This is a genomic window from Roseibium sp. R5 (assembly GCF_055755305.1).
In genome coordinates this window covers 1,097,149-1,210,470 of the sequence record NZ_CM146910.1, presented here as the reverse complement: position 1 = coordinate 1,210,470, position 113,322 = coordinate 1,097,149, and the positions used below count along the sequence as shown (strand labels likewise).

Genomic DNA, 113,322 nt, shown 5'->3' with positions numbered 1-113,322 from the left:
GGAAATCATCTCCACCATGCTCGCGAACTCCATGGTCAACAGAGGTGGTGCGACCTTTATCACCCGCCTGATGGATCAGACGGGCGCGACAACGACAGAAATCGCCCAAGGATTCGTCGCCGTGCGCAACAGCTACGGACTGACCGAACTTAATGGAGAGATCGACCGTCTGGACACCAAGATCGACGGTGAGTTGCAATTGGAACTCTATTCAGAGGTCCAATCCCTGCTTCTGGAACGCGTCGTCTGGTTCAAGAGGAATGTGTCTTTTGAACAAGGACTGGCAGCCGTCGTGGAGCGGTTCCACGCTGGTATTTCAGACCTTCGCGACCGGCTGGAGAGCTTGCTTCCGGAAGAACCTGCGGCAGAGCTCAAAAGCCGCGTGGAAACCTACGTCTCGAAAGGGGTACCTGAAGACCTGGCACGCCGGATTGCCTGGCTACCGGTGGAAGGCGCCATTCCGGACATCGTGATCGTTGCGGAAGAAACCGGAGCGGATCTCGATAAGGCCGCGGTTGCATTCTTCGATGTGGCGCATCATTTCCGTCTCGGCGCGATGAGCGAAATGGCGGGTGATCTGGAAGTCCATGATTACTACGATGGACTTGCGCTCGACCGCGCCCGGGCAACGCTTGCATCGGCGCATCGCGCGATCGCCATCTCTGCGATTCAGACGGACGGTTTTGCCAATTGGCTGGAGAAAAAGCAGTCGGTTGTGAACCGGACCACACAGGCAGTCGCCGAAATTCTCGATGGTGGATTGAGCGTGTCCAAGTTCTCAGTCGCAGCAAGTCTTCTTGCCGAGATCAGCGACCGGACATGATCTGGGCGGTCATAACCGCACCAGAGGCAGACTAACTGATAAAAAAGCAACGGTGTTGGTAGTCAAGCGGAGACCATCATCGTTTCTTTTAGCCTTGCATTGAGAATGATGATCATTTTTCGCATGACGGCGACGAGGGCGACCTTTGACGGTTTTCCATTTGTTTTGAGGCGTTTGTAGAAGGCCTTCATGACCGGATCAAAGCGGATGGCTGGCAGAGCTGCGACGTAGAGAGCATCTCGGATTTGCCGCCGTCCACCGGAGATCATGCGTTTGCCCCGCATGAGGCCGCTATCCTTGTTGAGCGGGGCCACGCCGACGAGCTTGGCGACCTGTCCTTTGGACAAGCTCCCCAGCTCCGGCAAGTCGGCCAGCAGGAAGCAAGCTGTTCTTAGACCGATGCCTTTGAGGCACATGAGAACATTGGCCCTTTGGGCAAGTGCCGGGTCCGACCTGATGCAAAGCTCCATGTCGTCGATAACAGCCTGGCGCTGATTGGTCAAAAAGCGCAGACTTTCTTCGATCCAGGCTATCGTCCTGCCGGTCTGCTTTTCCCTGCGGTTCTTTTCTTGAACGATCATATGGCTCAGTTGCCGGTATCTTTGAACCAGCTCCTTGAGCAGGGTCTGGGCCGCGGAGCTGGGAGTGAGGAGGCGTGTCTCCAGGCGTTGGCCATAGTCGGCCAGAATGAAGGCATCAATCTTGTCGGTCTTGGAGAGCTGGCCACAGGCCCGGGCAAATTGCCGGACTTGCTTGGCGTTCACCTTGGCAACTGGCCGGCCAACCGCCAGAAGGGCAGCCTCAACGGCACGCTCATAGCCGCCGGTCGGCTCCAGGATCAGCCGTTCTATCGAGTTGAACCGCATGAGAAAGGTCAGGAATGCATCGATCCCTTCCTCCGTGTTGGTGAAACTCGCACGCTGCTCATCGGGCAGAACGCAAACGTCAAACGTGGATTTTGATATGTCGATGCCGACAAAACGGCTAGCATAAGGCATGGCTTGGTCTCCCTTATACGCGAGCGCGAAGCTCTCTCAACGGTTCGACGAAGCCTCAAGTGTGTGAAGGGTTCTGCTTTTTTGCGAACGCAAGGTTCATGCCCGCAAGGGCTCAACCACTTCACACACCGTCATAAAGGTAAGGCCATACCTCAATGACAAAGAGGCCGGAGCATCAAACCATGCTCCGGCCTCATAATGTATAAGGCCGGGAGTTTCGCTACCGGCCTTCTTGTTTGATGAGTGCGCTTGGCTCTGGGCCATGCCATGGTTGACGCTTAAGTTCTCAGAGATCCCAGGAGAGCAAATATCTGATGACCGCAGCATCTGATACAGCATTTGTAGGTCCGGGCCGGCGCGCAATCGTAGCCTGGGGTTTCTTTGACTGGGCCGCACAGCCCTTTTTCACCCTTATTACCACCTTTGTGTTTGCACCCTATTTTGCGTCCGCATTGGCCGACAATCCCACGCAAGGCCAGAGCCTTTGGGGATATGCCACCGCTGCGGCAGGGTTGGGAATTGCGTTGTTGGCCCCAATCCTTGGCTCCGTTGCCGATGCAACCGGCCGCCGAAAGGTTTGGATCTTCTGCTTTTCGATCCCCTTTCTCGTGTGTTGTTGGGCCTTTTGGTACGCCGCTCCGGGCAATCCACATGGCGTCATGATTGCCCTTCTTGCCTTTGCGATTGGAACATTGTCGATCGAGATCGCAGCGGTCTTCAACAACGCAATGATGCCCCAGCTGGTCCCATCGACACATATCGGCCGATTGTCGAGTTTTGGCTGGGCTCTCGGATATGCAAGCGGACTTGTGACACTCGTTATCGTGCTTGGATTTTTGGCCGCGAACCCTGACACCGGACGCACGCTGCTCGGGTTCACCCCCCTGTTTGGCCTTGATGCTGTGACCTACGAAGGCGACCGGGCATCCGGGCCGTTTTCTGCGATCTGGTACGTGATTTTCGCTTTACCGATGTTTCTGTTCGTTCCGGACGCTCCATCACGCGGAAAGATCGGAGCAGCTGTTTCCAAAGGCCTCAGTGATCTGCGTCACAGCCTTCGGCACGCACGGGAAAACCGCAATATCTTCATGTTTCTGATCGCAAACATGGTCTTCAAGGACGGATTGGTCGCCTTGTTTGCCTTTGGCGGGATATATGCGGCTGGCCAGCTCGGCTGGGGATCCATCCAGATCGGCACTTTCGGCATCATCTTGACGATCACCGGGACACTTGGCCTCTTGCTCAGTGGCAAGGTGGACGACCGGTTCGGGCCCAAGATCGTCATCGCCTTTTCGCTGATCGTTCTGATGATCTGTGGACTGGGCATGATCTCCGTCGACAGAACGACGGTGTTCTTTTTCATTCAGACACCAGCCGCGCCGGAAGGTGCGTTGTTCGCGTCCCTGCCGGAACAAATCTTCATCACCCTTGGCGCAATCATTGGCGCTGTGTCTGGTCCGCTGCAAGCGTCCTGCCGGAGCCTTCTCATCCAGTTGGCACCGACAGACTTGATGACCCAGTATTTTGGTCTGCTGGCTCTCTCCGGAAAGGTAACCAGCTTCCTGGCACCACTCGCCGTCGCGGTCGTGACAGCTGCAGTTGACAGCCAGCGGGCCGGTATGTCCGTCATTCTGGTGTTCTTTGCCGTCGGCCTTGGTCTGCTGATGATGGTCAAAGAAAAACGCGCCGGGCGATGACCCGGCGCGTTTCCTCAATCCAAAAATACTGAAGCTTAAGCGACGTCGCGAACACCTACGAGGAAGTTGTCGACTTCCTGTTTCAGGCGCACAGCCTCGCTCTGCAGGACGTTGGCCGACTGGCTGACCTGACGAGCCGCGTTGCCGGTATCGTCCGCGGACGCTGCCACCTTGACGATGTTCTGGGCAACTTCCTGCGTACCGTTGGAGGCTTCCTGAATATTCCGCGCGATTTCCTCGGTCGCCAGCCCCTGTTGTTCGACAGAGTACTGAATGCTGGAGGAGATCTCGTTCATCTTCTCGATCGTTTCCGAGATGCCCTTGATCGCATCCACTGAACCTGCGGTCTCGGACTGAACCGATTGGATCTGCAGGGAGATTTCTTCGGTCGCCTTGGCCGTTTGGTTGGCGAGTTCCTTGACCTCGGCTGCAACAACGGCGAAGCCTTTGCCCGCTTCCCCTGCCCGGGCTGCCTCGATCGTTGCGTTCAGGGCGAGAAGGTTGGTTTGTTCGGCAATGTCCGTGATCAGCTTGACCACTTCACTGATGCGGTGCGCTGCTTCCGCCAGACCTTCAATCTTGGCATTGGTCGACTGCGCCTGATCCACGGCATGAGACGCGATCTCGGTTGATTGCGTCATCTGACGGGAGATTTCGCCAACAGACGCCATCAACTCTTCAGCCGCGGAGGCAACTGTTTCAACATTGGAGGACGCTTCCTCGGACGCAGCGGCCACCGTCGTACTCTTCTCGCTGGTATCATCTGCGCCTGCGGTCAGGGTCACGGAAGCGCCGTTCAGATCCTCGACCTGGGACATGACTGTCGCGGTCAGTTCTGTGATCTTCCGATCGAAGTCTTGCGAAATTTCGCTGATCTTCTGAGCGCGGGCGAGCTGCTGCCGCTGGGTCTCTTCCTGTTCGGCTGCCAAGGCTTCCGCCTGCTGTGCCTTGTCGCGGAAGACTTCCAGAGCCTTGCTGATCTCTCCGATTTCATCCTGGCGATCCGTGTCATGGATCGGCTCTTCATAGCGGCGGTCAATCAAGGCCTGAATGCTGCCGACTGCACGCTCCAGCGGGCGACGCACAATGTTCGTACCCACGATATAGATCGAGGTTGCCACAACAAGCAGCAGAACAAGACCAACAACCGCGATCATCGTTATGATCTGCGTTGAAGCTGCGTTCAAAGTCGATACCGGTACGTTCACGACCACGGCCATTTTGGCGTCGGTCCGGCCAATGCTGACCGGTTTTACAATCCGCAAAACATTGGTGCCGAGTGTGTTTGAGTAGCCTTCATACACATAGCTCTCGCCATTCTTGATGGCTGCAAGCAACTCATCCTTGACCGCCAGATCGGTATCGGACCGCCCTTCGCTCCACTCTTTACCGAGGAGTGCACCGTCCGGATGCGCGATCCAGGATCCGTCTTGAGAGATCAGATGGACAGACCCTGTACCAAGCGGCTTTTGTTCACCCAAAGCACTCGACAAGGGAGTCAGCATGATGTCCCCACCGGCGACACCAATGACTTTCGAGCCCTCTTTCACCGGAATACCGAAGGACACGCCGGTTACAGTCTTTCCATCGGCTTCCCAGCTGTATGGCTCTGTCACATAGTCCTTGCCTGTTTCATAAGGGACATTGAACCAAAGGCTCTTGCCAGGCTGATCCATTTCCAGATCACCCATCGGGCGGTACCCGAGCTTGCCATCGGCGAGCCTGAAGAAATACGGCCGCCACATGCCGCTCTCGTCGTGCTTTTCGGCACTGACATATTCCGCATCTTTACCGTCCAGCCCATCGAACGGAATAGCACCCCAGGTACCAGAGAAGTCGACGTTCTTGTGCAACGTCTCTTCAACGATCGCCATCCACTGATTGCGATCCTGATTTCCTGTGCTTTTGAGGCCGGTCAGAGCAGCTGCAAGCGATTGAGCGGTGACAAGGCCGTTCTCCATGGTCCGCTGGACCAATTCCGCTTGATCCTCAGCAACGGCATCTGCTTGAGCGACAGCAAGAGATTGCGTCATCTGAGAGGCTTGCCAGCCAATGACCCCGATCCCACCGACCAAGGCCAAAGCAAGCGTTGCAACACTAACGCCTACGAGTTTTGTAGTGACCTTCGCATTTTTAAACACCGGATCTTCTCCGTTAGCCAATCGATTCGCCGCAGCAGTCGCACTGCTGCATTTGCGAACAAATTAGCTTGCGGAGATTAACAAGGTATTCAAAAGCCTAGGCGTTATTTCGGAAGCTGAAGAAATGCATCTCCTACCATCAGTAAAAGATGCAGTTTGTTTAATCAGTGCCGGAAGTGCCGCATACCGGTCATCACCATCGCAAGACCAGCCTCATCAGCCGCTTTGATCACATCATCGTCGCGCATGGACCCACCCGGCTGAATGACCGCCGTGGCACCCGCTTCGGCGGCAGACAGCAATCCATCGGCGAACGGGAAAAAAGCATCTGAAGCCACGACGCAGCCCTTGGTAAGTGGCTCGGACAATCCGGCATTTTCCGTCGCATCCAACGCCTTTCGGGCAGCAATCCGCGCCGAATCAACCCGGCTCATCTGACCAGCCCCGACGCCAACTGTTGCGCCGTCCTTGGCATAGACGATTGCATTGGATTTGACGTGCTTGGCAACCCGGAAGGCGAACTTGAGATCCTGCATTTCCTGATCGCTTGGTGCCCGCTTGGTCACGACTTTCAGATCAAGATCATCAACAACGCCGTTGTCGCGTGATTGGACCAGCAGACCCCCGGCAACTGATTTCACAAAAAGCCCTTTAGCCCGTGCGTCGGCAAGTCCACCGGTCACCAGAAGCCGAAGGTTTTTCTTCGAGGCAATGATTTCGCGGGCTGCCTCATCGGCATCTGGTGCAATGATGACTTCGGTGAAGATCTTGACGATCTCCTCAGCCGCTGCAGCATCCAGTTTTTGGTTCAGGGCAACGATGCCGCCAAAGGCCGAAACCGGATCACAGCGGAGCGCTTTTTCGTAAGCATCCTTAAGGCTGCCGCCTTCCGCAACACCGCAGGGATTGGCGTGCTTGATGATCGCAACTGCGCTCGTGCGCGCCGGGTCGAATTCGCTGACCAGCTCAAAAGCCGCATCGGTGTCGTTGATGTTGTTGTAGGAGAGGGTCTTGCCCTGCAACTGCGTTGCGGTTGCCACGCCCGGCCGCTTTTCGCCCGTTTTATAGAAGCCAGCAGTTTGGTGCGGGTTCTCGCCATAACGCATGACTTCTGAGAGCGCGCCGCCGACAGCCCGGTGGGCAGGTGTCGCCTCATCCAGTTGATCTGCCATCCAGTTTGAAACGGCGGCATCATAGGCGGCCGTGCGCGCAAATGCCTTTAGTGCCAGTTTCTTCCGCAAGTCGAGCGGGGCCTTGCCGCCATTCGCGTCGAGCGCCTCAATGACAGATGTATAGTCGGCCGGGTCAGTGACCACCGTGACATAGGCATGGTTTTTCGCGGCTGCCCGTGTCATGGCAGGCCCGCCAATATCGATGTTTTCGATCCCCGTTGCATAGTCCGCACCGGACGCAACCACCTCTTCGAACGGATAAAGATTGCCGCAAAAAAGATCGATGCCGGTGATGCCGTGATCGGCCATCGCCTTTTGATGATCTTCGTCATCGCGGATCGAAAGAAGACCGCCATGCACACTTGGATGAAGTGTTTTTACACGGCCATCCATGATTTCCGGGAAATTGGTAACTTCGGAGATATCAAGAACGGTCAGTCCGGCGTCTTTCAAAGCCTTGTAGGATCCGCCTGTCGACACCAGCTCAACACCGCGGTCCGCCAACGCCTTTGCGAAGTCGACAAGACCGGTTTTGTCAAAGACAGACAAAAGGGCACGTTTGACAGGGACGAATTCTGGAACGGGTACGGCTTTGGACACAATTGCCATGAAGACTGCCTCTCAGCTGGAACGGGGCGGGAAAGCGTGGCGCCCCCTAACACGTCTGACTGGAAAGCGGAAGGTTTCAGATCATCCTGGGGAATAAAGTCAGTCCAAAGACGTATCGTCTGCGCCTGCCTCAGCGTCTTCGATTGCGTCCGCGGGTGGATTTTCGAGCGGCAGTTCTTCCGTCTCATCGAAATCGCTGGTTCCGCGCCGGCTCAGTTTGGCCGTGGCTGTACGCCGGAATTGCCACCCGACAGAGGGCGCTTCTTCCAACGGACCGGAGATGACAATCTGCTCAGACTTCCTGTGGCCATAAACATCTGAAAGATAAATGCTTTCCTCCAGTGCGATCTCGATCCCCGGTGCCTCGAATTCCCACGCTTCGCCGTCACGGCATACAAGCAGCAAGGCAGATCCAGCCCGGATCAATGATGCCTTGATCGCCGGATGAAGATGGAAGCGGATGGTATAGAGCGTATCCGGATCGACAGAGCCGACAGCCTGGAACGTATCGATGCCGTCGAGAACGGTTCCGTCGGCCGACAACCGCAAATCCCGCTGATGCAAAACGTTGAAATCCGCCGCATAACCGTCGTGAGAAGCGATCACCCGGCAGCCCGCAGCGTCATCTTCCCGGGAAATGTCGATCACGCGCGGCCCGGACAGGATCGGAGCGCCGAGCAAATGACCAAAGGGCCTTTCAGAGAGAAACCGGCAAGAGGACGTGTCGTCGATCGACGCGGTCGAATGGGCGGCGGTGGACCGGCTCACTTTACGCCAGACCGGGTTCGATTTTGACGAAACCCCGCAATTGACCACCATACGATGGGTGCCGGTAGAAAACTCGAACGACAGGCAGCCGGCATGAGCGTTTCCGGAGAGGGCAATTTCCGGGGCAGGGCCTGTGTCGACCAAGACGACCGATGATCCTCCGCTCAAGCGTTGATATCCAGAATGCGGCGCATTGGTGGGCGGTGCCCCACGGGCATCGTCGTATGCGAGGATCGTTGCGACCAGATCGCTCGGTGTAGAGCCCATGCCGTTGAAGTGGGCAAGCGCTCCGTCGCCATGGCGGAAGAACTTCATCAGCGGCATCATTCGGTCGACCGACTGAACCATGGCTGCCGGGACTTCAAGCCCCTGCGCCACAAAGGCCTGACGCACAGGCAAAAGATCGGCAAGGATGTCGATCAAGGCCCGCGGGTTTCTGGAGATATGCCCGCCATCTGGTAGTATTTGACGGGACAATTCCTGATCGAGCCGGCGAATGCTTTGCCGCGCAAAACGGCCTTGTCCCGCCATGGAAATGCAGGCTGACGCGATGGCGAGCGCTGCATGCAGCCGCTCAACCCCATCTTCGGTCTCATTGATCGTCTGACGGAGATACTGCACCTGGCGCGCCAGAGACTTGATGAAGGTGCGGTAGAAACTGTGATCGCCGTCCTGCAGGATGAACGGAGAGTGCGCAAGCCAGCACAAGATACGCCGTGTAACAATGGGCGCTTCCCACCCAATCGGGTGCCAGCGGCCACAATACTTGATCCAGTCCTCCGCCAGAGCACGGGCATTCTGACGCGCGATCTGGCTGTCGGCAGCTCGCAGATCCCTCAGCCATCCAAAGGCGTGAAGCTCCCGCTGCCAGTCTTCATGCACGGCCTGAAGCTCAAAGGGTGAGCGCCCTTGCGTCTCAACAAGATGACCTGAGAATAAAAAACGCCCGCCATAGATATCGGCTGCGTTTGTTGCATCGGCCGTTCTGAGATCCTGCGGGGCAATCAGCAAGCGCTCGGGCACGGTCGAAAAGGGCTGCAAGCGGGAGATCGGTCCGCCATGCATCCATTTCCGGGTCCGTTGCCAGATATACAGCGCCACCAGGCCCCAAATGCGCCCGCGCTCCGAGAGGGTGGCGTTGCTCACCGGACCATCTCCAACATCGATGGTCTATGCGTATCTATAACGATCTCCATTCAAGCTGCCGGGCCCATCGTTCCAGCTCAGCCGTTAAGGTTAGCAAATCATTTATAGAATCATGACAGTTGAAGAGTTTATTCCGCGTTAAGAGATCCTGAACCGCGCGGCGAAAAAACCATCCATGCCGAAAAGCCCGGTATCAAGCCCCGCAGACTGATCCGGCCGGCAGCGAAGATATCCCTCTGGCGTGACACTTTCGGCAAGGCCGCCAATTTCATTTGCGTCGACCGGCACCAACGCCACGCGCTCCTTGTTCCGCTCCAAAAACGCCTCTGCCTGGCCTTCGCCCTCGGCCCGCTCCAAGGAACAGGTGCAATAGACCAGAACGCCGCCCGGCTTGAGCCAAGACATGACGCGATCCAGAAGAGCTATCTGAATTTCACTCAGTTTTTCAATGTCGTATGGCTTCTTGATCCAAGGCACATCGGGATGACGCCGGATGGTCCCTGTTGCGCTGCACGGTGCATCGAGCAAGATCGCGTCAAACAATGCCTCCGGTTCATACTCCCGCAAATCCGCTGCAACAGTTGTCACAGACAATCCCAGACGAGTCATGTTTTCCGCAAGCCGTTTGAGCCTGGCTTTTGAAATATCGATGGCCGTCACCTCGGCGCCGCCAGCTGCTAGCTGTGCTGTTTTTCCACCGGGCGCTGCGCAGAGGTCGGCAACCTGCTTGCCCGAGATATCGCCCAGGAGTCTGGCCGGCAGGGACGCAGCGGCATCTTGTACCCACCATGCGCCCTCTTCGAACCCTTCCAGTGCATCTACGGCACCTTTTTTGGTGAGCCGAACACTGCCAGCGCCGACAACCACACCATCGAGCTTTTCCGCCCATGCTGCTGGATCGGCTTTCACAGTCAAATCAAGCGCGGCCTCACTCTCATGCGACTTTGCGATTGCGCGTGCACCTTCCTCGCCATAAGCCTCCTGCCAACTTTCCCAAAGCCAATCCGGAGTGTTGAGCCGGGGGGCATCGAGATCCGCCGCAATTTCTTCGCGCTCGCGCCCAAGACGGCGCAGAACGCCATTGACCAGGCCTTTGTAGGGCCGGGCCCGGCGATCCATGGAGGCATGGTCAACGGCGAGCGACACGGCAGCGCGATCGGGAATGTCCAAAAACTGCATCTGCGCGATGGCGACATGGAGAATGTCGAGCACCCGGCCGGTTTTTTCCGGAATATCGCGATCCAGCAACCGGGCCAGGATTTCCGCAATTTCACCGCGGTGACGGAGGGCAGCACCCGCGATGGCGCGCACCAGGGCCCGGTCATTCGCGGCCAAGGCCCGGAAACCGGAATGTCCGGATGCCATATCAAGCTCGCCATCCAAGGGACGCTTCTTGTGCACCACATTTCCCAGGATATCGGCGGCGACTTTGCGAGCCGCAAAACCTGGTTTTTCTAACCTTTCAGCCGGAGCACCGGTCGAAGGCTTGTTATTTTTTTTAGGTGACTTGCTCACGAAATTGTCCTGATGGGCAGACCCGCACACTTCATCGGGTGTCAAAATCAAGCGCCGCAGTCCGGGCTTCCGGCTGCGGCGCGTTGACGGTCATTCTAGATCCAACCCCGGCTAACGCCAAGGTGTTTTCAAGCTTTAGCCCCACGGGCCCTTTGGGCGGGGCGGCTCCTCATAAGACCGGCCACCAGTTGTGCCGCCCCAGGGGCCTGATTGCGGAGCGCGGGATTGAGCAAATGTCCCGCGTCCTGCGGTGCCCAATCCGGCTTCCGACAATTTGCGCAGCTCATCAATCCGGTTCTGGGTGTTCGGGTGCGTGGAAAACAGATTGTCCATGCGCTCGCCGGACAGCGGGTTCATAATGAACATGTGCGCTGTCGCCGGATTGGCCTCAGCATCCGGATTGTGGATGCGCTCGACACCGCCGGATATCTTCGCCAGGGCAGACGCCAGCCACATTGGTTCACCGCAGATCTGGGCGCCCATGCGATCGGCAGCATATTCGCGGGTCCGGGAAATCGCCATTTGCACGATCATCGCGGCCATCGGCGCAACGATCATCATCAAGATGACGCCGACAAAGCCCAGGGGATTGTTGCGGTTGCCCCCGAAGAGGAAGGCAAAGTTCGCTAGCATCGAGATCGCACCGGCAATGGTCGCCGTGATCGTCATGATCAAGGTGTCATGGTTCTTCACATGCGCCAGCTCGTGCGCCATCACGCCGGCCACCTCTTCCTTGCTGAGCATGTCCAACAACCCGGTGGTCGCTGCAACGGCTGCATTTTCCGGGTTCCGTCCGGTCGCAAAAGCGTTCGGCTGCGGGTTGTTGATGATATAGACCTTCGGCATCGGCAGATCGGCATTTTGCGCCAGTTGGCGAACCATGCCGTAATATTCGGGCGCCGAGCGCTCATCGACTTCCTGTGCATGGTGCATGCGCAGGACCATCTTGTCTGAATTCCAGTAGCTGAACACGTTCATCGCGGCCGCAATCGCGAGCGCGATCAACATGCCCGACTGACCGCCGATCATGAACCCAAGGCCCATGAAGAGCGCCGTCATGCCTGCAAGCAACATGGCTGTGCGAACGTAATTCATCGGTGCCTTATCCGTTTCCGTTTGAAGCTGCGGACGAAAGTTGCCGCAGTCTTTTCTCAACGTTCAAGATGGGGATGCCTGCCATTCTTGGCAAGTTTATCCTATATAACGCGAAAGTTTTGAAATCTGGCTGACAGCGGAAACCATGACCGACACGAAAGATACGGAAACGGCGCAATTCACGGCAACCGAAGTACCCTCCCTGAAGACAGACGTGGCCGAAGCTCCAAAACGCAAATTCGAGGACCTGCCGCCTGCGGCCCAGCGCGCCCTGAAAGAAGCCGAAGACCGGCGCAAGGAAATCGACGCCAAACACAACGCCATGGCACCGGAAGTCGACGGCCGCGGCGGCCTGGAGCCAACGCGTTATGATGACTGGGAAATCAAGGGTTTAACAGTCGATTTCTAGGCGGCGGCCTTTGCCAGCTTCCGCACTTCGTCCGAAATCGCCTTGGCCAGATCCTTTTGCGGTTCCGCTTCCAAATGAACCGCGTCCACGTCGCTCACGGACACAACGCTGCCCGTATCGAAAAAGGCAACGCCGTAGGTTTCTGCCAGGTTCTTGTAAACACCCGCCAGAAGCTTGGACTGGGCCACACTGTGGTCTTCTGAGAAAAGGCCGGCATATTCCTTGCCCGTAAAATCCCCAAGCGGCGGCGGCGACATCAAAAGTACTTTTGGAGCGCGGCCTTCGACATCATCGGTCGCTTGCGTCGCGGCGAACAGCAGCCGGCCCATCGCAAGACCGATCGCATCAGCGCTCATCTGAAACCGGTCCTGAAGATCATTCGTTCCGAGCATGATGATCAGAATGTCGATTGGCATGTGCGTCTTTCGCACGGTTGCCAAGTGCTCAAGACCGTTTTTGTCGCCGCGGGCAGGGTCTTCGAAAACAGTTGTCCGCCCGTTGACGCCCTCTTCGATGACATAATAATCAGAGCCAAGTTCCTTTTGCAGGAGGCGTGTCCAGCGCTCGTCGTGGCCGTAGCGGGTCTTTGTTCCCGGCACAAACCCCCAGGTGAGCGAATCACCGAAACAAACGACGGAGAGGGGATCTTTTCCCGACATATTAAATCCATAGACCTGCGTGTGAAATCCAAGCATTGGACCCTAGTGGATCCTTAAAAGCGTGGCAATCGCATGCAGATTGGCGGTGATGTTCTGCTTGGTTAATAAGAGATTTACCAAGGACGGGATAGGGTCGGGCAAACGTTTTGCGTAACGACTGCCGGATCTTGAATGACTGCCAGCCAGACCACCTACAAGCGCGGCGCCGCGCTGCCGGGTTCCAACCCTTTCCAACGCCTTGCCGACTTGCTTGACGGGCAAACTCCGGGCCTCGACCCGATAATGATGACGATCGGTGAGCCCCAGCATCCGATACCCGCTTTCACGGCTGAAGTGCTGGCGGAAAACATGGCTGACTTCCGCCGCTATCCGCCGATTAACGGCACACCGGAGTTCCGCAGCACGATCGCGGACTGGCTCGACAAGCGCTATGGCCTGAATGGCACCATTGACCCGGATTTTGGCGTCCTGCCGCTGAACGGCTCCCGTGAAGGCCTTTCATTCGGGGCAATTGCCGCCCGCGATCAACTGGACAAGGGACTGGACCATCCGGCTGTCATTCTGCCGAACCCTTTCTATCAGACCTACGCGGCCGCAGCTCATGTCGCAGATGGCGAGACCGTTCTTCTGGATGCGGTTTCCGAGCACCAGTTCCTGCCGGACCTGGACTGCCTGGAACCGGCGCTTCTGGACCGGACTGTCGCCTTTTATGTTGCCTCGCCTACCAATCCGGAAGGCTCGGTCGCGACGCTGGAATACTGGCAGAAACTGATCGGCTTGGCCCGCAAGCACCGCTTCATGATCTTCGCAGACGAGTGCTATTCGGAAATCTACCGGACAACCCCGCCCCCGGGCGTTCTGGAAGCCACGCATCGCATGGGCACGGATTTTTCCAATATCGTTGTTCTGAATTCCCTGTCGAAGCGCTCCAATCTTGCCGGATTGCGGTGTGGATTTGCAGCCGGCGATCCTGTTTTCCTGAAAAAATGGGCAAAGTTCCGCGGCCTTGCAGCGCCGCAAGTGCCCTTGCCCGCGCAGGCCGTCGCGGTCCGCGCCTATCGCGACGAAGCCCATGTTGAGGAAAACCGGCGGCTTTATAACGAGAAATATGAAGCCGCAGAGCGCCTCCTTGGTCCAATCCTCGGCCCTGTAACAACCGAGGCAGGCTTCTTTCTCTGGCTCAATGTCGAAAAGTGGGGAGACGGTGTTTCCGTCACACAGGCCCTTTGGCGCGACACTGGCGTGAAGGTCCTGCCGGGCAGCTATCTGGCATCTGATCAATCAGATGGCAGCAATCCAGGCCGGAATTACATCCGCGCAGGGTTGGTGGCGCCCCTTGCGCAGACAGAGATCGCTCTTGAGCGTGTGGCAAACTGGTTGGGAGACAAGGCATGAGACGGGCCAGTGCAGTGCGCGGATCGGGCCGCCGGGCCGCGGTCGATCTTCTGGACACAGAGAGTCCGGCCAAGCGTTTTTTAAGACGGAACCTAACCGGTGCGGCCGGTCTCGGGATCATCTCCATTGCGGCGGCCCTCGCAGCCGCCCTTGCCACCTGGTCCGTCAATGATCCGAGCCTGAACCATGCGACAGGTGGACCTGTGCGCAATGCGCTCGGCGCTCCAGGCGCAATTGTTGCCGACGTCTTGATGCAGACGATTGGCCTTGCGACGGCTGTTTTTCTCGTTCCCCTGGTGTTATGGGGCTGGCGGCTCTTGACCGGCCATGCTCTTGGCATCGGCCGCAAGCGTCTTTTCTACTGGGTTCTCGGATCCGGGCTTTCGGCTGGCGCGCTTGCGGCGCTTCCCGTTCCGCAAAGCTGGCCGTTACCGACAGGCCTTGGCGGGTTTCTGGGAGACATGATCCACGGTGTCCCGGCTATTTTAACCAGCAACCTGACGAGCGGCGCTGCAACGATCATTGGCGGCCTTGGCCTCGGCGTTCCAGCTGGACTTCTCCTCCTTGCTTCAGCCGGTTGGCTGGGCCGCGCAGGTGAACCTGTAGAGCATATCGAGCCGCGTCGGACCCCGGCCGGGCATGGCAAATCCATCGAAGACGATCTCGGCCTTGATGATGAGGAGGAAGGCGAAAGCCGCTTGTCTCTGATGGCGACGGCCTTTGCGGGACAAGTCAGCCACATCGGGCTTTTGGCGGTGACACAGGTCCGCCGGATGACCGGCTTGAAGCGCGCGCCCGTCCATGACGACGATGAGGACTGGGACGGTATTGACGAGCACGATGACTACGAGCCGGAAGAACCTGCTCAGAAGAGCCGTCTGCAGTCGTTCCGCAGGGCACTGACCGGCCGCCTGATGCCGGAAGACGATGACGGTCTGGACGAGTTCTACGAGCGCGGCCACATGACTGAGCCCGACGCCCATGATCTGGATGATCCCTTTGGCGAGGAGGGCGAGGACTTCGGCCCGGACGATTTCCTGATCGACAAAGGCCCGGTCTCCGGCGAGCCGTTGCCGGGTGATACACCAAGACCGGTTGGTATTGCAGCCCCTGAACCAGCTCCAGCACCTTCGGGACGAGCAGCTGCGCAGCCTACGCCGACTGGCCGCGTCATTCCACCAGCGCCAAAACCGAAACAGAGCAAACGCGCGATAGAGGAAGCGCAGCCCTCTTTCCTCGGTGCCCCGGAAGAGTACGAATTGCCGCCGCTGCGCCTGCTTGCAGAAGCCAAGGCCGCCGGCAAGGTTCCAGGTCTTTCTGCGGATGCTCTGGAACAAAATGCCCGTATTCTGGAAGGGGTTCTGGAAGACTTCGGTGTACGCGGCGAAATCATTGAAGTGCGCCCGGGCCCGGTTGTCACACTCTACGAACTCGAACCCGCACCCGGTATCAAGTCGTCCCGAGTTATTGGTCTGGCAGATGACATCGCCCGTTCCATGAGTGCTATTTCTGCCCGTGTTGCGGTCATCCCCGGCAAGAATGCCATCGGCATCGAACTGCCGAATGCACGCCGCGAAACCGTTTACTTGCGCGAAATGCTCGCTGCTCAGGATTTTGAAAAATCGAAATCCAAGCTGGCACTTGGCCTCGGCAAGACAATCAACGGTGAAGGTGTGGTTGCCGATCTTGCCCGCATGCCACACTTGCTCGTTGCCGGTACAACCGGGTCGGGTAAATCGGTCGCCATCAACACCATGATCCTATCGCTGCTATACCGGCTGACACCGGATCAGTGCAAGATGATCATGATCGATCCAAAAATGCTGGAATTGTCGATCTATGACGGCATTCCGCATCTTCTGACCCCGGTTGTGACCGACCCGAAAAAGGCCGTTGTTGCCCTGAAGTGGACCGTCCGCGAGATGGAGGACCGCTACAAGAAGATGTCCAAGATGGGCGTCCGCAACATCGACGGCTACAACACCCGGATCAAGCAAGCCCTGGATAAGGGCGAAGAGATGACCCGTACCGTCCAGACAGGCTTTGACCGGGATACGGGAGAGCCGATCTACGAGGAAGAACAGCTGCCGCTGGAGACGATGCCGTATATCGTGGTCATCGTCGACGAAATGGCCGACCTGATGATGGTGGCCGGCAAGGACATTGAAGGCGCGATCCAGCGCCTTGCGCAGATGGCCCGTGCCGCAGGTATCCACCTGATCATGGCAACGCAGCGTCCGTCCGTCGATGTCATCACGGGCACCATCAAGGCGAACTTCCCGACCCGGATTTCCTTCCAGGTCACTTCGAAGATCGACAGCCGCACGATCCTGGGCGAAATGGGTGCAGAACAGCTGCTTGGTATGGGCGACATGCTGTTTATGGCCGGTGGCGGCCGGATCCAGCGTGTTCACGGGCCTTTTGTCTCCGATGACGAAGTGGAAGAGGTGGTCAAACACCTCAAGGTTCAGGGTACGCCGCAATATCTGGAAGCCGTGACGGAAGAAGATGAATCTGCCGACAGTCCTTATGATGGCGGTGCGGCCTCCGGCAGCGGAGACAGCAACGATCTTTATGACCGGGCCGTTGCAATTGTTCTGAAAGACAAGAAGGCTTCTACTTCCTATGTCCAACGGCGCCTGTCGATCGGCTACAACCGGGCTGCGTCGCTCATCGAGCGCATGGAGCAGGAAGGCTTGATCAGCGCTGCCAACCATGCCGGTAAACGTGAAATTCTGGTGCAAAACGGGTTGGATGAGGATTTCTGATCCTCGTCCGCCCAAGGTTTGCCATAGACACTTCCTAGTTAAGATGAAACGGTTGAACCTAGCACCAGATTAGGACTTTGAATCATGCTGACACGCTTCGTTTCCCGCATCGCCAAGTCAACAATCCGGCCGGTCGTCGCTCTGGCAATGGCCGCTGCCATGACCGCCCCGGCTCTGGCCTTGAGCGATCAGGAGCAGCAGACCCTTCAGGACCTGAACGCCTATTTCAACTCCGTGAAGACCATGCACGGCGACTTCATCCAGTTTGGTCCGGACGGTAGCCAGTCGGACGGGAAGTTCTATATGGCGCGCCCCGGCAAGGTCCGGTTCTATTATAACAAGCCTTCGGTTCTGGACATTGTGGCCGACGGCAAGTCGGTATCGGTGCGTGACCGCAAGCTGAATACGCAGGATATCTGGCCGCTTGGACAAACGCCGTTGCGCTTTCTTCTGTCGGATTCCATTGATCTCCAACAAGACACCAACGTGACGAATGTGCTCGTCGAGGAAGATCTCGTCACGGTGACCATTTTCGACAAGACCAAGTTCAACTCCGGAACCCTGACCCTGATCTTTGACGCAAAAGACTATGCGCTCAAGCAATGGACCGTGACCGATCAACAGGGCTATGACACGTCGGTTGCCGTCTACAATGTCGTCTCCAACGGTCCAACCAATCCGGATCTCTTCAAGATCGACTACCTGGCAAATTCCCGCCAGTAACTCGAACAAAGCGCAGTCCTGCAGGACAATGGATAAAACGCCGTCCCTTCCTTTGGTCCGCAGGATCTTTGCCGACTACTGCGACCGGCATGGCTTGTCGCTCATTTGTGACGAAGGATCAGGGCAGGCGGGCTATATAGAGCTTGCCGACGGACGCCGCCGCTTCTTTCGCGGAACCCACTTCGATCTCAACCCGCTCGGCGCTGCCGAAATCGCAGGCGACAAGGCTTACACACTCAGCTTTTTGAAACGGGATGGCTTCACTGTCCCGGATAGCATCCTCGTTCATGGCTCTGACGTCTTGGCAAGCCTGCGGGTTCATAAGCCCGGGATTGCCGCGAAGATGCACTCGACCGAAGACGCGCTGCACTTCGCAGAAGCTGTTGGATATCCGGTTTTCGTCAAACCGAACAGCGGACAGGAAGGAGAGGATGTGGTGCGCCTGGGCAAACAGGCAGACCTTCAGCACGCCCTGACCGATCTCCTGATGCAGCATTCCTCACTTCTCGTCCAAAAAGCCGTTGAGGGTGCAGATCTCAGGATCCTGGTTATGGATGGAGACGTCTTACTGGTACTGGATCGCCAACCAGTTCAGGTGGAAGGAGACGGCGAACAGACGGTCGAACAACTTGCCTTCGGTGTTGCCGGCCTGAATTTCCGCGATCCGCGTGTTGAACCTGAACTCACACGGCAAGGTCTTTGCTCCGCGTCCATTCCGGAGAAAGGACAAATTGTCGAGCTTTTGCCAAACAAAAATCTGTCCGCTGGAGCAAAAGCCAGGGACATCACGAACAGCGTTGCGGATGATCTGAAAGAGACTGCAGTTTCGATCTGCGGAAGCCTTGGGCTGCGCTATGCAGGCATCGACCTGATCGCAGAAAACCCAAAAAAGCCCGAAAGCCGTTACGCGGTTCTCGAGGTCAATGCAGCGCCCGGGCTCAACCGGTATGCCGCCCAGGGCACTGAAGAACTTGCAAAGGTTACAAGTGTTTATGAGCGCGTCCTCGACGCGCTCACAGGCAAAAGCACTTAGTAGTCGCCGAGCTTGATATCCCGGGAATACTCGCCGTCGACTTCTTTCGTTACGGCCTGACCACAGATGGTTTCACCCTTGGTCGCGTCATAGGTCAGGGACGGGGACCCGCTGAGTTCCCAGCCCTTGTTGAGCGCTTCGGTGACCCGGTGGCAGAACTCGCTGCTGTCGACATTGGTGATGAAGCGATAAAGTTTCATGCGGTACTCTCTGAATTGTCTACGAGCGGGCCGCGATCGCGTCTGCAATCGCAATCACCCGCTTGCCCATGTCCGCATGTAGCCGTTCGACCATCTTTCCGTCCACCTGAATTGCGCCTTTCGATGCATTTTCGGGAAGATCGAATATCTCGTTGATTTTGCGTGCCCAGGCCACTTCGTCCTCAGTCGGGCTGAACGCCGCGTGGCAGGACCCGATCTGTTTCGGATGTATCAAGGTTTTTCCGTCCATCCCCATTTCAGCCCCCTGCGCACATTCGGCGGCAAAACCTTCCTCATCCTGAAATGCGTTGTAGACGCCATCTAGGATGTCGATGCCACCAGCCCGCGCAGCCGCGACACAGGTCATCAGCCACGGCATCATGACCGCCCGGCCCGGCGCCAACCGCGCACGGGTCTCCTTGGCCAGATCATTGGTGCCCATGACAAAGCAGGACAGGCGGACTTCCGGATCCCGTCCACAGGCCCCAATGGCGCCAGCATTCAGCATGGCCTCCGGCGTTTCCATCATCGCCCAAAGCTGGATTGAGCTCGACGCGCCATGCATCGACAAAAGATGCGCGACTTTTTGCAGATCAGCCGGGCCATTGACCTTGGGAACGAGGATCGCATCCGGGTTTGCTTTGACGGCAGCCTTCAAATCGTCATCGCCCCAGACAGTGTCTAGGCCATTGATCCGGATAACCACTTCCCGCTCGCCATATCCGCCTTCCGAGACCGCAGTCACGATCTGCTGACGCGCTATTTCCTTTGCATCTGGCGCCACTGCATCTTCGAGATCCAGAAGTAGGCAGTCGACATCAAGGGTTTTGGCTTTTTCGAGCGCGCGGGCATTGGACCCCGGCATGTACAGCGCGGAGCGGCGGGGCTTGAAGGTCTCACTCATGAAAGGCGTCCGTGGTTCTTGTTGCTGCGCAGCACGCTAACGGCAACGATCCACGGAATCCACTCGCCTTTTGGCTCACTCCGCTGCGGTACCCGGCGCGGATTTCTAAAAGAACAGATTGAGAGGCCAGAGCGTCGGCTCCGAATTGAGGCCTTCCTTTCGCCCTCTTGATTTGGGCGGATGAAATCATGAACTCCGGAAAAACAAACGACCACCAGGCAATTTTGATTCAAGTCCTTGATCCCCGAACGCCTTTTGGACATGGTGGGCGTCGCTTCTGTTCCTTATCTCCGGAGATTTCATGAGCAAGACGGAAATCAAGGCTCTCGGGCTCGATGACGCCCATCAGCTTGCCCCGCTCATTGCCGAAAATGCACAGGCCCTGAAACGCGGCGCCCCGCGCCGGCCTGACGAGTTCTATGCCGAACGGATCCTTGGCGACAAAACCGCAGAGGTCCTTGGCGCGTTCAACGGCGACACTCTGATCGGCTTTGCGGTCTATTTCGACCTGCCGGAACTGATCACAGGCCTCCGGATCGGCCAGCTGGATGACATCTATGTCCATCCGGACCATCGCAATCAGGGGATCGGCCGGAAACTCATCGAAACACTGGTGAGTGAAGGTCAAAGCCGCGGTTGGCTACACCTGCGCTGGATTGTGCCGGGTAAGAATACGCCTGCGGTCGCACTTTATGAAAAGATCGCAGAACCGGATCACCGCAAAAGCTACGTCATTCCGATCGACCGGATTGCCGGCGACTGATCCATCGGCCTCAGGATCCCGCCTGAAACAAGGGTGGGATCCGGCCAAGCGTGACAAATCCCATTCGCATCAGACCATTGTCGATCAAAAGCGGTATCTCGATCGCGGGATCACCGTGATGGTCCGTTCCAGTCGGTTGAAGACTGGACAACATGCTTTCTACAATACTGAATTCATTGCTGTTCGGCGGAAAGAGTGGCCGGATGGAGTTCAACATGTCGCCGGGTTGAACGAGGGTAAGCGTCAATGTGCCGGACAAAGCCCCGGCCCCGTTCACAGTCAGATCGCCCCTGCCGCCAAAACGGCTCGCGCCAAGCGCCACTTCGGCCAGGACCAATCGCACTGGCAATTCGCCGCCATTTGCCAGCACAAGCGAGCGCAGGTCGGCACCAGACAACAACGGTGCGCCATTGAGGACCTGTAGATGCATCCGTGCATCCACCGGATTGGTCAGTGACGGCAGCTGTTCCACCATCAGGCCATCAATGGAGAAAAACCCATCGACTGCACCGGTCGTCTCTGGCGATGGACGCAAATGAAATTCAGCCTTTTCGGACACGACCCGTGCTTCAGCGGCAGGGTTTTGAACTCTCAAAGCCGGCTTGGTAACAACAACATCGACCTTTCCGAGCGCTTCGGTGGAATATCTGGCGCTGGCTCGAGCTGTTTCCCAGGTCAATTCGCCGGAAATACCCGCCAGAGGCAACGATAGGGCTGCCGGTGTTGCGGCCTCGAAAATGACATGCCAGGGATTGTAGACCAACGCGACTGCGGTCAGACCGCCCACGGCACTTTCGCTGCCGGACAAATCAAGTGATTTCAAATCATCACAGCGGATTTCGTAGCGCCATGGATAGCCGCCGATCGTCAGGTCATTACACGTGACTTCTGTGCCTTGCTCGGAGAACCGGCCGAATTGCACGTCCAGTTGATCAGCCAGGACAGTACGTCCGTAAGCCCAGGCTCCGGACCAACCGGCAACCACGATGACGATGAACCCGATCAGAAGAAGATACTTACGTTTGCTTGGTGTTTTTCCGGCGGCAGTATCAGAAGACACGAATGAATTCTCCTTCAGACATCAAACAAATCGCGGCAGCATTGAAACGACCGGCAACGCTTGGTATCCCGGCATGTCCGTAACCACATGGCTTGAGACCGGGCGCAAGCGAAGAGACAGGATGATATGAGCGATTTTTGGGTGTTTGGCTACGGGTCATTGATGTGGAACCCGGGATTTGACCACTTGCATGCCGAACCTGCTCTTCTGCATGGCGCTCATCGGTCCTTATGCGTTTATTCGTGGGTCCACCGGGGTACCGAAGCCCGGCCTGGGCTTGTCTTCGGCCTCGACAATGGCGGCACCTGCCGGGGCATGGCATATCGGGTCGCAACGGAGAACTGGCCGACAACGCTCGAATACCTCCGTGCCCGCGAGCAAACGACCATGGTCTACAAGGAACATTGGCACAACATCTCTCTGGATAGTGGCCAGAAGGTGGAAGCCCTGGTTTACATGGTCGATCATGGCCATCCGCAATATGCCGGTGCCTTGCCCCTGGAGAAACAGCTCGAAATAGTCAATGGCGCCGTCGGGAAATCCGGACCGAACCCGGAGTACGTCATCAACACGGCGGCTCACCTCGATGAGATGCAGATCACCGATACCGGGCTGACTTGGCTCGCCGAGCAGTTAAAAACAGTCACGAAACGTTAGGGTTAGGCATCTGTCGAGGCTGGAATGTTTTTCAATACCGGCGACGGGTTATCGGCGGAGCGGGCTTCCTCGATCAAGCGATTGCTGGCGGTTTCGATCTTTTCGATCATTGTGTCGTAGAGCTCTTGCGCTTCCAAACCCGGCAGGATTGACGGCAAGATCTCGACAATGACCGTTCCAGGGTGAACCATGAAGGATGCCCGCGGCCAATAAACGCCCGCGTTATGAGCGATCGGGACAACAGGGCACTCCAGGTTCTTATAAAGATGCGCAATCCCGAACTTGTATTTGGGCTCCGCACCGGCGGGACGGCGCGTGCCTTCCGGGAAAATCAGAATCTGGCGTTTATCTGCAATCTTTTCCTTCGCGGCTTCCATCATAGCAGCGAGTGCTTCGGAGCGTTTGCCGCGATTGATCGGGATCTGATCGAACTTCATTGTGTACCAGCCGAAGAAAGGCAGCCAGTTGAGTTCACGCTTCAGGATGAATGCCGGCCTTGGAAACAACGGAATAAGGCCCACGGTTTCCCACGCGGACTGGTGTTTCATCGCCGCGATGTAACCAACACTCGGCAGGTTTTCCCGGCCGCGGATCTCCACGTTGAGTCCCGCCACATATTTCATCAGAAGGATCAACGATTTGGACCAGACATGCGGGATCCACCAGCCCCATTTGCGGGGCAACAGAAGAACCGGCAGATACAACAGCATCTGAACCAGCGTGACTGAATAAAACAGGATCTGAAAAACCGTTGAGCGCAGTACGAGCATGGGACCTGTGAAGCTTGTAAGGATCAACCGCCGCTGAAACGCCGCAGGTTAAGAGCTCAGCTCATGCTGCGCACGGCAATTCGAAGTCGTGCGACGGTATACTTCACATATTCGCGGATGAGAAGACGGATCGTGGCGGGCTTGGTGTGCCAGGCCTCAAGTTGAAGATCCTTTGCAAAGACCGGGTAGCCGATCAGCGTCACATCGGGCAGCGCACCGGACAGTTCTGCAGTTGCGCGTGGCAAATGATACGCGCTTGTGACCACAAGGAGAGAATCGAACCCGTTCTTGCGAACCCAGTTTGCAGTCTCGGTCGCGTTGCCAGCCGTGTTCAAGGCAACCCGGTCCAGCTCCACGCTGCCTTCTTCCAGCGGTTTCGCAGATGCGGTGACGACAGCAATCTGTTTCCGCGTGGTTCCAGGATGCACGCCCGAAATGAGAAGGCGTCCGGCATGGCCTTCTTCGAGCAATCGGACGGCCTCACTGACACGTTCCTGACCGCCGGTCAAAACCACGATCGCATCAGCCTGCGGGCTCAAAGGAACGGTTGCCGTTGAGACCCTGTTGGCAAAGTTCGCAAATTGGATCGTTGTTCCAACGACGAAAACGGTGACACACGCCACAAGAAACGTTCGCAGAGCGAAGCGCCGTTTTACCCGCGCATCTTCGGTCACAGAGGCGCAAGAAGGGGAACTCCCCGGAGCATGTCCGCCAGGGTCGAGCCGGGTGACCGGCAGGGTTGTCCCGTTTTTGCCGCCCGCATCAATCGCGGGATCTGCCTGTGTCATAAGGAGACCGTAGAAGATGATTCGGCCAATTTCGCGGCATTTTCACGCAAAAATCAATCCACTTTCGCCAAATGTGCCTTCACCGCGAGGCCGGATGTCAATGCTGTCAACACGGCGACCAGAAACACAACACCAAAGACGCCAAAGTAGCCCGGCAAACTGACAGATACTGTTCCAAATAGGGCGGAGAGCTGGTCGGAACCAGCCTGTCCAGTTCCCTGGCGGGTCATCATATCCAAAAGCACAAAGCAAACGATCGACGCCAGGCCGCCCGAAACGCCACCCTTTAGGCCCAGCACAAGGAAGTGCCGCTGGAATTCCCGGGCAATGAAGGTGTCTTCTGCACCGACAAAATGGAGCACGGAGACAACGTCCTTGTTTCCAGCCATCGCTGCCTGCGTTGCAAAGACAACACTGAGGACCATGGATCCCAAGACAAGAAGCATGATCGCAAATCCACCAGCAACGACTGTTCCAGCCATCGCAGATAGTCTGGATGTCCAGACGGAATGGTCATCTACGCTCGCGCCCGTCACATTCTGACGGATGGTCGCCCGGAGTTGCTCAAGATTCAAAAGGGATGGATCTGCAATGGTAATCTGAATAAGCCGCGGCACGGGCAAGCCGTCGAGTTGCAAGCCATCGCCAAGCCACGGCTCCAAGAGCGCTTTTGTTTCGGAATCTGAAAGCGCGCGCACGCTATCTATTCCGGAGAATTCCTGTGCAAGCGCAACCGCCTTGTCGATCTCGCGCAGCATATCGACGCCTTCCGTCGGGCGGATCTGGATCGTAATCTCGCGCACGAGGTCGTTTTGCCACGCGTCGGCGGCATCCCAGACGATCGATACTGCGCCAACTGTCAGACAGGCGAGGAAACTCATGATCGCAACAACGAGTGTGAGCGCGCGCCCTGCCACCGACTGCGGTGGTACAATCGCTGCGGAGGGGCGGAGTTTTGCAGCATCCCCTTTGGGGGCCGATTTCGATTTCGGCGCGGGCTTACGGGCAGGTTTCTTGGGCCGGCCCGTCTTCCGCTGCGGCCGGACTGAGACTTCCGGAGCCTTTTTGCCGTCTTGTTTTTTGGACCCTGCCATTGCCTGCCTAATCGAAGATGGTAAGGCGACCCTCGGCAAGGACCATCCGCCGGGCATCCACCTGTTCCAAGAGTGCAATATCATGCGTTGCAATGACAACGGACGTTCCAAGTTTGTTGAGTTCGATAAAAAGGCGCAATAGACGCCGGGCAAGGGGCGGGTCAACGTTGCCGGTCGGCTCATCGGCCAACAGAACTTCTGGCCGGGTAATCAAGGCGCGGGCAATCGCGGCGCGCTGTTTCTCCCCGCCGGACAAGACTGGCGGTAATACATGCATTCTGTCGCCAAGCCCAACCCATTTCAGAAGGTCGATCACATCGGAGCGATATTCAGCTTCATCCTTTCCTGCGACCCGAAGCGGCAAGGCTACGTTTTCGTAAGTCGTCAGATGGTCCAGCAAGCGGAAGTCCTGAAACACCACCCCAACCTTGCGCCGGAGGGCTGGCAGTTCCTGCTTGCTGATCACACTCATGTCGCGGCCAAACACGTTGATCAGCCCGCGCGTCGGGCGCAACGACATGAACAGCAACCGTATCAAGCTGGTTTTTCCGGCACCTGACGGGCCGGTCAGAAACTGAAAGGATTGCGGCTCGATCTGAAATGTGAGGTCCTGCAGGATCTCCGGACCCATGCCATATCTTAATCCGACATTTTCGAAACGGATCACGCCCGCGACTCCTGTTGATGGGCTGCACGCTAACCGCGCGCCGTTAACGAAGCATTAAACATATAAAGGTCCACTATGCGGTGGAAAGTCCGTGATCGAACGCACTGGCCGTTGTCCAATATTTCATGCCGGAATCCACGCTGATCGATTACACTGTGACACAGTTTGAAGATGCCATGGCGAAAGGTCTTCTCAGATGAAGATCACCTGTCCGGACTGCAATACCTCCTATGGAATTAAACCTGAAGCCCTTGGGCCAGAGGGTCGCAGTGTGAAATGCGCCAAGTGCGGCAACCGGTGGTTCGTGTCTCCCAAAGATGAGGACAAGGACACGGCTGCATTCGAAGCGGATGCCGCGGAAGACGATAGCCCCGGCAAGCCGGCGGCTGACAACAAAACAGACAGCGCCAAGGACGAAGAAGATTGGGCCGCCGATGATGATGCTGGCGAAGGCGATCAGGATGACTTTGCCGCAGAGGACGACCCAGAGCCGGTTGCGGACGTCAGGCCACCGATAAAGGACACATCGCCGTCCAAGGCTGAGGCCAGCTCTCAAAAATCAGCCGCAGAAGCGGCACCAGACGTCGATCCCAAATCCGCAGATATCGAGACGCTGGCAAAGCGGCCCAAGATCATAGTCAATCCGGACAAGTTCCGGACCAACAGAATTGGCGCAATCATTGATTGGCTCTTGCGGCGGAATTACCGGCGCATTGGAGGTGTCTTGCTGCTCGGCGGAGCACTCGCCATGACTGTAATGCTGGTCTTGATGCGCGATACGTTGGTCAAACAATCCCCGGACCTTGCGAGCCTGTACAGCATGGTCGGCCTGGATGTGAACTTGCGCGGATTGGAATTCAGAAATCTCAGAACATTTATGGAAGTAGAAGACGGGCGGCGTGTTCTTGTAGTAGAAGGCTCCATTCGAAACCTACAGAAAGAAAGAAACAGCGTCCCCGCGGTCCGATTGTCCATACGAAGCGCAGACTTTCAGGAAGTTTATGCCTGGACCGTCGAACCCCGAACCAAAAACCTGAACGCCCTTGATGAAACCCGGTTCAGAACCATTTTGGCGGATCCGCCGGACGGGGCTTCCGACATTCAGGTGCGGTTCGTAGATCGCGACCAGCGCAATATTGTTCTCGAGTGACCATGACAGCCAACATTTTTACCCTTTATGACGAAGACACCATTGCAGAGCGGGTCGCCTCGCTCGCGGGGGAGATCACCAAAGCCGATCCGGACCGCTTGCTGGTGGTCGCCGTTTTGAAGGGAAGTTTTATCTTCGCAGCCGATTTGGTGCGCGCGATGCACCGTGTGGGTCTTGAACCGGAGATGGAGTTCATCCATCTATCTTCTTATGGAGCTGGCACCGAAAGCCAGGACATCCGCATATTGCGCGATGTCGAAAGTGACGTTAACGGCCGGGACATAATTCTCGTGGATGATATCCTGGAATCCGGTCGGACACTGGCGTTTGCGAAAGATCGGTTGATCAATCGGGGCGCCAAATCGGTACAGATCGCAGCCTTGCTGGACAAGCCTGAGCGCCGCAAAGCTGCCATATCTGCTGATTACGTTGGCTTTACCTGTCCTGATAAGTTTGTCGTCGGATACGGTATGGATATGGGGCACGCCTGGAGGCAATTGCCCTTCATTGGTTACGTGATTCCGCCAGAGGCGGAGGCAACGGACGGCAAGACGGGAGAGTGAGCATGGCTCGCATTCTTCTTACAGAAGATGATGAAGCAGTGCGCAGCTTCGTGAAAAGAGCGCTGGAACTCGACGGCCACACTGTGGACCCGGCAGAGGACGGCGGCGAAGCCGTGGAGATCCTGACCAGAGAAAAGGGCAGCTACGACCTGCTCCTTTCCGACATCAAAATGCCTGTGATGGACGGGATCGCATTGGCGCTTCACACTGCGCGAGACTACCCAAACCTTCCAATTCTCCTGATGACAGGCTTTGCAGACCAGCGGGAGCGCGCCAGCGGGCTCGATGCTCTCGTGCATGACGTGGTCACAAAGCCGTTTTCTCTTGCAGATATTCGCGCTGCGGTTCGTGGTGCAATCTCAGGTGTGCAGCCACAGGCGAACCGCCGTTACGCCTAAACGTTTACAGCAATGATCGAATAAAAAACCCCGCCAGGAGCGGGGTTTTTTGTGCCTTATTTTATACCGAACTCATGTCAGTACCGTTTCAGCAGACGCTCAAGATAATCCAGCTCAAGCTGCGGGCGGGACGGATCTGAGAACCGGCGGCGCAGTTCTTCGAGAATCCGCCGGGCCCGCTGAACATCAATCTCGTCAGGGATCTGAACACGGTTATTGAAGTCAGGACCCTCGGTTCGGCGCGGACGGCCGAGCGGATCTTCGTCCATCGGCGACGGTCCGCTTGGATTTCCAGCCCCTTCGCCCTGGCCCATCATTTGTTCCGTCATGCCTTGCGCGCCGCGCCGCAAAGCATCCAGCGCATCACCCTGCTGACCGAGCGCTTGTTGTCCCTGACCTTCGCCGAGCGACTCCTGGGCTTGTCCCATGGATTCACCCGCCTCACCGAGCGCCTGGTTCTGACCCATGCCATTCTGGTTCATCTGCTCCATGAGTTCCTGGAGCTTTTGAGCCAATTCGCCCTGGCCCTGCTGAAGCTGATCCAGCATCTGCTGTAGTTGCTCTTGCGTGAGCTGTTGCTGCTGCCCTTGTTGTTGCTGACCTTGCTGACCGGGCTGGCGCTCACCCTGACGCTGTTGCTGCTGGTCTTGATTGAACTGATGGGTGTCATCCATGAGCTGCTGCTGGCGTTGGATCATCTCGCCAAGCTCATTGAGCATCTCCATCATTTCGCTGGACATGTTATTTGGCATCATCTGCGGCCGACCGGCCTGCAGATTTTCCAGCATTTGCTGCATTTGAGCCAAAAGTTCACGGGCAGCATCCCGTGACCCGGTGCGGGCGAGTTCTTCAATGCGGTCCAGCATCTCGCTCAAGTCCTGCTGGCTGAGGGATTGCTGGTCACCGTTGAAGGGCTGCATGGCCTGCGGATTGCGCTGCATCTGTTCGGCGAGCGCTTGCATATACTCGCTCAGCGCCTGACGTAGTTCCTGGGTAAGCCGCGCGATTTCCTCGTCACTCGCCCCTTCTTCCAACGCCTTGCGTAACGCCTCCTGTGCCTCGCGCAGCTTCCGCTCTGCCATCGAAAGATCGCCGTCCTCGATGGACAGCGCCAGATCCCACAACAACGGCAGAAGCGCTTTGAGCTCTTCGTCCGTATTCGCCTTGATCAATTGGCGATAGGCGAAGTCCATTCCGAGATAAGTGCGCGCCTGGACGTCGAAGACATCCGGGGCCAGCATCAAGGCGTCAAACGACGTGATTACCGTCGGATGGTTTTGCGCATCCAGAGCCAGATTGCGCCGCTGTTCCACAACTGCACGTGCAAGCGGTTTGCTGAACCGGCGTTGCGGCAACGTGATCCGGTAGTGTGGTGAGATGCCTTCTTGTCCAGCCTGATCACGCGCCAGAAGGTTCAAATCCACTTCAGACCCGGCCCAGGGGTGAGATGTCAGATCCCGGATTGTTTCGCCTGTTTTCGCGGTCCCAGCCTGCGGAGGCAGGGAAAGCGGAAAAATAGGGGCATCCACCAACGGGCGCGGCACATGACCGTCAGCCCGGTTGGGATCCGGCAACGGCGTAATACGGGCTTCGGCCGAAACGACGCCGTAGTCGTCATTGACGAGATAAGAAAACTTCAGCGCCCCGCTCAACTGCTCTTCCGGGTCGTCCGTCAGGCGGATGACCGGAGCATCATCCGGGCGGACGGCAAAGACAAATGTGAGGAATGGATCGTTACCAGACTTCAGATCGACAATACCGGTCGCCTCAAGCGTCAACCGGCGTTCTTCTGGAAGCAGCATCCCCGCCTCCGCGCTCGACTGAGGCCCATCCGTTGCGGGATCAATGACTTCAGGTTCCCCCTCAGCCCCTTCCGAAAAGGTCATCACAAGCTCTTTCGCACCTTGTGTGCGAACAACGAGAACAGAACCTTCCGGGACCGAGATAGGGGCGCCCGGATCTCTCAACTGCGCGCTTTCACCAGTCAGATAGATTGGTGGCTCGCTGGTATAGAGCGGCGGCGTCACCCAGGCATCCAGGCGGCTGGGCGGTTCAACGGTCGTAAACGGATTGCGGAACGCAGACCCCAAGCGCTCATTCAATTGCGGCCCGGCTGCAAAAAAGCCGATCAGAACAAGACACACCGCGACAACGCGAATGGCGAGAGGGTCACGGCGGTAGGCTTTGGGCTGCGGCCCTTTGGAGCGGATGTCGGCCAGTGCCTGTGCCGTGCGCCGCTAATGCAGCATCCAGATCGCTTCACTCTGGCGATCGCCGGCACCGACTGACAGTTCATCCTCAAGCGTGGTCAGCGGTCGGTGACCATAGTCAGAGGATTGTTCAACCCGGGTCAAAGCTTCGCCGCGGGTCGGCCAGGAGATCTTGAACAGATCACGAGACACCCAAATGGCGGCCCCTAAGAACAGGACAACACCAATTGGCCCCATCCAGACCGGCAGGACCAGCCATAGCCCAAGCCAAGAGACACCGACAAACAAAACAACGACGATCAAAAGAGGGAACAGAGCGCGCCAGCAACGCTCGGCAAACAGCGCCCATGTGCTGTGCCGAACAAGACGGTTCAGCCGTGACCGGATCAGGGCAGGCCAACCGGCATGTTCCACGGACTCGTTCCGGATCGGATCCGGCTTGTCGTCATTGGTGTGCAAAGGCACCTCCAGATGCTCACAGAAGCAAGGCCGCCGGATAGCGTCCTGCTGCTCCTAGCTTTTGTCCACCCTTATAAGAGTGAGGCATCAGGGGCGCTCCGGCAAGTTGCTGAAACAACTAATTGCCGGAGAATTATGTCAAGAAGTCTTGAGCCAATCGGGAATTTTGTCGAGGTCGAGCAGTTCTTCGTAGCTCGGTCGCGGACGGATAACCGCGAATTGATCAGCGTTTACGAGCACTTCCGGTACCAAAAGGCGTGAATTGTATGTGCTCGACTGCACCGATCCGTAAGCCCCTGCAGAATAAACAGCCAGCATGTCACCGGCATTTACCTTGGGCATATCCCGGTTCTGGGCCAAAAAATCACCGGTTTCACAGACCGGACCGACAACATCTGCCGTGAATCGTTCAGCATTTACATCCGGCTCTGAAACCGGGCGGACCTCGTGATAGGCTTCGTAAAGGGTCGGCCGGATCAGGTCATTCATGCCCGCATCGACAATAATGAAGTTCTTGTCGGCACCTTCCTTCACATAGATGACCTCCGTGACAAGGATCCCGGCATTGCCCGCAATCATGCGGCCCGGCTCAAACATCACCTTGCAGTCAAGTTCGCGAACATGCTTCTTCACGACTTCCGCATAGGCATCCGGATGCGGTGGCGGGTCGTTGTCGGTGACATATGGAATGCCCAATCCGCCACCAAGATCGACATGGTCGATGGCATGGCCCTGGCCACGCAGATCCGTGATCAACTCGCCCAAACGCGCAAAAGCGCTGTCAAATGGCTCAAGCTCGGTGATCTGCGAACCGATGTGCATGTCGATGCCGGTGACCTTCAGGCCCGGCAGGCTTGCAGCGGTTGCGTAAACCTCACGGGCGCGCTGCCACGGGATACCGAATTTGTTTTCCGCCTTGCCGGTCGCAATCTTCGCGTGGGTCTTTGCATCCACATCAGGGTTGATGCGCATGGAGACCCGGGCTGTCTTGCCCATCTTGGTCGCGACGCGGGAAAGCTGATGCAGTTCAGGCTCGGATTCCACGTTGAAACAAAGGATGTCCTCGGTCAGCGCATAAGCCTGCTCGTTTTCCGTCTTGCCGACGCCGGAGAACACGATCTTGTTCGCCGGAACACCTGCTGCCCGCGCCCGGCGCAGTTCACCCTCCGATACAACGTCCATTCCTGCGCCCAATTGGGCCAGTGTTGCCAGAACCGCCTGGTTGGAGTTGGCTTTCATCGCATAGCAGACGAGCGACGGGATGTCGGCAAAGGCTGACGAAAACACCTCATAGTGCCGGGTTAGCGTCGCCGTCGAATAGACGTAGAACGGCGTTCCGACTTCCCGGGCGATTTCCTCGATGGCCACGTCCTCTGCGAACAGGGCACCGCTTTTATAATCAAAATGATGCAAGGGTTTTACTCATGCAGATTTGTGTTCACTTAGTGCCAGTGTTGGCCGTCAATTCCCGATCAGAGGATCGAGGATAAAGCCACCGGAACTCGCCGTCGGTGCCGGTTGTTCAGGCGTATAAATGCCTTGTGTTTCGGCTTGAACCTCCGCCGCGCTCGGCTGTGCAGCGGCCGTGGGCGTGTCCAAGGCCGCCTTTCGGCCGCAACCGGTGAGCAGCAGACCAAGACATAGTCCTGTCATCGCGAAAGTCATCATGCGGCGCGTGGTCACCATTACAGCCCTTCTGGCGGAGAGTTCCTGTTGCTTTCTCCTCGCATGACAGACCCGATTGGGCAAGACCAGTCTTGGCTGTCATGCGACAAACGGAGATAGGGTTCAGCCCTTGGCCAGCTCTTTCAGCCAGCGGCGCGCCTGTTTGCGCACATTCACCGGCGATGTGCCGCCATAGCTCACCCGACTGCGGACCGACTTGTCGACCGACAGTACCGAAAAGACCTCTTGGGTGATCTTCGGTTCAACACCCTGCATCTCTTCCAGAGAAACCTTATGCAATTCAATGCCTTTGCTGACCGCAATCGCAACAATTGCGCCGGTCACGTGGTGGGCGTCCCGGAACGGCAGGCCCAGAACCCGCACCAGCCAGTCGGCCAGATCGGTTGCCGTGGAATAACCGGAGCCGGCGGCCTTTTTCATGGCCTTCGTGACTGGTTCCAGATCGCGCATCATGCCGGTCATTGCCGCCAGAGCGAGGGAGATGCTGGCAAGCCCGTCAAAAGCCTGTTCCTTGTCTTCCTGCATGTCCTTGGAATAAGCCAACGGAAGACCCTTCATCATAACGAGAAGCGCCTGCAATGACCCATAGATCCGGCCGGTCTTGGCGCGCACCAGTTCGGCGGCATCCGGGTTCTTCTTCTGCGGCATGATCGAAGAGCCGGTCGAGAACTTGTCAGACAGCTTCACAAAGCCGAACTGAGCCGAGCACCAAACAACGATTTCCTCCGCCAGCCGGGACAGATGCATGGCTGTGAGGGACGCGGCACCCAACGCTTCAATGACAAAGTCCCGATCGGAAACAGCATCAAGCGAGTTTGCGGTCGGACGATCGAAACCAAGCGCTTCGGCCGTCATTTTCCGGTCGATCGGAAAGGACGTTCCCGCAAGCGCTGCAGATCCGAGGGGGCATTCGTTCATCCGCTTACGCGCATCCCGGACACGGCCGCGATCCCTGGCGAACATCTCGACATAAGCCAGCAGATGATGACCAAAAGTGACCGGTTGAGCAGATTGCAAGTGCGTGAACCCCGGCATGACGTCGCCAGCGTGGATTTCGGCCTTTTCGGCCAAAACCTGCATCAGTTCCGTCAGCTGAGCGTCCAGCGTGTCAAGCGTGTCGCGGACCCAAAGCCGGAAATCGGTGGCAACCTGGTCGTTGCGCGAGCGTGCCGTGTGCAAACGGCCGGCCGCCGGACCAATCAGCTCCGCCAAACGGGCTTCGATATTCATATGAATATCTTCCAAGCCCCGCGAAAACTTGAACGCGCCGTTTTCGATCTCTGACAGGATTGTGTCTAGACCTTGAACGATCTTGTCGGCATCGTCCCGCGTCACAATGTCTTTTTCCGCGAGCATGCGCACATGGGCTTTTGAGCCATCAATGTCTTGCTTATATAGCTTCTTGTCGTAGTCGATGGAGGCGTTGATTTCCTCCATGATGGCGTCCGGTCCCTCAGCGAACCGGCCTCCCCACATGCGATTGCTCATGTCCTGTCCTTTGAAAGGCGCCCCTTGCGAGGTGTGAACGAATGACGAAGCCAACCGAACCTGCCAAGTCCTCCAATCGGAAACTCTATGCCGCTGGGCTCGCAGGTGCAGTGGCTGCTGTAGCGGCTCTATACGTGATCAACGGCCAAAATGGCAATATTGGCAGCGGCGAAAGCTGTTCGGCCGCCCTTGTTTCTGCAGAAGCGGTGGCCCCGCATGCCAAAGGAGAGGTCGCGGCCTTCCTTCCGGCCAGTCAGCCGCTGGACCTGAGCAACCTGACGTTCCTGGGTCCGGATGACCAGCCCATCACGATGGCGGACTTCGAGGGCCGGACGGTGCTTATGAACCTGTGGGCCACATGGTGTGCGCCGTGCCGTAAGGAAATGCCCGCCTTGGATGAGCTGCAGGCCGAGCTCGGTAACGCAGATTTTGAAGTGGTGGCGGTCAATCTTGACCGCGGCGGTCCTGAAAAGCCAAAAGCGTTTTTGGAAGAAATCGGGGTCGGCAACCTGGCCTACTACCACGATGCCAAGAATGGTCTTTTGAAAGACTTGCGGAAAGTCGCCCGTGCCACGGGGCTTCCAACAACAATCCTCATCAGCCCGGACGGCTGCGAGGTTGGAACCATGTACGGTCCGGCGGAATGGGCCTCCGGCGAGGCCAAGGCCTTGATCAATGCGTCCATGACAAAACCGGAGGCGTGATCCGCCACCGGTCTGACCAAATGATCATATCGGCGGGGTGTGGATCCCGCCTGTTTCTTTAAACAGTGATGTCGACAGCTTCGCCGAGGCCTGGGATTTGCCGCTGTTCGCGCCGATCCTGCTCGTCTGTTGCCTGTGACTCTTCCAACTGCTGCGCAACCTGACGCTCTTGTTCGTTCTGATCACGAACCGCGTTGGTTGCCAATTCACTGCGGACAGCGGCAGCGCTGTAGGCTGCAGATGAAGAGGTGCTGTCTGATACACTCGCCATATCGGATCTCCTTTGGCGTTGTATGGGCGAACGCTCTGCGTTCTAAACTGTTATGTCCACAACATCGCCGACCCCTGGGCCGGCATCTGTCTGCGCGCGTTGCTCGATTTGTTCAGCGACCCGGGCAAGACTTTCGGCCCGGTTTGAACTGAAATCCGCCTGCCGCTGCACTGTCTCTGCGACGACTGCAGACTGCCGCGCGTTGATTTGTTGTGCTTGCTGCGCAAGCTGGTCGCCTCTCGGCACCGCCAGCGAAGGCTGGAATGCCGGGGACGCCCCATATCCAATTCCTTCTGGCATGATGGCACCGTTCGTTACGTAAAACACGACAGCTCATATTGTGCCGAAGTCAGGAAAATAAAAGTAAATACAATAAGTTACTTGGCATGAAGCCTTATGAAGGCCTACTAAAGCCAAGACAAATTGATTAAAACTTTAGCTATCGGATCTAAGCGATTGACTTGATTTGCATTTATCAGAAGCCGTGCTAGCCGACACGTGTCGGGAGATAAGGAACTCAAGAACCGCAACCGGCATGGTTCCGGTTCCGAATGGGGAGTTTCTTCAAAAATGTTAAAGAATGACCGCTGACGCGCGGACAAGGCTGCAATGGAGAACTGATCAGGCGCTGACGTCCACCTGGGTTCCAAGACCCGGGGGCGGGGCGGCGGCCTGAAGGCTCTCAGCGCCCTGCTGGAGAAGCGCCACGAGATTGGCATCTTGCTGGGCTGCCATCTTCATCATTTCAGCCTGAAGCGCCTGGCCGGTCTGGGCCTGGGTCATGGCTACAAATGTGTTGGCGATCCCAACGCTGTCCATCTCGGTCTCCTAGTGATTGGCAAACACTAACCGCGCCGCCTTAAACACACGTTAACAAAAACTTAAGGCATTTTTTCCGAGTTTAAGTTTTAGAAAGCGCCTTGCGCTGCACTTTGCCCGAAGGTGTGCGCGGGAGTTCTGAAATAATCCAGTAAACCTTTGGACGTTTGTAGTCCGCCAATCGGTCGACCGCAAAAGCAGCAAGATTAGTTTCATCGAAACTGTCCGGGTCCACGGGAACAACAAAAGCAGTGATCAAGTCGACCCCGGACCCGGAGGAAACCGTTGTCACGGCAACTTCAGAAACTTCCGGATGCGCAACCAGGGTGCGTTCCACTTCCTCCGGCGCAACGCGATAGCCAAACGCATTCATGAGGTCGTCGGCCCGGCCCTCATACCAGTAGTAGCCATCTGCATCCGCCCGCGCCCGGTCACCCGTCAGGAACCAATCGCCTCGGAAAGCGGCCTGTGTTTCTTCTGGCCGGTTCCAGTACCCGAGCATCAAACCAGGCTCGTCACGGTGAACCGCCAAAAGGCCGGCCGTATCCGGCCTCGCAAACTCCTCGCCTTCTACAGTTTCATCGAGGATCGCAACCTTCCGGCCGGCCTGAGGCCGACCTGGCGAACCTGGCTTCACGGGCACGATTGGGCTGCTGGAGAGGTATGTAGAGATTTCGCTCATGCCCAGCGCTTCATAAAGCTCGCGTCCGGTGCGCGCCTTCCACGCGTGATAGAGCTCTGCAGGAAGAGCTTCTCCAGCTGTAAGGCCATGACGCAAGTTTGGAAAAGATCCTTCTGAAACCTCACCATACTTCAGGATCCGCCGATAAAGGCTAGGCACCGCCGCAAACAAAGTCGCATTGCTCGCAGTCAGAATTTCGGGCCAGATCTGAGGATCGCGCGGGCCGTCATATACGACACTCGTCGCGCCATTGGCCCATGGATCCATCAGCCCGACACCGAGCGTGTAGGTCCAGTTGAAGGCACCGGCGTGGAGCAAGCGGTCGTCAGTATGAATGCCATACCAGCCGAGATACATCGGCGCCCGGGCAGCAGCAGCCCTTTGCGCGTGGAGGACACCTTTCGGAGTTCCGCTGGTGCCTGACGTGTAGATCAGAAACGCAGGGTCATCAGCAGCGGTATTTTCAAATTCTCCGGGATCAGATTGTTTGAGCTGAGCGATCCGCTCGGGACCAATGACCCGCGCGGTCCCGGCCTGCGGCAAGGCCGTTTTGCCGTCATGGAGAACAACTGCAGCACCAGAGTCAAAGAGAATTGTATCCGTTTCGGTGCTCGTGAGCAGCGCAGAGGTCGGAACCGGGACCAGGCCAGCTGCAATAGACCCGAAAAAGAGCAGCGGAAAGTCACTGGAGTGTCCGATGCGCAAGAGAACGCGGTCACCACGCTCAAAGCCCTCAAGCCTCAAGCCATTGGCAACCGAAAGAATTGATCGCGTCAGATCTGCGTAAGTCCGAGTTTCCAGACGCTCGCCCGCAGTACCGATGACTTCCAAAGCGACCTTGTCCGGATCGGGACTGGCGTTGGTCAGACAATAGCGGGCGAGATTCACGACAACGGAACCAGTTAGCGTGTCGGGACCGGAACCTCACCGCGGTAGTCGTAGAAACCGCGCTGCGTCTTGCGGCCAAGCCAGCCAGCTTCAACATACTTTACGAGAAGCGGACACGGACGGTACTTGGTGTCGGCAAGACCTTCATAGAGCACCTGCATGATCGACAAGCAGGTGTCGAGACCGATGAAATCCGCCAGTTGCAGGGGGCCCATGGGATGGTTGGCGCCAAGTTTCATAGCCTTGTCGATGGATTCAACCGAGCCGACGCCCTCATAAAGCGTGTAAATCGCCTCGTTGATCATCGGCAACAGGATACGGTTGACCATAAAGGCCGGGAAGTCTTCAGCAACAGCGATCTGCTTGCCCAACCGGTCGCAGAACTTCTTGGATGCTTCAAACGTCTCGTCTTCGGTCGCAATACCGCGAACAAGTTCTACCAGTTCCATGATCGGCACCGGATTCATGAAGTGAATTCCGATGAACCGTTCCGGGCGGTCGGTTGTCGCCGCCAGGCGCGTGATGGATATCGAGGATGTATTGGTCGCGAGAATCGCTTCCGGCTTCAGGATCGGGCAGAGCTGGGAGAAAATCTTGCGTTTGACCTGCTCGTTCTCGACAGCCGATTCAATCACCAGATCCGCATCGCTCAGAAGATCTACATCCTCGGCAGGCTTCAGGCGGGCCAGAGCGCCCGTGCGCTCTTCTTCAGTGATGATCGACTTGGATACCTGACGGGCCATATTGCCGTTGATTGATGCCAGGCCGGATTCGATGCGCTCCATGGAAATATCGCTCAATCCCACTTCGTAGCCGGCCAGCGCACACACATGTGCGATCCCGCTGCCCATCTGACCCGCGCCAATCACGCCGATTTTCTTGATTTCGACTGCCATCTGAATATCCGATCTGAATAAAATGCCCGACTGGGCTTATTGCCGTTATTTTTGGCAAGTCTTTCGCCGAACAGCAAGAACCCCGGGGCGAAAACTGACATTCACCCCGGGGTCCGTGATCAATTTGCCGCAGGTCTTATTCGACAGACGCCTTCAATTCCGGCAGAACGTCAAACAAGTCAGCGACCAGGCCATAATCCGCGACCTGGAAGATCGGGGCTTCTTCGTCCTTGTTGATCGCAACGATCACCTTGGAATCCTTCATGCCGGCAAGGTGCTGGATCGCACCGGAAATGCCGCAGGCAATGTAAAGATCCGGAGCGACAACCTTACCGGTCTGACCGACCTGCCAGTCGTTCGGGGCATACCCGGCATCAACAGCCGCACGGGATGCACCAACCGCTGCACCGAGTGCGTCGGCAACCGGCATGATGACTTCCTGGAACTTTTCTTCGGAGCCCAGCGCGCGGCCACCAGAGATGATGATCTTGGCGGACGTCAGTTCCGGACGGTCGGACTTGGAAAGTTCCTCGCCAACGAATTCGGACAGGCCGGAGCCATCTGTGCCAGCAACGGTTTCAATGGCGGCAGAACCGCCTTCTTCAGCTGCTGCGAACGTGGATGTCCGCACGGTGATGACTTTTTTCGCATCGCCGGATTTGACAGTTTGGATCGCGTTGCCTGCGTAGATCGGACGCTCGAAGGTCTCAGCGTCGATCACTGCGGTAACGTCTGAGATCTGCATGACGTCGAGCAGGGCTGCAACGCGCGGCAAGGTGTTTTTGCCGTTTGCGGTTGCCGGAGCAACGATCGCATCATAGTCACCGGCTAGGCCAACAATCAGGTCAGCCATCGGCTCTGCCAGCTGGTGCTCGAGTGCATCGCTTTCAGCAACCAGAACCTTGGCAGCGCCAGAGAGCTTCGCCGCAGCTTCAGCCACAGCCTGAACGCCTTTACCGGCGACCAGAACATGGACGTCGGAGCCCAGAGCTGCGGCAGCGGACATAGCCTTTGATGTCGCATCGTTCAGATCGCCACCAGCGTGTTCAGCCACAAGAAGTGTTGTCATTTTCTTTCCTCCTGCGACGGTCCTTAAAGGACACCAGCTTCGTTCTTGAGTTTTTCGACCAGTTCGCTCACGGAGCCAACCTTGATACCAGCTTCACGAGCAGCCGGCTCAGTCGTGGTGACAACCGTCAGACGCGGCGTGATGTCGACGCCGTAATCGTCCGGGGTCTTCTCGTCGATCGGCTTTTTCTTCGCTTTCATGATGTTCGGAAGCGATGCATAGCGCGGCTCGTTAAGACGCAGATCGGTCGTAACGATCGCAGGCAGCTTCAACTTGACGGTCTGAAGGCCGCCGTCGACTTCGCGGGTCACATCAACGGTGCTGTCACCAAGATCAACCTTGGATGCAAACGTGCCTTGGCTCCAGCCAAGAAGGGCGGAAAGCATTTGGCCGGTCTGGTTGCAGTCATCATCAATCGCCTGCTTGCCAACAATCACAAGGCCCGGCTCTTCAGCTTCAACAATGCCCTTGAGGATCTTGGCAACGGCCAGCGGCTCGGTTGTTTCGTCCGTTTTGACCAGAATGCCGCGGTCGGCGCCCATGGCAAGACCGGTGCGGAGTGTTTCGGTCGCCTGCTGCGGACCAACGGAAACAACAACAACTTCAGTCGCCTTGCCGGCTTCTTTCAAGCGCAGGGCTTCTTCCACGGAGATTTCGTCAAACGGGTTCATGGACATCTTGACGTTGGCAAGATCCACTCCAGAACCGTCCGCTTTTACGCGAACTTTCACGTTGTAATCGATGACCCGTTTTACGGGTACGAGGATTTTCATTTGGTCTCAACCTCTTGCTGGGCCGGCTTTCACCGCACCGCATTAAAGGGCTTGCGCCCGCCCTGTAACGCTTCGTCACAAACGGCGGAAACAAGCCAACCGTGGCGCATGGCGCGGGACGGTACTGACCTGTGCGGCACCTGTCAATGACAGCAAAAGGGCTAAAGGCGCAATTTGCCGTGCTTTGCAAAAGTTGCGTCGCAAACATGACATTGCGGCAGCGCGGCAAAATGCAGCAGGCGCAGGCAATCAACGCCCAGCAAGTGATAGGAGAAATCAGATCCCGTTGGTTTGTGGAGAGAAATTATCTGACACGGGCTCGGCAAAAACCGTGGTCCAGACACCATTTTCATCACGGCATGCCGTGCCCCGAATGGTCATGTCCAGTTTCCCAAACCGGGTTTCCCGCAAATACTGTCGGCACCAATGCCCACTCTTACTCTTGTAGGTCTTGATTGGCGTCAGGATTTCCGACCAGTCTCCATCCTGTCCGATCGCGACCGGTTCTCCACTGACCTTTGTTTCCAAGGCCTCCTGAACGGTCTGAGCAAGGACAAGGCGTTCCGTCTCCATATGGACCGCAAGCGAGGCAACGACCTGATCCATCCGGGACTGCATCCAGAAATTCGTGACGGCAAACGTCCCGGCCACCAAAACAAGAGAGGCCGCCAGATATACGATGGCGCGGCTCCAGTGCCTGTCAGATCCGGCTTTCGGCGCCCGGCGGTCGAATTCGCGTTCAATGACGCTCTCAATCCGCTTCATGGTGGCGTCCGGAACAGACGGCGGCAGCACCTCTTGAAGCAGCGCCTGATCTGCTGCCATTTGCTGCATCATTTGTGCGCTATCGGCGTCAGCCTGAAGACGGATCAGCAATTCATCCCGCGCTTCGGGCGACATTTCATTGTCCAGGATCAGCCCAATATCCTGCGCCAAGTCTACTTGGCTTTTCTTTTCATCAAACGTCATGACACCACCCCCGTAGATGCCGATTGCGATGCGCCATCCGGCGACTTTCTGGCTTCCAGCCAGTCTCTCAATTTCAACCGTGCGCGGGCCAGCCGGCTCGTGACCGTGCCGATCGGGACCTGCAGCTCTTCGGCAACATCCTTGTAGCTGCGTCCATCTATGGCGATCATCATCAAGACCGTTCTGTTGTCGTCGTCCAACTGCTCGATAAACCGGCGAACCTGTTGCAATTCCAGGCTGGAAACTGCCGCCCGCTGGCCGTCAAACGTGTCGTCATAATCGAACATCGCTTTCTCAAACAGTCTTGCGCGGTTGGCCGTGTCCCGCTGCATGTTGAAATAAAGATTCTGCAGGATCCGAAACATCCAGCTGTCCAGACGGGTTGCAGGATCAAACTGATCCAGCGACCGAATGGCCCGCTCGCACGTTGTTTGCACCAGATCGTCTGCCTGATCCGGATTCCGGCATAGCCGCAGCGCGAAACTTCTCAGTTTCGGTATCAAACGGATCATGTCCGCTTTCAGTGGTTCATCGGCCAAGAAGTTCTCCGCCACGCCTCTCTCAAACTTTACAACACGGGAGTTAGACTTTTGATCCCGGCTATTTTTTGACTACATTGCAGGAAGGAATGTACCCACTTGAGGGTTCTAAAGGGGAAAGCCGAAACAATCTTCAGATTGTCAGGCGCGCGCAAGCCTTGAAAGACAACGACTACATGGAACACACCCGCCAGACGCCATTGCATGACCGCCTCTCTGCGATGGTCCGACGTCTGCCCGGTGTGGTGGCCGCGGCGCTGGTTTTTTCCTGTGTCTACTTCAGCCCCTTGTTTGACCAGAAAACGACCATCGCCGCAGTCGCGGAATCCGACAGCCGCGGAGGTGGTGACCGGGGCGGCGGTGGCGGTGAAGGCCGTGGCGGAGGCCCCGGTGGCAGCGAGAGGGGTGACCGGGGCGGCGACGACGGCAATGGTCGCGGAGGCGGTGGCCGAGGCGGCAGTGAACGGGGTGGCTCCGACGGAGATAACGACAGCGACAACGACAGTGATGGCGGTCGCGGTGGTAGTGAAAGAGGCGGTAGCGAACGTGGCGGCGGTGAGCGCGGCGGCTCCGATTCAGACAACGACGGCGACAGTGATGGCGATGGCGGTCGCGGCAGCAGCGAAAGAGGCGGCGGCGAACGCGGCGGTGGTGACCGTGGTGGCAGCGATCGAGGGGGAAATGACACTGAAAGCGAATCCCAGAGCGATTCCGGAGACAATGACAACGACGGCGGCAATCGCGGAGGCTCAGATGCTGCTGAGGGTGGACGGGCGCCTTCAGATGACAATGACGACGACAATCAGCCGGAGCAATCGCCTGCACCAACTCCTGCCGCACAATCGCCCGCTTCCCAAAGTAGGGGTTTGGTTCCAGGTCGATCTCAGTTCCAGGGAAACAGCGCGCCTGGCGGCGAACCTTTGTCCGCCAGCGAGGAGAGAGAGGCGATCGACCGGGGGTGGCAATAGCGGGAGAGGTTAAGCGTTGCGAATTCGGGTGGATATAAGGGCGGCACGTATACTCCCGGTCCTGACACTGGTCACAGCTATCAGCGGATGCACAGCCTCGGCACTTGTCGGGCCTGGTACCGGCAGCGGTCTTGCGCGGTCCGATCAAACGATGGCCGAAGCCACGTTCCAAAATGCTCTTGAAAAATCCTTGTCGGGAAAAACCAGCTCCTGGCGGAACCAGGAAACCGGCGCCAGCGGATCTGTAACCCCGGTCCGCACATGGAAAACCCGAAGCGGCGTTTATTGTCGGGCCTATCGGGAAAATATCCTGCTCGCGTCCGGAACGAGGCGACAAGACAACGGCACGGCGTGCCGCAACAAATCCGGCAAATGGCTGCTTGCTTGAGATCCAGCGTGAGGATTTAGGCTCTCGTACTCGTGTTTAAAACAATCACCGTCACGCGAGGTCCCGGTCAAACAGCACCACTCCGCGTCGCCTCATGAACAAAATGAGGACGGCGCCGGCTGCCAAACCACCGATATGGGCAATCCAGGCGACTTGACTGTCGATCGATGTCGCGATCTGGACAAACTGATAAATGACCCACGCTCCCAAGATCCAGACCGCACGTAGCCTCAACGGAACACGGCCGAACGCGAGCACCCAGATGCGTACGCGCGGGTGCAGCATCAAATAAGCCGCCACCACACCCGATACGGCGCCCGATGCGCCGATCAACGGGATTTCAGAACCTGGATCAAGGGCTGCGTAGGCAAAACCACCGGCAGCTGCACACAAGAGATAGAAGACCAGGTAACCGATATGGCCGACCGCATCTTCCACATTGTCGCCGAACACCCAAAGAAACAGCATGTTGCCCAAGAGATGCATGAAGTCGCCATGCAAAAAGGCATATGTCACGATCCCGGACCATTCAGGCAGGACCTGAAGATGCGGGGCTAGATCACGCAGGTCGAAAAAGACCGCTGGCACAAGCCCGTAGGAATAGACCGACGCACTCGCCCCTTCAGATATGCCGCCGCCTTGCACCACCAGGAAAACCAGGACATTGGCGGCAATCAGCGAAAGATTGACATAGGGCCGCGGCACATGTTTCAGCCGATTGTAATCGTGAAGCGGGAGAAACATGGCTGGCGTCCTGAAATTATGGGCCGATTAGCGGTTTTTGCCCGGAACCCATAACACGTCTTCTTCGCCCTTGTTGTTCAGATAGCGGGACGCGACGAAGAAGTAGTCCGACAGACGGTTCATGTACCGTATGCCTGCTTGGTTGATGGTTTCACGATCAGCCAGTTCAACCATCAAGCGTTCAGCACGGCGGGAAACCGTTCTTGCGAGATGCAAATGGGCAGAGGCCGCACTGCCACCTGGCAAAACGAAAGACCGCAGCGGCGAGAGCTCCGCATTCAAAGTGTCAATCGCTTCTTCAATTGCTGACACCTGACCATCCGTGATCCGGAGCGGCTCGTAGCCCAGGTCTTGATCGGTTTCCGGTGTGGCAAGATCCGCACCGAGATCAAACAAATCATTCTGGATGCGGTTCAGCACGGCGTCGATGTCCGGAACAACGCTAGCGGTATGCAACCGGGCCATCCCGACAATGGCATTGGTTTCATCAACGGTGCCGTAGGCGTCGATCCTCAGATCGTATTTTGGCCGCCGTTCGCCGGAGCCCAGCGCGGTCGTGCCGTTGTCGCCGGTTTTTGTGTAGATCTTGTTCAGTACGACCATAAAATCCCATCCCGCAGAAATGTTCGTGTTTTCGGCTGGCTTGTCAGCCTTTGCCGAAAAAGTAGAGCCCACCCATCACAAGGACAATCACCAGGAACTGCAATCCCACCCGCCAGCGCATTAATTTTTGAGAGCGATTGGCTGGACCATTGCGGAACATGTTCAAAAGCCCCGCAAACAGCACAAGCGCCACGGCCGCCATGCCGACAAAAATGAGAATATCGTAGATTTGTTCCATCAAGTACGTCCTTGTCGTTTCCCGCGTTGTCCAGCATCAGGTTTTCCAGCCGGATCCGGGTTTTATTCTTCGCCGTCCGCAGCCCAGATGCAGAACCTGTCCAAGACGCGTGTTGGCAGGAGCCGTTTTGCAATCGCCATCGCCTTGGTCGGGATGGTGACACGGTAGCGCGCCTTCGGCCGATGTGACTCTATGGCGTGGATCAGAGGTTTGGTGACTGCGCTCGGCGGCAATTTGAAGGGACCCGGTTCTCCAGCTTCCATCCGGATCCGGCGTTTTTCGTAAGTCTCGCGGTGAACGGACTGCTTGGACCCCTCTTCGCCAATCCACCGGTCAAAGTTTGCGATTGTGTTCTGCGTGAACCTAGTGTCGATCGGCCCGGGCTCAATAAGCGACACATGGATTCCCGTGCCCGCAAGCTCCTGCCGCAAGGTGTCGGTGTAAGCCTCGAGTGCAAACTTGGAGGCCGTGTAGGCGCCCCGATACTTGAGCGCCACAAACCCGAGAACGGACGAACACTGCACAATTCGTCCGGACTTCTGGGCGCGCATTGCGGGAATAAACTGACGCGTCAAATCGTGCCAGCCGATGAAATTGGCTTCGAAAAGGGCTCTGAGACCATCGGTCGGCAGATCCTCCAAAGCCCCCGGGATCGCGTAGGCGCCATTGTTGAAGATGGCATCCAGTTCGCCGTTTGTGGCTTCCAGAACGGCGTCAGCCGTCACACGGATCGAATCCGGGTCTTCATAATCGAGCTGAAAGGACTCAAAGCCCTCATCCTTCAGGCGTTGAACATCTTTCAGCTTGCGCGCGGTTGCGAAGACGCGCCAGTTGCGTCCGCGGAGAAGGCGAGCTGATGTTTCGCCAATCCCGGAGGAGCAGCCAGTCATCAAAATGGACCGGTGCTGCGGATAGCTGGAATTTTGATCGTTCATGCAAGCGCTGCCCAGGAAACCAAGCGGAGACGTCATCTCCTATCAGATCGGGTCTCCAGAAAGCAATTTCGGCACCGGTCCGGCAAAGCCGGATGCCTCCTTGATGAACTGGCTTTTCAGGCTGGGCATCCGGTCGACCAGCCCAAGGCCAAAGTCACGCGCAGCCCTGAGGAGATCGATATCGTTTGAAAACAACCGGTTAAGAACATCCGTCACAACACCCATCTGGAATGTGTCAAACCGGCGCCACCGCTGATACCGCTCCAGAACGTCAAATGCGCCAATGTCCTGGCCAAGACGGCGGGCATCAATGATGACTTCCGCAAGCGCTGCCACATCCTTGAACCCAAGGTTCAGCCCCTGACCTGCGATGGGATGAATGCCGTGGGCCGAATCACCGATCAGGGCGAACCGCGATTTTACGAATTCCCGTGCCAGCTTCAAACCAAGCGGATAGGCCTGGCGCGGGCCGTCAACTTCCAAAGTCCCAAGGTGATGACCAAAGCGGCGTTCCAACTCCAGCTCGAAGGTGAAATCATCAGAGCGGACCAAGCGGTCGGCATCTGACGTCTTTTCCGTCCAGACAAGAGACGAGCGGTTTCCCGGCAGCGGTAAAATGGCAAAGGGTCCGGCAGGCAGAAAGTGTTCTTCAGCACGGCCATTGTGCGGACGCTCGTGCTTGATTGTTGTCACAATGCCCGACTGCTTGTAGTCCCAGTTGACCGTACGAATACCTGCAAGATCCCGCAATTTGGAACGGACACCATCGGCAGCGATCAAGAGGCGGGTTTTCAGAACCTTGCCGTCGTTGAGTTCCAGGTCCACGTGATCCGGGTTGTTCCGGAACGTCGCGGCACTGTTGGGCGCAAAAAACACTGTTCCGAGCGCCTTCGCTGCTTTGTAGAGCGCCGGCATCATGACACCGTTGGGCATCATTGTCGCGAATGGTTCGCCGTCGGTCGCTTCGCCATCAAAGGTCAGAAAAACAGGACGCACTGCATCGCGCAGTTTGCTGTCGGTAACGATCATCTCGTTGATCGGTTGGCCTTTGTCCGAGATTTTGTCCCAAATACCCAACTGGGTCAGCATTCGGGACGCGGCCGCTGCAATGGCGGATGCGCGCGGATCCCTGTCGAGCGTGTTCATCGGCTTTGGATCAACAACAGCGCATTTGAGGCCCGGATCCCCTTGCTTCAGCGCGAGCGCCAGCGACAGTCCGACATAGCCGCCACCTGCGATGACGACATCAAACATCTCGTCGCTCTTTTTGGGTCTTGCCATTGCTTTTAAACTCCTCGCCCCTCGTTTCCGTTGGGGCATCTTGACTTTAACGTCAACACACGTCCAAGACTTCATCAAACCGGCGGCTCACCCGGCCACTGTCCCCATTGTTCTATTTAACAGGAACCGCGCCGATGAATACGGCCATTGACAACCTTCTGCACATTCTCGACCTGGAACCTCTGGAACACAATCTGTTTCGTGGTCGCAGCCCCCAAGTCGGCTGGCAGCGTGTTTTTGGCGGCCAGGTGATTGGCCAGGCGCTGGTTGCCGCCTCGCGCACGGTTGTCGAAGACCGCCATGTTCACTCCCTACATGGGTATTTTTTGCGGCCCGGCGATCCGTCGGTCCCGATCATTTATGAAGTCGACCGGATCCGTGATGGCGGCAGCTTCACCACCCGCCGGGTGGTCGCCATTCAGCACGGCCATGCGATTTTCTCCATGTCCGCCTCCTTTCAGGTGCGCGAAGAGGGGCTGGAGTACCAGGCTGACATGCCGGATGTGCCGGGACCGGATGACCTGCCGAGCGAACAGGAATTGAAAGAAAAATTTCTGGCGTTTGCCCCGGAGAACGTCAAACGCTACTGGGAGCGCGAACGGCCGATTGAAATGCGCCCGGTCGACATGACCCACTATTTCAGCAAGAAACCGTTGCCGGCCCAGCAATATGTCTGGGTACGCGCGAGTGACCCTTTGCCGGATGATGAGCGCATTCACCAGTGTGTTCTGGCCTATGCCTCCGACATGACATTGCTCGACACGTCCTTGTTCCCGCATGGCACGTCCGTTTTCAGTCCAAAAATCCAGGCCGCCAGCCTTGATCACGCCATGTGGTTTCATCATCCGTTCCGCGCGGATGAGTGGCTCCTTTACGCCACGGACAGCACCAGCTCCTCCGGCTCCCGCGGCATGAACCGCGGCCTGCTCTACACCCAGGACGGCAGGCTGATCGCCTCAACGGCCCAGGAAGGACTGATCCGGTTGCGGAAGAAAGAGGCTGAGTAAAGTCGCTTTGTAAGTCGCCGTCCCGGCCTTGAGCCGGGACCTACTAAATATGACCCCGACTCAAGGCCGGGGAAGCATGGAGTAGTTGGCGGCGGCTGAATTATTGCTGAAACACCGTATCTTGTGGCAAGTCACCTGACCCAATGGGAGAGGCAGCTCTGCACTGCCGGCTTTATTTTTCTGCCATGAAGGCTGAAGACTAACGCAGCGGGCTCGTAAAGCCAGAGACGGCAAGCGGGTTGTTCAGCATGGCCTCACTATCCGGCGTGTCGGGCCGGAGTGCGCCGGAAAAGGCTTCGAACATCTTGCGGACGAACCCTTCAGGCAAATCCTTGGTGATGAATACCATCCGGGTCCGCCGGTCCGCATCCGGCCAGGCGTCCAGCGTTGCCGGTGGGTGGAAGACGTGTTGAACGCCGTGAATGACAACGGGCCGTCCCGGGTCCTCGGCGATCTGAACAATGCCTTTGACCCGCAGCAGTTTTGGGCCGTGCGCCGAGCGCAGCAAATCCAGAAACATTTCCAGCGCGGAAGCCGAGACCGGACGGTCGGTCGAAAGGGTGAAGGCCCGGATCGCGTCGCTGTGCCGGTTTATGTCATGCGCATGATCGTGGCCGTGATGATGGTGCCCATGGTGGTGATCGCCGTCATGGTGATGATGGCCATGAGAATGATCATGGTGGTTTGGCTCATAGGCTTCCGCGTTCAGCCAGTTGGCAACATCCGGGATCTTGGTCTCCGGATTGTAGAGCCCGGCATTGAAAAGCGTTTCCGGGGTCGCGTCCCCGGCCTGGGTATCAAGCACCATCACGCCCGGGTTCAAAGCAAGAAGCCGGGATTTCAGATCCGAAAAGTTCCTCTGGCTCTCCTCACTGTTGAGCAGATCCGTCTTGGTGAGCACGATCCGGTCCGCAACGGCGGCCTGTTTTTTGGCTTCTTCATGCTCATCAAGAGTGGAGAGCCCGTTCACGGCATCCACCAGGGTCACGACACTGTCCAGCCGGTAGCGCATCACCAGATAGGGGTGCAGCATGATCGTGTGAAGGATTGGTGCAGGGTCCGCGAGGCCTGTGGTTTCAATGACCACACGGGTTAACCGTTCGGTCCGTCCGTTGTCCAGATGACGCAGCAGGTTTTCAAGCGTGGTTACGAGATCGCCGCGGATCGTGCAGCACAGACACCCCGACGACAACTCAACGATGCCGTCGCCTGCCTGATCGACAAACAGATGGTCCAGGCCGATTTCACCGAATTCGTTGATGATGACGGCCGTATCGGCCATGGCCGGATCCTGAAGAATACGGTTCAGAAGCGTTGTCTTTCCAGCACCCAGAAACCCGGTTAGGACAGACACGGGGATCGGCGGCTTGGGGCCTCTTGCCGGCTTTTCAGATACGGGGGATGCGTCCGTAACGCTCATGCACGTTGCTCCATAGAAACCCGGAGCATACTCTCATTGATGAAATGAGGTGTGGCGGACGTCAAAAAACCGCCTGTGCTCCACAAGGGGCTATGGCTAGCATCTGTGAGGGCGCAGCGTCAAAGCAGAAAGCCTGATGCTTGGAGGTGCCGAATGATTGGAGTCCCGCTAAACAATATCAGCCGGCGTTCAGAACGTGGATCTCGCCGCTCTTTGTCTCGGTATCATCGTCAGACAGCTCAGCGGCGTCATCGCCGGAAAGATCCATCGGGGTCAGGTCTTGCGCGAGATCTGCTTCTTCCGGCGCACCGTCTTCCATTTCTGTCTCGTCGATTACCATCCGGACAGCTTCCGCAGCTTTTCGTAAAGTTGCGATAACGTCTTCGACCGAAGTGCCTTCTTCCAGCTGGTCTGCAGACAATTCTGCAAGGCTCGCAAGGGCGCGGATTGTGGCAGTTGATCTCGGTTCTATCATACGGTGATCTCTCGATCCTCATCAACACGGCGTTTCTTCGCCTATAGCAGCACCTCTTGTGCTGCAGCTGACGATCCGGCAAGGCAATGACCCCAATTCAGATCGACGCTTACTGCATCGTTAAAGAACAGCGTTAAAAATAAGTTAAGCGAACCAGAGAGTGATCGAGTTCCTGCTGTCAAACCAAGGGGATCTAGTTGGATCGCGACGGACTGGGCGCAGGAACGGGCACCGTGAAATCAAGCCCTTTTCTAAAGATCGAGCCGGGAGCCGTCCGCGACGTATCCACCGCAGATCCAGGTCGTTGCGCTGTCGCCTCGACCTGAGGGATTGATCCGGCACCTGCCTGTGCAGTCTGCGGAGTACCAGTTGTTCCAATGGGTTGGGCTGTCTGCAACTGATTGCGAATCTTGATTTCTGCCAAACGGATCGGATTGGCCGTCGGCAAAGGAATGTCTTCGGCAGGTACCGAAGCACTGACGACCGGTGTGCCTTTCGGATTGCCGAGCCCAACCGGCAACGGCTTGTACGCAACACGGCGTGGTCCCAAAGTTCGATCGAGGATCTTGGCCCAGTCCGGCTTCCCGTTCGACTTGGTAAAGCTGCTGGTATCGACCTTGGCCTCTTTCGGGTTCTTTTGTTTACCGAAGAATAGCAAACCGCCTCCGCTTGGCTCATTCTGCATGTCGTAACGGGCGATATACTGCTTGGAACTCAGCTTCTTGTTCCGGCGGCAATATCCGTCGGCCGGCGGATTACCCGATGAACCACTGAGACTCTTCACGTTCTGGCCGCGGCTGCCCTTTCGGAACCCTTCATCAAACAATTGCCGGGCAAAGGCTGTCCGCTCAAGACCAGAAGACGCGCCCATGATGATTGCAATGAGCGTTCGTCCACGGCGGGTTACCGAGGACGCAACATTAAAACCGGAATTGCAGATGTAGCCGGTCTTCATACCGTTGGCGCCCGGAACCCGCAGCAGGAACTCCCGGTTGGCCGAGCGCAATGTCTTCTTACCGAACCGGATGCCTGGATGTTTGTAAAACTCTCGCGACTCCGGAAAATCCGCGCGCAGAGCCATAGCAAGGATCGCCATATCTCGCGCTGTTGTGACCTGGCGGTTGTCCGGAAGGCCATGCGGATTTGTAAAGCGGGTGTTCGTCATTCCCAACCGGCGGGCTTCCGCATTCATCTCTGCAAGAAAGGCGCTTTCTGATCCAGAGACTGCTTCGCCCAGTGCAACAGACACGTCATTGGCCGATTTGATCAGGATGATCTTCAGCGCTGTGTCGATGGTGAATTTCGTGCCAACCTTGAAACCCATCTTGCTGGGCGGTTCAGCTGCCGAGTTTTTGGATTGTACAACGGCGGAATCGAGAGCTACCCGTCCTTCGCGGATCGCCTTGAAGGTCACATAGGCCGTCATCATCTTGGTCAGGGATGCCGGATACCATTTGCGGGTCGCGTTTTTCTGGTCCACCACCGCGCCGTTGCGGGCATCCACGAGGATGTATGTGCCGATTTCCGCTCGAGCTGGCGCAGCTATCAGAAACAATCCGAGAGTTGCCGCCAGAATGGGCAGGGCTGATCGACGGCCGAATAAGCTTGCGTACACCGGAAATCCTCGCTGTCTTCCCATGGGCGAACACGACTGCTTCAAATCAAAAGCACCTTAGCGGAAAGTTCCAATTAAAAAACCGGATCATAGACGCAAGAGCAACCCTTGCGATGGAGTCATCCAGCGGCAATCTTTTGAGCACCCGCTTATTTTTTGTGCAAATCAGCTTCCTGATAACAAGAATAGTTTCGTTTTATCAGCACTTTGAAGGCTAATTGCCGTCAGTATTCTACACGACCCGTCTTGGCCCGGTTGTTGCTACTGCTGGAAACGACAAGATGCCGGTTTCGCCTGACCGTGGACAATCAAACATAGAGCGGGCACGGTAGAAAGAAGAACGAGACGGGTCCGAAGCGGGGAGGCTTCCAGGATGTATGATGCTGCAACAGCATCGGAAATTGGAAAAACCGCGCCTGCAATGCAGCGGGTACGCGGTACTGCACGCGTCGCGTTCGCGAATACGGCTGGCCAAACCCGGCTGAAAGATCTCTTCCAAAGCGGCTCCGCGAAGGTTCGCCTCCCCAAGATCTATGGTGAACCCGCGACCGCTGTCCTTATCAACACAGCCGGCGGCCTCACCGGCGGCGATCGCATGGATTATGACATCGCAATCGGCGCAGATGCTCACGCAATCGTGACAACCCAAACTGCCGAACGGGCTTACCGCAGTTTAGGGACCTCCGCAGAAGTAACAAGTCAGCTGTCTGTTGGTGCGGAAGCTACGTTGGAATGGTTGCCTCAGGAAACGATTCTGTTTGAAAACTCGAGCGTTTCGCGCCGGATCACTGCAGAGCTTACCGGCTCCGCCAAGCTACTCATCCTTGAAAGTGTCGTTCTGGGTCGCGCCGCCATGGGCGAACAGCTGACCCGGGTGTTTTTCCAGGACAGCTGGCGGATCCGCCGGGATGGCAAGCTTGTCTTCGCCGACGATCTGCGTCTCAACGGTGACCCAAGCGACTTCTTTTCCGGTCCGGCAACCGGTCAGGGCGCAAAGGCCATGGCAACCCTGTTGGACTGCGCACCTGGCGCCGAAGACAGACTGGAAAATGCCCGAAGCTGCCTGGAAGGCGCTTCCTCTGGCTCTGTTCAAGCAGCCGCAAGCGCCTGGAACGGGCATCTCATCTTACGCTTTGTTGCCACCGACAGTCGGGCTCTACGACTGTCGTTGATGGCCTTTCTTGAAACCTATCGGTCGGCCCGCCTGCCGCGCGTTTGGTACTGTTAATTCTGGAGGACTTCCGTGAACCTGACACCAAGGGAAAAAGACAAGCTGCTGATATCCATGGCAGCCATGGTAGCCCGCCGGCGGCTTGAGCGCGGCGTCAAGCTGAATCACCCTGAAGCTATTGCCCTGATCACGGATTTTGTCGTCGAAGGAGCCCGGGATGGGCGCAGCGTCGCTGATCTGATGGCTTCAGGCGCCAAGGTTCTCACCCGCGACCAAGTCATGGAAGGGGTCGCGGAAATGATCCACGATGTTCAGGTCGAGGCAACCTTTCCCGACGGAACTAAACTTGTGACGGTTCACGAACCGATCCGCTGAATTGACCAAAGGAGATTTGTTATGACCAGAATTATCACAGCGGCATCTGCCCTGGCACTTTCTGCAGGGTCGGCCTTTGCTCATCCCAGCATTCAAGAACATGCTCACCCGCACACCGATGCGGCCAGCTATTTCACTGTTGAGACTCTCCTCATCTTTGCCGTCGGCCTGTCTATTGGCGCAACGCTCGCCTGGATGAAGCGCAGAAAGGGTCTCGACCAATGATCCCGGGAGAAATCTTTGCAGCCGACGGTGATATCGAGCTGAATGCCGGACTGGAGACGCTGTCGCTGGATGTATCGAACACCGGCGACCGGCCGATTCAGGTGGGCAGTCACTATCATTTTGCCGAAACGAACCCTGGGCTCTCCTTCGACCGAGATGCTGCCATGGGCATGCGCCTCGACATTCCCGCCGGGACAGCTGTGCGGTTTGAGCCGGGGCAAACCCGGTCCGTGACCCTGGTGCCATATCGCGGGGACCGCACGGTCTATGGCTTCAATCAGAAAGTCATGGGCAAGCTTAAAGGGTAAGCTAAATGCGTTTCCTTGTTGTCGGTCTGGCAGTTGTTGTTTTTGGTGGAGCATTTGCACCTGCTGTTCATGCGCAGGATGTTAATTGCAAAGAACCGCAAACCCAGTTGGATATGACCATTTGCGCCAAGAAGGACTGGGAAGCAGCGGATGTGGAGCTGAATGCGGCCTACAAATCAGCTATGGCAGCAATGAAGCAGACAGACAGCTACCTTTCGGGCGATCTCAAGGGTGCCGCTGAGACACTGAAAGCGGCCCAGCGCGCCTGGATCCCGTTCCGCGACAAGGCCTGTGAGTCCTATGGTTTTCTGGCCCGCGGCGGGTCTATGGAGCCGATGCTGGTGTTGCAATGCCGGGCGGATCTGACACGCCAACGCACATCTGAGCTGAAAGACCTGACACAGGGACTTGGGAATTGATGCGTTTTTGGAGCCAAGTAGTCTTACCGGCCGTCCTCTTGGGCCTTTGCGTGCCGGCCCTCGCCGACGACAACATTGATTGCGGTTACCCGCTGAACAATTCGGAACGCACATACTGCGCAGAAAAGGCACTGGATCAGGCAAACAAGGACCTGACGGCTGCTTATGAACGCGCGGTGGAAAAGATGACCGAGGTCGACGCCTCTCTGCCTGAGCATTTGAAGGGAAGCCCGGAGGCTCTGAAGGCTGCGCAAGAGGCCTGGACCGATTTCCGCGACAAGGACTGCACCGCCTACAGTTTCCCCTTCAGAGGCGGCACTCGCGGCAACGAACTCTACCGCAACTGCATGATCGTCATGACCATGCAGCGCATCGATGATTTGAACGCCATGGTCGAAGACTATGGCGGCTGACAGACATTGGTCTGATAGCTGATTGGAGACATGAATGGCTTATAAGATGTCCCGCGCCGCCTATGCGGACATGTTTGGACCGACCACCGGGGACCGGTTGCGGCTCGCAGACACCGATCTCATCATCGAGGTGGAGAAGGATTTCACGACCTACGGCGAAGAAGTAAAATTCGGCGGCGGCAAGGTGATCCGTGACGGCATGGGGCAGAGCCAGGCACCGAGGTCCGCAGGCGCGGTGGATACCGTCATCACCAATGCGCTGATTGTTGATCACTGGGGCATCGTGAAAGCCGATGTCGGCCTCAAGGACGGCCGCATCGTCGGCATCGGCAAAGCAGGCAATCCAGATGTCCAGCCGGGCGTCGATATCATCGTCGGACCAGGTACAGAAGCGATTGCCGGGGAAGGCAAGATCCTGACCGCTGGTGCGCTCGATGTTCATATCCACTTCATTTGCCCGCAGCAGATCGATGATGCGCTGATGTCCGGCGTGACCACCATGCTCGGCGGCGGCACGGGACCGGCAACCGGCACCAACGCCACTACTTGCACGCCGGGCCCCTGGCACATCACCCGGATGCTGCAGTCGGCCGACAGCTTCCCGATGAACCTTGCCTTTGCCGGGAAAGGCAACGCGTCTTTGCCGGCAGCGCTCGAAGAACAAATCCTCGCCGGTGCCTCTGCACTCAAATTGCATGAGGACTGGGGCACCACTCCGGCAGCCATCGACACGTGTCTCTCCGTTGCGGACGAATACGATGTCCAGGTGATGATCCACACGGACACGCTGAACGAATCGGGCTTCGTCGAAAACACCAAGGCCGCTTTCAAGGACCGCACCATCCACGCCTTCCATACCGAAGGCGCCGGCGGTGGCCATGCTCCGGACATCATCAAGGTCTGCGGCGAAACGAATGTCCTGCCGTCCTCGACCAACCCGACGCGGCCCTACACGGTGAACACGCTGGAAGAGCATCTCGACATGCTTATGGTCTGTCACCATCTGGACAGCTCGATCCCTGAAGATGTTGCCTTTGCCGAAAGCCGGATCCGCAAGGAGACGATTGCCGCGGAGGATATTCTCCACGACATGGGCGCCTTCTCGATCATCGCCTCGGACAGTCAGGCGATGGGCCGGGTTGGCGAGGTGATCATCCGCACCTTGCAGACGGCGCACAAGATGAAGGTCCAGCGCGGCCGTTTGTCCGATGAAGCGGGCGAAAATGACAATTTTCGTGTCAAACGCTACATGTCCAAGATCACCATCAATCCGGCAATCGCCCACGGGCTGGACGAACACATTGGGTCCGTCGAAGTCGGTAAGCTCGCAGATCTGGTGCTCTGGGATCCGAAATTTTTCGGCGTTAAACCAGACATGGTCATGAAACTCGGCACGATCGCCGCCGCCCCGATGGGCGATCCGAATGCCTCGATTCCGACCCCGCAACCGGTGCATTACCGGCCGATGTTCGGCGCATTCGGCAAGGCAATGACCCAGAGCCGGGTGACCTTCGTCTCCAAGGCCGCCTATGACAACGGCGTCAAGGACAAGGCCGGTCTCGACAGTCTGGTTCTGCCCGTCAAAAATGTGCGCAGCGGCATCTCCAAGAAGTCCATGGTCCTGAACGACGCCACCCCGCACGTTGAGGTCCATCCAGAGACTTATGAAGTGCGTGCCGACGGCGAGTTGCTGACCTGTGAACCGGCGGACGTTTTGCCGATGGCACAGCGCTACTTCCTGTTCTAGTCTCTCCGGAAAACACTTTTAGGGAGAGAGAAATGTACAAGATTGTCGGCTATCCGCAGACTCGGGCTATGCGCGTCATGTGGCTATTGGAAGAGCTTGGCGAACCATATGAAATCGATCCGGCAATGCCCCAATCTGAAGGCATTCGCGAGGTCAATCCGGCCGGAAAGGTGCCAGTGCTGATTGACGGCGATCTGGTGCTCCCGGAATCAATCGCCATCTGCCAATATCTTGCCGACAAGCATGGAAAGTTTACCTTTCCGGCAGGCACCAAAGAGCGCGCCATCCAGGACAGCTTCACGCAACTGGCTGTAGACGTTCTGGAAGGGGCACTCTGGACGGCAGCCAAGAACAGTTTCATTCACCCGAAAGAACTTCGCGTTCCAGAGATCAAGCCTGTCTGCAAGGCGGAATTCGCTGAAGGTTTACGGATCCTCGAAGCCCGTATGGGCGAGGGGCCATATGTCATGGGTGAGACTTTCACCATGCCAGACATCATCATCGGCCATTGCGGCGGATGGGCGGTTACCGCCAAGTTCGACCTGCCAAAGGAAGGCCGCATCTACGACTACTTCAAGGCCCTTCGCAACCGCCCCGGCTACAAGGCCATGATGGCCAAGGTCGTTGCGGCTGCAGCGGCCTAGAGGATCGGGCATGTTGATGAAAACGCCCAAAGCTCATCTACCAGGAAGGACTTCATGATCCGGGTTGCCAGCATCAAACCCGCCGGTGAATGGACCGGCCAATCCGCAGACACGATCACGCTGGATCGCGAAGACCGTCATCGCCGCCGTGCGGCAATGACGGGAGCAAATGGCCTTACCTTTCTTCTGGATGAGGCTAATGCGGTTCATCTTCATCATGGGGACGGCCTCGTTCTGGAAGACGGCCGGATCATCGAAGTCTTGGCGGAGCCGGAAGACCTGGTCGAGATCCTTGCCGAGAACACGGCGCATCTTGTGAAGATCGCCTGGCATCTCGGCAATCGGCACCTGCCCACCCAGCTGATGGGCGACACACTGCGCATAAGACGGGATCACGTGATTGAGGACATGGTCGAAAAACTCGGCGGCAAGCTGATTGCCTTGAGCGCCCCTTTCGATCCAGAGGGCGGGGCCTATGGTCACGGCCAGACGCATGGCCATAGCCACGATCACGGGCATGGGCGTGGGCATGGGCATGGGCATGGGCACTCTCATGGCTGATGTTTTCCGGGTCTTTTTTAAGGGTGTCATCCCCGCCTTGAGCGGGGATCCACTCGTTTGCAGAGAAACTGCACTCAAGTTTCACAAGGTGCGGCAAGCGAATAGGCGAGTGGATCCCGGCACGGAGGCCGGGATGACATCCGTGGCAATGCCTGGCGAAGGGGCTTTGGCATGACAGGGGCCGTTTCCCAATCCGCGCTTTACCGGCTGCTGACGTTTCTCTCTCCGGCCTTTCCGATTGGGACGTTCACCTATTCGCATGGGCTGGAACAGGTCATCGACGCCGGCGGTGTCAGTTCCGCCGAAGACCTCCGGATCTGGCTCAAGGACATCTTGGCACATGGAGCCGGACGCAGCGATGCAATCCTGATGAGCCAGACTTACCGGACGGCGTTTGCCGGGTCGAATGAGGGTGTCGGGGATCTGGCAGAGCTTGGCCTCGCGCTCCAACCTTCAAAGGAACGGCATCTGGAAACATCCGCTCAAGGCACGGCATTTGTTGACACTGTGACTGCGAGCTGGCCGCCGGACTCACAAACCACAGCAGGGGCTGTTTTCAGCAGCCTGACCATTGAGAACAGTCAGACGCGTCTGACCGAGTGGCCCTATCCCGTCGCGTTGGGTCTGATTTGCGCAGCCCATGAGCTGCCGGAAGACGCAAGCCTGACGGCCTTTCTCCACTCCTTTACAGCCAATCTCATCTCGGCGGCTGTCCGCGCTGTGCCGCTTGGGCAAAACGAGGGCCAACGGGTGCTGGCCGCACTGGAACCCTTCATCTCAGAAGTGGCTGCCGATGCGATGGGCTCCGGTCTTGACGACCTTGGCACCTCCACCTTTCTCGCCGACATCGCCTCCATGGCGCATGAAACACAATATTCGAGGTTGTTCCGCTCATGAAATCTCAAAACGGTCCCTTGCGCGTCGGCATCGGCGGCCCAGTCGGCGCCGGCAAGACAACGCTGACGGACAAACTGTGCAAGGCCATGCGCGAGCGCTATTCACTCGCGGTCATCACCAATGACATCTACACCAGCGAAGATGCCGAAGCGCTGATGCGGTCACAGGCGCTCACCAGCGACCGGATCCGCGGCGTGGAAACCGGCGGCTGCCCGCATACGGCCATCCGGGAAGACGCCTCGATCAATCTGGCGGCGGTCAAGGATCTCAATGACAAAATCCCCGATCTCGACCTGATCCTGATTGAATCGGGCGGCGATAATCTGGCGGCCACTTTTTCACCGGAGCTTGCAGACCTGACGATCTATGTCATCGATGTAGCAGCAGGTGAGGAAATTCCTCGAAAAGGCGGTCCCGGCATCACCCGCTCGGACCTCTTGGTTATCAACAAAACGGATTTGGCCCCCTATGTCGGCGCAGATCTAAACGTGATGGACCGGGACGCGGCCAAGATGCGCAAGGCCCGACCGTTTGTTTTCGCCAACATGCGAGCCGGAGATGGTATAGAAAAGATCGTGGAGTTCATCGTCGAAAAGGGCGGTCTTTAGCTGTGACACCGGCAGAAACTGTTCAGCTTTGCGCAAGAAATAATGCGCTTTGGTGCGATGCCGTCCTGAGAGCTGCCGGCGCAAAAACAGATTTTCACCATGGCTACTGGCACGCCTCTGGCAAACAAGTTGCCCTGTTTCCAAACATCGTCACATTAACCGCAGAGCACGGTGCAGATCTATCTGCTGCGCTTGCCGCACTCCCTTCCAAAGCAGCGGTGAAGGACAGTTTCGATTGCCTCGATCTCCGCACGTCCGGTTTTGAGAAACTTCTGACCGGCACCTGGCTGTTCCGGTCACAGGAAGGCACACGAAGACCCGCTTCGCCGCCGGACTGGCAAAAAGCACAGACCTCAGAGGCGCTCGGTAAATGGCTTACGGCGTGGAATAGGAGCGAAAATCTTCATAAGCTTTTTCCGCCAAAACTGCTGGAGTTTCCGGACATTGATTTTGTATCCATCCGGCGGGACGACAAAATTCAGGGCGGCGCGGTCCTGAATTACGGCCCATCTCACGCAGGCAAGGATGTTGTTGGTGTTTCCAACATCTTCCATCGCAAGAGCTGGCTCTATGGAGCCCTCCATGCGCTCATCGAGCCGTTCCCGCATCGGCCAGTCTGCACCTATGAGACCGACACAGAGCTGTTGCCCGTCTATCGCCAGATCGGTTTTGAGGATGTTGGAACCCTAACGGTCTGGCAAAAGCTTTGATTCTGGCTTCAGATGCCTCGCATTTTTGACAGGTCCTTTTCTAGCCAGTGCGCTTGATATCCGGCCTTATTGATTTCATTGTCCGTTCGAAAAGAGCGCACCGCAGTGCTTTAGGGAGAGTCCAAACATGATGTTCGACGGGATCAATTTGCTGGCAGCCGGAGGCGCGGCAATTGCCTCATTTATCGTCGGCGCGATCTGGTATGGTGTTCTTGGAAAAGCCTGGATGAAAGCCGCTGGTTTAACCGAAGAACAGACACGGCCGAACCCAGTCACGATGATTATTGCCTTTTTGTGCCAAGTGGTTATGGCCATCGTTTTTGCCGGGATCATTTATCACACAGGCGAAGTGACGGTCCGTGCAGGCATCATCTCGGCCATCATGGTCTGGATCGGGATCGTGATGACCACCCAGATCATCAACCATCGCTTTCAGAGCCAGCCGTGGGCTCTGACTGCAATTGACGGCGGTCACTGGCTCTTGGTTCTGCTGGTTCAGGCGGTGGTCATCGGGCTGCTATCGCCCTTTGTCATTGCCTGACGCGAGCGTAAATCCTTACGTATTTGAACGCACTAGACCAATGTCGCGCCTACGAAAGTACGAAAGTTAAGTTATGGACGCTGGGGAAGGCCATACGCATAATGGCCACCGGCAAATAAGACTGGCGGGAGGAGAGCAAATGCGACCGCCGGTTCAAATCGGGGTTTCTGGGAGGTCCTAAATGTCCGCATCTGTTTTTCCCGTTCCAGCGGAAGTAGCCGCACGGGCGCATGTCGATAACGCGAAATATCTTGAAATGTATCAGCAGTCGGTGAGCGACCCGGATGGCTTCTGGGGCGAGCACGGCAAGCGTGTCGACTGGATCAAGCCTTTCACCAAGGTGAAAAACACCTCTTACGACTACCACAATGTCTCGATCAAATGGTTTGAAGACGGCACATTGAACGTCTCTGCCAACTGCATCGACCGCCATTTGGCAACGCGCGGCGATCAACCGGCCATCATCTGGGAAGGTGACGATCCGTCCGAAAGCAAGGTGATCACCTACAAGGAGCTGCACCACGAGGTGAACAAGTTCGCCAACGTTCTGCATGCCCAGGGCGTGAAAAAAGGCGACCGTGTCACGATCTACCTGCCGATGATCCCGGAAGCGGCTTATGCGATGCTGGCCTGTTCCCGGATCGGCGCGATCCACTCCATCGTTTTCGGCGGGTTTTCTCCGGACAGCCTCGCCCAGCGCATTGAAAGCTGCAAAAGCAACTGCGTGATCACGGCCGATGAAGGCCTGCGCGGCGGCCGCAAGGTTCCACTGAAGCTGAATGTCGACAAGGCCGCGGAAAAGGCGCCGGTCAACAGCGTCATCGTCGTCAAACGCACCGGCGGCGACATTTCCATGCAGGACGGCCGGGACGTCTGGTACCACGACGAAGCAGACCGCGTGTCCGACCATTGCGATCCGGTTGAAATGAATGCGGAAGATCCGCTCTTCATCCTCTACACGTCCGGATCCACGGGCCAGCCGAAGGGTGTGGTCCACACAACCGGCGGATATCTCGTTTACGCCTCGATGACCCACCAGTATGTCTTCGACTATCAGGATGGCGACATCTACTGGTGTACGGCTGATGTGGGCTGGGTCACCGGCCACAGCTACATCGTCTATGGTCCGCTCGCCAACGGCGCGACCACGCTTATGTTCGAAGGCGTGCCGACCTATCCGGATGCTGGCCGTTTCTGGCAGGTTTGCGAGAAGCACAAGGTCAACATTTTCTACACAGCCCCAACCGCAATACGCGCCCTGATGGGGGCTGGCGATGATTTCGTCAACAAGTCGGATCTGTCGTCACTGCGCCTGCTCGGCTCGGTCGGTGAGCCGATCAACCCGGAAGCCTGGAACTGGTATTACAACGTCGTCGGCAAGCAGAACTGCCCGATTGTGGATACCTGGTGGCAGACCGAGACTGGCGGCATCCTGATCACACCGCTCCCAGGCGCGACCGACCTGAAGCCAGGCTCTGCAACCCGTCCGTTCTTCGGCGTGCAGCCGGCCGTCGTCGATGCGGAAGGCAACTTCCTTGAAGGCGCGACCGAAGGCAATCTGGTCATCACCGACAGCTGGCCGGGCCAGATGCGCACGGTGTACGGTGACCACGACCGTTTCGTGCAGACATATTTTGCCACCTACAAAGGTCTCTACTTTACTGGTGACGGCTGCCGCCGGGACGAAGACGGTTACTACTGGATCACCGGCCGCGTGGATGACGTGATCAACGTTTCCGGTCACCGTATGGGAACAGCGGAAGTCGAAAGCGCGCTGGTCGCCCACGAGAAGGTCTCAGAGGCCGCCGTGGTCGGTTATCCGCACGACATCAAGGGGCAGGGCATTTATGCCTATGTCACGCTGATGGAAGGTGAAGAACCAACGGATGAGCTGAAAAAAGAACTCGTCAAACATGTCCGGGCAGAAATCGGCCCCATCGCCTCACCGGACCTCATTCAGTTCTCACCAGGCCTGCCGAAGACCCGCTCGGGCAAGATCATGCGCCGCATCCTGCGCAAGATCGCCGAGGACAGCTTCGACAATCTCGGCGACACCTCGACACTGGCAGACCCGGCCGTGGTCGATGACCTGATCGATAACCGCCAGAACCGGGCGTAAACCCGTTCAACCAGGTACCGCGAAAACAAAAAAGGCCCGTTTAGCGACGGGCCTTTTCTTATCCGGAAGTCGGATTTTTACTGAGAAATGACGTTATCTCGAAAGGTAGATGGACTGAATTTTTTTGGCGATGTTCGAAAAAGCCTGTTTCAAACCTTCAGAGGAACTTGCCTGATAGTAGTTGCCGGAGCTGGCGCAGTTTTGCATATTACGAGCCCCTGTAGAGGAGTTGTTTGAGCCAAAGTAGACACCAAAGACCTCGATACCAGCATCTTTCATAGCGGTGCAATATGCCCGGTGCCGGACGGACGCCTCATTACTGTAACCTTCCCCAGTGTCGCTGTTAACCTCCCATTCCAAGTCAATTTCCGGAATATCAACCCAATCATAGATATCGGTGCAACGCGTTCTCCAACGACCTCTACGCCAAACCCTCCTGCACTCCTCATCGACTTTCTTGTACTCCGTCAACGGCAAGTCAAACGCTCGGTTGTTGTTGCCATCGGTCATCATGATTGCGAATTTCAGAATGTTATCATCATTGTAAGCAGCCGGCGCGCTGGCAGCCGGCCAAAGGTTTGCGTAGCTGGGAGATAAACTATTCCAGCCCCAAATAGCGCCCGTATGCCCGGCCGTCCAACCTTCCGCCTCCAGATCGTCAATCGCATTAATCAATTCATCCCGGTCATTTGTTAGCGGGATCATTACGGAATCACTTGAGCATCCATCACTGCTTCCGTCTCCATAGAAGGTCGCCTTCGGAGGAGGATTGCTTTTCGTATAATAGTTGTAGGGGCTGTCAGTGTATTTAACGTCGTACAGTTCCGTTCCGTCATCATAGTCTTGACGTTCTGTAACGCAGTCCGAACTGTCGGCAAAACCATAGGCTCCACCTTTCACAACATCCGCATATCCGCCAAGGTTCACACCGGTACTGTAAGGCACAAGAGAGATTCGGACCTTGGCTTCTGACTGATCCTGATCTTCAGGAAGTAGGATGTTCACGACATCAGTCGATGCTTCCCGCAAGGCAGGCATGTCACCCCTCATAGACCCGGTAACATCTACGATTAGAGCCAGCTCTACATCGAACCTGGAATAATTAACACGCGCATTTGTACCGAAATTAAATGCATCCGGCCCAAGCAAATCTTTCCCTAAACCGCCGATATTGACAAAATAGTTATTGAGACCGGCAGATGAGGTGACAGTTACCGTGCCTTCGTCATCGTCGATAACAAAGCTCAAATTCTCTATCGCCTGATCTAGAAACTCTGCATCGGCAAGATTTGCGCGAAAAGAGTTTTCGATGCGAGTTTTGATTTGTGCGTCGGAGAGGGCAGAAGTCGACAGATCCGTCGCGACAGAAAGCGCAGCGGCATCAATAGCATAAGCCAGTTTTTCCCGCGCGTTAACGGACCTGGAAATATCAATTGCTGCGCCCCCAATGACGACCAGCACCAACACCATTCCCGCAAATATCGGCAGGATGGAACCATCATGATTTCGGTTAAACTTTGAAATCAGGGCTTTTATCATTTAGCCACGCAATCCCGTTTCTACGAATGCCCTTCAGGCACGTTACGGAATAGCTACTAAAGAAAAGTACCTAAACAATTAAAATGCTACTCGAATTTTTGAAGTATTTACGTTTTTTTTACGAATCAGACCAGCACAAAAGGTCTAATCGCTGTTCTGATTTGCCATGCCAAACGATGATCTACGCCTGAACCCTTGAGTGAATTAGAGTAAGTATGCTCCCTACCACTTCCCGACACACATGGAAGTCATTCAAAGATCGCCGGCAGAAAATTCTGAGATAACCCTACGGGTCCAGCTCTGTATCCCAGTAGAGGAAGTCCATCCAGCTTTCGTGCAAATAGTTAGGCGGGAAGCCGCGGCCGTTGTTGTGCAAATCCTGGATCGTCGGCCGGAATGGCATGTGCATGGGCCACATGTTGAGCTGTTCGCAGGACTTGTTGGATTTGCGCAAGTTGCACGGGGAGCAGGCAGTGATCACGTTTTCCCAGGTTGTCAGGCCCCCTTTAGAGCGCGGGATCAGGTGATCGAAGGTGAGTTCCTCTTTGCTGCCGCAATACTGGCACTGGAACTTGTCGCGAAGGAATACGTTGAAGCGGGTAAAGGCAGGGTGCCGGCTGGGTTTGACGAAGGTTTTTAAGGAGACGACGCTGGGCAGTTTGAATTCGAAGCTCGGACTTCGGACCGCTGCGTCATATTCCGCAACGATGTTCACCCGGTCCAGAAACACAGCCTTGATGGTGTCCTGCCAACTCCACAAGGACAAGGGGTAGTAGCTCAAAGGCCGGTAATCCGCATTGAGCACCAACGCCGGATGAGCTCCCGGCGATACCGCTATCGTCACCTTCCACTCCTTACGCTTCATCAGAACGTCTGGTGTCCAGTCAAGCGGACAGCAGAGTATGTCCCTTTGCGATGGGAGTATTGTAGTGCCGAGGTGACAGTCTTGTGAAGACCAATGATTTCATTTCTTCACCCAGCCGAGTGGTGTCGAAAACTCGGCAGATAAATACGACAACTTTCTGAATCACTTAGCGAAATGCAGATGAATTCAATGAGCCGCCACAGTTTTTTCTTGCAAAGAAAAAGGGACGCTTTGACGCGCCCCCAAACATTTTCTTAAACGGTCAATGACGAATCAGTTGGCCGTCCAGTCGCGAATGTCGACGAAGTGGCCGGCGATCGCGGCCGCTGCGGCCATCGCGGGCGACACAAGGTGTGTGCGGCCCTTGTGACCCTGGCGGCCTTCGAAGTTCCGGTTGGATGTCGACGCACAGCGCTCACCCGGAGCGAGCTTGTCCGCGTTCATCGCAAGACACATGGAACAGCCCGGCTCACGCCATTCAAAGCCGGCTTCCTTGAAGATCACATCCAGACCTTCTTCTTCCGCCTGTTCTTTGACGAGGCCGGACCCTGGAACAACCATTGCGCTGACGTGCGATGCGACCTTGTGGTTGCCGATCACAGCTGCGGCTGCGCGCAGATCTTCGATGCGGCCGTTGGTGCAAGATCCGATAAAGGCCCGGTCGATCTTGATATCCGTGATCTTCGTTCCCGGTTCGAGGCCCATGTAATCGAGCGCCCGGAACTTTGATTGACGGCGGTTCTCGTCTTCGATTTCCTTCGGATCCGGAACAACCCCTTCAACGGACACGACGTCTTCCGGAGACGAGCCCCAGGACACGATCGGCGGCAGATTGGCTGCGTCCAGCTCGATAACCTTGTCAAAATAGGCATCCGCATCGGAGTGCAATGTCTTCCAATAAGCGAGCGCCTTGTCCCAATCGTCACCTTTCGGGGCTTTCGGACGGCCCTTGATGTATTCAAAGGTCTTTTCGTCCGGCGCGATCAGGCCTGCGCGTGCGCCGCCTTCGATCGACATGTTGCAGACCGTCATACGGCCTTCGATCGACAGGGACTCAATAGCTTCACCGGCATACTCGATGACGTAGCCTGTCCCGCCGGCCGTTCCGATCTTGCCGATAATCGCCAGAACGATGTCCTTGGCCGTAACACCGGCCGGGATCTGGCCGTTGACCTTCACTAGCATGTTCTTGGCTTTTTTCTGGATCAGGGTCTGGGTTGCCAGAACGTGCTCAACCTCGGATGTGCCGATACCGTGGGCCAGCGAACCGAAAGCGCCATGAGTGGACGTGTGGCTGTCACCGCACACGATGGTCATGCCGGGCAGGGTGAAGCCTTGTTCCGGGCCAACAATATGGACAACGCCCTGACGCATATCGAGTTCCGAATAGTACTCGACGCCGAACTCGGCTGCATTTTTGGCAAGCGTTTCGACCTGGAGTGCAGACTCCGGATCATCAATGCCATGACGGCGGTCGGTGGTCGGGACGTTGTGATCGACCACGGCAAGGGTCTTGCCCGGCTGGCGCACCTTGCGGCCGGTCATGCGCAGACCCTCAAACGCCTGCGGGCTGGTCACTTCATGCACCAGGTGGCGGTCAATATAGAGCAGACCGGTTCCGTCCGGCTGCATGTCGACCGCGTGGTCGTCCCAAATCTTGTCGTAAAGCGTCCGTGCCTTGGCCATGGGTCTCTCCTCAGTCAGGCTGGCCCTGCGCGTTTTAAAGCCGCGCCGTCAGCCTTCGTTCTCTCACAGTTGTCTCCCGGAATGGGGCTACTGCCGAATTCTGTCCAGTGAATGGCGCAGCTCCGCGTCAAGGTCAAGCATTCCGAGTTGAGCTGAATTCAACTGAGTTTGATTGGAGATCCGCAAAACCCCGCCTGATCGAGCAATCAGGCGGCTGACCGACTCGCAAAAGGGCCGGTCCATGTGTGGCTTTGCATTCGCCATCACCCGAAACGCTAATTCCGCTTGGACGTCTCGTAATGCGCCGAGGCTTCGTAATAATCATTGAAGCCAATGCGATCGCGAAGTTCAGAAAAGTTCATCAAATCCGGGGTGCGATCTTCATCCGATTTCAGCTTGACCAAGGTTCCCATCATCGCCTGCATGGCACTGGCCATCAAAGTGAGGGGGTACGCCGCAATGGAAAACCCTATGTCTTCCAGTTCCTTATGGGAGAGCTCCGGCGTTTCGCCGCCTTCAACGATATTGGCCATTTTCGGGCCTGGAAGTTCACGGCAGATGGTTTGCATCTCCTCGACCGTCTTCGGCGCCTCGACAAAAAGGATGTCGGCTCCGAGCTCCTTGAACTTTGCAGCCCTGTCGATCGCTTCGGTGAGCCCGTGATCATGCCGGGCGTCCGTTCGCGCAAGGATCAGGATGTCGGCGCCAGCGTCCTTGGCATCTTGCGCAGCGCGGATCCGGTCAAAGGCTTCATCGCGGGATACCACGGCTTTGCCGGGCGTGTGACCACACCGTTTCGGCGCGAGCTGATCTTCGATCATGACAGCAGCAGCGCCGGCCTTGGCAAATCCGGTGACGGTACGGCGCACATTCATGGCATTGCCGTAGCCTGTATCCCCGTCGGCAATTAGCGGGATCTCAATCGCATCGGTGATGTTACGGGCTTGGTCGAGAACTTCGGCATAGGACATCAAGCCCAAATCCGGCTGGCCGATGCGGGACGCGGACGTGGCAAAACCCGACATGAAGGTCAGCCCGAAACCCGCTTGTTCAATCAGCTTTGCCGACAAAGCATCGAAACAACACGGCATCACATTGAGTTTGTCTTGCGCCAGGAGGGCGCGGAGTTTGTCAGCCTGAGACGGCATGGAATGTCCTTAGAGTTTGAACGGGATGTAGAGGGCCAAATCAGTCCAGAGGTAGAGTATGACGACGCTCAACAGCATCAGTGCCAGGAAGGGGAGAACCCCACGTGAGACATCCGCCAAACTGGATCGGGCCACCGACTGGATGACATAGAGATTAAGCCCGACCGGCGGCGTGATCAGCGCGCATTCCACCATGACCACCATATAGACCCCGAACCAGATCGGATCAAAACCAAGGGCCATCGCGGCGGGCAGCAGAACCGGTGTCATAATCAGCACCATGGAGAGCGCTTCGAACACCAGACCCATAATCAACAGCACCACTGACACCACCAGAATGAAGGCGAGCGGCGTATCGATGTTCTGACCGATGAACATCGAGATTTCCTGAGGGATCCGGTAAAGCGTGATCGCTTTTCCGAAGACCTTGGCACCGGCAACGATCAAGAGGATCGCAACGGTGGTCACCATGCTCTCGAAAGCTGCTTCCTTGAAGCCCTGCCAAGTCAGGGTTCGGAGGTAAAAACCGGTGATCAACAGGGCAACGGCAAAACCGATGGCCGCGGCCTCGGTCGGCGTTGCAATGCCGGTATAGATGACACCGATCACAACGCCGGCCAGTACCATGGAGGGCAGGGCACGGATCGTGCTCGAAATCCGTTCCTTGGCACTTGCCGGTGGCTCCGGCGTGTAACCGCCAAACCAGCGGGCGTAAATCATGGCAAAGGCAATGAAGAGCGCGACAAGCAACAGGCCAGGGCCGATACCTGCCAGAAAAAGCGCAATCACAGACTGCTCTGTGACAAAGCCGTACACGATCATCGGGATCGATGGCGGGATCAGGATTCCAAGCGTGCCGCCAGCGGCGAGAAGTCCATAGACGAATTTTTTCTCATAGCCTCGGCTGATCATCTCCGGAATCGCAACCGTGCCGATGGTGGCCGCCGTCGCCACGGACGATCCGGAAATTGCTGCAAAGATGCCGCAGGAAACGATGGTGGCGACTGCCAGGCCACCCGGCCAATGTCCGACCCAGGCATGAACGGCGGAGAAGAGATCCTTGCCGACGCCGCCCTTTAGCAAAATGTTGGACATCAGCAGGAACAACGGCACGGCGAGAAGAATGAACCCATCAAGTGTCGACAGGATCGCTTGCGGCGCCATCAGCGGAGAAAATCCGCCGAACAAAAGCAGGGCCAACCCAAGTCCACCAAGCGTAAAGGCAACGGGAACACGGATGAGCAGCAGCGTGAAAAGGGCTGCGAGAATAAGGATCGTTGTCAATGTCCGGCTCCGCTTAGTGAAACCGGCCCCTTGGCCGCTTTGCCAAGTTCAATCAGCGCCTGCAGGAACAAAAGTCCGAAGCCGACTGGAATTGCGAGTTCCGTAACCCACGTGGGCAAATCCAGCATGGACCCTGTTGTCCGGCCGCGCTCAAAGGAATCATAGAAAATCCCAAAGCCCTTCCAGGCCACAATGGCGCTGAACCCCGCGACAAAAATCATCGCAAGGCCCTGACAGACGCGCTGCGCGGTTGGACTAAGCTGGTTGGTCACCGCATCAACGGCAATATGCCGCCCCGCGCCAAGGATCCAGGGCATGGCGATCATGGAGCCCCAAATGAGGCTCAGCTGGGACAACTCCGCAGCCCAAATCGTCGGCGCAACAAACAGATACCGGGCCGTCACCTCAAAGGTAAGCATGCCGCCGGCCAGAACAAACAAAAGCGCCGATACCCAAGCTAGAGCGAGGGTCAGCTTCGAGAAAACAGTCATTTTGTTACCGATGCGCTTCGCGCAATCCTGAAAGAATGAGAGCAGCGCCCATTGCGCCGAAGGCCGCAGCGAATGCAGCCTCAAATCCCCGTTGGAATTTTTGATAGGCCAGGGTCATCCGACCCGTCGAAAAGAGCAGAGCGTAAGCGCCGTAGACAAGGAAGGCTGAAACGGCCCCAAGCGGCCCGAAAGCAAGGACGGTTGGTGCTTCTAAACCCTGACCGAACAGAAAGGATGCGACAGCAATCCACATCAAGCCGGCCTTGGGATTGCTCAGCACAACGAACAAACCGAACCGCCAGTTTCTGAAATCAGACGCTTTCTGACCGGCAGCGCGGATCGTCCCACCAGACGATGGCCATAACACCGAACGCACCGCCTTGGCGGCCACATAAAGAAGATAACAGCCCCCGAGGATCTTCATGGCTGTCAACACAGCCGGAAAAAGATCCAATAAGACAGCCAGCCCGAACGCAACAGCCGTAACCCAGACAAGAACGCCGGAAGCGACACCGAGGGTGACGTAAACGGCCGCACGGCGACCTTGCCCCAAGGCGGCAGCTGCTACGGCAACCAGGTTTGGACCTGGCGCAGCTTGCGCGGCGACCGTGAGGATCAGGGCCGCCGCATAGGCTTCAACGATATACACGTCGAAACGACCTAAAGCTTCTGCGCCGCGTCCATGACTTGCTTGCCAAGGTCGCCGGCTTTTTCGCCATAAGCGTCGTAAACTGGTTGGCTGACCGCTCTCCAGGCAGAGATTTCCTCAGCTGTCGGCTTGTAAACGGACATTCCGTTTTCTTCCGCAGCTGCATACGCATCGGCCTCGATCTGGGACATGCGGTCGCGAACATCATTTTCGGCTGTCAAAGCCGCAGCTTGAATGATTTCCTTGTGAGCATCCGGCAGGCCGTTCCAGAAATCCGTGTTCACAACGACAATGAATTCGATGTCCGCGTGATTGGTCACGGTAATGGTGTCCATGACTTCCCAAAGCTTCCGGGATTTGACACCGGAAACGCCAGTCATGCCGATATCGACTGTTCCGCGTTGATAGGCGAGGTACTGTTCGGACCCGGAGATGAGCGTTGGAGCGCCGCCCGCAGCGGTGACGAAATCGCCGAGGGTCTTGCCGAAGACACGGACTTTTTTGCCTTTCATGTCTTCAGGTGTTTTGATCGGTCCGTCCTGAGACAGCATGATCGCACCACCATAGGCCTGCCACCACAGGACGGTTGATCCGGTGTCCTTGATGGCCTCATCGAGCGGTCCACGGACAGGAGATCCCGGAGCAACAGCTGCGCGAACCTTGTCCTCGGTATCAAAAAGAAACGGCTGATAGAAAATGTCGACAGCCGGAATGTCACCGACATACCGGGTCAGGGACGCAACACCCATCTCGATCGCGCCGGACCCAACGGCAGCGGGCACTTCCTTGTCTTTATAAAGCTGCGCGGAATCGTAGATTTCTACCGCGATATCACCGTTGGAGTTCTTCTCCACTTCTTCCTTGAACAAGGTCAGGTTCTGCCCAAGGTGGCTTGTCAGCGGCAGCTGCAGCGAAATGCGCAAAGTTGTATCAGCTGCAAAGGATGAGCCGGCAGTCACGCCAAGCGCCATCGCGGCTCCAAGAGCCCACGTGAATGGTTTCATGATTTCCTCCCAATTATGGAAGGCAGTCTGACAAACGAAAAATTTCTGGTCAACAAATCCCTGACCACTTGGCCAAAAGTACAGGGTTCACTGCGCGAAGGAGAAAGAATTAAATCATTGTTTTTTCAATATTTTAGCCTTGGACCTCTATATCCGCCAAAAAATACGTCTGAACGAAGAGAACCATCGCCGGCGTGACCTCTCCCGGCGATGGTCCCTACTGGGCGAACCGCGCACCTTCCGCGGTCCGAAAGCTACGATCCACCCAAGCCAGTTACGGCTGAACAGCCGAGAATTCTGCCGGATCGAGCAAGTTGTCTTGGTTTGCATCGGCTGCCTTGAAGGCATCCTCTGTTACATCCGGCATGACGGCAGTGACTTCATCAAAGCTGACAAATCCGTCCCGGTCGCTGTCGACAACATCAAAAGACATGCCCTGAGCAAAAACCGCTGAAGTAGCGGTAACGGCACCGAAAAGCACGGCGGCTGCGAGAGACTTGGACATGATATGACCTCCAGTTTTGGTCTTTGTGCTCCGTCGCTCGACCAGACCCCTGCGGCCGGTGAACCGGAGCGAGAGAACACTGATTTGAGATCGGGACGGCCAAAAGGCCGCTCAAAGGAACTGTTGGGGCATTGTTGTGACCGCCAAGCTTTGGCAGTCACGCCTTGGTCAAAATATTGTCAAAAGTAGCAATTTCGGACCGCAATATGGCGGACCGGCACTTAGGTGTAATCCCGGGATCCAAAGATCGCGGACCCGACACGCACATGGGTTGCACCAAACCCAACGGCGGTCTCGTAGTCAGATGACATGCCCATGGAGATCTGAGACAGACCGTTGCGCGCAGCGATTTTCTGAAGAAGCGCAAAATGCTCCCCCGGGGCCTCATCCACCGGCGGAATGCACATTAATCCGACGATATTTAAACCGACCGTCTCCTTGCATTCCTTTACAAATTGATCGACCTCTTTCGGTGGAATCCCGGCTTTCTGCGGTTCTTCTCCGGTGTTCACCTGGATGAAGCACGGCAGATCCCGGCCTTGCTTATTCATTTCAGCTTTAAGGGCCTTTGCGATTTTCGGTCGGTCCACCGTGTGAACGACATCAAACGTCGCGACGGCTTCTTTTGCTTTGTTGGACTGCAACGGGCCGATGAGATGCAATTCAATCCCGTCAAAGGACCCACGCAGTTCCGGCCACTTTCCCATGGCTTCCTGAACACGGTTTTCACCGAATACACGATGACCTGTCTCCAACGCCGGGCGGATGGCATCTGCTTCAAACGTCTTGGACACGGCGATCAAGGTCACGGCGCCTTCGGGTCGTCCATACTCTGCTTCTGCCTTGCGAATGTCTGAAAGAACGCTGGAAAGCTGATCTGAAACGGATGCCATGAAGACTGCTCTGGTTTATGGGATTGCTCGTTTTCAGTGACATATACGCAGGTCATATCCGCAGCAAGGGCAGACATGAAAAACCCTGCCAGTCCTATGAGCAGGCTGTTGCAACATCCAGAGAATGTTCAACTCTATCTTACACCTGGCTTCGGTCTCATTCAGATCCATAGAATAATGGTAGACCAGTATTTTACCTTTTCTTTGCAGTCCAGGTATTAAGTAGGGTATGCATATTTGCTGAGGTTCTCGGATGTTTTGGAGAATATCTTCTTCTTATACACTGGCAATATTGTCTATTATTACGACGCCTCCAGCTGTCTCGGAAGAATTTTCGTTTGCCATCGGTGAGTGGCCTCCCTTCATCTCCAGCAATGCGCCAGGTTATGGGCTTCATAGCGAACTGATCTCAGAAATCTTTGGATCTCAGGGCCATACGGTCAAGCTGGAGTTCTATCCATGGCGCCGGTCTCTTGAATTGACAAAGGTCGGAACACTGCCAGCGACCTATTCCTGGTCCTATCTTCAAGAGCGGGAAGACGACTTCATCTATCCCGAGCATCCACTCGATCAATTGAATGATGTTAATTTTTACCGCAAAGACCGCTTTCCGAACGGTTTGGTGCCGCTTTCATTCGATGAGCTTAAAGGCCGCTCCCTAACGGTCGTGGGCGTGGAGGGGTACTGGTACGAGACAGTTCTGAACAAGGCAGATGTTGTGTTCCAAACGGTCGCCACCGAGGAACAGGCCTGGAAAATGCTGCTCCACAACAGGGCCGATATCTTTATCGAAAATGATGTTTCCGGTGACATTCAAGGCCGGCAGTTTCTTGGAAAAGACATGGATAACATCGACCGCAGTGCACCGTTCCGGACAATACCGGTTTACATCATGTTCAGCCGCCATAACCCAGATGCACTCCGGATGATGGAAATCTGGGATAGAGGCATCACGGAACTCTCGGTTTCCGGCCCAGATTCCCGAACACAATAGCTTTACGGCCTCCGCTCTGCGCATTAAACAGCAGGGTAGAAACAGTTCACTTAAGGCATGTTGACCGCGGCACCGAATTCTGGTGACTGTCCCGCAGTCAGACATTCAAGAAATCCGCCGGGTCCGGCGGCAAGCAAACGGCAAAATTGATGGCAACGGAACGGTACAATGCGCGCGAAGTAGAAGCGCGCTGGCAAAAGACTTGGAACGACAAAGATGTCTTCGTCACTCACAATGACGATCCACGCGACAAATACTACGTCCTTGAGATGTTCCCGTACCCGTCCGGCCGGATCCACATGGGCCACGTCCGCAACTATGCCATGGGCGATGTGGTCGCCCGCTTCAAACGTGCCAAGGGCTTCAACGTCCTTCATCCGATGGGTTGGGATGCCTTTGGCATGCCGGCTGAGAACGCTGCGATGCAGAACAAGGTCCACCCAAAAGACTGGACCTATGAGAACATCGCCACCATGCGGGAACAGCTCAAGATCATGGGTCTGTCCCTTGATTGGAGCCGGGAATTCGCGACCTGTGATGTTGCCTACTACAAGCAGCAGCAGGCGCTTTTCCTGAAGTTTCTGGAAGCTGGGCTGGTCTATCGCAAAAACGCAAAGGTCAACTGGGACCCAGTCGACATGACGGTCCTTGCCAACGAGCAGGTGATCGATGGCCGCGGCTGGCGCTCCGGCGCACTCGTTGAACAGCGTGAACTGACCCAATGGTTCTTCAAGATTTCCGATTATTCGGAAGAACTTCTGGAAGCAATCGAAACACTGGATCGCTGGCCGGACAAAGTCCGCCTGATGCAGAAGAACTGGATTGGGCGCTCCGAAGGTCTGCGTGTCCGCTTTGAGTTTATCGAAGCCGCTCCGACAGGCGACACAACGCTGGAAATCTTCACCACACGGCCAGACACATTGTATGGCGCGTCTTTCATGGGACTGTCTCCGGATCATCCGATTTCGGTGAAGCTGGCGGAGACCAATCCGGAGCTGAAAGACTTCATCGATGAATGCCGGCGCGTCGGTACGTCTGAAGAAGCCATTGAAAAGGCTGAGAAGAAAGGCATCGATACCGGTCTCAAGGTCAAGCACCCGCTTGACGCTTCCATCGAGTTGCCGGTTTACGTCGCCAATTTCATTCTGATGGACTACGGCACAGGCGCCATCTTCGCGTGTCCGGCGCACGATCAGCGCGACTTGGATTTTGCCCGCAAGTATGGCCTCTCCGTAAAACCCGTTGTCTTGCCGAAAGGCGCCGATCCGGCAACTTTCGAAATTGGCGACGAGGCCTACACCGACGACGGCACAATCTTCAATTCCGACTTCATGAACGGAATGACGATTGCCGATGCGAAAAACGCTGTCGCGGACAAGCTGGAAGCCATCAAGGTAGACGATGGGCCGCAGGCCGAGCGTCAGGTGAATTACCGCCTGCGCGACTGGGGCATTTCCCGCCAACGCTACTGGGGCTGCCCGATACCAGTCATCCATTGTGATGACTGCGGCGTTGTTCCGGAAAAGGATGAAAACCTACCGGTGCAACTGCCGGACGACATCAATTTCGACAAGCCGGGCAATCCGCTGGACCGCCACCCGACATGGCGTGACACAGCTTGCCCGAACTGCGGCAAGCCGGCCAAACGTGAAACCGATACGATGGACACGTTTGTCGACTCCTCTTGGTATTTCGCGCGTTTTACCGCACCAGACTGTGATCAGCCGACAGACCCGAAAGCTGCAACCGACTGGCTGCCGGTCGATCAGTATATCGGCGGGATTGAGCACGCGATCCTGCACCTCTTGTATTCGCGCTTTTTCACACGGGCGATGCAAAAGGTCGGTGCACTCGACCTGAAAGAACCGTTCAAGGGCCTCTTCACGCAAGGGATGGTCACGCATGAGACCTACCGGCGCGGCGGCGACGGCTCCAGCGGCGAATGGGTCTCCCCCGCCGAAATCAAGATCGAGGAGAAGGACGGTCAGCGTGCTGCATCCATGCTGGACAGCGGCGAGACCGTTTCCATCGGCTCCATCGAGAAGATGTCGAAGTCGAAGAAAAACACAGTCGACCCGACCGATATCATCGACACATATGGCGCCGACACGGCCCGTTGGTTCATGTTGTCAGACAGCCCGCCCGAGCGCGATGTCATCTGGACCGAAGATGGTGTCCAGGGCGCGTGGCGCTTTGTACAACGCGTGTGGCGTTTGATCGGCGAAATCGCCGAAAAGACGGAGCCGCGCAATTCCTCTGTTCCGGCTATGTCTCAAAATGCCGAAGATCTGCGCCGCGCGGCCCACAAAACACTGGCTGCTGTCTCAAACGATCTGGAAGGCCTCGGTTTCAACCGGGCCGTTGCGCGCCTTTATGAGCTGGTCAATACGTTGAGCAAGGCGTTCAACGAGGGCCTGGAAGATCAGGGCAAGGAATACGCGGTTCGGGAAACGGTTGATTACCTCGTCCAGATGATGGCGCCCATGATGCCGCACCTCGCAGAAGAATGCTGGTCTGCGTTGGGTCATGACAGCCTGATCTCCGAAGCGGCATGGCCGGAAGCAGATCCGTCGTTGTTGGCCGAGGATACAGTAACGTATCCGATCCAGATTAACGGCAAACGGCGCGGCGAGCTGAGCATTTCAAAAGAGGCTTCCAAAGAGGAGGTCGAAGCAGCTACCTTGGCGCTGGACTATGTTCAAAAGGCGCTGGACGGGAAGTCACCGAAGAAGCTGATTGTTGTGCCACAAAGGATTGTCAATGTCGTTGTTTGACCAGGTTTTGACATCGAGCCGGATTACCAGAAATCTTGCTCTGGCGAGCCTTTTGGCCTTTGGTGCATTGGCAGGCGGGTGTCAGATCCGCCCGCTCTATGGCACCACAGCAACAGGCTTTGGCGGGACACAAACCGTATCCTCCGATCTTGCAGCGATCGATATTGAATCCATTGGTACCGATGTCTCTGGCCGTACGCTTTACAACGAACTGACCTTCAATTTTGAGCGTGGTACAACTGCCCCCGCAAAGAAATACCGGTTGAAAGTCCTGGAAGACACCAGCACCGCCTCCGTCGCAGTTGAACAGTTCTCTGATGTTCCGTCAGCCTACACTTTGACCATGAACGCTTCCTTCGTCCTGAGTGACCTTGAAACCAACAAGACACTGATGACAGGACGGTCCTTCCAATCTGCCTCATATGACTTCTCCAGCCAGCGTTTCGCCAACTTAAGAGCGCAACGGGATGCAGAAGAACGTGTGGCAAAGGCGGTCGCGGAAGACATCACAGCCCGGATTGCCGGATACTTCGCAACCCACCAGGGTTCATAAAGAAAAGGCAAAGCACACGTGTCCACGCTCAAGGCCGCGGAGATTGACCGGTTCGTCGCCAATCCCCCGGATGGCGGCGGCGTTGTGCTCGTGTTCGGCCCGGACACCGGTTTGGTATCCGAGCGCGCTAGCCGGCTTGTTGCCAAGGCGTCCGAAGGCGACAGCGACCCCTTCAACCTCATAAAGATTGACGCCTCTGAACTCAGTTCGGACAGCAACCGTCTGATCGATGAGGTGCTGACCGTTCCGCTGTTTGGTGGCCGCCGTATTGTGTGGGTCAAGGATGCTAGCGGGAAAAACCTGGTTCCATCAGTCGATCCCGTCTTGAAGCTGGATGATTGGCAAACTTTGGTTGTTCTGGAAGCCGGCGACATCAAGAAAGGTGTCGGCCTGCGCAAGCTGATAGAGCCTCATAAACGGGCCGTCGCGCTGCCGTGTTATGCGGACAACGACCGCGGCATTGACCACTTGATTGATGAGGAAACACGCGAAGCTGGCCTCTCCATATCCCGCGAGGCGCGCGCAGCCCTTCACAGTCTTCTGGGTGGTGACAGAATGGCCAGCCGGGGCGAACTCAAGAAGCTCTGCCTCTACGCCATGCAGAAAGAGCGAATTGACAGCGAAGACGTGGAAGCCATCATTGGCGATGCCTCGGCGTTTGAAACATCTGAGTTGATCGATGCAGCCGCTGGCGGCGATCTGTCGACTCTCGATCATGGACTGGAACGCCTGACGGATGCCGGATCAAAAGCATCGGTCATTGCCAATCAGGCGCTCAAACACTTCCAATCCTTACATCGGATGCGAATCGAAATCGATGCTGGAAAAAGTGCCCAGCAAGTCGTCGACGGTCAGCGCCCACCCATTTTCTTCAGCCGCAAGCCAAAATTCAGCCAGCAGCTCCGTATTTGGACCATTAAGGACTTGGAACGGGCCATGGGCATCCTGAGTGAGGCAACGCGGGTATCCCGTCTGAATGACAATTTGGGCGTTCCGGTCCTCTCAGAGGCCCTTCTTACGGTAGGCCGCGCCGCGCGCGCTCGCAGCCAACGCCGCTGACAAAAAAGGCCGGGACATCCCGGCCTTGATCAAATCTGTCTCGCGCCAATCCTCAGCGGTTTTCAACGCCCAGCAACCGGCAAATCTGATCGAGCTGTTCCAAAGACGTGTATTTGATCTTCAGATCGCCAGACTCTTTGCCGGGCTTGTGGCCAACGGTGACTTTCAGTCCCAATGTGTCGGCCAGCCGCTTTTCCAAGGCTTTCGTATCGGCGTCCTTTTGCGGCTTTTCGGTCGGGGTTTTGTCGCCCTTCAATTTCGCCAGTGCATCGGGGTCCTGAGCGAGCTTTTCCGCATCGCGCACCGTCAGACCCTTTTCAACGATCAGTTCGGCCAAGGCCGCCGGATCATCAACGGTGATCAGCGCCCGCGCATGACCAGCCGTCAAGAGCCCCTCAGCTAGATAGTCTTTGACTGAATTCGGCAGCTTCAACAACCGCATGGTGTTGGCAACATGGCTCCGGCTTTTGCCGATGACCTTCGCCAACTCACCCTGGCTGTAGCTGAATTCGGCAGTCAGCTGCTCATATCCCATCGCTTCTTCAATCGGATTGAGGTCTGCCCGCTGCACATTCTCGATGATTGCGAGCTCTAATGCTTCCTGATCCGTGACGTCCCGGATGATGATCGGCGCTTCATGAAGCCCTGCCCGCTGGGCGGCCCTCCAGCGCCGCTCACCAGCAATGATCTCAAACCGGTTCGCTTTTCCAGCTGCCGGACGAACGAGGATCGGCTGCACGATGCCTTTGGCTTTTAAAGACTCGGAAAGGTCCGCCAGATCCTTCTCTGTGAAGGTCTTGCGCGGGTTGCGCGGGTTTGGCTCCAGATGCTCGATCGGGACCTTCCGGCTATCGCGAACCACTTTTTCAGGTGCTGGCGACGCCTCCGGCGCTGAATCGCCAATGAGAGCTGCAAGACCGCGGCCCAGCCGCTTGTTTTTGACGTCCTTGTCCGCCATTCCGCACCTTTTTCTTTTTATTTCAATAAGTTAAGAAGGATCAGCCGATATGTGGCCTGACCGAGCCTACTAACATGTCAATTCGGACCCGATTCGAGCGGTTCTTAGGCCGCAACGCTGCGCAGCTGCCGCTCTCGCTGAATGATTTCAGAAGCAAGGCGGAGATACGCCTGGCTTCCGGCACATTTCAGATCATAAAGAAGCGCCGGTTTACCGTAGGACGGTGCCTCGGAGATCCGGACGTTGCGCGGAATGATGGTGTCATACACGGCGTCACCCATCGTTTCGCGCACATCCGCAACGACCTGACTGGAGAGATTGTTCCGGCTGTCATACATCGTCAGAACGATACCGTGGATGCTGAGCTCCGGGTTCAAAGCTGATTTCACCTGCTCAACCGTGCTCAGCAACTGGCTCAGACCTTCAAGCGCGAAGAACTCGCACTGCAACGGAACCAAAATTGAGTGGCTTGCAGACAGCGCATTGATCGTCAGCAGGTTCAAGGACGGCGGGCAATCTACGAGGACATAGGTAAAGCCGATTTCCTTGAAGAGCCGGGAATGCGTCAGGTTTTCGATTGCATTGCGCAGACGGAAAGCACGGTCGCTGGTCGACGCAATTTCGAGTTCCAGGCCAAGAAGGTCCATGGTGGACGGGGCTACCCACAAGCGTTGGACCGCCGTTTCGCGGATCGCTTCGTCCATCGAGCAGTCGCCGCTCAGGATTTCATAGGTCGACAGGCCACGGTCCCGGTGCTCGATCCCAAGACCCGTCGAGGCGTTTCCCTGCGGATCAAGATCGATTACGAGGACTTTCTCCCCGATTGCGGCAAGCGCAGTACCAAGGTTGATGGCCGTGGTGGTTTTACCAACCCCGCCCTTCTGGTTTGCGAGCGCAAGCACACGCGGCATTTCGGGAAGCATGTTCATTACCACCACACCTTCCTGGTTACTCTGACCGGGCTGAAATGTTTGAAAAAAGGAGCAGCCGGCTTAAAGGATCAACAACACTTTCCTTTTCTACCAGATCGAACTGCCAAGAGTCAGACACTTCATCAAGTTCACGCCGAAAATCCTGACCTTTGTGGAAAACAGCCTTTGCACCTCGCGCTGTAAATGGCTCGGCAAGATCAAAAAGCAGTTTCAAAGAGGCCAAGGCACGCGCCGAAACCGCGTCTACCGGGCCGTAGGTCCACCCTTCCGCTACCGATTCGATCCGGCCCGCATGGACAGTCCCTCTCGATCCCGTCTCTCTCAAAGCCGTCCGAAGGAACGCGGCCTTGCGCTGATTGCTCTCGATCATATGGACATGAGCATCCGGCTCATCTGCCAGAAGGATCGCCGTCACAACGCCTGGGAACCCACCCCCACTTCCAATATCGACCCAGACCTTCGCCTCTGGATAACTCCACTGAGTTTGCAAGCTATCTGCTACATGGCGGGTCCAAATGTCCGGGATTGTAGAGGGCGCAATAAGGTTTTGTGCGGGTTGCCACTTCAAAACCAGGTCCACATAAGTCTGGAGACGATCCAACGTTTCACGTGAAACATCCCCAAACTTATACACAGCCTCTCCAGAACCATTCAACACCACGGAGCGCCCCATCAGGCCGCCCCTCGCTGAGACTGGCGTTTCAAGTGGGAGAGGATCAGCGTCAGGGCTGCAGGTGTTATGCCATCCATGCGCGACGCCTGTCCCAAGGTGGCAGGACGGATATCCGCGAGCTTTTGTTTGACTTCATTGGACAACCCGACAATCGCTTCGTAATCGAAACTATCGGGGATTCCCAAAGCTTCATCGCGCTTCAAAGCCTCGATATCAGCCGTTTGCCGCTCCAGGTAAACGGCATAAAGAGCATCCGTTGTCACCTGCTCAACAATTGCAGGATCCATTTGCCCGAGCTCCGGCCATACCAGTTGAAGCCCTTCAAACGTGACATTCGGATAGGACAGGAGATCGAAGGCAGAGCGGCGGACGCCATCCTGATTGACAGGCAAACCTCTCTTTGTCGCTTCATTCGGGGTTACTGCCAGGCTCTTCAACAAATCGCGCGCAGCCGAGATCTTCTCCATTTTCGCTTCATAAGCAGAACGGCGCACATCGGACACACAGCCGATGTCAATTCCGAGAGGCGTCAAACGTTGATCTGCATTGTCTGCTCTGAGGGACAGCCTGTACTCCGCCCGTGAGGTAAACATGCGATAGGGTTCTGTAATTCCCCGGGTGATGAGATCATCGATCATAACGCCGATATAGCCTTGAGATCGGTCCACGATAAACGGCGCCTTGTCCGCAACCTTCAACGCGGCATTCAAACCCGCGACAAGACCTTGGGCACCTGCCTCTTCATAGCCGGTCGTTCCGTTGATCTGACCTGCGAGGTAAAGCCCCGCACAACGCTTGGCTTCCAGGGTTGCCCGCAATTCGCGCGGGTCGACGTGATCATACTCGATGGCATATCCGGGCTGAATGACTTCAACGTCCTCCAGACCCGGGATGGTGCGCAAAAAGGCGATCTGCGCATCTTCCGGCAGAGAGGTGGAAATCCCGTTTGGATAAACCGTGTGGTCATCAAGACCTTCCGGCTCCAGGAAAATCTGGTGGCCATCTCGATCGCCAAAGCGGACGATTTTGTCTTCAATAGATGGGCAATAGCGTGGACCGCGGCCCTTGATCTCACCGGAATACATTGCAGAGCGATCAAGATTGTCCCGGATTATCTGATGGGTTGCCGGCGTCGTCCGCGTGATATGACACGGTATCTGAGGGATCGAAATCTTTTCCGTCAGCGTTGAGAACGGGATCGGTTCTTCATCGCCCGGCTGCTCTTCCAGCCGATCCCAATGGATGGTCCGTCCATCCAACCGCGCAGGTGTGCCCGTTTTCAAACGGCCAAGGTCAAAACCAATCTGTTCCAGCGAGTGAGACAGCCCCATTGCGGGTGCCTCACCAGACCGCCCGGCCGGGATCTTTCTGTCCCCGATATGGATCAACCCGCGCAGGAAAGTTCCGCTTGTCAAAACAACTGCGCCGCAGTCAATCACCTGACCAGACCCAAGAACGATACCTGTCACGGATCCCGCATCAGCGCCAGAGAACCGAAGTTGGTCTGCTTCTCCCTCGACAACGGTGAGGTTTTCGATAGCGGCAATCTCACGCTGCATGGCTTCCCGGTACAGCTTCCGGTCTGCCTGTGCCCTGGGCCCACGGACAGCTGGACCCTTCCGACGGTTAAGCATGCGGAACTGAATACCGCCCTGATCGGCGACGCGTCCCATAAGACCATCAAGCGCATCGATCTCACGAACGAGATGCCCCTTCCCCAAACCGCCGATCGCGGGGTTACAGGACATCACGCCAATGGTCTCGAACTTGTGCGTCACCAGTGCTGTCTTGGCGCCCATGCGCGCAGATGCAGCTGCTGCTTCACAGCCGGCATGACCGCCGCCAATTACCACAACATCAAACGATAGAACCTGATCGTTCATAGTCTCACCGCTTGCCCGGGTCGCTCTTCTTGCCGTGCGCCCGGCCATTCACATTCTGATTTCGGGATCATATCCGGAACTGAACCGGAGCGTCAGACACAGCATAAGCCGGTCTTGTTGCCGCCTTTATACGCCGGACCTGCCCCTTAGGTCAAAAGAGATTTCGACACTGGGAGGAAGCCATGCCGAAGCTCGGGTCGCCTTACGTTTCAAAAAGCGGACATGATTCACGTGAAACATATTCCGGTTCTGAATCGATCCAGTCTTTTCCTGAAATGATTCACGTGAAACAATCTACTTCCCGATACAGAAATCCCGAAAGATCACATCAAGTAGATCCTCAACATCGATCCGGCCGGTGATACGTCCAAGACTGTCCGCAGCCCGGCGCAGATCTTCGGCCCGGAGTTCCGTCGGCAAATGGTCTGACGATACGGCCTGACCCAGGCCAGACAGGCAGACGGTCAGATAGTGGCGGTGCCTTGCCCGTGTCGCTAGGGGTGCCTCGCCCACAGAAATCGTTTCCTCCGCAAAACGTGTCAGGGCATCAAACAGGCCCTTTATCCCTTCATCAGACTTGCTCGATGCAGGAATTTCCTTGGTTGTTCCGGAAGAGTCTTGTTCCGGAAAAGTCTCAAGATCTGCCTTTGTCCGCACCGTCCAAACAGGGACCTGATTGGTGACATCCTCTGGCAGACCTGCGTGGGAATGCCCCGCTTCTACGCCACCTGGCTCAACAGCCCAAAGAATGAGGTCCGCCTGCCTTCCACGCTCTTCCGCGCGGCGAATACCTTCCCGTTCAACAATCCCATTTGTTTCCCGAAGACCTGCGGTGTCGACTAGAGTGACCGGATAGCCTCCCAGATCAAGATGCACCTCGATTACATCCCGGGTCGTTCCTGCTTCCTCAGTGACAATGGCAACGTCCCGGCCGGCGATTGCATTCAGCAAGCTCGACTTGCCGGCATTGGGAGCCCCCATCAAGACCACTTGCAGGCCGGATCGCAGACGCTCACCGCTCCGGGATTTTTCCAGGTGATCGGCAACTTCTTTTCGAAGCGCGGCAGCCTCTTTCCAGACTTCATCCGCAACACTGCCAGGAACATCCTCTTCATCGGCGAAATCGAAATCCGCTTCAATCATCGCCCTCATGTGTATGAGCCGCTTGCGCCAATCCTCATAGAGCGATCCGAGGGCGCCGCCCATCTGGCGGACAGCTTGTTTGCGCTGGCTTTCCGTTTCAGCAGCAATCAGATCCGCAAGGCCCTCCACCTCTGTCAGGTCCATCCGGCCCCGGTCAAAGGCGCGGCGGGTAAATTCTCCGGGCTCGGCCGGGCGGCAGTTTGGAAAGTCGCTCAATACGCGAAGCATCGCAGCAACAACGGCCCGACCACCGTGGCACTGAAACTCGACAACATCTTCACCAGTGAAACTTGCAGGCCCCTCAAAGAAAAGGACCAAAGCCTCATCAATGATCTCTTTGGTGGCCGGATCACGAAGTCTCGAAAGCATGGTTTTTCGTGGCCCGGGTGTCTTGCCGCAGAGCGCCTCTGTAACAGTTCTGACTTCAGGACCAGAGACGCGGATAACAGCAACCCCAGAAGGCACTGCACCACTCGACAACGCGTAAATCGTGTCAGCCATGTAACTTTCCGTTTGAGATCTTTCCAGTTGCCTCTTTATCAAGAAGCACGGCCGTTCGAAAGGTGGTGGCGGCGCTGGTCCACGGTCGGCATATAGCGTAGAACAACTCTCCGGTTTTTGAACCAAGAGACGTTGCATGGCCGGATCAAATGGGTCGTTTGAGCGAAGAGTAGACTTGCCTGTTTCACGTGAATCAAGCGGTTTTGCCTGTCAACAAGGATCGGCAACTGAGTACGTAGATTATGAAACTCTTATCGCCGTCCTCGCTATTGCGGAGCTTGGGTAAAAACAATCCGCACCCGATTCAATTCGGATTCACGTGAAACAGTTTTCGAACCGCTAATTCCGGTATCGGGTTTCCAACAACCGCCCACCTTAAAGATCTGTGTTTCACGTGAATCTCTAAACCCAGTTTATAATTGAGCTGCGTTGATCACATCTGACCACTAGCCCAAGTCTTGCGCTCCAGCCGATACAGAACATGTGGTGCAAGCGCATGAGTTTCTGGAAGCATGGGATGAAGAAAGTCATCCGCCGGATCCCGGCTCATACCAATTCGTGCCATGACCTTTTGAGACGGTGTGTTGGTGTCTGCTGTGAAGGACACAATTTCCTCAAGACCGATGGTTTCAAAGCCGAATCGAATCCACGCTGTTGCGGCTTCACTCGCGTAACCCTTCCCCCAGGCTGATCGTTTCAAACGCCAGCCAATTTCGACGCATGGACCAAAGGGAAGTGGCTTGGCGTATCCAGGAATACTCAACCCAACGAACCCAAGAAACTCAGATGTATCCTTTGTTTCCACCGGCACAAAACAAAAGCCATCCTGTTCTTGCTTAGCCTTCGCCCTATCAATCAAAGCGGCGGTTTGATTATGAGTGAGTGGTTCGGGGAAGTACCGCATCACCTCCGGGTCGGCACACATCTCAGCGAATGGTTCAAGATCGGCATCCTGCCAACTTCGGCAGATGAGCCGCTCGGTTTCCAAAAGAATGTCTTGGGTCATAAAACGGGTCCGAATCTAAATGTGGATTCACGTGAAACAGGTCTTAACAAAAGGTAAAGGCGTGACCCGATCTGGATCACGCCTCCACCGATAACATTGATCGTGAGATGAAACGATCAGGTGTTCATGCTGTCGAAGAAATCGTCGTTCGACTTTGTCTGCTTCAGTTTGTCGAGCAGGAATTCGACCGCGTCCACTGTCCCCATCGGATTGAGGATCCGGCGCAGCACGAATGTCTTTTTGAGACGCTCCGGCGGGACGAGCAGTTCTTCCTTACGCGTACCGGACCGTTGAATGTCGATCGCCGGATAAACACGCTTGTCGGAGATTTTCCGATCCAGGATGATTTCGGAGTTACCCGTACCCTTGAACTCTTCGAAGATAACTTCATCCATCCGGCTGCCGGTATCAATCAGTGCCGTTGCGATGATGGTGAGTGAACCACCCTCTTCAATGTTACGAGCCGCACCAAAGAAGCGTTTCGGACGTTGAAGCGCATTCGCATCGACACCACCGGTGAGAACCTTACCGGAAGACGGCACGACCGTATTGTAGGCGCGGCCAAGGCGGGTGATGGAATCCAGCAGGATAACAACGTCACGGCCATGTTCGGTGAGACGCTTTGCCTTCTCAATCACCATCTCGGCGACCTGAACGTGGCGGGAAGCCGGTTCGTCGAATGTGGACGAAACCACTTCGCCGTCGACCGTCCGTTGCATGTCAGTCACTTCTTCCGGCCGCTCATCGATCAAAAGAACGATCAAGTAGCATTCCGGATGATTGTTGGTGATGGACTTTGCAATGTTCTGCAGGAAGACGGTCTTACCGGTCCGCGGCGGCGCCGTGATCAAGGCACGCTGGCCTTTGCCAAGCGGAGCAACCAGATCGATGACCCTGGAGGACAGATCCTTAATCGTCGGATCTTCGATCTCCATCTTGAACTTTTCGTCCGGATAGAGCGGCGTCAGGTTGTCAAAGTGAACCTTATGCCGGGCCTTGTCCGGGTCTTCAAAATTGATCGTGTTGACTTTCAAAAGCGCAAAATACCGTTCGCCCTCTTTCGGGCTCCGGATCTGGCCTTCAACAGTGTCCCCTGTCCGCAGTGAGAACCGCCGGATCTGAGACGGAGACACATAGATGTCGTCCGGACCTGGCAGGTAGTTGGCGTCTGGCGACCGCAGGAAGCCAAAACCATCTTGCAGGACTTCAACAACACCTTCGCCGATGATCTCTACGTCTTGAGCAGCAAGGTTCTTCAGGATTGCGAACATCAGCTCCTGCTTGCGCATGGTGCTGGCGTTTTCGACTTCAAGCTCTTCCGCTTTTTGCAGGAGCTCGGTCGGTGTTTTTTCTTTTAGGTCTTTGAGTTTCATTTCCCGCATCGAGTTTGGGGTCTTAACGTTGATATGGATATTGGTTTGGAAGGTCGTTCCGGACCCAGGAAGATGGGAGGGCCGGAAAAATCTGAAAGACGTCTAACTGTGTCCAGATTGCCGGTGAACGCGGGATGTTAAGCTACGCAGCGTCACCAAATCGAAGTTGCTGGAAGATACGTTGTTTTGTCGGCGAGCGCAAGACGGGAATTCTGCCGGTTCTTTGGGTATTGTTGCATTGCACCAAAAAAGGCGGCGTTCGAAGGGATGGCCGCCTTTCTTTACGTCAGTTTTCAATCGGAAATCAGAACGGTTTCACAATCACCAAAATGACAACAATGATCATGATTACCGTCGGTATCTCATTGATCATCCGGAAATAGCGTGTGGACCGGGTGTTCTGATCCGCGGCAAACGCCTTCACGCATTTCGACAGGTGGCCGTGAAACCCGGACATGATGAACACCAGAAGAAGCTTGGCGTGAAACCAGCCATCACTCCAGGCATTCAATTCGTAAGCTGTCCAAAGACCAAACACCCATGATGCAATCATGGCCGGTGTCATGATGGCTTTCAGCAGCCGCCTTTCCATCACCTTGAACGTTTCCGATTGGACGGAGCCAACCTCTGCGTCCACGTGGTAAACAAACAGCCGTGGCAGATAAAGCAAACCGGCCATCCACGCGATGATGGAAATAACGTGAAGGGACTTCACCCAGAGATAAAGATCCATCGATTATCCCTGTTTCACCATCTCAACCATCCGCGCAACGTTGTCCGGATCCGCGTCCGGCGTCACACCGTGGCCGAGATTGAAGATGAACGGTCCTTTGTCGAACGTCTTCAGGATGTGCTGAACACCGTCTTCCAATGCCTTGCCGCCGGCGACGAGACGCATCGGATCCAGATTGCCCTGGATTGGAACCTGTTTCTGGATCTCCAATGCCAAATGGTCCGGCGCAGTCCAGTCGAAGCCAACCGCATCCACACCCGTTCCGTTGATGTAGGCGCCCATACGAGCGGATGAGGCTTTCGGGAAACCGATTATCTTGGCATCCGGCCGGGCTGCTTTCACACCGTCGACAATCTTGCGCGTCGGTTCAATACTCCACCGCTGAAACCCGGTATCATCCAGAACACCAGCCCAGGTATCAAAGATTTGAAGCGCATCAGCGCCTGCATCCAATTGGCGGATCAGATAGGCAATCGACGCAATGATGAGCTCGTCGATAAATCGCTGCATCAAATCCGGATCTTTGTAAGCACCAACACGGGCAGCCACCTGATCCTGTGTCGTGTGACCGGCAACCGAATAACAGGCAACTGTCCAGGGAGCGCCACAGAAGCCGAGCAACGTCGTTTCTTCAGGCAGATCCGCTCTGAGGCGCGAAACCGTTTCTATGACCGGTTTGAGATGATCCTCGGCCTTATCCTGTTCGAGACGGTCGATCAATTCTGATGACAGAGGTTCCAGAACTGGTCCCCGTCCTTCTTCAAATCTGACCGGATATCCGATGGCGTCCGGCACGACGAAGATGTCCGAGAACAAAATACTCGCATCAAAGCCATAGCGGCGGATCGGCTGGAGAGTGACCTCGGTTGCCAGATCCGGGGAATAGCAGAAGTCGAGAAAGTTTTTCGCCTTGGCTCTGACTTCCCGATATTCGGGGAGATAACGGCCGGCTTGACGCATCATCCAGATGGGAGGTGGCCAGATCTTTTCTCCGGAGAGAACCCGCATTACGGCTCTGTCTTTGGACTTCATACGGTCGCGCCTTTCCCACATTTCAAATCTAATAAGATTCTATATTTGAATCTGTTTTTTATATTAGAGCGTGGATTACCGGGATCCTTTTTCATCCACAATCCGTCACTCCAATAACTGTTTAGGGAAAAATCCGGCAGCAAACACGCATTAACTCCTCCCCAGGAGTCGATAACAAAATTTCGCGGGTAATTACAGCGATTTAGAAAAGTGTTTACCTTTCGTTAAGATTTTGGGCGTTGGTGGATAGCCTGTCGAAATGTCACAGGCCTCATGTTGATCCACAATACCTCGTAACCATTCCGGTTTCAGTTTCCCGGCGTTTAGACATTGTTAATAAAATCGGCGGAGCGGGCATAAATCCGTGCTAGGCAGAGAGCAATGACAGCAACTCCCAACTCATCAACACCCCTGGGGATGACACCGTGAATAATCCGAGACACTACTTTCATCTGCATCTTGTCTCGGACTCCACTGGCGAAACTCTTATGACGGTCGCGCGTGCCGCGACGGTTCAGTACGAAAATGTCCAGGAAATCGAGCATGTTTACCCGCTGGTGCGATCACACAAGCAGCTCGACCGGGTGATCAGTGAAATCGAAAAAGCGCCGGGAATTGTCCTCTACACTTTGGTGGACGAGGAAATTGCTCAGAGGCTGGAACAAAAATGCCGTGAATTGGGAACGCCCTTCGTCAATATTCTGGACCCGGTCTTCGCGGTCTTTCAATCCTATCTGAATGTCACGCAAACCCACCGTATCGGTGGTCAGCATGAAATGGACGCGGAGTATTTCAGCCGGATGGAAGCGCTGAACTACACCATGATGCATGACGACGGGCAGATTTGGGACGATCTGGAGTCCGCCGATATCGTGCTTCTGGGGATTTCGAGAACCTCAAAAACACCGACATGCATTTATCTGGCGAACCGCGGCATCAAGGCGGCAAATGTGCCGCTGGTTCCGGACATTCCGCTTCCGGAAAGCGTCAAATCCTTGAAGAACCCGATGGTGGTGGGATTGATCGCCTCTGCAGAACGGATCCAACAGATCCGCCGGAACAGAGTTTTATCATTAAATTCAGAAGGTTATAACGATCAGTATGTTGATCGGAAAGAGATTTCCCGGGAGATCAACATGACCCGGCGCCTGTGTTCGGAACACAATTGGCCGCTGATAGACGTGACGCGCCGGTCGATTGAAGAAACGGCAGCGGAAATTCTGACTTTGTTCAAAGACTACAAGACAGCACGTGAAAACGGAGTATCGGAGTAATCCGGACTTTTCATTTCAAGAGGATATTATGGCACTGGTTTTGGCAAGCGGCAGCAAGATCCGCGCTGAACTGATGAGAAATGCGGGTCTGACCATCGATGTCGATCCGGCAAATGTGGACGAACGTGCCGTAGAGGCTCCGCTCCTTGAAGCCGGGTTTCCACCGGAAGACTTGGCCAGCGTTCTGGCCGAGGCAAAGGCAAATGACGTCAGCGCGCGCCGTCCTGGCGAACTGGTGATTGGTGCAGACCAGATCCTTGCGTTTGAAGGCGAGCGCCGGACCAAACCAGACGATATGGAAGCGGCCCGCCGGCAATTGCTGGCGTTTTCTGGAAAAACCCATGAACTCCTGTCGGCTGTAGTAATTTCCAAGGATGGTGAAGCGATTTGGCGCCACGTGTCGACGGCGCGTTTGACCATGCGAACCTTGTCGCCGGCATTTGTCGGCCACTATTTGGCTGAAGCGGGCGACGACGTTTTGTCGAGTGTCGGCGCCTATCAGCTAGAAGGGTTGGGTCTCCAACTCTTTGAAAAGATTGATGGTGACTATTTCACCATCCTTGGTTTGCCGATGTTGCCGCTATTGGCGCAGCTGCGGGAACTCGGAGTGATCGAGGCATGAGTGGAAGCACTAGAAAAGCCGCGATTACAGGGTTTCCGGTCGATCAATCACGGTCTCCGCTCGTGCATGGATATTGGCTCAAGAAACACGGTCTTGATGGAGAGTATGGCCGGGTGCCGGTCACACCGGAAACAGCAGATGCCTTTTATAAGGAGTTTGCCACCTCCGGATTTGTCGGCGCGAACGTGACCGTACCGCACAAGGAGGTTGCCGCTGCAGCCTGTACTCATCTTGACGATGCCGCCAAAGCGATGGGTGCTGCCAACACGCTCTGGCTGGATGAGACCGGGGCATTATGCGGCGCAAACACCGACGGGCTTGGCTTTTTGGGAAATCTGGATCAATTGGCGCCCGGTTGGGATGCATCTGGCGGAACGGCCGTCGTTCTGGGCGCCGGCGGCGCGGCGCGGGCCATCATATGGGCTCTGCTCTCCCGCGGATTCACAATGGTGCATATTGTCAATCGAACCTTCGAAAAAGCCAAAGCTCTTCAAGATCAATTTGGATCTAAAACAACAGCGCATGCTTGGGACAAACTGGGGACACTTCTTGGAAAAGCGGATCTCCTGGTGAACACGACGGCGCTTGGCATGACGGGGAAAGCACCGCTGGAAATTGATCTTAATCCGTTGCCGGTGTCCGCGCTTGTTACCGATATCGTCTATGCGCCTTTGGAAACCGACCTTCTCAAACAGGCCGCGGAACGCGGCAACAAAACGGTTGATGGCCTGGGCATGCTGCTTCATCAGGCAGTGCCCGGATTTGAGCGCTGGTTTGGCGTCCGGCCCGAGGTCGATAAGGAATTGCGCGATCTGGTTCTTGCCGATCTCGGGGTGACACCGTGATCAAGCTTGGATTGACCGGTTCCATCGGTATGGGAAAATCGACCACCGCCAAGATGTTCGCTGAACTGGGCGTGCCCGTCCACGATTCAGACGCGACAGTGCACGCGCTCTATTCGGGTCGCGCGGCACCGCTCATCGAAGCAGCTTTTCCCGGAACTGTGGTTGACGGGACCGTCGATCGAACCCTGCTTTCCCCGCATGTGCTTGGAAAACCGGCAGCGATGAAGCGGTTGGAGGCCATCGTTCACCCCTTGGTGCGCGAAGAAGAACTGACGTTTCTTGAAAAAGCTAAAGCTAACCGCCACCGGGTGGTGGTGCTGGACATTCCGCTGTTGTTTGAAACCGGTGGTGACAACCGGGTCGACGGTGTCGTAGTAGTGACGGCGGATGCAGATGTCCAGAGAAAACGTGTCCTAGACCGGCCGGGAATGACCGAAGACCGGTTTGAGGCGATCCTTTCAAAACAAATGCCGGATGCCGAAAAACGCAAACGCGCGCATTTTCTGATCGACACGGGGTTGGGAATGGACGCTGCACGCCGGTCGGTCGCCGCTGTCTTGAAAGCCTCCGCCGCAATTGGCTGAGGGTTTTGGCTGTTCTTCTTGCTGAAGACCGGGGAAAACCTGACGCTGATCTTGCGTCAGGGCCACCTGCTTGCGCAGATGGAACAGACGGAAAACAGGCGGAACCATGCGCGAAATCTCATTCGATACGGAAACCACGGGTCTTAATCCGCGCGGTGGAGACCGTTTGGTCGAAATCGGTGGTGTGGAACTGATCAATCACGTTCCCACGGGAAACTCCTATCACGTCTATATCAATCCGCAGCGTGACATGCCGGAGGAAGCCTTTCGGGTTCACGGGCTGTCGGCAGAGTTTTTGTCCGACAAACCTCTCTTTGAGCAGGTCGCAGATGAATTTCTGGAATTTGTTGGCGATGCAACGCTTGTGATCCACAATGCGGCCTTCGACATGGGCTTCATCAATTTCGAGCTCGAAAAGGTTGGCCGGCGCACCATCCCGAATACCCAGGTAATCGATACGCTAGAGATCGCCCGGCGCAAGCACCCCACTGGCCCAAATTCGCTCGACGCACTCTGCTCAAGGTATGGCATCGACAATTCCAAGCGTGTCAAACACGGCGCGTTGCTCGATGCGGAAATCCTAGCCGAAGTCTATCTGGAGATGATCGGCGGCAAACAGCGTGCGCTGATCCTGGACCCAGATGAAGAAGATGGCCTTGGAGGGTCTGGAGACGCAGGATCAGAGCCTGGAGAACTCGGCTCCTTCAACGCTCGCCCCCGTCCGGTGCCTTTGTCTGCGCTTTTGAAAGACGACGAATTCACCGCTCATAAGGCCTTTATGGACGGCATGGGCGATGGCGCGCTCTGGAAGAAATACGGCGGGTAAGCGGGATCTCGAAAAAGATCGACTGTCTCGGTCACTCGCAAGCTTGATACGTATTGTCAGGCGACTGCCCGTCTCTCGTTCGTCATCCCGCACGCAGCGGAGCGGAGATACGGATCTATTTGTTTGCAGAGCTTTCAAGTTCGAAACTCAGCCGCTTCGGTTTTTTGGATTGCGAGTTGATCCCGGCTCAAGGCTGGGACGACACTTCATGGTGTTCAAACCGGAGCAGCTTGGCATTCTCTTATCCCGAAACAAAAAACCCCGGCGCTGGGCCGGGGCTTATCTTAATATAATCAAAGACTTCAGAGCATCGACGGTAGAACGCGATCCGGCGGGCGGTGCCCATCCATGAACGTCTTGATGTTGATGATGACTTTCTCGCCCATTTCGATCCGGCCTTCGATCGTGGCCGAGCCCATGTGAGGCAAGAGCACCACATTATCGAGCTTGATAAGCTTCGGATTGACCGCGGGTTCGTGTTCGAACACATCGAGGCCTGCGCCTGCGAGTTCACCTGCTTCCAGCATCCGGATCAGGGCGTTTTCGTCGATCACCTCGCCGCGCGCGGTGTTCACCACATAGGCGTCTTTTTTCAAAAGCTTGAGGCGACGGGCGGAGAGCAAGTGGAACGTGCCGGGTGTGTGTGGGCAGTGAACCGAAACGACATCCATGCGCGCCAGCATCTGGTCCAAGCTCTCCCAGTAGGTTGCCTCAAGCTCTTCCTCAACAGCTGCCGGAACACGGCGGCGGTTGTGGTAATGGATGGACATGCCGAACGCCTTGGCGCGGCGGGCAACAGCCTGACCGATCCGGCCCATGCCGATGATTCCAAGGCGTTTGCCCCAAATCCGGTGGCCCAGCATCCAGGTTGGCGACCAACCGGCCCAATCACCGCTTTCCAACGCGTGGATCCCGGCCGACAGGCGGCGCGGCACGGCGAGCATCAGCGCCATTGTCATATCGGCTGTGTCTTCAGTCAGAACACCCGGTGTGTTGGTGACATTGATGCCGCGGTTGTTGGCGGTGACCACGTCGATGTTGTCGACACCATTACCGAAGTTGGCGATCAGTTTGAGGTTTTCGCCGGCCTGGGACAGGACGGAGGAGTCGATCCGGTCGGTGACCGTCGGCACCAGAACATCGGCGGTCCGCACGGCTTCCACAATTTCTGCCTGGCTAAAGGGCCTGTCACTTTCATTGAGGCGCGTTTCAAACAATTCGCGCATCCGGGTTTCGACCACATCCGGAAGTTTCCGGGTCACAACGACGACAGGCTTCTTTTTCGCCATACTAACTGCCTTTCGGGCTTCGTTGAGGAATCCTTAACCCCAACGGATTCACCTTGACGCTACGCGGAGCGCAAGCGGATGACACCACTCCCTTTTCCTTACCAGATGATCCGTCAGAAACAAGGGATTGGGTGCATTCCTCAGCCAAACAGATAAGCTGATTCCGGCCTACTGGTTTTCGCGTCCACTTTTCTGTAGTGGTGTGCCTTAAACAACCGTTCGATAACAATTGGACTTACCGACAATATGGCCCGTTCGATCGCGATTGCGTTTTTCCTGCTTACTTTTGGGGTGATGACCGGTGGCACGTCAGTGGCACCGCCTGCCTTTGCTCAAGGCACAACCACAGGCGCAACCGGATTGCCCGTTCCCCGCTTTGTCAGTTTGAAGTCTGACCGGGTGAATGTCCGCCTCGGCCCATCCCGCGAACATGACATCGCGTGGACTTTCGTTCAGTCCGGCCTGCCCGTGGAAATCATTCAGGAATTTGAAAACTGGCGGCGCATCCGCGACTGGGAAGGCAAACAGGGCTGGGTGTTCCACTCTCTGCTGTCCGGGCGACGTACGGCTCTCGTGACACCATGGGAAAAGGACAACCGCACACCACTGCGTGCCCGCTCACAGTCTGATGCCGACATCGTTGCCGAACTGGAACCGTTTGTTCTGGCGGCTGTCGGTGAATGTGCCGGCGGCTGGTGCCGCGTAAGCGGTGAAGAGTTCAACGGCTGGCTCGATCAAACCCGCTTGTTCGGTGTTTATCCGGATGAACTGATCGAGGACTGAATTGCTGCTAATTTGGCAATAAAAAAGGAGGCCCATTGGCCGCCTTTTGTTGTTTTGGAGCGCGTGCGAATCAGTCGGCGCGGCTTTCCTGAACTTTCAGCTCGTCCAGACGCGGCATCGACATGATGTTGTAGCCGCTGTCGACGAAGTGGACTTCACCGGTCACACCCCCGGAAAGATCCGACAGAAGGTAGAGACCGGTGCCGCCGATTTCGTCGAGAGACACAGTCCGCTGCAGCGGAGAATTGCGCTTCTGGAAATTGAACATCAGACGGGCATCGGACACACCAGAGCCTGCCAGGGTCCGGACAGGACCGGCAGAAATGGCATTGACGCGGATGTTCTGAGGTCCGTAGTCGGCCGCAAGGTAGCGAACGGAAGATTCCAAAGCAGCCTTGGCTACTCCCATGACGTTGTAGTTCGGCATCACCTTTGTGGCACCGCCATAGGTCAGGGTGACGATGGACCCGCCATTCGGCATCAGGTCTGCTGCGCGCTTCGTGATTTCGGTGAAGGAGAAGCAGGAGATCACCATGGTTCGGGAGAAATTGTCCCGGGTGGTGTCAGCGTATTTGCCCTTTAGCTCGTTCTTGTCGGAAAAGCCGATCGCGTGGACCAGGAAGTCTATGGAGCCCCATTCTTCCTTAAGCTTGGCAAAGACTGCGTCCACGCTGTCGATGTCTTCCACATCGCACGGAAGCATCAAGGTGGAGCCAACGCTTTCAGCAAGCGGCTTTGTGCGCCGGCCAAAAGCTTCACCTTGATAGGTGAACGCGAGCTCTGCGCCATGTTCCGCCAGCGTCTTGGCAATACCCCAGGCAATGGAGTGATCGTTGGCAACGCCCATGATCAGGCCGCGTTTGCCCTTCATCAAATCAGACATGTACCGCTCCTCAGCCGTGATAACGCGACATCGCGAGCGATGCGTTGGTGCCGCCGAAGCCGAAGCTGTTGGACAGGACCGTATCGAGACCGGCATTGTCCACGCGGGTCGTCACGATTTCTTCCGGCTTCAGGGCCGGGTCGAGTTCGTTGACGTTGGCGGATGCCGTGATGAAGTCGTTCTGCATCATGAGCAGGCAGTAGATCGATTCCTGAACACCAGTCGCGCCGAGGCTGTGACCAGTCAGGGACTTGGTCGAAGAAACCGGCGGTTGGTTTTCACCAAAGACGCGGCGGATTGCCTCGATCTCACCGACATCACCGACCGGTGTCGAGGTGCCATGAGAGTTGATGTAGTCAACCTTGCGGTCGCCCAGCGTGCTCGTTGCGATCCGCATGCAGCGCTCACCGCCCTCACCCGATGGGGCCACCATGTCGTAACCGTCGGAGTTGGCTGCGTAACCAGTGACTTCTGCGTAGATTTTCGCGCCACGGGCCTTGGCGTGTTCCAGTTCTTCCAGAACGACGACACCGCCGCCGCCGGCAATGACAAAACCGTCGCGGGTCGCATCATAAGCGCGCGAGGCCGTTTCCGGTGTGTCGTTGTATTTGGAGGACATGGCGCCCATTGCGTCGAAAAGGCAGGACAGGGTCCAGTCGAGTTCCTCGCCGCCGCCTGCAAACATCACGTCCTGTTTGCCGAACTGGATCTGTTCCGTTGCAGCACCGATGCAGTGCGCGGACGTCGAACAGGCCGAGGTGATGGAATAGTTGATGCCCTTGATCTTGAACGGGGTCGCAAGACAGGCGGAGTTGGTTGAGCTCATCCCGCGGGTCACCATGAATGGGCCCATGCGCTTCGGAGAACCTTTTTCGATGACAATCTTGTGCGCCTGAAACAGGTTCTTCGTGGACGGACCGCCGGAGCCCATGATCAGGCCTGTGCGTTCGTTGGAAACATCACTGTCTTCCAACCCGCTGTCCGCAATTGCCTGCTGCATGGAGATGTAGTTGTAAGCTGCGCCGTCACCCATGAACCGCAGCTGGCGCTTGTCGATCAGCTCGGGAATGTCGACGTTCGGCATACCATGGACCTGACTGCGGAAGCCGTGCTCTGCATAGTCGGGGGCGAAGCTGATCCCGGATTTTCCTTCCCGGAGGCTTGCCAGAACTTCTTGTGCATTGGAACCGATGGATGACACGATTCCGATCCCGGTGACGACAACGCGTCTCATTGCGGTCTCCTAACGTTTCGATGGGCTTTGTTTCGACTCTTTGGTCCGGCCCTTAGAATGGATGAACCGGCGCGTCCCTTTTAAGGAGCGCCGGCTTGAACTTTTCTGGCTCCGCAGAACCGGAGTTTAGGCGGTGGACAGGCCCACGCGCAGATCTTTTGCCTTGTAGATTTGCTCGCCGTCAGCTTTCAGCCAGCCGTCGGCAATGCCCAGGACCAACCGGCCTTTCATGACACGTTTGAAATCAACGCCATATTCCACGAGCTTTGTTTCCGGTGTGACCATGCCCTTGAACTTGATTTCACCGGTGGAGAGCGCCATGCCTTTGCCCGGCAATCCCTGCCAACCCAGATGAAAACCAGTTAGCTGCCACAGGGCGTCGAGGCCCAGACAACCCGGCATGATTGGATTGCCTTGGAAGTGGCACGGAAAGAACCACAGATCCGGCTTGATATCGAATTCCGCCCGGACGTAGCCCTTATCATATTCACCGCCGGTCTCGGAAATCTCCGTAATACGGTCGAACATCAACATCGGGGGGAGAGGCAATTGTGCATTGCCGGGGCCAAACAGCTCGCCGCGGCCGCAGGCGAGAAGAGCTTCGTAGTCGTAGCTGGAGCGGCGCTCGGTCATTCACTTTCCGTCTTTTTGGCCAAGGCTCTTTTAGGAGAGAGCCTTGTTATGGGTTTGTTTTCGTTTCGATTGTGGCGCCTTCCTAACACAGGGGAACCATGACCGAAAGATGTCGTAAGCGTGAAGTTTGCCCCTTTTTCTGCGGTTTTTCGAACTTATTGAATGCTGCGCTGCACGAATTTTATAGGCAGCGGAGAAAGTAGCTCTGCGTTAAAAACTTGCATATAAGGTGCAAGAAATGGCAGATATAGGCCAGTGCTTGGGTTTTTGGCCCGCTTGGAACAGCTTGACGGCGCGGATTTGATGCGCTGTGAAATGGCAAGAAAGACTTGGACCGGATCTGAATGGCAATAGAGATGGTGACTGAAACAGCCGGGAAAGACGTGACCGACATGCTGCGGAACGCAGGCCTGCGGCCGACCCGCCAACGTGTCTCCCTGGCCGAGCTTCTGTACTCCAAGGGCGACCGGCACCTGTCTGCTGAACTCCTGCACGAAGAAGCTGTTGCTGCTGACGTTCCGGTTTCCCTGGCAACGGTTTACAACACGTTGCATCAGTTCACAGAAGCTGGCCTTCTGCGGGAAGTTGCGATTGAGGGCAACAAGACCTATTTCGACACCAAAGTCTCCGATCACCATCACTTCTTCATCGAAGGCGAGAACAAGGTGATCGACATCCCAGGTGAAGGTGTTGGCATTGGCGAACTCCCTGACATCCCGGAAGGGATGGAAGTCGTTCACGTCGATGTGGTCGTGCGCTTACGGAAAAAGTCCTAAGTTATCCAGCTTTCAAAGTTCAGCGACGAAGTAGTCAGCAATCCCTTCGATCTTAGGCAGCGACTTTTGGCCGTTTGGCTGAAATCCGATTTTCATCAAAAGAGCGGAAGACCGCGCGTTTTCCGGATGCGTGATTGCGCAGAGCTGTGATAACCCGAGCTTAGATCGGGCAAACCCGACAACGGCCTCGGCGGCTTCAAGCGCATAGCCCTTGCCTCGATGGTCTTTGTGGAACGCATAGCCGAGATCCGGCATCTCCAACCCGTCCCGCACAACAAGGCCGCACAGACCAACCGGTGCATGGCTATCTTTCTCTTCGACGATCCAAAGCCCGACACCTTCGTTTTCGTCAAAACCCGGCAGCACTCTTTCATCGATGTAAGCGCGCGCGGCGTCCAAGTCCGTGATACCGCGGTCAGCGATGAAACGAATGTAATCCGGGTCACTCATCAGCGATTGATAAAACGCGGCGTCAGAAAGTTCCGGCAATCGAAAATGAAGTCTTGGGCTTTGCGGCATGCCATCTGGTTTCAGCATGAACTGGCCTTTTCGCGCTCGATGATGGCTTTGGCCCGGACCGCGATATCCGGCACGGCGTCGACCTTTTCTTTTTCCGGGCTTTTGCAAAGATCATAGATCACGCAGCGCTTGCACTCTGGCTTGCGCGCCTTGCAGATATACCGTCCGTGAAGGATCAGCCAGTGGTGGGCGTGGAGCGAGAACTCCTTCGGCACCGCCTTTTCCATCGACTTTTCGACATCAAGCGGAGTCTTACCTGGGGCTATGCCGATACGGTTCCCGAGCCGGAACAAATGCGTGTCGACCGCGATTGTCGGATGGCCGAAAAAGATATTGAGCACAACATTGGCTGTTTTCCGGCCAACACCCGGGAGTTTTTCCAGCGCTTCCCGATCTTCCGGAACGTCTCCGCCGTGATCGCGGATCAGCTGTTCAGACATCAAGATGACGTTTTTGGCCTTGGTCTTGAAAAGGCCGATGGTGCGGATTTCCTCGCGCACCTTGTCTTCGCCCAGCGCAACCATCTTTTCCGGCGTATCCGCGATCTGAAACAGATGTTTTGTCGCGCGGTTGACGCCCACATCCGTTGCTTGCGCAGACAAGAGGACCGCGACCAGCAAGGTATAGGCATTGATGTAATCGAGTTCCCCCTCCGGCTCCGGATTGTCTGCGTGGAACCGCTGAAAAATCTCGTAGGTCTCCGATTTCGTATAGCGGGACCGCTTCAGGACTTTGCCCGGATTATCGACCGACGGAGCTTTCTTCCGGACCTGCGCCGATTTGACAGATCGTTTCGCCGCTTTGCCGGTGGCTGGGCTCTTTGCTTGCGTCATCTTCCCTCTATAATCCTCTCCCATGAGCGGGAACAATTCAGATCAGAACCGTTTTGACAATACGGAAAGCGAAGACCGGCCGTTTTTTACAGCTGTTCTGACGCCCTACCGGTCGCTTGGTCCGAACGGGTTCCTGATCCTCATGCTCTGTTTGGGCCTTATCAGTTTTGTTGCCGGTGCTGTGTTCTGGAGCATTGGGGCCTGGCCGGTGTTTGGGTTCTTTGGCCTCGACATGGCGCTGATCTGGCTGGCGTTCCGTTTGAATTACGCCTCGGCGCGGCAGTTTGAAGAAATTCGCCTGTCCCGTCATGAAATCCTTGTTCGCAAGGTTGGCCCGGGCAAACGGAACCTTGAATACCGGTTTAATCCCATGTGGGTGCGGTTATCCGTCGATAAAATAGAAGATGAGGGTGTGACCAAGATCTCGCTTACAAGCCGCGGTGAGACCGTGGACCTCGGCAATTTCCTGAATCCGGAGGACCGCACGAGTTTTGCCGGTGCCATGACAAATGCTCTTGCCACAGCAAAAGCAGGCGGCGTTTAGAGGATCCTTCAAACCGGCCTTGTTTCCGGAGCGGGCCTCAACCGGGCGGTGGCGAGCAGAACGGCTGTACCTACCAAAGACACTGCCGATGCGACATACAGCACCGCGCGGTAGTCGGCAGCCGACGCAATAAAGCCCATTGAAACGCTGCCGATCATACCGCCCAGGAACAGGCTGTTCATGTAAACAGCTGTCGCCCGCCCCGGCCGGTCAGGGGCAAAACTCTGCACGAATGTAATCGCCACTCCGGCGAAGAGGCCGTAATGAATGCCTTCCAACACAGCGACCGCAGCGACCTGCCAGACTTCACTCAGCTGCGCGAACAACAACATGTCGATGACTGCAAGACCTGCTGAAAAGAGCAGGATTGTGCGCACACCCAATCGTTCTGCCAAACGGACGGATGCCAGGATGATGATGACCTCCAGAAGGCATTTCACCGACAGTGACAGACCGGGTGTGAACCCCGGCAGGCCGACTTGATCGATGAAGTAAAGCGGCATCACTGAGACAAACAGGGAATTGGTGATGACGAATGTGAGGCAGATCAGTCCGGCTGTTATGAGCCCCCAGTTGATGGGGTTCTTGTCGGCAGATGACGTGTCTTTGGGCGGCGCGCGAAAGCCTTGCGGCATCACGACATGCCACAAAACAAGATACACCAGACCGAGCCCAAAGGCGCTGATAAACGCAGCCTGAAAGCCGAATTGTGCTGCGATGGAAAACGCGGCTGCCGGGCCTATCATCCAGGCAAGTGAAACCGACATGCGTAGCCAGGAATTCATCCGGCCGATATCAAGACCGGCCTGATCTGCATAGAGGCGGCCATAGGTGAAGACGATCCCCGAGCCCATGTTGGAAAGGCTCATCAAGGGGGCGACGAGTGCCAGCAAAAGCCAGAGTTCTGTAGTTTGTGTGAGGAGGCCGGCAACGGCAAGGAAGGCGATCACGGCAATCAAAAGCTGCGGACGGACCAACACTCCTCGGTCCAGCCGTTCCCCGGCCCATCTGTTGGTCAGCAACGTCAGCGGAGCGACAAGGCCGGTGTAGAGCCCGATCTGCCATGGGTCAGCGCCCAGCCCATCGACGATGAAATACCCCATCATTGGGACGAGCGACGACACACACATGCTGTTGGTGAGCTGCAGCGCGATGATCAGCATTGCTTGCCGCGGCAAAAATCTGGAACTGGACACGAAATCGCCTTTGGGAGGGTCAGGCATCTGAAAAGATGCTGAAACCGTACCCCGGCACGTCTGGGGTGTCATCAGGCAAAATACAATTTTGGTTCAATGCCGGCTTGGAGGTGCCCAACAAAGAGTTCCCATAAGCAGTCGGCAAATTTTGCCCAGTCGTCAGGTGCCCTGTGCATATCGGAAAACGAGATCGGCCGGTCCGTTGCCGTTTTTTGAAGGGTTCCGCAAGGTTTTCATCTGTGCAGACGCGCTTGAGAGAGCAACATGGCCATGATGGACAACTTGGCGGGCCAGCAGCAACAGCTCGCGTTGGATGAAAAACCGGACCGGGCGCTTCCGCCCACCTATGCAAGTTACGACTGGATTAGCGAAGGCTTGGCGGAACGGTCGGGCGAAAATGCGGTCATCTACACTTATTGGGACCAGCCGTTTGGCTGCAAGGTCCAGCGCCAGAACCGGGAACCGGAAGACTTCCTGCCCGACTGGCCGGTTTTCGATGCTCAGGATTATGGTCGCAATGCAGAGCTCAAAAGCGTCCTCTCCCATCATCCCAAGACCCTTGGAACCGGAATTGCGGCCGGACCGGGCGTGGACAAGGCGTTTCAGGATTACATTGCGACGCTGCCGCTGAGCCTGACAAAGCTCGCCGCGCCGTTCGGGGCCCAGCAATGGCTGCTCCTGGATCTCTTCCGCCGGGCACCGGGCCTGTGGCGCAAGGTCCATCAGCAAACCGGGCTGGGACGGCTCGGAACGTTATCCCTGACGCTCGAACTCTTTTGCGCCGCAGGCCGTACGCGCCCGCAACAACGCCAGCAACTCGCCACAGCCCTTAACGAAACGACACGTGAAGTCGTGCTGACCCGCTATCTTGGTCAAACGCCGGAACCGTCTCTTCTTGCGCTTCTGGAACAGGTTCCGCCTGGCTCCGGCATTCTGGAACACCGGGCCCTCAAGGCAGCACTCAATCAGAAAAGCGATACCCTGGACTTGAAAGATCTTGTTCGGATGAAGGACGAGATGACCGACAGGGTCCTGAAACAAACCGATTGGCCGGAGACGCTGCAGATCCGCGCGCTTCTGGACCAGGGTCTCTCCTTCGCCCGCATTCTGCATATCGTCCAGTCGGGTTTAAGAAACCTGACCGAGGCTGAGCGTGCCGGTGCCTTGAAGGCGCTGAAACTGATTGCCTCGCCCCAGAAACTGCAGTGGTGGCTGGCGCACTGGACAATGCTGGCGGGCCGAAGCCGGGAGGTTCCCCCGCCGCCCATTCCGGCAACCTCCCTATTGTCTCCACTGCAAACGCTCCCCGCGATCGAGGAAGAAAACAGGCGCATGCGCAATGGCATCGCGCGGTATGTCCCGGACGTTCTGGCGGGAGATCTTTATTTTTATCACTGGGACGGCCACCCGGCGGCCACCCTCTGCCTTGCCGTTTCCGGCAATGGCGACTGGACTTTACTTGAGGCTCTGGGCGAAGACGGCGTCCCGATCCACGAAGAGGCTCTGGCCGAGATTATGTCGGCGGTTCAGGCGGGGTAGGACGCCTGTTGCATTTGACCGGTCTGCGATATTTCCGCCATACCCACCGGATCAGCCACGGTCCATGACATTTATTCAGTGGTCATCCCCGCCCCCTAGCGGGGATCTACTCGCTTTTCCACCTGCCGCAGATTTTGAGTGCAATTCAAGGGCGCTCTGCAAACGAGTGGATCCCCGGTCTTCGTTACACTGCGCCGGGGATGACATCCGCGTGTATTGCAACTACGTGCTCAATCAACGGCAACCGAACACCGGGTGAGCATCCAGTCCTTGGACAGCTTGCGGGCCTCCAGAGCCTGTTTAAGCCGATCGCTGATGAAAAAGTTTGTGATGATTTTACTCTCGAACCAAAGGTCTGCCCCCTGTAGGGCGCTTGCTGAAACCTTAAGTTTGAGATTCTGTGCTAGGCGCGGAACCTGCCATTCACCGTAACCAATGTCTTTGACCTCTAGCGATTGCTCGGGCAAGAACGCATCTTTTTTACTCGCGACATTCAGATAGAAAAATTTCCCGGGCATGGGCGTGACCCGGTCGGAGTGCCAAAGCCGGGTGGGATAGAGCGCGCCCTTGCCCAAATCGAATTGGCTCACGACCTCAGCGCTTTCTTTGGAGAGAAAAGTAAAGCCGTTTGTAAAGATTTGTGGCACGGGTTGTTCGTCGGCCGCAGGATAGCTGCCAAGCATGGGATAATTATCTGCAGGAAAGCGATCTTGCGGCAAAGGCCAGCCGACACTGAACTGCCGCATCGACTTTAAGATGTCTTCCGGCTCGTTTTCATTGTTTTCGAAATAGGCCGCGGAGCGCCAAGCTCTTCCATTCGTATGTAAATTAGCATGGCCTTCGACCATCCAGATGCAGTTGTCAGCTTCGCTGTGTTTCGTCATGGTTAGGTCTGGTGCTTTCCTTAAAAATAATAGGAAATCGCAAAAGTAGAGTTTATGGATGCAACTCTACCAGAGATGCAGCTGTAAAGGTTCGTGCCGTGCCTCTCTCTCCGTCGTCATTACCCGGCTTGACCGGGTAATCCATGCCGTGGCCTTGCCACAAGCGCGGCTGATCGGATGGCCACGAAACGGCATGGATTGCCGGATCACGTCCGGCAATGACGGATGGAGGTGATGGGGGTGAATCCTGTGTCTTGAGGATTGCCGCGGGCACATTCACACCTACCCCTCTTTGACCTGCAATCCCTTCAGTTTGTAAAGCGCTTCCAAAGCCTCGCGGGGGGTCATGTCGTCGGGGTCGAACGCTCCGAGCGCTTCATGGATCGGATCGGCCTCTTGCGTGGTGGCCGGGGCGCTGGGCGGTGGGGCGAGGGTTGCAAAGAGCGGCAGCTCGTCGATCAGATTTTGAGACGGTGCGTTGCGGTCCTGTTCTTCCAGCTGCGAGAGAACCTGCTTGGAGCGCTCAACCACCGTTGCCGGAAGACCGGCGAGCTTGGCGACCTGAATGCCGTAGGACCGGTCGGCGGCGCCCGGCACGATCTCGTGCAGGAAGATCACCTCGCCGTTCCATTCCTTCACCGACACTGTGGCGTTCGACAGCCGCTCCAGTTTGGCCGAAAGCGCGGTGAGTTCGTGATAGTGGGTCGCGAACAGCGCCCGGGATTTGTTGACCTCATGCAGGTGTTCGATGGTCGCCCAGGCGATGGAAAGCCCGTCGAAGGTCGCCGTGCCGCGGCCAATTTCATCGAGGATCACCAGTGAGCGGTCGCCCGCCTGATTTAGGATCGCGGCGGTCTCCACCATCTCGACCATGAAGGTCGAGCGCCCGCGTGCCAGATCGTCCGCCGCGCCGACACGGGAAAACAGCCGGTCGACAATGCCGATATGTGCCGAGGCCGCCGGAACAAAGGACCCCATCTGGGCAAGCACGGCGATCAGCGCGTTCTGGCGCAGAAAGGTCGATTTACCGGCCATGTTCGGACCGGTGATCAGCCAGATATGGCCGATGTCTTCGCCCGCTTCCGGCCCGAGATTGGCGTCATTGGCAACGAAGCTTTCGCCGCCCGCTTTTTTCAAAGCGACCTCGACCACCGGGTGGCGCGCGGCTTTGATGTCAAAGGCGCGGCTGTCATCGACAAGCGGACGGGCATAGTTTTCGTCCTGGGCGAGTTTTGCCAAAGCAGCCGACACATCCAGAATGCTGAGACCCTGCGCGGCGGCCTTGATCGCATCGCCTGCATCGATGATCGCCTGGGACAGCCGGTCGAAGATTTCCAGCTCGATTGCGAGGGACCGCTCCCCGGCACTGGCGATTTTTGACTCCAGATCCGCCAGCTCCGTTGTGGTGAAGCGCATGGCGCCTGCCATGGTCTGCCGGTGGATGAAGCGGCCGGGATCTGCCGTCAGCTTCTCGGTCTGCGCGGTCGGGGCTTCGATGAACCAGCCGAGCACGTTGTTGTGCTTAATCTTTAAAGAACGCAGGCCGAGCTCTTCCGCATAGTCGGCCTGCAGTTTGGCAATCACCTTTCGGCTTTCATCGCGCAGCGCCCGCAATTCATCGAGGTCGGCGTTGTAACCGGCCGCAACGAAGTTACCGTCGCGTTTCAAAAGCGGCGGCTCTTCCTTGAGGGCCGCCACCAGCTCGTCGCCAAGCTCGTGCGGAGCCTGTTCAAGACTGGACCGGGCCGCGGCGATTTCCGCCGGGATAGTTGACGGGGTTGCGCCGGTCTGGTCCAAAACGGCGCGCGCTGCCGCCAACCCTTGCGCGATCGACAGGATATCGCGCGGGCCGCCCCGGTTCAGCGCAATCCGGGACAAGGCGCGGGCCATGTCCGGCACGCCCTTCAAGGTTTGGCGCAGGCCCTCACGCATGATTTCATTGTCGAGGAAGAACGCCACCGCATCATGGCGCCGCTGAATGGCATCGACATTGATCAGCGGTCCGGCCAACCGGCTCGCCAAAAGGCGGGACCCACCGCCAGTAACGGTCCGGTCGATGGTGGACAGCAGCGATCCCTGCTTTTCACCAGACAGTGTGCGGGAGAGTTCGAGGTTGGCGCGGGTCGCCGGATCGATGAGCATCCGTCCGGCACCGGCCTCGCGCACCGGCGGATCGAGCGGCGGGCGTTCGCCGAGCTGTGTTTTTTCGATGTAGGAGAGAATACCCGCAGCCGCTGAAAGTTCGGCCCGGCTGAAGGTACCGAACCCGTCGAGGGTTTTGACGCCAAAATAATGCGCCAGCCGGTCGGCGGCCGTCGATCCGTCGAAAAAAGCTCGTGGCACGGGCGACAGCGCGCCGCCCGAGAGCTCGGCAAGCTGGCGAACATCTTGCTCCTGCAAGAGGTTGTCCGCAAGGATCAATTCTCGCGGGGCAACTTGTGCAAGATCGGCCGCAAGGCGCTGGTGATCGGTTTCGGAGACCTGAAACGACCCGGTCGACATGTCGATCCAGGCAAGACCATAGACCGCATCGCCCGCGAGCGAGCCGCCCTTCAACCGGGTGAGTGCCATCAGGTAATTGTTGGCCCCGGCATCCAGAAGCCGCTCTTCCGTCAACGTGCCGGGCGTGACCAGACGCACCACATCGCGCCGGACAACGGATTTCGAGCCGCGTTTTTTGGCTTCCGCTGGATCTTCGGTCTGTTCGCAAACGGAGACGCGATGGCCCAGCGCGATCAGCTTTTGCAAATAATCATCGGCGGCATGGACTGGAACGCCGCACATCGGGATATCTTCGCCCTGATGCTTGCCGCGTTTGGTCAGCGTGATGCCCAATGCCCGCGATGCGATTTCAGCATCTTCAAAAAAAAGCTCATAAAAATCGCCCATCCGATAGAATAAAAGACTATCCGGGTTGGCGGTTTTGATCTCGATGAACTGGGCCATCATCGGCGTGACTTTGGTGTCCGCCGGAGCCGGTTTTTGCGCGGTCGTCTGGGTCATCCCCGATACCTAAAACAACGTGCTTTGAAGGGAAAGCTCTGCAAGCGCGGAACCGCGTCATTGGCCGCCGGTAAGAGATGTTTGTTGTGAATAGGCGCTTGGGCGTACCGTTCACACGGCCGTCAGCCTTGATCCGCATAAGGGATTAGATCCTCTGGGTTGAGGCATCAATACTCCGGCGATAAGGTCATACCCCGCCTTTCAGAAGCGCGCCGATAATTTAAGGAAACGCCTGCAAAATGTCCGCCGACAAGACTTCCTCCAAAACATCCGTCAGTTTCACAGATCAGGAAGCCCTGCAGTTTCACCAGCAAGGCCGTCCCGGCAAACTCGAAATCACCCCGACCAAGCCGATGGCGACGCAGCGCGATCTGTCGCTTGCCTATTCTCCGGGGGTGGCTGTTCCGGTGCGGGCGATCGCGGAGGATCCGAGCAAGGCATACGACTACACCACCAAGGGCAATCTGGTTGCGGTGATCTCGAACGGTTCCGCCATTCTGGGCCTTGGAAATCTTGGTGCGCTGGCGTCCAAACCGGTGATGGAGGGCAAATCGGTTCTGTTCAAGCGGTTCGCCGATGTTGACTCGATCGATCTGGAACTGGACACGCAGGATGTCGATGAGTTCATCAACTCCGTGCGCTACATGGGCCCCTCTTTCGGTGGCATCAATTTGGAAGACATCAAGGCACCCGATTGCTTCATCATCGAGCAGCGCCTGCGTGAATTGATGGACATTCCCGTCTTTCATGACGACCAGCACGGCACGGCGATCATTGCCGCCGCCGGCCTGATCAACGCACTTCACCTCACCGGCCGGGACATGAAGGACACGAAAGTGGTCTGTAACGGTGCGGGTGCGGCCGGCATTGCCTGTATCGAGCTCATCAAGGCGATGGGCATCCCGAATGAGAATGTGACGCTCTGCGATACAAAGGGTGTGATCTACAAGGGCCGCGAAGAGGGCATGAACCAATGGAAGTCGGCTCATGCGGTCGATACCAAGGCCCGTTCGCTGTATGACGCCCTCAAAGGCGCGGATGTTTTCTTCGGCGTGTCGGTGAAAGGCGCGCTGACGCCAGACATGTTGCGCGTGATGGCGCCGAACCCGATCATTTTTGCTATGGCAAATCCGGATCCGGAAATTACACCGGAGGAAGCGGCAGAAGTTCGCGATGATGCGATTGTTGCGACGGGCCGGTCCGATTATCCTAACCAGGTGAACAACGTCCTTGGTTTCCCTTACATCTTCCGCGGCGCGCTGGATGTTCAGGCGATCACGATCAACGACGACATGAAGGTCGCTTGCGCTAATGCGCTTGCCGAGCTTGCGCGCGAGGAAGTGCCGGATGAAGTCGCAGCCGCCTATCGTGGCAACCGGCCGAAATTCGGTCCGGAATACATCATTCCGGTTCCGTTCGATCCGCGCCTTATTCACGCAATTCCGCCAGCCGTCGCCCAGGCGGCAATGGATTCAGGTGTTGCCCGGCGGCCGATCGTCGATATGGAAGCCTACAAGCATCAGCTTTCGGCGCGCCGTGACCCGGTTGCCGGCACCCTGCAACGGATTTTCTCCAAGGTGCGCCAGCAACCGAAACGGGTCGTGTTTGCCGAAGGTGAGGAGGAGCCGACCATCCGGGCGGCCACAAGCTTCGTCAGTCAGGGGCTTGGAGAAGCCATCCTCATTGGCCGGGAAGACGAAATCCAATCCATGGCTGAGCGCGCCGGGATCGATATCAACCGTCCAGGCATCAGCATTCAAAATGCGCGTCTCTCTGACCGGAATGCTGATTACGCGCAATACCTTTACGGCCGGATGCAGCGGCGCGGATACTTGCTGCGCGACTGCCAGCGCATGGTCAACAACGACAGGAATTATTGGGGCGCGATCATGGTCGCACGCGGCGACGCCGACGCCATGGTGACCGGCCTGACGCGGAACTATTCCGTGGCACTCGATACGGTCCGGGCAACCATTGATCCAAAGCCGGGTCACCGGGTCATCGGGGTGTCTTTGGCGCTTGCCCGAGGGCGGACCGTTCTGGTGGCCGATACGGCTGTGATTGACATGCCGAATTCCGAAGAACTGGCGGATATCGCCGAAGAAGCAGCGCACGTCGCCCGCAAGCTCGGCTACGAGCCGCGGGTTGCCATGCTTGCCTATTCCACGTTCGGCCACCCGCGCGGCGAACGGTCCGAAAAGGTCATCGAGGCGGTCAAGATCCTCGACCGGCGCCGGGTCGACTTTGAGTATGACGGCGAAATGGCCGCCGACGTTGCGCTCGATATGGACCGCATGGCGGCCTACCCGTTTTGCCGTTTATCCGGACCGGCGAATGTTCTCGTGATGCCGGCTTTCCACTCTGCCTCCATCTCCACAAAGATGCTGCAAGAGCTTGGGGGCGCAACTGTGATCGGCCCGCTTCTGGTCGGGTTTGACAAGTCGATCCAGATTGTTCCGCTTGGGGCGAAGGATAGCGACATCGTCAACATGGCCGCCATCGCAGCATTCAATGTGACGTAGAACGGGTCATTACCCGAGCAACAAAAAACCCGCATCGGTTAGACCGGTGCGGGTTTTGGTCGTTTATGGCGGAAAGCTTAGTTCGGCTTTTGCTCTCCGGCCTGCTGATCTGCGGCCTGGTTGGCCATGTTCTGGCGATACAGCTGCGCAAAGTCGATCGGGTCGAGCATCAGCGGCGGGAAACCACCATTGCGGGTCGCTTCAGACAGAATGTTGCGCGCGAACGGGAACAGCATGCGCGGGCATTCGATCATCACGAACGGGTGCATGTGATCGGCCGGAACGCCAGAGATCTTGAACAGGCCTGCATAGACCAGTTCAACATTGAACATGACCATGTCCGGGCGTTCAGCCTTGGCGTTCAGGGTAAGGATCACCTCGAACTGGTCGTCGCCGACCTGCTGGGCGCCAACATTGACATTGATGTCGAGCTTCGGCTGCTCACCCTGGATCAGGGAGCGCGGTGCATTCGGGTTTTCGAAAGAAAGATCCTTGATGTACTGGCCAAGGATGTTCATGCCCGGTGCAGCATCGGCGCCTTCCGCCTGCGGGGCTGCGCCGCCGTCATTGGTGTCGGTCATCGTTGTATAATTCCGTTGCGCGGTGCTGTTTCAAGGTAAAGGGCGTTGCCGCCCCAACTGGCTGCAGGTCCGCGTCTGCCCACAACCACCATTCCCCGGCTGGCTACCATTTAGAGGGGCCAGACACAAGGCCCGGGTGGGGAATGGCGGCTTGTCAGGCCCGGAAAACCGTATCAAAAGGGACAGATGGCTGATGATCCGACTTCCACCGTCCTCCTGCAACACAGGCATCTGAAACTCGATACGCTCGTTCGCCTTCGCTGGCTGGCGATCGGCGGTCAAACCATCGCGCTGCTCGCAGTCCATGTGGGACTTGGGTATCCCTTGCCGGCAGTACCTGCCTTTGCGCTCGTCGCCATGTCGGCTTGGCTCAATATCTTTCTGAAAATCAGAGCTCCTGCGGTGACGCGTCTGTCAGAGCGCGGCGGTGTGATCCAGCTCGGTTATGACATCCTGCAGATGAGTGGTTTGCTTTTCCTGACCGGCGGGTTGGGCAACCCCTTTGCGTTCTTGCTGATGGCACCGGTTATGGTGTCGGCTGCTGGTTTGTCGGCGCGTCACACTGTCCTTTTGGGTGCGTTGGCAACCCTGTGTGCGAGCATTCTTGCAGTCTACCATTTCCCGCTGCCCTGGCCGGTTGGCAACGAGTTCCGTTTGCCGGTGGTCTATTCCGTCGGCATCTGGGTCGCGCTGGTTTTGACGCTTGTGTTCATGGCGATCTATGCCTTTCGCGTTGCCGAGGAAGCCCGCCAAATGGCGGATGCCTTGGCGGCGACAGAACTTGTCTTGGCGCGCGAGCAGCATTTGAACGCCCTCGACGGGCTGGCGACAGCCGCAGCCCACGAGCTCGGTACGCCTTTGGCAACGATTTATCTGGTTGCAAAGGAACTCTCCGATGAATTTGAAGCCGAGGACCCCCGGGGCGAAGATGTGGCTCTGATCCGATCGCAGGCAGAACGCTGCCGAACGATCCTCAAACAATTGACGAGCCTCTCAAGCGAAGAGGACACGACTTATCAGAGCATGCCAGTGTCGCAGCTGATTGAAGACGTGATCGATCCGTATCGCGGTACCGGCGTGCCGATCCACCCGGTTCTGGAGGGAGAAGGCCCGGAACCGATCGGTACGCGAAACGCTGCAATCCGCTATGGCCTTGGAAACCTGGTTGAGAATGCGATCGACTTTGCCAAATCCAGCGTCACCGTTTCGGCCGCATGGGACGACAAGACACTGAGCCTGACCATCGAAGACGATGGACCGGGCTTTGCACAAGAGATCCTCAGCAAAATCGGTGATCCGTATGTCTCAATTCGCGGCGGAAAATCACGGGGAAAGGGCACGGCGGGTGGCCTGGGGCTCGGTATATTTATTGCCAAAACACTTCTGGAGCGCACGGGGGGCCGAGTTCAGCTCGGCAATCTCGGACCAGGGTCCAGAGGAGCCATGATCCGCGTCAGTTGGCCGCGAGAGGTCTTTGAACGGCATCAAGGAGTGGACGAAACGTCCGATTAGCCCCATAACCAGAGAAAATGCGGTTCCGCCTTGGCAATAATTGCCCAAGTTTCATCCAGACGGGCGGTAACCGCGTAAAGCAATAAACGGTTGTGCGGTATGACAGATCCGATTGTTTCGATTGAAAGCCTTGAGGATAAGAGCCTCCTCATCGTTGATGACGACAAGCCCTTCCAGCAAAGACTGGCCCGGGCCATGGAAAAACGTGGCTTCAGCACGGAGACGGCTGACGGATTGCAGGATGCCGTCATCAAAATCAGCCAAAATGCTCCGGCGTTTGCAATTGTCGACATGCGCCTGGAAGACGGTAACGGTCTGGATGTCATCCAGCAAATCCGGGCCCGGCGCCCTGATGCCCGTGCAATCATTCTAACCGGATATGGAAACATCGCGACTGCGGTGACCGCGGTAAAGATGGGCGCAATCGACTATCTGGCAAAACCTGCGGACCCTGATGACATCATCGCAGCTTTGGCACGGAAGCCGGAAGATAAGGCCGAGCCGCCTGAAAATCCGATGTCGGCAGACCGGGTGCGTTGGGAGCATATCCAGCGCGTCTATGAACTGTGTGATCGCAACGTTTCTGAAACAGCCCGGCGGCTCAATATGCACCGGCGCACGTTGCAGCGCATTTTGGCAAAGCGCGCTCCACGCTAGGGTCTGGTCAATCAATAGGTTTGTGAGAAACACGGGAGGCTTGCCCTTTCGGTGCCACTTTGCCTAAGTAATCGCAACTGATTATCCCATCGCGCTCTCATGGAGATCGCCAATGCGGCGCTCGGCTGCCAGGACTGATATGTCAATTTTGTTCCGCACAGGTCTCATGGCCTTTATTGGTCTTGGTGCGCTCAGCGCGATCGAAGGCGTAAACGCACAATCCGCGCCGGAGACCTTGCGTATCAATGTGGAGCCGGCTGAGCCAGGGATCCGGTCCGTTACCCTCAACAAGCGCTACCGGCCGATTATCAATAGAGACGACAAGGGCGTCGTGATTGACACGATCGGCAGCAGCAACACGCTGCCTCCGTGCGATATCAAACTTGAAATCACGCTCGAAAACAGCCGGGTTCTGCACAGAGATGCCAATATCTGTAGCGGAAACACTTTACTTGTCGATGTGACGAGCAACGAAAAGCCGGGTGCCGTCGCACGCGTTGTTGGCGCGGGATCCGGTGTGGCAGCCGGACCAAGCACCAGCGCGCCTGAGCAGCAAATTACAGCGACGTCGGAAACACCTCAGTCGAACCAGAACACTGGATCCCCGGATCCGGTTGATCTGTCGGCGGTGGATACGAGTCCGTCCGGGTCCCTGGAACCACTGGAACAAGTTGAAACACCAATCTCGGTGCCGGACGGGCAGACAGATACCGCGGCTTTGCCGGGCGGCTTGGAAAATCTGGTGCAAGACCGGCTGAACCAGACCGGCAATTCGGGGCAAGCCAATACCCAGGCCGTGCTTGTGTCCCCATCTGAAACACGGGAGTGGATCGCCGAGCCGGGCAGCCAACCCGGGGCACTTTCTGTTCTTCAGCACTCAGTGCCGCAAACCGATGACCGGGACTTCCGGGCGCAGTGCAGTACGCAATCCGGCTTTGCTGCGGTGACATTTCAGCAAGCCCCGGCCGGATTGATTGAAGGCATGCCGCAGACGGTCTCGTTGGTCGCCGGTGATTTTTCCGCAAGCTACAGCGCGTTCGGGTCCTCCAACGCCAATGAAGCCGGTGTGTCGCTCCCGCAAGTGACCCTGGAGATGACTGATCCCTTGTGGCAGGCGCTGATCCAGCAATCGGAACTTTCGATCACCGTTGAAGGGTTGCCGCCTTACACAGTGTCCTTGAAAGGAAGCGCGAACCCTGTCCGCCTGTTTGTCGCAACATGCGCGGTTCCGCAGCAGATCGTGTCCGACAACGGACTTGCACCGGGTCAGGATCCGAGCTCGGACCTCGCGTGTACTGAGCTTGGCCGTGTCCGCTCCGTGGAAGCTGAAAGGCCGGGAGAAATCATCTTCCGCAATTCAAGCGCAGAAGTGATTGAAGTGAACTGGGTCGACTATCGTGGTGGTGAGCGTCCCTACGCCCGCCTCGAACCGGGTCAAATCCTGGAACAGCAAACCTATGTGTCCCATGCATGGACCGTGCGCGGTGCCAACGGCCAGTGTCGGGGCATATATGTGAGCCGGACACCCTATCGCGAGGTGGTTGTTCAAGGAGCTCCTGGCTCCGTGCCTGGCGGCTTTGAAAACACGTTCGGTGGTCAGCCAGGTCAATTGCCGGGTGGTCCGGTGCCCCCGGGAAGCGTTGGCGGTTTGAATTCTCCGCAGGCCTATCCGCAGCAGGCGGCGCGCGGCAATGTGGCGGACTATCTCTGCACGGCGGGCATTGATCTCAATGTCGTTTTCTCGCCGGATGGTCAAACGGCAACGGTTGCCGAAATGGGGTATGGCGCTGTCACTCTTCAACGTCAGGGCGGAGCAAATACATTCTATTTCGAAGCTCAGGGACACGTGCTGAAAGGTCAGCTTCAGAACGCCAGCTGGTCACGGCCAGGATTGCGGGATGTCTTTTGCGCCAGACGGTGATTACTGACAAGGTGTGGTAAAAATATAAGCAATCAATGGTAGATGTTGAGCAGTAACCGCATGTCAGGTACGTCAATCTACCAATGAATGCCCTATTTATTTGCAAAAACGCGTAACTTTTAAGCCTTTGGTCAGCAGTTCGGTGTTTCTTTCCCTCAGGAGTTAAATGAGGGAATCAACGGAAATGTCATTCGCCCGCTGGCCAATCACCTGGAAGATCAGTCTACCGATCGCCACCATTCTTCTTTTCACAATTGCGATCTGTGTCATCAGCTTGAACAGCCTTTATTCGGCTATGTTTGATCAGAAGCTCGCGAAGATTGAAGACATTTCCAACAGCGCAGCAACGATCGC

The 113,322-nt window shown here is 56.6% G+C and carries 111 protein-coding genes and 1 pseudogene (2 of these 112 cut by a window edge); 48 read left to right on the top strand and 64 right to left on the bottom strand.

The window, feature by feature from the left end:
- On the top strand, positions 1-823 hold the end of the coding sequence (locus AC0J4F_RS05510) for an NAD-glutamate dehydrogenase (protein ID WP_473025640.1). It extends 3,989 nt beyond the left edge of the window; only the last 823 of its 4,812 coding nucleotides appear in the window; its start codon lies off the left edge, out of view; its stop codon occupies positions 821-823.
- Between the two features lie 62 nt (positions 824-885).
- On the opposite strand, the gene AC0J4F_RS05505 is transcribed toward AC0J4F_RS05510, so the two are convergent.
- Positions 886-1,821 carry an IS110 family RNA-guided transposase gene (locus AC0J4F_RS05505; protein ID WP_473025639.1) on the bottom strand — a complete coding sequence of 312 codons (936 nt, stop codon included), beginning with the start codon at positions 1,819-1,821 and terminating at the stop codon, positions 886-888.
- A 314-nt stretch (positions 1,822-2,135) separates the two neighbouring features.
- Here AC0J4F_RS05505 and AC0J4F_RS05500 point away from each other — a divergent pair, with 314 nt between their 5' ends.
- Positions 2,136-3,518 (top strand): MFS transporter, encoded by a 1,383-nt coding sequence (locus AC0J4F_RS05500; RefSeq protein WP_473025637.1) that lies wholly within the window; start codon positions 2,136-2,138, stop codon positions 3,516-3,518.
- 35 nt (positions 3,519-3,553) lie between these two features.
- On the opposite strand, the gene AC0J4F_RS05495 is transcribed toward AC0J4F_RS05500, so the two are convergent.
- The 5 genes from AC0J4F_RS05495 to htpX form a co-directional block, all read right to left on the bottom strand.
- Complete coding sequence (locus AC0J4F_RS05495; RefSeq protein WP_473025636.1) at positions 3,554-5,659, bottom strand: methyl-accepting chemotaxis protein; 2,106 nt, start codon at positions 5,657-5,659, stop codon at positions 3,554-3,556.
- 164 nt (positions 5,660-5,823) lie between these two features.
- Positions 5,824-7,440 (bottom strand): bifunctional phosphoribosylaminoimidazolecarboxamide formyltransferase/IMP cyclohydrolase, encoded by a 1,617-nt coding sequence (gene purH, locus AC0J4F_RS05490; RefSeq protein ID WP_473025635.1) that lies wholly within the window; start codon positions 7,438-7,440, stop codon positions 5,824-5,826.
- Between the two features lie 99 nt (positions 7,441-7,539).
- Complete coding sequence (locus AC0J4F_RS05485; protein WP_209002681.1) at positions 7,540-9,354, bottom strand: heparinase II/III domain-containing protein; 1,815 nt, start codon at positions 9,352-9,354, stop codon at positions 7,540-7,542.
- A 138-nt stretch (positions 9,355-9,492) separates the two neighbouring features.
- Positions 9,493-10,869 carry a transcription antitermination factor NusB gene (locus tag AC0J4F_RS05480; protein ID WP_166672853.1) on the bottom strand — a complete coding sequence of 459 codons (1,377 nt, stop codon included), beginning with the start codon at positions 10,867-10,869 and terminating at the stop codon, positions 9,493-9,495.
- 135 nt (positions 10,870-11,004) lie between these two features.
- The gene (gene htpX, locus AC0J4F_RS05475) at positions 11,005-11,964 is read right to left on the bottom strand and encodes a zinc metalloprotease HtpX (RefSeq protein ID WP_133952795.1); all 960 of its coding nucleotides are present in this window, start codon (positions 11,962-11,964) and stop codon (positions 11,005-11,007) included.
- Positions 11,965-12,109: 145 nt separating this feature from the next.
- Between htpX and AC0J4F_RS05470 the strand changes: the two genes are divergently transcribed.
- Complete coding sequence (locus AC0J4F_RS05470; RefSeq protein ID WP_008194342.1) at positions 12,110-12,373, top strand: DUF1674 domain-containing protein; 264 nt, start codon at positions 12,110-12,112, stop codon at positions 12,371-12,373.
- On the opposite strand, the gene AC0J4F_RS05465 is transcribed toward AC0J4F_RS05470, so the two are convergent.
- Positions 12,370-13,032 carry an SGNH/GDSL hydrolase family protein gene (locus AC0J4F_RS05465; RefSeq protein ID WP_133952794.1) on the bottom strand — a complete coding sequence of 221 codons (663 nt, stop codon included), beginning with the start codon at positions 13,030-13,032 and terminating at the stop codon, positions 12,370-12,372. The two genes, AC0J4F_RS05470 and AC0J4F_RS05465, sit on opposite strands and share 4 nt — an antisense overlap.
- Before the next feature lie 171 nt (positions 13,033-13,203).
- Between AC0J4F_RS05465 and AC0J4F_RS05460 the strand changes: the two genes are divergently transcribed.
- From AC0J4F_RS05460 to AC0J4F_RS05445, 4 genes are all read left to right on the top strand, one after another.
- Positions 13,204-14,427: an aminotransferase class I/II-fold pyridoxal phosphate-dependent enzyme gene (locus AC0J4F_RS05460; protein ID WP_133952793.1), complete on the top strand. Its 1,224-nt coding sequence runs from the start codon at positions 13,204-13,206 to the stop codon at positions 14,425-14,427.
- The gene (locus tag AC0J4F_RS05455; protein WP_473025634.1) at positions 14,424-17,195 is read left to right on the top strand and encodes a DNA translocase FtsK; all 2,772 of its coding nucleotides are present in this window, start codon (positions 14,424-14,426) and stop codon (positions 17,193-17,195) included. Before AC0J4F_RS05460 ends, AC0J4F_RS05455 begins: the two co-directional genes overlap by 4 nt.
- A gap of 84 nt (positions 17,196-17,279) precedes the next feature.
- Positions 17,280-17,918 carry an outer-membrane lipoprotein carrier protein LolA gene (locus AC0J4F_RS05450; protein WP_409686474.1) on the top strand — a complete coding sequence of 213 codons (639 nt, stop codon included), beginning with the start codon at positions 17,280-17,282 and terminating at the stop codon, positions 17,916-17,918.
- Between the two features lie 28 nt (positions 17,919-17,946).
- The gene (locus tag AC0J4F_RS05445) at positions 17,947-18,951 is read left to right on the top strand and encodes an ATP-binding protein (RefSeq protein WP_473025633.1); all 1,005 of its coding nucleotides are present in this window, start codon (positions 17,947-17,949) and stop codon (positions 18,949-18,951) included.
- On the opposite strand, the gene AC0J4F_RS05440 is transcribed toward AC0J4F_RS05445, so the two are convergent.
- Together AC0J4F_RS05440 and AC0J4F_RS05435 are read right to left on the bottom strand one after the other, a co-directional pair.
- Positions 18,948-19,151 carry a DUF1737 domain-containing protein gene (locus AC0J4F_RS05440; RefSeq protein WP_133952789.1) on the bottom strand — a complete coding sequence of 68 codons (204 nt, stop codon included), beginning with the start codon at positions 19,149-19,151 and terminating at the stop codon, positions 18,948-18,950. The genes AC0J4F_RS05445 and AC0J4F_RS05440 overlap by 4 nt on opposite strands.
- Positions 19,152-19,170: 19 nt before the next feature.
- Complete coding sequence (locus tag AC0J4F_RS05435) at positions 19,171-20,055, bottom strand: HpcH/HpaI aldolase/citrate lyase family protein (protein WP_473025632.1); 885 nt, start codon at positions 20,053-20,055, stop codon at positions 19,171-19,173.
- Between the two features lie 301 nt (positions 20,056-20,356).
- On the opposite strand from AC0J4F_RS05435, the gene AC0J4F_RS05430 reads away from it, so the two are divergent.
- The gene (locus AC0J4F_RS05430) at positions 20,357-20,818 is read left to right on the top strand and encodes a GNAT family N-acetyltransferase (protein ID WP_008193861.1); all 462 of its coding nucleotides are present in this window, start codon (positions 20,357-20,359) and stop codon (positions 20,816-20,818) included.
- 10 nt (positions 20,819-20,828) lie between these two features.
- On the opposite strand, the gene AC0J4F_RS05425 is transcribed toward AC0J4F_RS05430, so the two are convergent.
- On the bottom strand, positions 20,829-21,878 hold the full coding sequence (locus AC0J4F_RS05425) for a DUF2125 domain-containing protein (protein WP_473025631.1): 1,050 nt from the start codon (positions 21,876-21,878) through the stop codon (positions 20,829-20,831).
- Positions 21,879-22,004: 126 nt separating this feature from the next.
- Between AC0J4F_RS05425 and AC0J4F_RS05420 the strand changes: the two genes are divergently transcribed.
- Complete coding sequence (locus AC0J4F_RS05420; protein ID WP_209176429.1) at positions 22,005-22,535, top strand: gamma-glutamylcyclotransferase; 531 nt, start codon at positions 22,005-22,007, stop codon at positions 22,533-22,535.
- Between the two features lie 2 nt (positions 22,536-22,537).
- On the opposite strand, the gene AC0J4F_RS05415 is transcribed toward AC0J4F_RS05420, so the two are convergent.
- Genes AC0J4F_RS05415 through ftsE form a run of 4 tightly spaced genes read right to left on the bottom strand, consistent with a single transcriptional unit; the run spans position 22,538 to position 25,854 of the window.
- Positions 22,538-23,305 carry a lysophospholipid acyltransferase family protein gene (locus tag AC0J4F_RS05415; RefSeq protein ID WP_473025630.1) on the bottom strand — a complete coding sequence of 256 codons (768 nt, stop codon included), beginning with the start codon at positions 23,303-23,305 and terminating at the stop codon, positions 22,538-22,540.
- Positions 23,306-23,361: 56 nt separating this feature from the next.
- Complete coding sequence (locus AC0J4F_RS05410) at positions 23,362-24,093, bottom strand: YdcF family protein (RefSeq protein ID WP_133952783.1); 732 nt, start codon at positions 24,091-24,093, stop codon at positions 23,362-23,364.
- Between the two features lie 53 nt (positions 24,094-24,146).
- Positions 24,147-25,187 (bottom strand): cell division protein FtsX, encoded by a 1,041-nt coding sequence (locus tag AC0J4F_RS05405; protein ID WP_420339343.1) that lies wholly within the window; start codon positions 25,185-25,187, stop codon positions 24,147-24,149.
- 7 nt (positions 25,188-25,194) lie between these two features.
- Positions 25,195-25,854 (bottom strand): cell division ATP-binding protein FtsE, encoded by a 660-nt coding sequence (ftsE, locus tag AC0J4F_RS05400; protein WP_133952781.1) that lies wholly within the window; start codon positions 25,852-25,854, stop codon positions 25,195-25,197.
- Between the two features lie 196 nt (positions 25,855-26,050).
- On the opposite strand from ftsE, the gene AC0J4F_RS05395 reads away from it, so the two are divergent.
- From AC0J4F_RS05395 to AC0J4F_RS05385, 3 genes are read left to right on the top strand one after another with little or no spacing between them, the layout of a single operon-like run.
- Positions 26,051-27,004 (top strand): zinc-ribbon domain-containing protein, encoded by a 954-nt coding sequence (locus tag AC0J4F_RS05395; protein WP_473025629.1) that lies wholly within the window; start codon positions 26,051-26,053, stop codon positions 27,002-27,004.
- 2 nt (positions 27,005-27,006) lie between these two features.
- Positions 27,007-27,567 (top strand): hypoxanthine phosphoribosyltransferase, encoded by a 561-nt coding sequence (hpt, locus tag AC0J4F_RS05390; protein WP_409686456.1) that lies wholly within the window; start codon positions 27,007-27,009, stop codon positions 27,565-27,567.
- A gap of 2 nt (positions 27,568-27,569) precedes the next feature.
- Complete coding sequence (locus AC0J4F_RS05385; protein WP_008196491.1) at positions 27,570-27,965, top strand: response regulator; 396 nt, start codon at positions 27,570-27,572, stop codon at positions 27,963-27,965.
- A gap of 77 nt (positions 27,966-28,042) precedes the next feature.
- Here AC0J4F_RS05385 and AC0J4F_RS05380 read toward each other — a convergent pair.
- The 4 genes and pseudogenes from AC0J4F_RS05380 to argH form a co-directional block, all read right to left on the bottom strand.
- A pseudogene (locus AC0J4F_RS05380) lies at positions 28,043-30,589 on the bottom strand (TIGR02302 family protein).
- A 183-nt stretch (positions 30,590-30,772) separates the two neighbouring features.
- Positions 30,773-32,047 (bottom strand): diaminopimelate decarboxylase, encoded by a 1,275-nt coding sequence (gene lysA, locus AC0J4F_RS05375; protein ID WP_133952777.1) that lies wholly within the window; start codon positions 32,045-32,047, stop codon positions 30,773-30,775.
- A 48-nt stretch (positions 32,048-32,095) separates the two neighbouring features.
- A complete protein-coding gene (locus AC0J4F_RS05370; RefSeq protein WP_008193782.1) occupies positions 32,096-32,320 on the bottom strand; it encodes a hypothetical protein in 225 nt (74 codons plus the stop codon).
- 102 nt (positions 32,321-32,422) lie between these two features.
- Positions 32,423-33,808 (bottom strand): argininosuccinate lyase, encoded by a 1,386-nt coding sequence (argH, locus tag AC0J4F_RS05365; protein WP_008190438.1) that lies wholly within the window; start codon positions 33,806-33,808, stop codon positions 32,423-32,425.
- Between the two features lie 41 nt (positions 33,809-33,849).
- On the opposite strand from argH, the gene tlpA reads away from it, so the two are divergent.
- Positions 33,850-34,512 carry a thiol:disulfide interchange protein TlpA gene (gene tlpA, locus AC0J4F_RS05360; RefSeq protein WP_133952776.1) on the top strand — a complete coding sequence of 221 codons (663 nt, stop codon included), beginning with the start codon at positions 33,850-33,852 and terminating at the stop codon, positions 34,510-34,512.
- 58 nt (positions 34,513-34,570) lie between these two features.
- Here the strand turns inward: tlpA and AC0J4F_RS05355 are convergent, their stop codons facing one another.
- The 9 genes from AC0J4F_RS05355 to AC0J4F_RS05315 all read right to left on the bottom strand — a co-directional run bounded on the left by AC0J4F_RS05355 (position 34,571) and on the right by AC0J4F_RS05315 (position 41,418).
- Complete coding sequence (locus tag AC0J4F_RS05355; protein WP_008196545.1) at positions 34,571-34,783, bottom strand: hypothetical protein; 213 nt, start codon at positions 34,781-34,783, stop codon at positions 34,571-34,573.
- A 42-nt stretch (positions 34,784-34,825) separates the two neighbouring features.
- A complete protein-coding gene (locus tag AC0J4F_RS05350) occupies positions 34,826-35,083 on the bottom strand; it encodes a hypothetical protein (protein ID WP_133952775.1) in 258 nt (85 codons plus the stop codon).
- Between the two features lie 321 nt (positions 35,084-35,404).
- A complete protein-coding gene (locus AC0J4F_RS05345; RefSeq protein WP_055673057.1) occupies positions 35,405-35,602 on the bottom strand; it encodes a putative motility protein in 198 nt (65 codons plus the stop codon).
- A gap of 82 nt (positions 35,603-35,684) precedes the next feature.
- Positions 35,685-37,172, bottom strand: coding sequence for an acyl-CoA synthetase (locus tag AC0J4F_RS05340; RefSeq protein ID WP_473025628.1), 1,488 nt, complete (start codon positions 37,170-37,172; stop codon positions 35,685-35,687).
- Between the two features lie 14 nt (positions 37,173-37,186).
- Positions 37,187-38,068 carry a 3-hydroxybutyryl-CoA dehydrogenase gene (locus tag AC0J4F_RS05335; protein ID WP_133952773.1) on the bottom strand — a complete coding sequence of 294 codons (882 nt, stop codon included), beginning with the start codon at positions 38,066-38,068 and terminating at the stop codon, positions 37,187-37,189.
- A gap of 136 nt (positions 38,069-38,204) precedes the next feature.
- Positions 38,205-39,137, bottom strand: coding sequence for an electron transfer flavoprotein subunit alpha/FixB family protein (locus tag AC0J4F_RS05330; protein WP_473025627.1), 933 nt, complete (start codon positions 39,135-39,137; stop codon positions 38,205-38,207).
- 23 nt (positions 39,138-39,160) lie between these two features.
- Entirely contained in the window at positions 39,161-39,910 is a 750-nt protein-coding gene (locus AC0J4F_RS05325; protein ID WP_473025626.1) for an electron transfer flavoprotein subunit beta/FixA family protein, read from the bottom strand.
- Positions 39,911-40,186: 276 nt separating this feature from the next.
- On the bottom strand, positions 40,187-40,879 hold the full coding sequence (locus tag AC0J4F_RS05320; protein WP_473025625.1) for a hypothetical protein: 693 nt from the start codon (positions 40,877-40,879) through the stop codon (positions 40,187-40,189).
- Positions 40,876-41,418, bottom strand: a complete 543-nt coding sequence (locus AC0J4F_RS05315) for an RNA polymerase sigma factor (RefSeq protein ID WP_209002679.1) — start codon at positions 41,416-41,418, stop codon at positions 40,876-40,878. The genes AC0J4F_RS05320 and AC0J4F_RS05315 overlap by 4 nt, the downstream gene beginning before the upstream one ends.
- An 89-nt stretch (positions 41,419-41,507) precedes the next feature.
- Between AC0J4F_RS05315 and AC0J4F_RS05310 the strand changes: the two genes are divergently transcribed.
- Complete coding sequence (locus AC0J4F_RS05310; protein WP_473025624.1) at positions 41,508-42,386, top strand: hypothetical protein; 879 nt, start codon at positions 41,508-41,510, stop codon at positions 42,384-42,386.
- 151 nt (positions 42,387-42,537) lie between these two features.
- Positions 42,538-42,774 (top strand): RT0821/Lpp0805 family surface protein, encoded by a 237-nt coding sequence (locus AC0J4F_RS05305; protein ID WP_473026407.1) that lies wholly within the window; start codon positions 42,538-42,540, stop codon positions 42,772-42,774.
- 51 nt (positions 42,775-42,825) lie between these two features.
- Here AC0J4F_RS05305 and AC0J4F_RS05300 read toward each other — a convergent pair whose 3' ends face one another.
- The 5 genes from AC0J4F_RS05300 to AC0J4F_RS05280 all read right to left on the bottom strand — a co-directional run bounded on the left by AC0J4F_RS05300 (position 42,826) and on the right by AC0J4F_RS05280 (position 46,575).
- Positions 42,826-43,518 (bottom strand): rhomboid family intramembrane serine protease, encoded by a 693-nt coding sequence (locus AC0J4F_RS05300; RefSeq protein WP_133952767.1) that lies wholly within the window; start codon positions 43,516-43,518, stop codon positions 42,826-42,828.
- A 27-nt stretch (positions 43,519-43,545) separates the two neighbouring features.
- A complete protein-coding gene (locus tag AC0J4F_RS05295; protein ID WP_133952766.1) occupies positions 43,546-44,121 on the bottom strand; it encodes a cob(I)yrinic acid a,c-diamide adenosyltransferase in 576 nt (191 codons plus the stop codon).
- 43 nt (positions 44,122-44,164) lie between these two features.
- On the bottom strand, positions 44,165-44,359 hold the full coding sequence (locus tag AC0J4F_RS05290; protein ID WP_008191614.1) for a twin transmembrane helix small protein: 195 nt from the start codon (positions 44,357-44,359) through the stop codon (positions 44,165-44,167).
- Between the two features lie 62 nt (positions 44,360-44,421).
- The gene (locus tag AC0J4F_RS05285) at positions 44,422-45,294 is read right to left on the bottom strand and encodes an SDR family oxidoreductase (RefSeq protein ID WP_166672851.1); all 873 of its coding nucleotides are present in this window, start codon (positions 45,292-45,294) and stop codon (positions 44,422-44,424) included.
- 42 nt (positions 45,295-45,336) lie between these two features.
- On the bottom strand, positions 45,337-46,575 hold the full coding sequence (locus AC0J4F_RS05280; protein WP_473025622.1) for a ubiquinone biosynthesis hydroxylase: 1,239 nt from the start codon (positions 46,573-46,575) through the stop codon (positions 45,337-45,339).
- A 134-nt stretch (positions 46,576-46,709) separates the two neighbouring features.
- Between AC0J4F_RS05280 and tesB the strand changes: the two genes are divergently transcribed.
- Positions 46,710-47,582 carry an acyl-CoA thioesterase II gene (gene tesB, locus AC0J4F_RS05275; protein WP_473025621.1) on the top strand — a complete coding sequence of 291 codons (873 nt, stop codon included), beginning with the start codon at positions 46,710-46,712 and terminating at the stop codon, positions 47,580-47,582.
- 199 nt (positions 47,583-47,781) lie between these two features.
- Here tesB and AC0J4F_RS05270 read toward each other — a convergent pair whose 3' ends face one another.
- The 3 genes from AC0J4F_RS05270 to AC0J4F_RS05260 all read right to left on the bottom strand — a co-directional run bounded on the left by AC0J4F_RS05270 (position 47,782) and on the right by AC0J4F_RS05260 (position 51,092).
- The gene (locus AC0J4F_RS05270) at positions 47,782-49,002 is read right to left on the bottom strand and encodes a CobW family GTP-binding protein (protein ID WP_473025620.1); all 1,221 of its coding nucleotides are present in this window, start codon (positions 49,000-49,002) and stop codon (positions 47,782-47,784) included.
- Between the two features lie 178 nt (positions 49,003-49,180).
- Positions 49,181-49,477, bottom strand: coding sequence for a hypothetical protein (locus tag AC0J4F_RS05265; protein ID WP_133952762.1), 297 nt, complete (start codon positions 49,475-49,477; stop codon positions 49,181-49,183).
- A 193-nt stretch (positions 49,478-49,670) separates the two neighbouring features.
- Entirely contained in the window at positions 49,671-51,092 is a 1,422-nt protein-coding gene (locus AC0J4F_RS05260) for a D-alanyl-D-alanine carboxypeptidase family protein (RefSeq protein WP_473025619.1), read from the bottom strand.
- Positions 51,093-51,465: 373 nt separating this feature from the next.
- Between AC0J4F_RS05260 and AC0J4F_RS05255 the strand changes: the two genes are divergently transcribed.
- The 14 genes from AC0J4F_RS05255 (at position 51,466) to acs (ending at position 61,830) form a co-directional block, all read left to right on the top strand.
- Positions 51,466-52,320, top strand: a complete 855-nt coding sequence (locus AC0J4F_RS05255) for an urease accessory protein UreD (protein WP_473025618.1) — start codon at positions 51,466-51,468, stop codon at positions 52,318-52,320.
- 15 nt (positions 52,321-52,335) lie between these two features.
- Positions 52,336-52,638, top strand: a complete 303-nt coding sequence (locus tag AC0J4F_RS05250; protein WP_133952759.1) for an urease subunit gamma — start codon at positions 52,336-52,338, stop codon at positions 52,636-52,638.
- Positions 52,639-52,659: 21 nt separating this feature from the next.
- Positions 52,660-52,863, top strand: coding sequence for a hypothetical protein (locus AC0J4F_RS05245; RefSeq protein ID WP_133952758.1), 204 nt, complete (start codon positions 52,660-52,662; stop codon positions 52,861-52,863).
- The gene (locus AC0J4F_RS05240; RefSeq protein WP_133952757.1) at positions 52,860-53,171 is read left to right on the top strand and encodes an urease subunit beta; all 312 of its coding nucleotides are present in this window, start codon (positions 52,860-52,862) and stop codon (positions 53,169-53,171) included. The genes AC0J4F_RS05245 and AC0J4F_RS05240 overlap by 4 nt, the downstream gene beginning before the upstream one ends.
- Before the next feature lie 5 nt (positions 53,172-53,176).
- Complete coding sequence (locus AC0J4F_RS05235) at positions 53,177-53,590, top strand: lysozyme inhibitor LprI family protein (RefSeq protein ID WP_133952756.1); 414 nt, start codon at positions 53,177-53,179, stop codon at positions 53,588-53,590.
- Positions 53,591-53,640: 50 nt separating this feature from the next.
- Positions 53,641-54,003 (top strand): lysozyme inhibitor LprI family protein, encoded by a 363-nt coding sequence (locus AC0J4F_RS05230; protein ID WP_209002677.1) that lies wholly within the window; start codon positions 53,641-53,643, stop codon positions 54,001-54,003.
- Between the two features lie 34 nt (positions 54,004-54,037).
- Positions 54,038-55,750: an urease subunit alpha gene (ureC, locus tag AC0J4F_RS05225; RefSeq protein WP_133952754.1), complete on the top strand. Its 1,713-nt coding sequence runs from the start codon at positions 54,038-54,040 to the stop codon at positions 55,748-55,750.
- Positions 55,751-55,782: 32 nt separating this feature from the next.
- The gene (locus tag AC0J4F_RS05220; protein WP_133952753.1) at positions 55,783-56,394 is read left to right on the top strand and encodes a glutathione S-transferase family protein; all 612 of its coding nucleotides are present in this window, start codon (positions 55,783-55,785) and stop codon (positions 56,392-56,394) included.
- 54 nt (positions 56,395-56,448) lie between these two features.
- On the top strand, positions 56,449-56,955 hold the full coding sequence (locus tag AC0J4F_RS05215; RefSeq protein ID WP_473025617.1) for an urease accessory protein UreE: 507 nt from the start codon (positions 56,449-56,451) through the stop codon (positions 56,953-56,955).
- A 171-nt stretch (positions 56,956-57,126) separates the two neighbouring features.
- Complete coding sequence (locus tag AC0J4F_RS05210; RefSeq protein WP_473025616.1) at positions 57,127-57,852, top strand: urease accessory protein UreF; 726 nt, start codon at positions 57,127-57,129, stop codon at positions 57,850-57,852.
- Positions 57,849-58,460 carry an urease accessory protein UreG gene (gene ureG / locus AC0J4F_RS05205; RefSeq protein ID WP_209176462.1) on the top strand — a complete coding sequence of 204 codons (612 nt, stop codon included), beginning with the start codon at positions 57,849-57,851 and terminating at the stop codon, positions 58,458-58,460. Before AC0J4F_RS05210 ends, ureG begins: the two co-directional genes overlap by 4 nt.
- A gap of 2 nt (positions 58,461-58,462) precedes the next feature.
- On the top strand, positions 58,463-59,170 hold the full coding sequence (locus AC0J4F_RS05200) for a hypothetical protein (RefSeq protein WP_473025615.1): 708 nt from the start codon (positions 58,463-58,465) through the stop codon (positions 59,168-59,170).
- 127 nt (positions 59,171-59,297) lie between these two features.
- On the top strand, positions 59,298-59,711 hold the full coding sequence (locus AC0J4F_RS05195; protein ID WP_209002675.1) for a DUF1761 domain-containing protein: 414 nt from the start codon (positions 59,298-59,300) through the stop codon (positions 59,709-59,711).
- 181 nt (positions 59,712-59,892) lie between these two features.
- Entirely contained in the window at positions 59,893-61,830 is a 1,938-nt protein-coding gene (gene acs / locus AC0J4F_RS05190; protein WP_133952747.1) for an acetate--CoA ligase, read from the top strand.
- A gap of 93 nt (positions 61,831-61,923) precedes the next feature.
- Here acs and AC0J4F_RS05185 read toward each other — a convergent pair whose 3' ends face one another.
- The 10 genes from AC0J4F_RS05185 to AC0J4F_RS05140 form a co-directional block, all read right to left on the bottom strand.
- Positions 61,924-63,369: a TadE/TadG family type IV pilus assembly protein gene (locus AC0J4F_RS05185; RefSeq protein ID WP_133952746.1), complete on the bottom strand. Its 1,446-nt coding sequence runs from the start codon at positions 63,367-63,369 to the stop codon at positions 61,924-61,926.
- Between the two features lie 286 nt (positions 63,370-63,655).
- On the bottom strand, positions 63,656-64,213 hold the full coding sequence (locus AC0J4F_RS05180) for an HNH endonuclease (protein ID WP_040452667.1): 558 nt from the start codon (positions 64,211-64,213) through the stop codon (positions 63,656-63,658).
- A 294-nt stretch (positions 64,214-64,507) separates the two neighbouring features.
- Positions 64,508-65,920 carry a 3-isopropylmalate dehydratase large subunit gene (gene leuC / locus AC0J4F_RS05175; RefSeq protein WP_133952745.1) on the bottom strand — a complete coding sequence of 471 codons (1,413 nt, stop codon included), beginning with the start codon at positions 65,918-65,920 and terminating at the stop codon, positions 64,508-64,510.
- A gap of 275 nt (positions 65,921-66,195) precedes the next feature.
- Positions 66,196-67,068 (bottom strand): isocitrate lyase/PEP mutase family protein, encoded by an 873-nt coding sequence (locus AC0J4F_RS05170; protein ID WP_133952744.1) that lies wholly within the window; start codon positions 67,066-67,068, stop codon positions 66,196-66,198.
- A gap of 9 nt (positions 67,069-67,077) precedes the next feature.
- On the bottom strand, positions 67,078-68,352 hold the full coding sequence (locus AC0J4F_RS05165; protein ID WP_133952743.1) for a TRAP transporter large permease: 1,275 nt from the start codon (positions 68,350-68,352) through the stop codon (positions 67,078-67,080).
- Positions 68,349-68,843, bottom strand: coding sequence for a TRAP transporter small permease (locus AC0J4F_RS05160; RefSeq protein WP_133952742.1), 495 nt, complete (start codon positions 68,841-68,843; stop codon positions 68,349-68,351). Before AC0J4F_RS05160 ends, AC0J4F_RS05165 begins: the two co-directional genes overlap by 4 nt.
- Before the next feature lie 4 nt (positions 68,844-68,847).
- A complete protein-coding gene (locus tag AC0J4F_RS05155) occupies positions 68,848-69,492 on the bottom strand; it encodes a LysE family translocator (RefSeq protein WP_133952741.1) in 645 nt (214 codons plus the stop codon).
- Between the two features lie 11 nt (positions 69,493-69,503).
- On the bottom strand, positions 69,504-70,496 hold the full coding sequence (locus tag AC0J4F_RS05150; RefSeq protein ID WP_133952740.1) for a TRAP transporter substrate-binding protein: 993 nt from the start codon (positions 70,494-70,496) through the stop codon (positions 69,504-69,506).
- Between the two features lie 274 nt (positions 70,497-70,770).
- Positions 70,771-71,001 (bottom strand): PLC family EF-hand domain-containing protein, encoded by a 231-nt coding sequence (locus AC0J4F_RS05145; RefSeq protein WP_133952739.1) that lies wholly within the window; start codon positions 70,999-71,001, stop codon positions 70,771-70,773.
- Between the two features lie 221 nt (positions 71,002-71,222).
- Positions 71,223-71,894 (bottom strand): YggS family pyridoxal phosphate-dependent enzyme, encoded by a 672-nt coding sequence (locus AC0J4F_RS05140; RefSeq protein WP_473025614.1) that lies wholly within the window; start codon positions 71,892-71,894, stop codon positions 71,223-71,225.
- A 292-nt stretch (positions 71,895-72,186) separates the two neighbouring features.
- Here AC0J4F_RS05140 and AC0J4F_RS05135 point away from each other — a divergent pair, with 292 nt between their 5' ends.
- The 4 genes from AC0J4F_RS05135 to holA all read left to right on the top strand — a co-directional run bounded on the left by AC0J4F_RS05135 (position 72,187) and on the right by holA (position 77,274).
- The gene (locus AC0J4F_RS05135) at positions 72,187-72,888 is read left to right on the top strand and encodes a substrate-binding periplasmic protein (protein ID WP_473025613.1); all 702 of its coding nucleotides are present in this window, start codon (positions 72,187-72,189) and stop codon (positions 72,886-72,888) included.
- Between the two features lie 149 nt (positions 72,889-73,037).
- The gene (gene leuS, locus AC0J4F_RS05130; RefSeq protein WP_133952737.1) at positions 73,038-75,662 is read left to right on the top strand and encodes a leucine--tRNA ligase; all 2,625 of its coding nucleotides are present in this window, start codon (positions 73,038-73,040) and stop codon (positions 75,660-75,662) included.
- Positions 75,649-76,215: an LPS assembly lipoprotein LptE gene (lptE, locus tag AC0J4F_RS05125; protein ID WP_306149169.1), complete on the top strand. Its 567-nt coding sequence runs from the start codon at positions 75,649-75,651 to the stop codon at positions 76,213-76,215. Before leuS ends, lptE begins: the two co-directional genes overlap by 14 nt.
- A gap of 18 nt (positions 76,216-76,233) precedes the next feature.
- Positions 76,234-77,274, top strand: coding sequence for a DNA polymerase III subunit delta (gene holA / locus AC0J4F_RS05120; protein ID WP_133952736.1), 1,041 nt, complete (start codon positions 76,234-76,236; stop codon positions 77,272-77,274).
- 52 nt (positions 77,275-77,326) lie between these two features.
- Here the strand turns inward: holA and AC0J4F_RS05115 are convergent, their stop codons facing one another.
- The 9 genes from AC0J4F_RS05115 to hemE form a co-directional block, all read right to left on the bottom strand.
- A complete protein-coding gene (locus AC0J4F_RS05115; protein WP_133952735.1) occupies positions 77,327-78,232 on the bottom strand; it encodes a ParB/RepB/Spo0J family partition protein in 906 nt (301 codons plus the stop codon).
- A gap of 104 nt (positions 78,233-78,336) precedes the next feature.
- A complete protein-coding gene (locus tag AC0J4F_RS05110) occupies positions 78,337-79,161 on the bottom strand; it encodes a ParA family protein (RefSeq protein ID WP_133952734.1) in 825 nt (274 codons plus the stop codon).
- 19 nt (positions 79,162-79,180) lie between these two features.
- On the bottom strand, positions 79,181-79,765 hold the full coding sequence (gene rsmG / locus AC0J4F_RS05105; protein ID WP_473026406.1) for a 16S rRNA (guanine(527)-N(7))-methyltransferase RsmG: 585 nt from the start codon (positions 79,763-79,765) through the stop codon (positions 79,181-79,183).
- Between the two features lie 71 nt (positions 79,766-79,836).
- Entirely contained in the window at positions 79,837-81,720 is a 1,884-nt protein-coding gene (gene mnmG / locus AC0J4F_RS05100) for a tRNA uridine-5-carboxymethylaminomethyl(34) synthesis enzyme MnmG (RefSeq protein ID WP_473025612.1), read from the bottom strand.
- A 294-nt stretch (positions 81,721-82,014) separates the two neighbouring features.
- Entirely contained in the window at positions 82,015-83,364 is a 1,350-nt protein-coding gene (gene mnmE, locus AC0J4F_RS05095; RefSeq protein WP_473025611.1) for a tRNA uridine-5-carboxymethylaminomethyl(34) synthesis GTPase MnmE, read from the bottom strand.
- A gap of 433 nt (positions 83,365-83,797) precedes the next feature.
- Positions 83,798-84,352 (bottom strand): GNAT family N-acetyltransferase, encoded by a 555-nt coding sequence (locus AC0J4F_RS05090; protein ID WP_473025610.1) that lies wholly within the window; start codon positions 84,350-84,352, stop codon positions 83,798-83,800.
- 134 nt (positions 84,353-84,486) lie between these two features.
- Entirely contained in the window at positions 84,487-85,752 is a 1,266-nt protein-coding gene (gene rho, locus AC0J4F_RS05085; RefSeq protein WP_133952729.1) for a transcription termination factor Rho, read from the bottom strand.
- A 295-nt stretch (positions 85,753-86,047) separates the two neighbouring features.
- A complete protein-coding gene (hemJ, locus tag AC0J4F_RS05080) occupies positions 86,048-86,476 on the bottom strand; it encodes a protoporphyrinogen oxidase HemJ (protein ID WP_008195943.1) in 429 nt (142 codons plus the stop codon).
- 3 nt (positions 86,477-86,479) lie between these two features.
- Positions 86,480-87,508 (bottom strand): uroporphyrinogen decarboxylase, encoded by a 1,029-nt coding sequence (gene hemE / locus AC0J4F_RS05075; RefSeq protein WP_166672848.1) that lies wholly within the window; start codon positions 87,506-87,508, stop codon positions 86,480-86,482.
- Between the two features lie 488 nt (positions 87,509-87,996).
- On the opposite strand from hemE, the gene AC0J4F_RS05070 reads away from it, so the two are divergent.
- The 5 genes from AC0J4F_RS05070 to dnaQ all read left to right on the top strand — a co-directional run bounded on the left by AC0J4F_RS05070 (position 87,997) and on the right by dnaQ (position 91,659).
- Positions 87,997-88,782, top strand: a complete 786-nt coding sequence (locus tag AC0J4F_RS05070) for a pyruvate, water dikinase regulatory protein (RefSeq protein WP_428529543.1) — start codon at positions 87,997-87,999, stop codon at positions 88,780-88,782.
- Between the two features lie 28 nt (positions 88,783-88,810).
- The gene (locus AC0J4F_RS05065; protein WP_473025609.1) at positions 88,811-89,404 is read left to right on the top strand and encodes a Maf-like protein; all 594 of its coding nucleotides are present in this window, start codon (positions 88,811-88,813) and stop codon (positions 89,402-89,404) included.
- Positions 89,401-90,249 carry a shikimate dehydrogenase gene (locus AC0J4F_RS05060; protein WP_473025608.1) on the top strand — a complete coding sequence of 283 codons (849 nt, stop codon included), beginning with the start codon at positions 89,401-89,403 and terminating at the stop codon, positions 90,247-90,249. The genes AC0J4F_RS05065 and AC0J4F_RS05060 overlap by 4 nt, the downstream gene beginning before the upstream one ends.
- Positions 90,246-90,833, top strand: a complete 588-nt coding sequence (gene coaE, locus AC0J4F_RS05055; RefSeq protein ID WP_473025607.1) for a dephospho-CoA kinase — start codon at positions 90,246-90,248, stop codon at positions 90,831-90,833. The genes AC0J4F_RS05060 and coaE overlap by 4 nt, the downstream gene beginning before the upstream one ends.
- Before the next feature lie 106 nt (positions 90,834-90,939).
- Positions 90,940-91,659 (top strand): DNA polymerase III subunit epsilon, encoded by a 720-nt coding sequence (gene dnaQ / locus AC0J4F_RS05050; RefSeq protein WP_133952725.1) that lies wholly within the window; start codon positions 90,940-90,942, stop codon positions 91,657-91,659.
- Between the two features lie 302 nt (positions 91,660-91,961).
- Here dnaQ and AC0J4F_RS05045 read toward each other — a convergent pair whose 3' ends face one another.
- On the bottom strand, positions 91,962-92,948 hold the full coding sequence (locus AC0J4F_RS05045; RefSeq protein ID WP_133952724.1) for a 2-hydroxyacid dehydrogenase: 987 nt from the start codon (positions 92,946-92,948) through the stop codon (positions 91,962-91,964).
- A gap of 294 nt (positions 92,949-93,242) precedes the next feature.
- Here AC0J4F_RS05045 and AC0J4F_RS05040 point away from each other — a divergent pair, with 294 nt between their 5' ends.
- The gene (locus AC0J4F_RS05040) at positions 93,243-93,731 is read left to right on the top strand and encodes an SH3 domain-containing protein (RefSeq protein WP_133952853.1); all 489 of its coding nucleotides are present in this window, start codon (positions 93,243-93,245) and stop codon (positions 93,729-93,731) included.
- Positions 93,732-93,801: 70 nt separating this feature from the next.
- On the opposite strand, the gene fabI is transcribed toward AC0J4F_RS05040, so the two are convergent.
- From fabI to fabA, 3 genes are all read right to left on the bottom strand, one after another.
- Positions 93,802-94,614, bottom strand: coding sequence for an enoyl-ACP reductase FabI (gene fabI, locus AC0J4F_RS05035; protein WP_209180628.1), 813 nt, complete (start codon positions 94,612-94,614; stop codon positions 93,802-93,804).
- A gap of 10 nt (positions 94,615-94,624) precedes the next feature.
- Positions 94,625-95,848 carry a beta-ketoacyl-ACP synthase I gene (gene fabB, locus AC0J4F_RS05030; protein ID WP_473025606.1) on the bottom strand — a complete coding sequence of 408 codons (1,224 nt, stop codon included), beginning with the start codon at positions 95,846-95,848 and terminating at the stop codon, positions 94,625-94,627.
- Between the two features lie 126 nt (positions 95,849-95,974).
- Positions 95,975-96,481, bottom strand: coding sequence for a 3-hydroxyacyl-[acyl-carrier-protein] dehydratase FabA (fabA, locus tag AC0J4F_RS05025; RefSeq protein WP_133952721.1), 507 nt, complete (start codon positions 96,479-96,481; stop codon positions 95,975-95,977).
- 344 nt (positions 96,482-96,825) lie between these two features.
- Here fabA and irrA point away from each other — a divergent pair, with 344 nt between their 5' ends.
- Positions 96,826-97,257, top strand: coding sequence for an iron response transcriptional regulator IrrA (irrA, locus tag AC0J4F_RS05020; RefSeq protein ID WP_133952720.1), 432 nt, complete (start codon positions 96,826-96,828; stop codon positions 97,255-97,257).
- Between the two features lie 12 nt (positions 97,258-97,269).
- On the opposite strand, the gene AC0J4F_RS05015 is transcribed toward irrA, so the two are convergent.
- Together AC0J4F_RS05015 and nth are read right to left on the bottom strand one after the other, a co-directional pair.
- Positions 97,270-97,794 (bottom strand): GNAT family N-acetyltransferase, encoded by a 525-nt coding sequence (locus AC0J4F_RS05015; RefSeq protein WP_133952719.1) that lies wholly within the window; start codon positions 97,792-97,794, stop codon positions 97,270-97,272.
- Positions 97,788-98,609 (bottom strand): endonuclease III, encoded by an 822-nt coding sequence (nth, locus tag AC0J4F_RS05010; RefSeq protein ID WP_133952718.1) that lies wholly within the window; start codon positions 98,607-98,609, stop codon positions 97,788-97,790. Before nth ends, AC0J4F_RS05015 begins: the two co-directional genes overlap by 7 nt.
- 22 nt (positions 98,610-98,631) lie before the next feature.
- On the opposite strand from nth, the gene AC0J4F_RS05005 reads away from it, so the two are divergent.
- Entirely contained in the window at positions 98,632-99,153 is a 522-nt protein-coding gene (locus AC0J4F_RS05005; protein WP_133952717.1) for a DUF2244 domain-containing protein, read from the top strand.
- An 8-nt stretch (positions 99,154-99,161) separates the two neighbouring features.
- Here AC0J4F_RS05005 and AC0J4F_RS05000 read toward each other — a convergent pair whose 3' ends face one another.
- The gene (locus tag AC0J4F_RS05000) at positions 99,162-100,349 is read right to left on the bottom strand and encodes an MFS transporter (protein ID WP_473025604.1); all 1,188 of its coding nucleotides are present in this window, start codon (positions 100,347-100,349) and stop codon (positions 99,162-99,164) included.
- A gap of 264 nt (positions 100,350-100,613) precedes the next feature.
- Here AC0J4F_RS05000 and AC0J4F_RS04995 point away from each other — a divergent pair, with 264 nt between their 5' ends.
- Positions 100,614-101,888, top strand: coding sequence for a hypothetical protein (locus tag AC0J4F_RS04995; RefSeq protein ID WP_473025603.1), 1,275 nt, complete (start codon positions 100,614-100,616; stop codon positions 101,886-101,888).
- A 230-nt stretch (positions 101,889-102,118) separates the two neighbouring features.
- On the opposite strand, the gene AC0J4F_RS04990 is transcribed toward AC0J4F_RS04995, so the two are convergent.
- Together AC0J4F_RS04990 and mutS are read right to left on the bottom strand one after the other, a co-directional pair.
- The gene (locus AC0J4F_RS04990) at positions 102,119-102,772 is read right to left on the bottom strand and encodes a hypothetical protein (RefSeq protein ID WP_473025602.1); all 654 of its coding nucleotides are present in this window, start codon (positions 102,770-102,772) and stop codon (positions 102,119-102,121) included.
- A 282-nt stretch (positions 102,773-103,054) separates the two neighbouring features.
- Positions 103,055-105,775 carry a DNA mismatch repair protein MutS gene (gene mutS, locus AC0J4F_RS04985; protein ID WP_473025601.1) on the bottom strand — a complete coding sequence of 907 codons (2,721 nt, stop codon included), beginning with the start codon at positions 105,773-105,775 and terminating at the stop codon, positions 103,055-103,057.
- A gap of 239 nt (positions 105,776-106,014) precedes the next feature.
- On the opposite strand from mutS, the gene AC0J4F_RS04980 reads away from it, so the two are divergent.
- Positions 106,015-108,297 (top strand): NADP-dependent malic enzyme, encoded by a 2,283-nt coding sequence (locus AC0J4F_RS04980; RefSeq protein WP_133952713.1) that lies wholly within the window; start codon positions 106,015-106,017, stop codon positions 108,295-108,297.
- A gap of 77 nt (positions 108,298-108,374) precedes the next feature.
- Here the strand turns inward: AC0J4F_RS04980 and secB are convergent, their stop codons facing one another.
- Positions 108,375-108,878, bottom strand: a complete 504-nt coding sequence (gene secB, locus AC0J4F_RS04975) for a protein-export chaperone SecB (protein ID WP_133952712.1) — start codon at positions 108,876-108,878, stop codon at positions 108,375-108,377.
- A 186-nt stretch (positions 108,879-109,064) separates the two neighbouring features.
- On the opposite strand from secB, the gene AC0J4F_RS04970 reads away from it, so the two are divergent.
- From AC0J4F_RS04970 to AC0J4F_RS04955, 4 genes are all read left to right on the top strand, one after another.
- A complete protein-coding gene (locus tag AC0J4F_RS04970) occupies positions 109,065-110,390 on the top strand; it encodes an ActS/PrrB/RegB family redox-sensitive histidine kinase (protein ID WP_473025600.1) in 1,326 nt (441 codons plus the stop codon).
- Between the two features lie 99 nt (positions 110,391-110,489).
- A complete protein-coding gene (locus tag AC0J4F_RS04965; RefSeq protein ID WP_055673113.1) occupies positions 110,490-111,047 on the top strand; it encodes an ActR/PrrA/RegA family redox response regulator transcription factor in 558 nt (185 codons plus the stop codon).
- 139 nt (positions 111,048-111,186) lie between these two features.
- Entirely contained in the window at positions 111,187-112,968 is a 1,782-nt protein-coding gene (locus AC0J4F_RS04960; protein ID WP_473025598.1) for a VHL beta domain-containing protein, read from the top strand.
- A 184-nt stretch (positions 112,969-113,152) separates the two neighbouring features.
- Positions 113,153-113,322, top strand: the beginning of a protein-coding gene (locus AC0J4F_RS04955; RefSeq protein ID WP_473025597.1) for a methyl-accepting chemotaxis protein. Its footprint extends 1,519 nt past the window's final position; only the first 170 of its 1,689 coding nucleotides appear in the window; its start codon is at positions 113,153-113,155; the stop codon falls past the right edge of the window.

What these genes read in the sequence shown, in the direction of transcription:
- AC0J4F_RS05505 (WP_473025639.1), bottom strand. Translation starts at nt 1,821, where the DNA reads ATGCCTTATGCTAGCCGTTTTGTCGGCATCGACATATCAAAATCCACG.
- AC0J4F_RS05500 (WP_473025637.1), top strand. Translation starts at nt 2,136, where the DNA reads ATGACCGCAGCATCTGATACAGCATTTGTAGGTCCGGGCCGGCGCGCA.
- purH (WP_473025635.1), bottom strand. Translation starts at nt 7,440, where the DNA reads ATGGCAATTGTGTCCAAAGCCGTACCCGTTCCAGAATTCGTCCCTGTC.
- htpX (WP_133952795.1), bottom strand. Translation starts at nt 11,964, where the DNA reads ATGAATTACGTTCGCACAGCCATGTTGCTTGCAGGCATGACGGCGCTC.
- AC0J4F_RS05470 (WP_008194342.1), top strand. Translation starts at nt 12,110, where the DNA reads ATGACCGACACGAAAGATACGGAAACGGCGCAATTCACGGCAACCGAA.
- AC0J4F_RS05465 (WP_133952794.1), bottom strand. Translation starts at nt 13,032, where the DNA reads ATGTCGGGAAAAGATCCCCTCTCCGTCGTTTGTTTCGGTGATTCGCTC.
- AC0J4F_RS05460 (WP_133952793.1), top strand. Translation starts at nt 13,204, where the DNA reads ATGACTGCCAGCCAGACCACCTACAAGCGCGGCGCCGCGCTGCCGGGT.
- AC0J4F_RS05455 (WP_473025634.1), top strand. Translation starts at nt 14,424, where the DNA reads ATGAGACGGGCCAGTGCAGTGCGCGGATCGGGCCGCCGGGCCGCGGTC.
- AC0J4F_RS05450 (WP_409686474.1), top strand. Translation starts at nt 17,280, where the DNA reads ATGCTGACACGCTTCGTTTCCCGCATCGCCAAGTCAACAATCCGGCCG.
- AC0J4F_RS05445 (WP_473025633.1), top strand. Translation starts at nt 17,947, where the DNA reads ATGGATAAAACGCCGTCCCTTCCTTTGGTCCGCAGGATCTTTGCCGAC.
- AC0J4F_RS05440 (WP_133952789.1), bottom strand. Translation starts at nt 19,151, where the DNA reads ATGAAACTTTATCGCTTCATCACCAATGTCGACAGCAGCGAGTTCTGC.
- AC0J4F_RS05435 (WP_473025632.1), bottom strand. Translation starts at nt 20,055, where the DNA reads ATGAGTGAGACCTTCAAGCCCCGCCGCTCCGCGCTGTACATGCCGGGG.
- AC0J4F_RS05430 (WP_008193861.1), top strand. Translation starts at nt 20,357, where the DNA reads ATGAGCAAGACGGAAATCAAGGCTCTCGGGCTCGATGACGCCCATCAG.
- AC0J4F_RS05420 (WP_209176429.1), top strand. Translation starts at nt 22,005, where the DNA reads ATGAGCGATTTTTGGGTGTTTGGCTACGGGTCATTGATGTGGAACCCG.
- AC0J4F_RS05415 (WP_473025630.1), bottom strand. Translation starts at nt 23,305, where the DNA reads ATGCTCGTACTGCGCTCAACGGTTTTTCAGATCCTGTTTTATTCAGTC.
- AC0J4F_RS05410 (WP_133952783.1), bottom strand. Translation starts at nt 24,093, where the DNA reads ATGACACAGGCAGATCCCGCGATTGATGCGGGCGGCAAAAACGGGACA.
- AC0J4F_RS05405 (WP_420339343.1), bottom strand. Translation starts at nt 25,187, where the DNA reads ATGGCAGGGTCCAAAAAACAAGACGGCAAAAAGGCTCCGGAAGTCTCA.
- AC0J4F_RS05395 (WP_473025629.1), top strand. Translation starts at nt 26,051, where the DNA reads ATGAAGATCACCTGTCCGGACTGCAATACCTCCTATGGAATTAAACCT.
- hpt (WP_409686456.1), top strand. Translation starts at nt 27,007, where the DNA reads ATGACAGCCAACATTTTTACCCTTTATGACGAAGACACCATTGCAGAG.
- AC0J4F_RS05385 (WP_008196491.1), top strand. Translation starts at nt 27,570, where the DNA reads ATGGCTCGCATTCTTCTTACAGAAGATGATGAAGCAGTGCGCAGCTTC.
- AC0J4F_RS05370 (WP_008193782.1), bottom strand. Translation starts at nt 32,320, where the DNA reads ATGGTGACCACGCGCCGCATGATGACTTTCGCGATGACAGGACTATGT.
- argH (WP_008190438.1), bottom strand. Translation starts at nt 33,808, where the DNA reads ATGAGCAATCGCATGTGGGGAGGCCGGTTCGCTGAGGGACCGGACGCC.
- tlpA (WP_133952776.1), top strand. Translation starts at nt 33,850, where the DNA reads ATGACGAAGCCAACCGAACCTGCCAAGTCCTCCAATCGGAAACTCTAT.
- AC0J4F_RS05355 (WP_008196545.1), bottom strand. Translation starts at nt 34,783, where the DNA reads ATGGCGAGTGTATCAGACAGCACCTCTTCATCTGCAGCCTACAGCGCT.
- AC0J4F_RS05350 (WP_133952775.1), bottom strand. Translation starts at nt 35,083, where the DNA reads ATGCCAGAAGGAATTGGATATGGGGCGTCCCCGGCATTCCAGCCTTCG.
- AC0J4F_RS05345 (WP_055673057.1), bottom strand. Translation starts at nt 35,602, where the DNA reads ATGGACAGCGTTGGGATCGCCAACACATTTGTAGCCATGACCCAGGCC.
- AC0J4F_RS05335 (WP_133952773.1), bottom strand. Translation starts at nt 38,068, where the DNA reads ATGGCAGTCGAAATCAAGAAAATCGGCGTGATTGGCGCGGGTCAGATG.
- AC0J4F_RS05330 (WP_473025627.1), bottom strand. Translation starts at nt 39,137, where the DNA reads ATGACAACACTTCTTGTGGCTGAACACGCTGGTGGCGATCTGAACGAT.
- AC0J4F_RS05325 (WP_473025626.1), bottom strand. Translation starts at nt 39,910, where the DNA reads ATGAAAATCCTCGTACCCGTAAAACGGGTCATCGATTACAACGTGAAA.
- AC0J4F_RS05320 (WP_473025625.1), bottom strand. Translation starts at nt 40,879, where the DNA reads ATGACGTTTGATGAAAAGAAAAGCCAAGTAGACTTGGCGCAGGATATT.
- AC0J4F_RS05310 (WP_473025624.1), top strand. Translation starts at nt 41,508, where the DNA reads ATGTACCCACTTGAGGGTTCTAAAGGGGAAAGCCGAAACAATCTTCAG.
- AC0J4F_RS05305 (WP_473026407.1), top strand. Translation starts at nt 42,538, where the DNA reads ATGGCCGAAGCCACGTTCCAAAATGCTCTTGAAAAATCCTTGTCGGGA.
- AC0J4F_RS05300 (WP_133952767.1), bottom strand. Translation starts at nt 43,518, where the DNA reads ATGTTTCTCCCGCTTCACGATTACAATCGGCTGAAACATGTGCCGCGG.
- AC0J4F_RS05295 (WP_133952766.1), bottom strand. Translation starts at nt 44,121, where the DNA reads ATGGTCGTACTGAACAAGATCTACACAAAAACCGGCGACAACGGCACG.
- AC0J4F_RS05290 (WP_008191614.1), bottom strand. Translation starts at nt 44,359, where the DNA reads ATGGAACAAATCTACGATATTCTCATTTTTGTCGGCATGGCGGCCGTG.
- AC0J4F_RS05285 (WP_166672851.1), bottom strand. Translation starts at nt 45,294, where the DNA reads ATGAACGATCAAAATTCCAGCTATCCGCAGCACCGGTCCATTTTGATG.
- AC0J4F_RS05280 (WP_473025622.1), bottom strand. Translation starts at nt 46,575, where the DNA reads ATGGCAAGACCCAAAAAGAGCGACGAGATGTTTGATGTCGTCATCGCA.
- tesB (WP_473025621.1), top strand. Translation starts at nt 46,710, where the DNA reads ATGAATACGGCCATTGACAACCTTCTGCACATTCTCGACCTGGAACCT.
- AC0J4F_RS05270 (WP_473025620.1), bottom strand. Translation starts at nt 49,002, where the DNA reads ATGAGCGTTACGGACGCATCCCCCGTATCTGAAAAGCCGGCAAGAGGC.
- AC0J4F_RS05265 (WP_133952762.1), bottom strand. Translation starts at nt 49,477, where the DNA reads ATGATAGAACCGAGATCAACTGCCACAATCCGCGCCCTTGCGAGCCTT.
- AC0J4F_RS05255 (WP_473025618.1), top strand. Translation starts at nt 51,466, where the DNA reads ATGTATGATGCTGCAACAGCATCGGAAATTGGAAAAACCGCGCCTGCA.
- AC0J4F_RS05245 (WP_133952758.1), top strand. Translation starts at nt 52,660, where the DNA reads ATGACCAGAATTATCACAGCGGCATCTGCCCTGGCACTTTCTGCAGGG.
- AC0J4F_RS05240 (WP_133952757.1), top strand. Translation starts at nt 52,860, where the DNA reads ATGATCCCGGGAGAAATCTTTGCAGCCGACGGTGATATCGAGCTGAAT.
- AC0J4F_RS05235 (WP_133952756.1), top strand. Translation starts at nt 53,177, where the DNA reads ATGCGTTTCCTTGTTGTCGGTCTGGCAGTTGTTGTTTTTGGTGGAGCA.
- ureC (WP_133952754.1), top strand. Translation starts at nt 54,038, where the DNA reads ATGGCTTATAAGATGTCCCGCGCCGCCTATGCGGACATGTTTGGACCG.
- AC0J4F_RS05220 (WP_133952753.1), top strand. Translation starts at nt 55,783, where the DNA reads ATGTACAAGATTGTCGGCTATCCGCAGACTCGGGCTATGCGCGTCATG.
- AC0J4F_RS05215 (WP_473025617.1), top strand. Translation starts at nt 56,449, where the DNA reads ATGATCCGGGTTGCCAGCATCAAACCCGCCGGTGAATGGACCGGCCAA.
- AC0J4F_RS05210 (WP_473025616.1), top strand. Translation starts at nt 57,127, where the DNA reads ATGACAGGGGCCGTTTCCCAATCCGCGCTTTACCGGCTGCTGACGTTT.
- ureG (WP_209176462.1), top strand. Translation starts at nt 57,849, where the DNA reads ATGAAATCTCAAAACGGTCCCTTGCGCGTCGGCATCGGCGGCCCAGTC.
- AC0J4F_RS05195 (WP_209002675.1), top strand. Translation starts at nt 59,298, where the DNA reads ATGATGTTCGACGGGATCAATTTGCTGGCAGCCGGAGGCGCGGCAATT.
- acs (WP_133952747.1), top strand. Translation starts at nt 59,893, where the DNA reads ATGTCCGCATCTGTTTTTCCCGTTCCAGCGGAAGTAGCCGCACGGGCG.
- AC0J4F_RS05185 (WP_133952746.1), bottom strand. Translation starts at nt 63,369, where the DNA reads ATGATAAAAGCCCTGATTTCAAAGTTTAACCGAAATCATGATGGTTCC.
- leuC (WP_133952745.1), bottom strand. Translation starts at nt 65,920, where the DNA reads ATGGCCAAGGCACGGACGCTTTACGACAAGATTTGGGACGACCACGCG.
- AC0J4F_RS05170 (WP_133952744.1), bottom strand. Translation starts at nt 67,068, where the DNA reads ATGCCGTCTCAGGCTGACAAACTCCGCGCCCTCCTGGCGCAAGACAAA.
- AC0J4F_RS05160 (WP_133952742.1), bottom strand. Translation starts at nt 68,843, where the DNA reads ATGACTGTTTTCTCGAAGCTGACCCTCGCTCTAGCTTGGGTATCGGCG.
- AC0J4F_RS05150 (WP_133952740.1), bottom strand. Translation starts at nt 70,496, where the DNA reads ATGAAACCATTCACGTGGGCTCTTGGAGCCGCGATGGCGCTTGGCGTG.
- AC0J4F_RS05145 (WP_133952739.1), bottom strand. Translation starts at nt 71,001, where the DNA reads ATGTCCAAGTCTCTCGCAGCCGCCGTGCTTTTCGGTGCCGTTACCGCT.
- AC0J4F_RS05140 (WP_473025614.1), bottom strand. Translation starts at nt 71,894, where the DNA reads ATGGCATCCGTTTCAGATCAGCTTTCCAGCGTTCTTTCAGACATTCGC.
- leuS (WP_133952737.1), top strand. Translation starts at nt 73,038, where the DNA reads ATGGCAACGGAACGGTACAATGCGCGCGAAGTAGAAGCGCGCTGGCAA.
- lptE (WP_306149169.1), top strand. Translation starts at nt 75,649, where the DNA reads ATGTCGTTGTTTGACCAGGTTTTGACATCGAGCCGGATTACCAGAAAT.
- AC0J4F_RS05115 (WP_133952735.1), bottom strand. Translation starts at nt 78,232, where the DNA reads ATGGCGGACAAGGACGTCAAAAACAAGCGGCTGGGCCGCGGTCTTGCA.
- AC0J4F_RS05110 (WP_133952734.1), bottom strand. Translation starts at nt 79,161, where the DNA reads ATGAACATGCTTCCCGAAATGCCGCGTGTGCTTGCGCTCGCAAACCAG.
- mnmG (WP_473025612.1), bottom strand. Translation starts at nt 81,720, where the DNA reads ATGAACGATCAGGTTCTATCGTTTGATGTTGTGGTAATTGGCGGCGGT.
- mnmE (WP_473025611.1), bottom strand. Translation starts at nt 83,364, where the DNA reads ATGGCTGACACGATTTACGCGTTGTCGAGTGGTGCAGTGCCTTCTGGG.
- rho (WP_133952729.1), bottom strand. Translation starts at nt 85,752, where the DNA reads ATGCGGGAAATGAAACTCAAAGACCTAAAAGAAAAAACACCGACCGAG.
- hemJ (WP_008195943.1), bottom strand. Translation starts at nt 86,476, where the DNA reads ATGGATCTTTATCTCTGGGTGAAGTCCCTTCACGTTATTTCCATCATC.
- hemE (WP_166672848.1), bottom strand. Translation starts at nt 87,508, where the DNA reads ATGAAGTCCAAAGACAGAGCCGTAATGCGGGTTCTCTCCGGAGAAAAG.
- AC0J4F_RS05070 (WP_428529543.1), top strand. Translation starts at nt 87,997, where the DNA reads ATGACGGTCGCGCGTGCCGCGACGGTTCAGTACGAAAATGTCCAGGAA.
- AC0J4F_RS05065 (WP_473025609.1), top strand. Translation starts at nt 88,811, where the DNA reads ATGGCACTGGTTTTGGCAAGCGGCAGCAAGATCCGCGCTGAACTGATG.
- AC0J4F_RS05060 (WP_473025608.1), top strand. Translation starts at nt 89,401, where the DNA reads ATGAGTGGAAGCACTAGAAAAGCCGCGATTACAGGGTTTCCGGTCGAT.
- dnaQ (WP_133952725.1), top strand. Translation starts at nt 90,940, where the DNA reads ATGCGCGAAATCTCATTCGATACGGAAACCACGGGTCTTAATCCGCGC.
- AC0J4F_RS05045 (WP_133952724.1), bottom strand. Translation starts at nt 92,948, where the DNA reads ATGGCGAAAAAGAAGCCTGTCGTCGTTGTGACCCGGAAACTTCCGGAT.
- AC0J4F_RS05040 (WP_133952853.1), top strand. Translation starts at nt 93,243, where the DNA reads ATGACCGGTGGCACGTCAGTGGCACCGCCTGCCTTTGCTCAAGGCACA.
- fabI (WP_209180628.1), bottom strand. Translation starts at nt 94,614, where the DNA reads ATGTCTGATTTGATGAAGGGCAAACGCGGCCTGATCATGGGCGTTGCC.
- fabB (WP_473025606.1), bottom strand. Translation starts at nt 95,848, where the DNA reads ATGAGACGCGTTGTCGTCACCGGGATCGGAATCGTGTCATCCATCGGT.
- fabA (WP_133952721.1), bottom strand. Translation starts at nt 96,481, where the DNA reads ATGACCGAGCGCCGCTCCAGCTACGACTACGAAGCTCTTCTCGCCTGC.
- irrA (WP_133952720.1), top strand. Translation starts at nt 96,826, where the DNA reads ATGGCAATAGAGATGGTGACTGAAACAGCCGGGAAAGACGTGACCGAC.
- AC0J4F_RS05015 (WP_133952719.1), bottom strand. Translation starts at nt 97,794, where the DNA reads ATGCTGAAACCAGATGGCATGCCGCAAAGCCCAAGACTTCATTTTCGA.
- nth (WP_133952718.1), bottom strand. Translation starts at nt 98,609, where the DNA reads ATGACGCAAGCAAAGAGCCCAGCCACCGGCAAAGCGGCGAAACGATCT.
- AC0J4F_RS05005 (WP_133952717.1), top strand. Translation starts at nt 98,632, where the DNA reads ATGAGCGGGAACAATTCAGATCAGAACCGTTTTGACAATACGGAAAGC.
- AC0J4F_RS04995 (WP_473025603.1), top strand. Translation starts at nt 100,614, where the DNA reads ATGGCCATGATGGACAACTTGGCGGGCCAGCAGCAACAGCTCGCGTTG.
- AC0J4F_RS04990 (WP_473025602.1), bottom strand. Translation starts at nt 102,772, where the DNA reads ATGACGAAACACAGCGAAGCTGACAACTGCATCTGGATGGTCGAAGGC.
- mutS (WP_473025601.1), bottom strand. Translation starts at nt 105,775, where the DNA reads ATGACCCAGACGACCGCGCAAAAACCGGCTCCGGCGGACACCAAAGTC.
- AC0J4F_RS04980 (WP_133952713.1), top strand. Translation starts at nt 106,015, where the DNA reads ATGTCCGCCGACAAGACTTCCTCCAAAACATCCGTCAGTTTCACAGAT.
- secB (WP_133952712.1), bottom strand. Translation starts at nt 108,878, where the DNA reads ATGACCGACACCAATGACGGCGGCGCAGCCCCGCAGGCGGAAGGCGCC.
- AC0J4F_RS04970 (WP_473025600.1), top strand. Translation starts at nt 109,065, where the DNA reads ATGGCTGATGATCCGACTTCCACCGTCCTCCTGCAACACAGGCATCTG.
- AC0J4F_RS04965 (WP_055673113.1), top strand. Translation starts at nt 110,490, where the DNA reads ATGACAGATCCGATTGTTTCGATTGAAAGCCTTGAGGATAAGAGCCTC.
- AC0J4F_RS04960 (WP_473025598.1), top strand. Translation starts at nt 111,187, where the DNA reads ATGTCAATTTTGTTCCGCACAGGTCTCATGGCCTTTATTGGTCTTGGT.